This is a genomic window from Peribacillus sp. FW305-BF15, from assembly GCF_058783805.1.
Genome location: NZ_JBYSYV010000013.1, coordinates 1 through 115,343, shown reverse-complemented (window position 1 = coordinate 115,343; position 115,343 = coordinate 1). Strand labels below are relative to the sequence as shown.

General features: G+C 43.2%; 108 protein-coding genes, 2 riboswitches and 2 other annotated features (1 of these 112 running past the window's edge). Of the genes, 18 read left to right on the top strand and 90 right to left on the bottom strand.

Annotated features, from left to right (window positions below; translation table 11 throughout):
* The 3 genes from sdhB to AC3WLU_RS15645 all read right to left on the bottom strand — a co-directional run.
* Positions 1 to 232: the start of a succinate dehydrogenase iron-sulfur subunit gene (gene sdhB / locus AC3WLU_RS15655; protein ID WP_034308984.1), read on the bottom strand. It extends 542 nt beyond the left edge of the window; only the first 232 of its 774 coding nucleotides appear in the window; the start codon lies at positions 230 to 232; its stop codon lies beyond the left edge, outside the window.
* A 17-nt stretch (positions 233 to 249) separates the two neighbouring features.
* Complete coding sequence (gene sdhA, locus AC3WLU_RS15650; protein ID WP_034311432.1) at positions 250 to 2,001, bottom strand: succinate dehydrogenase flavoprotein subunit; 1,752 nt, start codon at positions 1,999 to 2,001, stop codon at positions 250 to 252.
* A 70-nt stretch (positions 2,002 to 2,071) separates the two neighbouring features.
* Entirely contained in the window at positions 2,072 to 2,680 is a 609-nt protein-coding gene (locus AC3WLU_RS15645; protein WP_063575535.1) for a succinate dehydrogenase cytochrome b558 subunit, read from the bottom strand.
* A gap of 383 nt (positions 2,681 to 3,063) precedes the next feature.
* On the opposite strand from AC3WLU_RS15645, the gene AC3WLU_RS15640 reads away from it, so the two are divergent.
* The gene (locus tag AC3WLU_RS15640) at positions 3,064 to 3,534 is read left to right on the top strand and encodes a YslB family protein (protein WP_063575534.1); all 471 of its coding nucleotides are present in this window, start codon (positions 3,064 to 3,066) and stop codon (positions 3,532 to 3,534) included.
* A 63-nt stretch (positions 3,535 to 3,597) separates the two neighbouring features.
* Here AC3WLU_RS15640 and AC3WLU_RS15635 read toward each other — a convergent pair whose 3' ends face one another.
* The 15 genes from AC3WLU_RS15635 to zapA form a co-directional block, all read right to left on the bottom strand.
* Positions 3,598 to 4,830 (bottom strand): aspartate kinase, encoded by a 1,233-nt coding sequence (locus AC3WLU_RS15635; protein ID WP_053535875.1) that lies wholly within the window; start codon positions 4,828 to 4,830, stop codon positions 3,598 to 3,600.
* Positions 4,831 to 4,919: 89 nt separating this feature from the next.
* Positions 4,920 to 5,096, bottom strand: a riboswitch (Lysine riboswitch).
* Positions 5,097 to 5,157: 61 nt separating this feature from the next.
* Entirely contained in the window at positions 5,158 to 6,930 is a 1,773-nt protein-coding gene (gene uvrC / locus AC3WLU_RS15630) for an excinuclease ABC subunit UvrC (RefSeq protein WP_053535876.1), read from the bottom strand.
* A 103-nt stretch (positions 6,931 to 7,033) separates the two neighbouring features.
* On the bottom strand, positions 7,034 to 7,354 hold the full coding sequence (gene trxA, locus AC3WLU_RS15625; RefSeq protein ID WP_328113193.1) for a thioredoxin: 321 nt from the start codon (positions 7,352 to 7,354) through the stop codon (positions 7,034 to 7,036).
* Between the two features lie 201 nt (positions 7,355 to 7,555).
* Complete coding sequence (locus AC3WLU_RS15620) at positions 7,556 to 8,533, bottom strand: electron transfer flavoprotein subunit alpha/FixB family protein (RefSeq protein WP_063575532.1); 978 nt, start codon at positions 8,531 to 8,533, stop codon at positions 7,556 to 7,558.
* Positions 8,534 to 8,602: 69 nt separating this feature from the next.
* On the bottom strand, positions 8,603 to 9,376 hold the full coding sequence (locus AC3WLU_RS15615) for an electron transfer flavoprotein subunit beta/FixA family protein (RefSeq protein WP_057276670.1): 774 nt from the start codon (positions 9,374 to 9,376) through the stop codon (positions 8,603 to 8,605).
* A 122-nt stretch (positions 9,377 to 9,498) separates the two neighbouring features.
* Complete coding sequence (locus AC3WLU_RS15610) at positions 9,499 to 10,272, bottom strand: enoyl-CoA hydratase (RefSeq protein ID WP_278088446.1); 774 nt, start codon at positions 10,270 to 10,272, stop codon at positions 9,499 to 9,501.
* A 125-nt stretch (positions 10,273 to 10,397) separates the two neighbouring features.
* Positions 10,398 to 10,985, bottom strand: coding sequence for a fatty acid metabolism transcriptional regulator FadR (fadR, locus tag AC3WLU_RS15605; RefSeq protein WP_053535880.1), 588 nt, complete (start codon positions 10,983 to 10,985; stop codon positions 10,398 to 10,400).
* Positions 10,982 to 11,104: a hypothetical protein gene (locus AC3WLU_RS15600; protein WP_262983582.1), complete on the bottom strand. Its 123-nt coding sequence runs from the start codon at positions 11,102 to 11,104 to the stop codon at positions 10,982 to 10,984. The genes fadR and AC3WLU_RS15600 overlap by 4 nt, the downstream gene beginning before the upstream one ends.
* An 83-nt stretch (positions 11,105 to 11,187) precedes the next feature.
* Positions 11,188 to 12,888: a long-chain-fatty-acid--CoA ligase gene (locus tag AC3WLU_RS15595; protein WP_098866432.1), complete on the bottom strand. Its 1,701-nt coding sequence runs from the start codon at positions 12,886 to 12,888 to the stop codon at positions 11,188 to 11,190.
* Between the two features lie 910 nt (positions 12,889 to 13,798).
* Positions 13,799 to 14,557: a GNAT family N-acetyltransferase gene (locus tag AC3WLU_RS15590; RefSeq protein WP_098866434.1), complete on the bottom strand. Its 759-nt coding sequence runs from the start codon at positions 14,555 to 14,557 to the stop codon at positions 13,799 to 13,801.
* A gap of 210 nt (positions 14,558 to 14,767) precedes the next feature.
* Complete coding sequence (locus tag AC3WLU_RS15585; protein ID WP_034309012.1) at positions 14,768 to 15,175, bottom strand: DUF350 domain-containing protein; 408 nt, start codon at positions 15,173 to 15,175, stop codon at positions 14,768 to 14,770.
* A gap of 65 nt (positions 15,176 to 15,240) precedes the next feature.
* Complete coding sequence (locus AC3WLU_RS15580; protein ID WP_492597519.1) at positions 15,241 to 17,595, bottom strand: endonuclease MutS2; 2,355 nt, start codon at positions 17,593 to 17,595, stop codon at positions 15,241 to 15,243.
* A gap of 35 nt (positions 17,596 to 17,630) precedes the next feature.
* Positions 17,631 to 19,349 (bottom strand): DNA polymerase/3'-5' exonuclease PolX, encoded by a 1,719-nt coding sequence (gene polX, locus AC3WLU_RS15575; RefSeq protein ID WP_492597518.1) that lies wholly within the window; start codon positions 19,347 to 19,349, stop codon positions 17,631 to 17,633.
* Between the two features lie 212 nt (positions 19,350 to 19,561).
* Positions 19,562 to 20,107 (bottom strand): CvpA family protein, encoded by a 546-nt coding sequence (locus AC3WLU_RS15570; protein WP_034309018.1) that lies wholly within the window; start codon positions 20,105 to 20,107, stop codon positions 19,562 to 19,564.
* Positions 20,108 to 20,111: 4 nt separating this feature from the next.
* Positions 20,112 to 20,372 carry a cell division protein ZapA gene (zapA, locus tag AC3WLU_RS15565; RefSeq protein WP_034309021.1) on the bottom strand — a complete coding sequence of 87 codons (261 nt, stop codon included), beginning with the start codon at positions 20,370 to 20,372 and terminating at the stop codon, positions 20,112 to 20,114.
* A 172-nt stretch (positions 20,373 to 20,544) separates the two neighbouring features.
* On the opposite strand from zapA, the gene rnhC reads away from it, so the two are divergent.
* Positions 20,545 to 21,504, top strand: a complete 960-nt coding sequence (gene rnhC, locus AC3WLU_RS15560; RefSeq protein WP_063575527.1) for a ribonuclease HIII — start codon at positions 20,545 to 20,547, stop codon at positions 21,502 to 21,504.
* Between the two features lie 298 nt (positions 21,505 to 21,802).
* Here rnhC and pheT read toward each other — a convergent pair whose 3' ends face one another.
* The 3 genes from pheT to AC3WLU_RS15545 all read right to left on the bottom strand — a co-directional run bounded on the left by pheT (position 21,803) and on the right by AC3WLU_RS15545 (position 26,390).
* Positions 21,803 to 24,217 carry a phenylalanine--tRNA ligase subunit beta gene (pheT, locus tag AC3WLU_RS15555; protein ID WP_492597517.1) on the bottom strand — a complete coding sequence of 805 codons (2,415 nt, stop codon included), beginning with the start codon at positions 24,215 to 24,217 and terminating at the stop codon, positions 21,803 to 21,805.
* A gap of 28 nt (positions 24,218 to 24,245) precedes the next feature.
* Complete coding sequence (gene pheS, locus AC3WLU_RS15550; protein WP_053535889.1) at positions 24,246 to 25,286, bottom strand: phenylalanine--tRNA ligase subunit alpha; 1,041 nt, start codon at positions 25,284 to 25,286, stop codon at positions 24,246 to 24,248.
* Positions 25,287 to 25,344: 58 nt separating this feature from the next.
* Positions 25,345 to 25,587, bottom strand: a binding site (T-box leader).
* Positions 25,588 to 25,631: 44 nt separating this feature from the next.
* Complete coding sequence (locus AC3WLU_RS15545; RefSeq protein WP_034309029.1) at positions 25,632 to 26,390, bottom strand: TrmH family RNA methyltransferase; 759 nt, start codon at positions 26,388 to 26,390, stop codon at positions 25,632 to 25,634.
* 122 nt (positions 26,391 to 26,512) lie between these two features.
* On the opposite strand from AC3WLU_RS15545, the gene sspI reads away from it, so the two are divergent.
* Positions 26,513 to 26,722 (top strand): small acid-soluble spore protein SspI, encoded by a 210-nt coding sequence (gene sspI, locus AC3WLU_RS15540; RefSeq protein WP_034309032.1) that lies wholly within the window; start codon positions 26,513 to 26,515, stop codon positions 26,720 to 26,722.
* 16 nt (positions 26,723 to 26,738) lie between these two features.
* Here sspI and AC3WLU_RS15535 read toward each other — a convergent pair whose 3' ends face one another.
* The 7 genes from AC3WLU_RS15535 to AC3WLU_RS15505 form a co-directional block, all read right to left on the bottom strand.
* Positions 26,739 to 27,122 (bottom strand): general stress protein, encoded by a 384-nt coding sequence (locus AC3WLU_RS15535; protein ID WP_106025979.1) that lies wholly within the window; start codon positions 27,120 to 27,122, stop codon positions 26,739 to 26,741.
* Positions 27,123 to 27,691: 569 nt separating this feature from the next.
* Positions 27,692 to 28,492, bottom strand: coding sequence for a general stress protein (locus AC3WLU_RS15530; protein WP_492597516.1), 801 nt, complete (start codon positions 28,490 to 28,492; stop codon positions 27,692 to 27,694).
* A gap of 165 nt (positions 28,493 to 28,657) precedes the next feature.
* The gene (locus AC3WLU_RS15525; protein WP_492597515.1) at positions 28,658 to 29,587 is read right to left on the bottom strand and encodes a YsnF/AvaK domain-containing protein; all 930 of its coding nucleotides are present in this window, start codon (positions 29,585 to 29,587) and stop codon (positions 28,658 to 28,660) included.
* Between the two features lie 254 nt (positions 29,588 to 29,841).
* Positions 29,842 to 31,167, bottom strand: a complete 1,326-nt coding sequence (locus AC3WLU_RS15520) for a (Fe-S)-binding protein (protein ID WP_413001844.1) — start codon at positions 31,165 to 31,167, stop codon at positions 29,842 to 29,844.
* The gene (glcD, locus tag AC3WLU_RS15515) at positions 31,164 to 32,576 is read right to left on the bottom strand and encodes a glycolate oxidase subunit GlcD (protein ID WP_057276683.1); all 1,413 of its coding nucleotides are present in this window, start codon (positions 32,574 to 32,576) and stop codon (positions 31,164 to 31,166) included. Before glcD ends, AC3WLU_RS15520 begins: the two co-directional genes overlap by 4 nt.
* A gap of 117 nt (positions 32,577 to 32,693) precedes the next feature.
* Positions 32,694 to 33,806 carry a PucR family transcriptional regulator gene (locus tag AC3WLU_RS15510; RefSeq protein ID WP_492597514.1) on the bottom strand — a complete coding sequence of 371 codons (1,113 nt, stop codon included), beginning with the start codon at positions 33,804 to 33,806 and terminating at the stop codon, positions 32,694 to 32,696.
* A 73-nt stretch (positions 33,807 to 33,879) separates the two neighbouring features.
* A complete protein-coding gene (locus tag AC3WLU_RS15505; protein ID WP_492597513.1) occupies positions 33,880 to 35,568 on the bottom strand; it encodes an L-lactate permease in 1,689 nt (562 codons plus the stop codon).
* Positions 35,569 to 35,822: 254 nt separating this feature from the next.
* Here AC3WLU_RS15505 and AC3WLU_RS15500 point away from each other — a divergent pair, with 254 nt between their 5' ends.
* The 4 genes from AC3WLU_RS15500 to AC3WLU_RS15485 all read left to right on the top strand — a co-directional run bounded on the left by AC3WLU_RS15500 (position 35,823) and on the right by AC3WLU_RS15485 (position 39,604).
* The gene (locus AC3WLU_RS15500; RefSeq protein ID WP_057276686.1) at positions 35,823 to 36,554 is read left to right on the top strand and encodes a FadR/GntR family transcriptional regulator; all 732 of its coding nucleotides are present in this window, start codon (positions 35,823 to 35,825) and stop codon (positions 36,552 to 36,554) included.
* Positions 36,555 to 36,735: 181 nt separating this feature from the next.
* Entirely contained in the window at positions 36,736 to 37,452 is a 717-nt protein-coding gene (locus AC3WLU_RS15495; RefSeq protein WP_057276687.1) for a (Fe-S)-binding protein, read from the top strand.
* A gap of 23 nt (positions 37,453 to 37,475) precedes the next feature.
* Positions 37,476 to 38,906: a LutB/LldF family L-lactate oxidation iron-sulfur protein gene (locus AC3WLU_RS15490; RefSeq protein ID WP_095390756.1), complete on the top strand. Its 1,431-nt coding sequence runs from the start codon at positions 37,476 to 37,478 to the stop codon at positions 38,904 to 38,906.
* Positions 38,900 to 39,604, top strand: a complete 705-nt coding sequence (locus AC3WLU_RS15485; protein WP_492597527.1) for a LutC/YkgG family protein — start codon at positions 38,900 to 38,902, stop codon at positions 39,602 to 39,604. Before AC3WLU_RS15490 ends, AC3WLU_RS15485 begins: the two co-directional genes overlap by 7 nt.
* Before the next feature lie 61 nt (positions 39,605 to 39,665).
* Here the strand turns inward: AC3WLU_RS15485 and AC3WLU_RS15480 are convergent, their stop codons facing one another.
* Both AC3WLU_RS15480 and AC3WLU_RS15475 read right to left on the bottom strand, forming a co-directional pair.
* Positions 39,666 to 40,751, bottom strand: coding sequence for a M42 family metallopeptidase (locus tag AC3WLU_RS15480; protein WP_095679817.1), 1,086 nt, complete (start codon positions 40,749 to 40,751; stop codon positions 39,666 to 39,668).
* Positions 40,752 to 40,815: 64 nt separating this feature from the next.
* The gene (locus AC3WLU_RS15475; RefSeq protein WP_492597526.1) at positions 40,816 to 41,304 is read right to left on the bottom strand and encodes a dUTP diphosphatase; all 489 of its coding nucleotides are present in this window, start codon (positions 41,302 to 41,304) and stop codon (positions 40,816 to 40,818) included.
* A 110-nt stretch (positions 41,305 to 41,414) separates the two neighbouring features.
* Between AC3WLU_RS15475 and AC3WLU_RS15470 the strand changes: the two genes are divergently transcribed.
* The gene (locus tag AC3WLU_RS15470) at positions 41,415 to 41,795 is read left to right on the top strand and encodes a hypothetical protein (protein WP_048681192.1); all 381 of its coding nucleotides are present in this window, start codon (positions 41,415 to 41,417) and stop codon (positions 41,793 to 41,795) included.
* A gap of 51 nt (positions 41,796 to 41,846) precedes the next feature.
* On the opposite strand, the gene AC3WLU_RS15465 is transcribed toward AC3WLU_RS15470, so the two are convergent.
* The 26 genes from AC3WLU_RS15465 to AC3WLU_RS15340 all read right to left on the bottom strand — a co-directional run bounded on the left by AC3WLU_RS15465 (position 41,847) and on the right by AC3WLU_RS15340 (position 68,123).
* Positions 41,847 to 42,416 carry a TVP38/TMEM64 family protein gene (locus tag AC3WLU_RS15465; RefSeq protein WP_057276691.1) on the bottom strand — a complete coding sequence of 190 codons (570 nt, stop codon included), beginning with the start codon at positions 42,414 to 42,416 and terminating at the stop codon, positions 41,847 to 41,849.
* 60 nt (positions 42,417 to 42,476) lie between these two features.
* Positions 42,477 to 42,752, bottom strand: coding sequence for a DUF1294 domain-containing protein (locus AC3WLU_RS15460; protein WP_057276692.1), 276 nt, complete (start codon positions 42,750 to 42,752; stop codon positions 42,477 to 42,479).
* Between the two features lie 68 nt (positions 42,753 to 42,820).
* Positions 42,821 to 43,180 carry a 50S ribosomal protein L20 gene (rplT, locus tag AC3WLU_RS15455; protein ID WP_034309067.1) on the bottom strand — a complete coding sequence of 120 codons (360 nt, stop codon included), beginning with the start codon at positions 43,178 to 43,180 and terminating at the stop codon, positions 42,821 to 42,823.
* Between the two features lie 35 nt (positions 43,181 to 43,215).
* Complete coding sequence (gene rpmI, locus AC3WLU_RS15450; RefSeq protein ID WP_034309070.1) at positions 43,216 to 43,416, bottom strand: 50S ribosomal protein L35; 201 nt, start codon at positions 43,414 to 43,416, stop codon at positions 43,216 to 43,218.
* A gap of 34 nt (positions 43,417 to 43,450) precedes the next feature.
* On the bottom strand, positions 43,451 to 43,951 hold the full coding sequence (gene infC / locus AC3WLU_RS15445; RefSeq protein ID WP_034309072.1) for a translation initiation factor IF-3: 501 nt from the start codon (positions 43,949 to 43,951) through the stop codon (positions 43,451 to 43,453).
* Positions 43,952 to 44,049: 98 nt separating this feature from the next.
* Positions 44,050 to 44,187: a sequence feature (ribosomal protein L20 leader region), on the bottom strand.
* A gap of 127 nt (positions 44,188 to 44,314) precedes the next feature.
* Positions 44,315 to 44,809 (bottom strand): GNAT family N-acetyltransferase, encoded by a 495-nt coding sequence (locus tag AC3WLU_RS15440; protein WP_057276693.1) that lies wholly within the window; start codon positions 44,807 to 44,809, stop codon positions 44,315 to 44,317.
* Between the two features lie 53 nt (positions 44,810 to 44,862).
* On the bottom strand, positions 44,863 to 45,033 hold the full coding sequence (locus tag AC3WLU_RS15435; RefSeq protein WP_156404335.1) for a hypothetical protein: 171 nt from the start codon (positions 45,031 to 45,033) through the stop codon (positions 44,863 to 44,865).
* 106 nt (positions 45,034 to 45,139) lie between these two features.
* The gene (gene thrS, locus AC3WLU_RS15430) at positions 45,140 to 47,071 is read right to left on the bottom strand and encodes a threonine--tRNA ligase (RefSeq protein ID WP_230137003.1); all 1,932 of its coding nucleotides are present in this window, start codon (positions 47,069 to 47,071) and stop codon (positions 45,140 to 45,142) included.
* A 390-nt stretch (positions 47,072 to 47,461) separates the two neighbouring features.
* Positions 47,462 to 48,322, bottom strand: coding sequence for a sporulation protein YtxC (gene ytxC, locus AC3WLU_RS15425; protein ID WP_492597512.1), 861 nt, complete (start codon positions 48,320 to 48,322; stop codon positions 47,462 to 47,464).
* A 121-nt stretch (positions 48,323 to 48,443) separates the two neighbouring features.
* Positions 48,444 to 49,382: a primosomal protein DnaI gene (dnaI, locus tag AC3WLU_RS15420; protein ID WP_063575508.1), complete on the bottom strand. Its 939-nt coding sequence runs from the start codon at positions 49,380 to 49,382 to the stop codon at positions 48,444 to 48,446.
* Entirely contained in the window at positions 49,369 to 50,781 is a 1,413-nt protein-coding gene (locus tag AC3WLU_RS15415; RefSeq protein WP_222619926.1) for a replication initiation and membrane attachment family protein, read from the bottom strand. The genes dnaI and AC3WLU_RS15415 overlap by 14 nt, the downstream gene beginning before the upstream one ends.
* Positions 50,782 to 50,845: 64 nt before the next feature.
* Positions 50,846 to 51,307, bottom strand: a complete 462-nt coding sequence (gene nrdR / locus AC3WLU_RS15410) for a transcriptional regulator NrdR (protein ID WP_034309080.1) — start codon at positions 51,305 to 51,307, stop codon at positions 50,846 to 50,848.
* A 269-nt stretch (positions 51,308 to 51,576) separates the two neighbouring features.
* On the bottom strand, positions 51,577 to 51,957 hold the full coding sequence (gene speD, locus AC3WLU_RS15405) for an adenosylmethionine decarboxylase (RefSeq protein ID WP_034311443.1): 381 nt from the start codon (positions 51,955 to 51,957) through the stop codon (positions 51,577 to 51,579).
* A 355-nt stretch (positions 51,958 to 52,312) separates the two neighbouring features.
* Entirely contained in the window at positions 52,313 to 53,350 is a 1,038-nt protein-coding gene (locus tag AC3WLU_RS15400; RefSeq protein WP_057276696.1) for a glyceraldehyde-3-phosphate dehydrogenase, read from the bottom strand.
* 157 nt (positions 53,351 to 53,507) lie between these two features.
* Positions 53,508 to 54,107, bottom strand: a complete 600-nt coding sequence (coaE, locus tag AC3WLU_RS15395) for a dephospho-CoA kinase (protein WP_063575506.1) — start codon at positions 54,105 to 54,107, stop codon at positions 53,508 to 53,510.
* Between the two features lie 22 nt (positions 54,108 to 54,129).
* Entirely contained in the window at positions 54,130 to 54,762 is a 633-nt protein-coding gene (ytaF, locus tag AC3WLU_RS15390) for a sporulation membrane protein YtaF (RefSeq protein ID WP_430024606.1), read from the bottom strand.
* Positions 54,763 to 54,841: 79 nt separating this feature from the next.
* Entirely contained in the window at positions 54,842 to 55,672 is an 831-nt protein-coding gene (gene mutM, locus AC3WLU_RS15385; protein WP_063575505.1) for a DNA-formamidopyrimidine glycosylase, read from the bottom strand.
* Positions 55,673 to 55,691: 19 nt separating this feature from the next.
* Positions 55,692 to 58,316: a DNA polymerase I gene (gene polA / locus AC3WLU_RS15380; RefSeq protein WP_063575504.1), complete on the bottom strand. Its 2,625-nt coding sequence runs from the start codon at positions 58,314 to 58,316 to the stop codon at positions 55,692 to 55,694.
* Between the two features lie 127 nt (positions 58,317 to 58,443).
* Positions 58,444 to 59,376 carry a protease modulator HflC gene (gene hflC, locus AC3WLU_RS15375; protein WP_187049854.1) on the bottom strand — a complete coding sequence of 311 codons (933 nt, stop codon included), beginning with the start codon at positions 59,374 to 59,376 and terminating at the stop codon, positions 58,444 to 58,446.
* Positions 59,373 to 60,407: an FtsH protease activity modulator HflK gene (gene hflK / locus AC3WLU_RS15370; RefSeq protein WP_057277068.1), complete on the bottom strand. Its 1,035-nt coding sequence runs from the start codon at positions 60,405 to 60,407 to the stop codon at positions 59,373 to 59,375. The genes hflC and hflK overlap by 4 nt, the downstream gene beginning before the upstream one ends.
* A 395-nt stretch (positions 60,408 to 60,802) precedes the next feature.
* The gene (gene pnpS, locus AC3WLU_RS15365) at positions 60,803 to 62,581 is read right to left on the bottom strand and encodes a two-component system histidine kinase PnpS (protein WP_492597511.1); all 1,779 of its coding nucleotides are present in this window, start codon (positions 62,579 to 62,581) and stop codon (positions 60,803 to 60,805) included.
* Positions 62,578 to 63,297, bottom strand: a complete 720-nt coding sequence (locus AC3WLU_RS15360) for a response regulator transcription factor (RefSeq protein WP_057276702.1) — start codon at positions 63,295 to 63,297, stop codon at positions 62,578 to 62,580. Before AC3WLU_RS15360 ends, pnpS begins: the two co-directional genes overlap by 4 nt.
* 241 nt (positions 63,298 to 63,538) lie before the next feature.
* Entirely contained in the window at positions 63,539 to 64,474 is a 936-nt protein-coding gene (mdh, locus tag AC3WLU_RS15355; protein ID WP_034309103.1) for a malate dehydrogenase, read from the bottom strand.
* 121 nt (positions 64,475 to 64,595) lie between these two features.
* Complete coding sequence (icd, locus tag AC3WLU_RS15350) at positions 64,596 to 65,912, bottom strand: NADP-dependent isocitrate dehydrogenase (RefSeq protein ID WP_413010421.1); 1,317 nt, start codon at positions 65,910 to 65,912, stop codon at positions 64,596 to 64,598.
* A 94-nt stretch (positions 65,913 to 66,006) separates the two neighbouring features.
* Positions 66,007 to 67,122, bottom strand: a complete 1,116-nt coding sequence (gene citZ, locus AC3WLU_RS15345; RefSeq protein ID WP_413001864.1) for a citrate synthase — start codon at positions 67,120 to 67,122, stop codon at positions 66,007 to 66,009.
* Positions 67,123 to 67,661: 539 nt separating this feature from the next.
* Positions 67,662 to 68,123, bottom strand: coding sequence for a DUF441 domain-containing protein (locus AC3WLU_RS15340; RefSeq protein WP_034309113.1), 462 nt, complete (start codon positions 68,121 to 68,123; stop codon positions 67,662 to 67,664).
* A gap of 193 nt (positions 68,124 to 68,316) precedes the next feature.
* Between AC3WLU_RS15340 and ytvI the strand changes: the two genes are divergently transcribed.
* A complete protein-coding gene (gene ytvI, locus AC3WLU_RS15335; protein WP_063575499.1) occupies positions 68,317 to 69,441 on the top strand; it encodes a sporulation integral membrane protein YtvI in 1,125 nt (374 codons plus the stop codon).
* 87 nt (positions 69,442 to 69,528) lie between these two features.
* Here the strand turns inward: ytvI and aceA are convergent, their stop codons facing one another.
* The 10 genes from aceA to dnaE all read right to left on the bottom strand — a co-directional run bounded on the left by aceA (position 69,529) and on the right by dnaE (position 83,712).
* A complete protein-coding gene (aceA, locus tag AC3WLU_RS15330; protein ID WP_034309118.1) occupies positions 69,529 to 70,812 on the bottom strand; it encodes an isocitrate lyase in 1,284 nt (427 codons plus the stop codon).
* A gap of 38 nt (positions 70,813 to 70,850) precedes the next feature.
* Entirely contained in the window at positions 70,851 to 72,443 is a 1,593-nt protein-coding gene (gene aceB / locus AC3WLU_RS15325; protein ID WP_492597510.1) for a malate synthase A, read from the bottom strand.
* Positions 72,444 to 72,801: 358 nt separating this feature from the next.
* Positions 72,802 to 73,194, bottom strand: a complete 393-nt coding sequence (locus AC3WLU_RS15320; protein ID WP_034309123.1) for an FxsA family protein — start codon at positions 73,192 to 73,194, stop codon at positions 72,802 to 72,804.
* Between the two features lie 81 nt (positions 73,195 to 73,275).
* Positions 73,276 to 75,036 (bottom strand): pyruvate kinase, encoded by a 1,761-nt coding sequence (gene pyk, locus AC3WLU_RS15315; RefSeq protein ID WP_057276708.1) that lies wholly within the window; start codon positions 75,034 to 75,036, stop codon positions 73,276 to 73,278.
* A 129-nt stretch (positions 75,037 to 75,165) separates the two neighbouring features.
* Positions 75,166 to 76,125 (bottom strand): 6-phosphofructokinase, encoded by a 960-nt coding sequence (pfkA, locus tag AC3WLU_RS15310; protein ID WP_336058945.1) that lies wholly within the window; start codon positions 76,123 to 76,125, stop codon positions 75,166 to 75,168.
* Positions 76,126 to 76,399: 274 nt separating this feature from the next.
* A complete protein-coding gene (accA, locus tag AC3WLU_RS15305; RefSeq protein WP_034309128.1) occupies positions 76,400 to 77,401 on the bottom strand; it encodes an acetyl-CoA carboxylase carboxyl transferase subunit alpha in 1,002 nt (333 codons plus the stop codon).
* On the bottom strand, positions 77,398 to 78,261 hold the full coding sequence (gene accD / locus AC3WLU_RS15300; RefSeq protein WP_492597509.1) for an acetyl-CoA carboxylase, carboxyltransferase subunit beta: 864 nt from the start codon (positions 78,259 to 78,261) through the stop codon (positions 77,398 to 77,400). Before accD ends, accA begins: the two co-directional genes overlap by 4 nt.
* Positions 78,262 to 78,351: 90 nt before the next feature.
* The gene (locus AC3WLU_RS15295; protein ID WP_095679822.1) at positions 78,352 to 78,981 is read right to left on the bottom strand and encodes a FadR/GntR family transcriptional regulator; all 630 of its coding nucleotides are present in this window, start codon (positions 78,979 to 78,981) and stop codon (positions 78,352 to 78,354) included.
* Positions 78,982 to 78,986: 5 nt separating this feature from the next.
* Positions 78,987 to 80,228 (bottom strand): NADP-dependent malic enzyme, encoded by a 1,242-nt coding sequence (gene ystJ / locus AC3WLU_RS15290; protein WP_057276709.1) that lies wholly within the window; start codon positions 80,226 to 80,228, stop codon positions 78,987 to 78,989.
* 124 nt (positions 80,229 to 80,352) lie between these two features.
* The gene (dnaE, locus tag AC3WLU_RS15285; protein ID WP_492597508.1) at positions 80,353 to 83,712 is read right to left on the bottom strand and encodes a DNA polymerase III subunit alpha; all 3,360 of its coding nucleotides are present in this window, start codon (positions 83,710 to 83,712) and stop codon (positions 80,353 to 80,355) included.
* Positions 83,713 to 83,895: 183 nt separating this feature from the next.
* On the opposite strand from dnaE, the gene ytrH reads away from it, so the two are divergent.
* The gene (ytrH, locus tag AC3WLU_RS15280; RefSeq protein WP_034309135.1) at positions 83,896 to 84,231 is read left to right on the top strand and encodes a sporulation membrane protein YtrH; all 336 of its coding nucleotides are present in this window, start codon (positions 83,896 to 83,898) and stop codon (positions 84,229 to 84,231) included.
* A complete protein-coding gene (ytrI, locus tag AC3WLU_RS15275) occupies positions 84,228 to 84,731 on the top strand; it encodes a sporulation membrane protein YtrI (protein ID WP_098863985.1) in 504 nt (167 codons plus the stop codon). Before ytrH ends, ytrI begins: the two co-directional genes overlap by 4 nt.
* A 65-nt stretch (positions 84,732 to 84,796) precedes the next feature.
* On the opposite strand, the gene AC3WLU_RS15270 is transcribed toward ytrI, so the two are convergent.
* Entirely contained in the window at positions 84,797 to 85,735 is a 939-nt protein-coding gene (locus AC3WLU_RS15270) for a DHH family phosphoesterase (protein WP_492597507.1), read from the bottom strand.
* 168 nt (positions 85,736 to 85,903) lie between these two features.
* Between AC3WLU_RS15270 and AC3WLU_RS15265 the strand changes: the two genes are divergently transcribed.
* Positions 85,904 to 86,206, top strand: coding sequence for a YtpI family protein (locus tag AC3WLU_RS15265; protein ID WP_034309143.1), 303 nt, complete (start codon positions 85,904 to 85,906; stop codon positions 86,204 to 86,206).
* Between the two features lie 27 nt (positions 86,207 to 86,233).
* On the opposite strand, the gene AC3WLU_RS15260 is transcribed toward AC3WLU_RS15265, so the two are convergent.
* The 3 genes from AC3WLU_RS15260 to AC3WLU_RS15250 all read right to left on the bottom strand — a co-directional run bounded on the left by AC3WLU_RS15260 (position 86,234) and on the right by AC3WLU_RS15250 (position 89,442).
* The gene (locus tag AC3WLU_RS15260; protein ID WP_034311452.1) at positions 86,234 to 87,553 is read right to left on the bottom strand and encodes a DRTGG domain-containing protein; all 1,320 of its coding nucleotides are present in this window, start codon (positions 87,551 to 87,553) and stop codon (positions 86,234 to 86,236) included.
* A gap of 71 nt (positions 87,554 to 87,624) precedes the next feature.
* Positions 87,625 to 87,849 (bottom strand): hypothetical protein, encoded by a 225-nt coding sequence (locus AC3WLU_RS15255; RefSeq protein ID WP_034309145.1) that lies wholly within the window; start codon positions 87,847 to 87,849, stop codon positions 87,625 to 87,627.
* A gap of 912 nt (positions 87,850 to 88,761) precedes the next feature.
* Entirely contained in the window at positions 88,762 to 89,442 is a 681-nt protein-coding gene (locus tag AC3WLU_RS15250; RefSeq protein WP_048681095.1) for a metal-dependent hydrolase, read from the bottom strand.
* Between the two features lie 118 nt (positions 89,443 to 89,560).
* Here AC3WLU_RS15250 and AC3WLU_RS15245 point away from each other — a divergent pair, with 118 nt between their 5' ends.
* Entirely contained in the window at positions 89,561 to 90,658 is a 1,098-nt protein-coding gene (locus tag AC3WLU_RS15245; protein ID WP_264639175.1) for a M24 family metallopeptidase, read from the top strand.
* Positions 90,659 to 90,739: 81 nt separating this feature from the next.
* Here AC3WLU_RS15245 and AC3WLU_RS15240 read toward each other — a convergent pair whose 3' ends face one another.
* The gene (locus AC3WLU_RS15240; protein WP_492597506.1) at positions 90,740 to 91,309 is read right to left on the bottom strand and encodes a hypothetical protein; all 570 of its coding nucleotides are present in this window, start codon (positions 91,307 to 91,309) and stop codon (positions 90,740 to 90,742) included.
* Between the two features lie 229 nt (positions 91,310 to 91,538).
* Here AC3WLU_RS15240 and AC3WLU_RS15235 point away from each other — a divergent pair, with 229 nt between their 5' ends.
* Positions 91,539 to 91,976, top strand: a complete 438-nt coding sequence (locus tag AC3WLU_RS15235) for a universal stress protein (protein WP_063577658.1) — start codon at positions 91,539 to 91,541, stop codon at positions 91,974 to 91,976.
* Positions 91,977 to 92,028: 52 nt separating this feature from the next.
* Here the strand turns inward: AC3WLU_RS15235 and argH are convergent, their stop codons facing one another.
* The gene (gene argH, locus AC3WLU_RS15230) at positions 92,029 to 93,408 is read right to left on the bottom strand and encodes an argininosuccinate lyase (protein WP_492597505.1); all 1,380 of its coding nucleotides are present in this window, start codon (positions 93,406 to 93,408) and stop codon (positions 92,029 to 92,031) included.
* A complete protein-coding gene (locus AC3WLU_RS15225; protein WP_034309158.1) occupies positions 93,405 to 94,610 on the bottom strand; it encodes an argininosuccinate synthase in 1,206 nt (401 codons plus the stop codon). Before AC3WLU_RS15225 ends, argH begins: the two co-directional genes overlap by 4 nt.
* Before the next feature lie 213 nt (positions 94,611 to 94,823).
* Here AC3WLU_RS15225 and AC3WLU_RS15220 point away from each other — a divergent pair, with 213 nt between their 5' ends.
* Positions 94,824 to 95,138, top strand: coding sequence for a hypothetical protein (locus tag AC3WLU_RS15220; protein ID WP_034309161.1), 315 nt, complete (start codon positions 94,824 to 94,826; stop codon positions 95,136 to 95,138).
* A 58-nt stretch (positions 95,139 to 95,196) separates the two neighbouring features.
* Here the strand turns inward: AC3WLU_RS15220 and AC3WLU_RS15215 are convergent, their stop codons facing one another.
* The 4 genes from AC3WLU_RS15215 to AC3WLU_RS15200 form a co-directional block, all read right to left on the bottom strand.
* Complete coding sequence (locus AC3WLU_RS15215) at positions 95,197 to 95,709, bottom strand: MogA/MoaB family molybdenum cofactor biosynthesis protein (RefSeq protein WP_492597504.1); 513 nt, start codon at positions 95,707 to 95,709, stop codon at positions 95,197 to 95,199.
* Positions 95,706 to 96,548: an EcsC family protein gene (locus tag AC3WLU_RS15210; RefSeq protein ID WP_412994332.1), complete on the bottom strand. Its 843-nt coding sequence runs from the start codon at positions 96,546 to 96,548 to the stop codon at positions 95,706 to 95,708. Before AC3WLU_RS15210 ends, AC3WLU_RS15215 begins: the two co-directional genes overlap by 4 nt.
* A gap of 227 nt (positions 96,549 to 96,775) precedes the next feature.
* Entirely contained in the window at positions 96,776 to 97,981 is a 1,206-nt protein-coding gene (locus tag AC3WLU_RS15205) for an acetate kinase (RefSeq protein ID WP_377331027.1), read from the bottom strand.
* A 176-nt stretch (positions 97,982 to 98,157) separates the two neighbouring features.
* Positions 98,158 to 99,144, bottom strand: a complete 987-nt coding sequence (locus AC3WLU_RS15200) for a class I SAM-dependent methyltransferase (RefSeq protein ID WP_034309170.1) — start codon at positions 99,142 to 99,144, stop codon at positions 98,158 to 98,160.
* An 880-nt stretch (positions 99,145 to 100,024) separates the two neighbouring features.
* Here AC3WLU_RS15200 and AC3WLU_RS15195 point away from each other — a divergent pair.
* Positions 100,025 to 100,336 carry a hypothetical protein gene (locus AC3WLU_RS15195; protein WP_063575487.1) on the top strand — a complete coding sequence of 104 codons (312 nt, stop codon included), beginning with the start codon at positions 100,025 to 100,027 and terminating at the stop codon, positions 100,334 to 100,336.
* A 187-nt stretch (positions 100,337 to 100,523) separates the two neighbouring features.
* Here the strand turns inward: AC3WLU_RS15195 and tpx are convergent, their stop codons facing one another.
* The 5 genes from tpx to sppA form a co-directional block, all read right to left on the bottom strand.
* Entirely contained in the window at positions 100,524 to 101,024 is a 501-nt protein-coding gene (tpx, locus tag AC3WLU_RS15190; RefSeq protein WP_034309176.1) for a thiol peroxidase, read from the bottom strand.
* Between the two features lie 180 nt (positions 101,025 to 101,204).
* Positions 101,205 to 101,705 (bottom strand): GerW family sporulation protein, encoded by a 501-nt coding sequence (gene ytfJ, locus AC3WLU_RS15185; protein WP_057276717.1) that lies wholly within the window; start codon positions 101,703 to 101,705, stop codon positions 101,205 to 101,207.
* A 16-nt stretch (positions 101,706 to 101,721) separates the two neighbouring features.
* Complete coding sequence (locus AC3WLU_RS15180; RefSeq protein WP_057276718.1) at positions 101,722 to 102,414, bottom strand: DUF2953 domain-containing protein; 693 nt, start codon at positions 102,412 to 102,414, stop codon at positions 101,722 to 101,724.
* Between the two features lie 100 nt (positions 102,415 to 102,514).
* Complete coding sequence (locus tag AC3WLU_RS15175) at positions 102,515 to 103,054, bottom strand: RDD family protein (protein ID WP_082854555.1); 540 nt, start codon at positions 103,052 to 103,054, stop codon at positions 102,515 to 102,517.
* 12 nt (positions 103,055 to 103,066) lie between these two features.
* Positions 103,067 to 104,068: a signal peptide peptidase SppA gene (gene sppA, locus AC3WLU_RS15170; RefSeq protein ID WP_063575484.1), complete on the bottom strand. Its 1,002-nt coding sequence runs from the start codon at positions 104,066 to 104,068 to the stop codon at positions 103,067 to 103,069.
* Between the two features lie 205 nt (positions 104,069 to 104,273).
* Here sppA and AC3WLU_RS15165 point away from each other — a divergent pair, with 205 nt between their 5' ends.
* Positions 104,274 to 105,074, top strand: coding sequence for an NAD kinase (locus tag AC3WLU_RS15165; RefSeq protein ID WP_063575483.1), 801 nt, complete (start codon positions 104,274 to 104,276; stop codon positions 105,072 to 105,074).
* A gap of 262 nt (positions 105,075 to 105,336) precedes the next feature.
* Here AC3WLU_RS15165 and AC3WLU_RS15160 read toward each other — a convergent pair whose 3' ends face one another.
* The 5 genes from AC3WLU_RS15160 to AC3WLU_RS15140 are packed head-to-tail and all read right to left on the bottom strand — an operon-like array spanning position 105,337 to position 108,923.
* Positions 105,337 to 106,107, bottom strand: a complete 771-nt coding sequence (locus AC3WLU_RS15160) for a TatD family hydrolase (RefSeq protein ID WP_413003490.1) — start codon at positions 106,105 to 106,107, stop codon at positions 105,337 to 105,339.
* Between the two features lie 18 nt (positions 106,108 to 106,125).
* On the bottom strand, positions 106,126 to 106,863 hold the full coding sequence (locus AC3WLU_RS15155) for an ABC transporter ATP-binding protein (RefSeq protein WP_057277072.1): 738 nt from the start codon (positions 106,861 to 106,863) through the stop codon (positions 106,126 to 106,128).
* A complete protein-coding gene (locus AC3WLU_RS15150) occupies positions 106,853 to 107,635 on the bottom strand; it encodes an ABC transporter permease (RefSeq protein WP_187049868.1) in 783 nt (260 codons plus the stop codon). The genes AC3WLU_RS15155 and AC3WLU_RS15150 overlap by 11 nt, the downstream gene beginning before the upstream one ends.
* On the bottom strand, positions 107,632 to 107,916 hold the full coding sequence (locus AC3WLU_RS15145; protein ID WP_034309193.1) for a thiamine-binding protein: 285 nt from the start codon (positions 107,914 to 107,916) through the stop codon (positions 107,632 to 107,634). Before AC3WLU_RS15145 ends, AC3WLU_RS15150 begins: the two co-directional genes overlap by 4 nt.
* Before the next feature lie 11 nt (positions 107,917 to 107,927).
* The gene (locus AC3WLU_RS15140) at positions 107,928 to 108,923 is read right to left on the bottom strand and encodes an ABC transporter substrate-binding protein (protein ID WP_063575481.1); all 996 of its coding nucleotides are present in this window, start codon (positions 108,921 to 108,923) and stop codon (positions 107,928 to 107,930) included.
* 133 nt (positions 108,924 to 109,056) lie between these two features.
* A riboswitch (TPP riboswitch) is annotated at positions 109,057 to 109,166 on the bottom strand.
* Positions 109,167 to 109,478: 312 nt separating this feature from the next.
* On the opposite strand from AC3WLU_RS15140, the gene AC3WLU_RS15135 reads away from it, so the two are divergent.
* On the top strand, positions 109,479 to 110,306 hold the full coding sequence (locus tag AC3WLU_RS15135; protein WP_221408427.1) for a TGL-type protein-glutamine gamma-glutamyltransferase: 828 nt from the start codon (positions 109,479 to 109,481) through the stop codon (positions 110,304 to 110,306).
* A gap of 92 nt (positions 110,307 to 110,398) precedes the next feature.
* Here AC3WLU_RS15135 and rarD read toward each other — a convergent pair whose 3' ends face one another.
* The 3 genes from rarD to mbcS all read right to left on the bottom strand — a co-directional run bounded on the left by rarD (position 110,399) and on the right by mbcS (position 114,747).
* Positions 110,399 to 111,328: an EamA family transporter RarD gene (rarD, locus tag AC3WLU_RS15130; RefSeq protein ID WP_048677941.1), complete on the bottom strand. Its 930-nt coding sequence runs from the start codon at positions 111,326 to 111,328 to the stop codon at positions 110,399 to 110,401.
* An 80-nt stretch (positions 111,329 to 111,408) separates the two neighbouring features.
* Positions 111,409 to 113,010 carry an amidohydrolase gene (locus tag AC3WLU_RS15125; RefSeq protein ID WP_492597503.1) on the bottom strand — a complete coding sequence of 534 codons (1,602 nt, stop codon included), beginning with the start codon at positions 113,008 to 113,010 and terminating at the stop codon, positions 111,409 to 111,411.
* A 153-nt stretch (positions 113,011 to 113,163) separates the two neighbouring features.
* Entirely contained in the window at positions 113,164 to 114,747 is a 1,584-nt protein-coding gene (gene mbcS / locus AC3WLU_RS15120; protein ID WP_492597502.1) for an acyl-CoA synthetase MbcS, read from the bottom strand.
* Positions 114,748 to 115,343: the final 596 nt, after the last annotated feature.

Genomic DNA, 115,343 nt, shown 5'->3' with positions numbered 1-115,343 from the left:
TTGAACAAGCACCACATACCTCTTCAAGACAGTTCATGTCCCATGCGATTGCTGTAGTGTGCTTGCCTTGTACCGTTACTGGATTACGACGAATTTCCATTAGGGCGGAAATTACGTTCATATTCGGACGGTACGCTAATTCGAATTCCTCATCATAAGGAGCTGAATCCGGTGTATCTTGACGAGTGATTATAAAACGGACTGTTTTAGTCTCAGATTTAGTTTCAACCATTTTTTTGCTCCCCCTCTTTAGTGTTTCGTAGTGTAGTCACGTTTACGCGGTGCGATCAGTGATACATCAATATCTTCATAATGGAATTCAGGTGCTTGATCCAAGCCTTTGAATGTTGCCATAGTAGTTTTCATGAATTCCTCATCATTACGTTCTGGGAAATCAGGTTTGTAATGCGCTCCGCGGCTTTCATCACGGTTTAACGCACCAATTGTGATTACACGGGCCAATTGCATCATGTTTTGCAGCTGTCTAGTGAATGCAGCTCCTTGGTTACTCCATTTTGCCGTGTCATTGATGTTAATTTTCTTGTAACGTTCCATCAGCTCAAGAATCTTGTTATCCGTTTCTTTCAGCTTGTCATTGTAACGAACTACAGTAACATGCTGTGTCATCCACTCACCAAGTTCTTTGTGAAGGATGTACGCATTTTCGTTACCATCAAGAGACATGACTTCATTCCATTTCTCTTGTTCTTGTTTTTCGTACCCTTCATACAATGAAGAAGGAATGGATTCTGAAGTTTTAGCAAGGCCTTCAATATATTTAACGGCATTCGGTCCAGCGACTGAACCACCATAGATTGCAGAAAGAAGTGAGTTGGCACCAAGACGGTTACCGCCATGTTGTGAATAATCGCACTCACCTGCAGCGAATAAACCTTTGATGTTAGTCATTTGGTCATAATCAACCCAAAGTCCGCCCATAGAATAGTGAACGGCAGGGAAAATTTTCATTGGAACTTTACGAGGATCTTCACCCATGAATTTCTCGTAGATTTCAATGATTCCGCCAAGTTTAATATCAAGTAATTTAGGATCTTTATGTGATAGATCCAGGTAAACCATGTTTTCACCATTAATGCCAAGCTTCATGTTCATACATACGTCGAAGATTTCACGAGTCGCGATATCACGAGGTACCAGATTACCATAAGCAGGGTATTTTTCTTCAAGGAAATACCAAGGTTTCCCGTCTTTATATGTCCAGATACGTCCACCTTCACCACGAGCGGATTCACTCATTAGACGAAGTTTGTCATCGCCAGGGATTGCTGTCGGGTGAATTTGAATGAACTCACCATTAGCATAATTAACACCTTGCTGATAAACGATGGAAGCTGCTGAACCTGTATTGATCATTGAGTTCGTTGATTTACCGAAAATGATTCCAGGGCCGCCGCTCGCCATGATGACTGCGTCTCCAGGGAATGATTTGATTTCCATTGAAGTCAGGTTTTGTGCTACGATACCGCGTGCTGTTTGCTCATCATCGATAACAGCTCCAAGGAATTCCCAGCCTTCATATTTCGTTACAAGGCCTTCTACTTCATAACGGCGAACCTGCTCGTCCAATGCGTAAAGTAATTGCTGTCCAGTTGTTGCACCAGCGAATGCTGTACGGCTATGTTGAGTGCCACCGAAACGACGGAAATCAAGAAGACCTTCCGGAGTACGGTTGAACATAACACCCATACGGTCAAACATATGAATGATTGATGGTGCTGCTTCACACATCGCTTTAACCGGCGGTTGGTTAGCCAAGAAATCTCCGCCATAAACTGTATCGTCGAAGTGGATATATGGAGAATCCCCTTCACCTTTTGTATTTACTGCCCCGTTGATTCCGCCTTGGGCACAAACTGAGTGAGAGCGTTTAACAGGCACTAAAGAAAATAAATCAACCTGTTGTCCCAGCTCTGCTGCTTTGATCGTAGCCATTAATCCAGCTAGACCTCCACCAACGATAACTATTTTACCTTTACCCAATTCTGTCACTCCCTTATTTCCATTAGCCAAGCTATGTTTTTCCTAATTCTTATAAATGAACTCTATCTTCTTATACGAATGCGAAAATTGCGCTGATTCCGATATAAGAAAGAAGAACGAAAACGATCAATGTAAAGTAAGTCATGATTCTTTGCGATCTTGGTGAAACTGTAAGACCCCAGCTCACAGCAAATGACCATAATCCATTAGCAAAGTGGAAGATTGCCGAGATAATACCAACAATATAGAACACAATCATGAATGGACTAGAGAAAATCTCTGCCATCATGTCAAAGTTAACTTCAGCACCCATAGCTGCTTGGATTCTAGTTGCCCATATATGCCAAACAAGGAAAATCAACGTTATGATTCCAGTTAGGCGTTGTAGCATGAACATCCAGTTACGGAAGAAACTAAATCTGCCTAAATTGTTTTTTGCTGTAAAGGCAATATAGATTCCGTACACAGCATGGAAAATGAGCGGTAGATAGATGACGACCCATTCTACCAAAATCTTCACGGGCGTAAACTCAATTAAATGAACTGCCCCATTAAAAGTCTCTTCTCCTTTTGTTGCCATAAAGTTTACAGATAAATGAAAAATTAGGAATAGACCAATTGGAATTACTCCTAGAAGTGAATGAAGCCTGCGATTCCCAAACTCACGATTTTTTGCCACTAAGTGCCCCCCCTTAATTTGTGAAAAATCATGCAAAGATAAACTGGTGGCTACCTTTTATCTCCGCGTGAAAATACAGTATAGAGTCAAAAAACTCCTCTATACTTCCTTTACAATTATGTGACATGTCCATTTTACTCCTGACTTCTATGTGCGTCAAGAAAACGGATACAAGAAATCTCTTTTTCAGAATAGATTTTATTGGATTATCTTGGGTATTTTTTGTTTGTCAAGATGATATTTTGAATAAATTTCTAATTTAACTATTAATATCTCGGTATAATTTATCATTTTTTTCCAATTGCTATTTAAATAAATAAAAAACAGTATAATTTGCAAAAGAAATACGTTTATAATAGATTTACAGAAAGAGGCGATAAACTATGAAAAAAAATATTGCTGCTGCGATAGAAGAAGAGATTCAAACGGAAGAAATTCAAACTGAAGAATTCAAAGTTCCAGCTTTCGGGTACGAATTAATCAGAGAAGTTCTATTGAACGATATTCTCGGAAAAGACTCTAATCAAATCCTCTATTGGGCAGGTAAACAATTAGCAAGAAAATTCCCATTGAAGGGCGATCAGGAAGTGATTGAATTTTTCCAAAGCGCTGGATGGGGCAATCTGGAAATCTTGAAGTATACGAAACACCAGATGGAATTATCCCTCACGGGTGAAATAATCAGCCGCCGCCTGGATTTACACCCTGATTGTCACTTCCAGCTTGAAGCCGGTTTCCTTGCCGAGCAGTTTTCACTGCAAAAAAAATTCCTCAGCGAATCAACGGAAGAAATCAAACGCCGCGCAAAAAAAGTGATATTCACCATCCAATGGGATCCCAGAGATCCAATCTAATGAGCCCTGAAAACAGACTTACCCTTTTTACCGGAAGTCTGTTTTTTATTGGACTCCTGACACTTAAGCTAGCACATTTGCATGCTGACCAAGTTTAAATGCTTCATGAAGGGATTCAACCGCCTTCACCATTTCCTTTTCATTGACGACGGTCGAAACTTTAATTTCCGATGTGCTGACCATTTTCACCTGGATGCCTGTATTGGCCATCACTTCAAACATTTCGGCAGCCACTCCCGGATTGGATACCATACCAGAACCGACGATGGACACTTTGGCCAATCCGCTCTCCGTTTCGACCCGGTCGAATCCCAATTGTTCTTTATTATTTTCCAGAACGATCAAGGCCGCTTCCGTATCTTCACTTTTTGTGGAAAAAGATAGATTCGTCGTATCCTCGGCAGTCATGCTTTGAATGATGATGTCCACATTGATCCGGTTTTTCGCAAGCGTCGTGAAGATCGTGGATAATGCACCAAGTGATTGGGGCAAACCATATATTGTGACCCTCGTAATACTGTCTTCAAAAGCAATGCCGCGTACAATTAAGTTTTCTTCCATAGTTGCTTCCTCCTCTATGATCGTACCTGATTCTCTCTCCATGCTTGAACGGACTTCAAGCGGAATTTGATAATTTTTTGCATATTCGACAGCCCTTGGGTGAAGGACGCCCGCCCCCAGGTTGGCAAGTTCCAGCATTTCATCGTAAGAAATGGATTGGAGTTTTCGCGCGCCTTTTATGTAGCGTGGGTCCGTTGTGAAAACACCCGTTACATCTGTATAAATATCGCATCTATCCGCATTAAGCGCTGCTGCGATGGCAACTGCCGTGGTATCGGAACCGCCTCGCCCTAAGGTAGTGATTTCCCCATTTGCATCGTTACCCTGGAAACCGGCTACGACCACTATTTTCTTCTCCTGAAGCTGGGCTTGGATCCTCGTGGCATCGATGTTTAAAATCCGGGCATTCCCATGAACGGATTCCGTTTGCATGCCAGCCTGCCAGCCGGTATACGAAATGGCTTCATGTCCTTCTTCAATCAATGCCATCGTTAACAGGGAAATCGTTACCTGTTCCCCAGTCGTCAATAGCATATCCATTTCCCTCTTGCTTGGGGATCCGGAAATATCACGCGCCATGGAAACCAATTGGTCCGTTGTTTTCCCCATAGCTGAAACAACGACGACAACCTCATTTCCTTTCTCCGCTTCCTCGATTACCCGATTGGCAACATTTTTGATTTTTTCTACGCTACCGACGGATGTTCCGCCGAATTTTTGAACGATTAATGCCATCCTCATGCACCCTCTCTACTTTTTAGGCAATAAAAAAAGCAATGAGAAATATCTCATTGCTGTGGTCACATATCTTAATACTGTAATCACAGTGAGATAGCTCTCCAGGGTATAAACCCTGACAATCCGCCATTTATTAAATGTCGGACCAGGAGGACAAGGTATGAGTCTTGTCTTCCTTCGGCGGCGTCCCCTTTCAAAACCTTTCATGGAAGCTCATACTTCTCCAGGTTTTTACTCTTGAATTCCGCACCTCTATCAGCACTTTTAAGTTGTCTAGTTAAAAATTCCTTTTAATCATAGCATAGAGATTTATCGGTAGCAAGATTATTCTTGTAATTTTCTAACGATTCCCTCGGCTACCCCTTTTGGCATGCCAGCTTCCATGATTTCCTCGGCCGTCGCCTCTTTGATTTTCTTCAATGATCCAAAATGCCTTAATAATTGCTTCCTTCGCTTTTCCCCGACTCCTGGAATATCATCAAGCTGGGAGTGAACCGCATTTTTCCCGCGTAGCTGGCGATGAAACGTAATCGCGAACCGATGCACTTCATCCTGAATTCTTTGCAATAGGTAAAATTCCTGGCTCCTTGAATCAAGAGGTACAAGTTCAAGCGGATTTCCGATCATCAATTGCGAGGTCCTATGCTTTTCATCCTTAATGAGGCCTGAAAGTGGAATATCCAAGCCTAATTCATTTTCCAGAATATCCCGTACCGCTTCGACATGTCCCTTTCCGCCATCAATGATGATCAAGTCCGGAAGCGGCAGCCCTTCTTTCAATACTCGTGAATACCTTCTTCTGACCACTTCACGCATCGATTCATAATCATCAGGTCCCTGGACCGTCTTGATCTTATATTTTCGGTACTCTCTTTTTTCCGGCTTCCCATCAATGAACACGACTAAAGCGGAAACGGGGTCACTTCCCTGGATATTGGAGTTATCGAAAGCTTCAATTCGATGCGGGGTGTAGATACCCAGTTGTTTCCCGAGGTTTTCCACCGCATTGATCGTTCTTTCTTCATCCCTCTCAATCAAAGAGAATTTTTCCTGAAGGGCGATGGAGGCATTTTTATTCGCCAATTTAAGCATGTCTTTTTTCGCTCCCCGTTTCGGGTGAATCGTTTTGACACCAAGCAGCCCTTCGGCCATTTCGGCATCCACAGATTCAGGCAGCAAGATTTCCTTTGGTTTAAAATGGTTCGTAATCTCGTAAAACTGACCGAGGAATGTAAGAAGTTCCTGTTCGGGTTCATCGTAGACCGGAAAAAGCGAAACATCCCTTTCTATCAATTTACCCTGCCGGACAAAAAATACCTGAACGCACATCCAGCCTTTATCATAGGCAAAGCCAAATACATCCCTGTCGATGAAATCGGTCGTCATCATTTTCTGCTTCTCCATCGTAATATCGATGTGGGCAATCTTGTCACGGAACTCCTTGGCCCTCTCGAAATCGAGTTCTTCCGATGCCTCCAGCATTTTTTCAGTCAGTTCTTTTTTTATTTCAGTATGCCCGCCGTTCAAGAACCGGTTGATATCATCGACCATTTTTTTATATTCCTGTTCCTCTACATCATATACACATGGGGCCAGGCACTGACCAAGGTGATAGTAGAGACAAACGCGATCCGGTAACGTATTGCATTTTCTTAGGGGATAGATGCGGTCGAGCAATTTTTTCGTTTCGTTAGCTGCAAATGCATTCGGATAAGGACCGAAATATTTCCCTTTGTCTTTTTTGACTTTTCGCGTAATGATTAGACGCGGGTGGCGTTCCGCAGTCAGCTTGATGAAAGGATACGTCTTATCATCCTTTAGCATGACATTATATTTTGGGTCATGTTTTTTGATTAAGTTCAACTCTAAAATAAGAGCCTCGATATTGGAAGAGGTGACAATGTATTCGAAATCCTCAATCTCGTTCACGAGTCGAAATGTTTTACCGTCGTGAGATCCCGTAAAATAAGAGCGGACACGATTCTTCAACACTTTCGCTTTGCCTACATATATAATCGTTCCCTGACGATCTTTCATTAAATAACAACCAGGTTGATCGGGAAGAAGGGCAAGTTTATTCTTTATTTGTTGATTCATGCATTCAGCCTCCTGTTCTCCCTTTTTTACAATCATTATATATCAAGATAGCGAAAAAAGCTTCAAGTCCGCAGACTTGAAGCTTTTTTTAGCTATCTTACTATTACGCGTGTTTTGCAATAAGTTCAGCAAGTGCTTCTTTAGGTTGGAAACCAACAACCTTATCGACCACTTCACCGTCTTTAAGGACGATTAATGTCGGGATGCTCATCACACCGAATTTTCCAGCTGTTTCTTGGTTTTCATCTACATCCACTTTTACGATTTTTGCTGTATCGCCAATTTCAGTATCAAGCTCTTGAAGAACAGGAGCGATCATTTTACAAGGTCCACACCATGGAGCCCAAAAGTCTACAAGAACGACACCTTCGCTAGTATCTGTTGTGAAAGTTTGGTCAGTTGCATTTACAATAGCCATATATATTTCCTCCTCAAATTTACTCAAATAACTAAAAACAGTATACCACTGTTGCTCAAATCGATGCTAATATTTTGCTTCAGTGGTAGGATGTCCAAAAAAAGAGTAACTATGCAGGCCAAAAACCCTCCCCATTAGCGCAAACAAAGGGGCAAGACATGTATCGGCTTATGCCGAATGTCTTGCCCCTCATCTGTATTATTTCTATTACGCGTTAACTTTAAGTTTTTTGAATTCTTCCGTAAGTAATGGAACGACTTCGAAAAGATCTCCGACAATTCCATAATCAGCCACATTGAATATGTTAGCTTCCGGGTCTTTATTGATGGCAACGATAACCTTGGAATTGGACATTCCCGCTAAATGCTGGATCGCACCGGAAATACCGCAGGCGATATAAAGATCAGGTGTTACGACTTTACCCGTTTGCCCGATTTGTAATGAGTAATCGCAATAGTCTGCATCACATGCTCCCCGGGAAGCTCCTACCGCTCCGCCAAGAACCTGTGCCAGTTCCTTTAATGGTTCAAAACCATCTTCACTTTTCACGCCACGGCCACCCGCGATGATTACTTTCGCTTCTGAAAGGTCGACCCCTTCACTGGCTTTTCTAACAACATCCTTAATGATTGTCCGTAAATCCTTAATATCCACACTTAATGTAGAAACATCACCAGAGCGGGACTCATCTTTCGCTAATGGTTCGATATTGTTCGGACGGATTGTCGCGAAAATCACGCCAGCTGTAACAATTTTCTTTTCAAATGCTTTACCAGAATATATCGGGCGGGTGAAAACGATATTTCCGCCTTCTTCTTCAATGGATGTAACGTCGGAAATCAATCCTGATTCAAGTTTTCCAGCCAATTTAGGTGCAAGGTCTTTTCCTAAGGCTGTATGCCCAAAGAAAATTCCTTCCGGCTTTTCCTGCTCGATGACGGCAAGCAAGCTTTGCGCATATCCATCTGAAGTATATTGTTTCAATTGATCATTTTCGACTGCAATAACCCGGTCTGCACCATACTGGATCATTTCATTACCGAAATTCTGAACACTGTCACCAACTAAAACACCAACGATTTCCCCGCCATCCGCTGCAAGCTTAGCCGCACCGATAGCTTCAAATGATACATTTCTTAGTGAACCATCACGAACTTCGCCCAATACAAGAAACTTTCTAGCCATTTATAAAAACCTCCTGTGCTCTATTTTTCTTTTTGTCGTGTGTTGTTGTTTTGAGATGTACCGTATCGATTAAATCACTTTTGCTTCACTGCGTAATAACTGAACAAGCTCGGTAACTTGAGCACTGATTTCCCCGTCCAAAACTTTTCCAGCTTCTTTTTTAGCAGGAAGGTAAATTTCAATCGTTTTTGTTTTGGCCTCAACATCGTCCTCTTCCAAATCCAGGTCATCCAATTCCAATTCTTCAAGCGGTTTTTTCTTTGCCTTCATGATTCCTGGCAATGAAGGATAACGTGGCTCATTTAGCCCTTGTTGCGCTGTCACCAATAATGGAAGAGAGGCTTCGATCGTTTCAGAGTCCCCTTCGACATCACGGATAACGCTTACATTTCCATTTTCTATGTCCAATTTAGTAATGGTTGTAATATAAGGAATTCCCAAAATTTCGGCAACGCGTGGTCCCACTTGACCAGAGCCGCCATCGATTGCAACGTTCCCTGCAATGATTAGATCTGCATTTTTATCTTTTAAGTATTCGCCAATAATTTTGGCAGTCGTGAATTGGTCACCATTTTCTATGTCGTCTTCTATATTTATCAATACAGCTTTGTCAGCACCCATTGCCAACGCTGTGCGTAATTGCTTTTCAGCCTCTTCTGTTCCGACAGAAATAACCGTTACTTCGCCGCCTTGTGCATCACGCACCTGGATTGCTTCTTCAACTGCATACTCATCGTATGGATTAATGATGAATTCTGCCCCATCCTCATTGATTTTCCCGTTGGATAGTGTAATTTTTTCTTCTGTATCAAATGTTCTTTTCAGCAGTACATAAATGTTCACGATAATACCTCCCGAATAATTTGAGTTTTGAAGATTATGAATTTTATTGATATATAGTAATGTTCTACAGATTTCACCATAATCCTGCATGATATATAAAAATAGTTATTTAAACCGAAACATCATTTCCCTTTGAATACAGCTTCCCTTTTTTCAATGAAAGCGGCGATTCCTTCTTGTGCATCGGCAGTATCGAAAGCCTGACCAAAGAGGGCAGCTTCCCTTTCCACACCTTTATGGTAGGAATCATGCTTGGAATAATTCAATAACTCAATGGCCGCCTTTAATGCCAGTGGGCTCTTCTTGGCAATTTTATTGGCTAGATCCTTAGCTTTTGGAATCAGTTCTTCATCCGTGAAGGCATGATTCGCCAATCCGCATTGCACAGCTTCGGTGCCTGAAATCGGTTCACTTGTAAACAGCATTTCAGCTGCCTTTGCCATGCCTACGTAACGAGGAAGACGTTGGGTCCCAGCAAATCCGGGGATTAAGCCCAACTGCAGCTCAGGCAAACCAAGTTTAGCCCTTTCGGTGACCAAGCGGATGTGGCAAGCCATAGCCAGCTCCAATCCTCCGCCAAGCGCCGCTCCATGGATGGCTGCAATGACCGGTTTTGGAAAAGATTCGATTTTCTCAAATACAGATTGACCATTCTTGGTCAGCTTCTCGAAAGCTTTCCCGTTTTTCACTTCCGTAAACTCTTTAATGTCCGCTCCTGCAGAGAAGAATCTTCCTTCACCATGAAGAAGGACAACCCGTACGGCTTCGTCTTCCCCAATTTGATCGAATGCCTGTGAAAGCTCTCCGATGATAGCCGAAGAAAGTGCATTTGCTGGTGCATGATCAATCGTTATAAAAGCCACATGATTTTCGACAGAAAGCTTAAGATATTCCATATCAATCCCTCCAGGCATGATAGTCAAACTTTTTTGATAATTCTCTATGTATCACTTCCAGTTAAAGCTGGAAGTTGAATTAACCGATTCTTTCGAGGATGGCTAGCCATCCTCTATTTAAATCGTTAACTTTTCAGGCCACAGCCGCCAATCAGCAGGCGGTGAACGTCTGGTGCAAGGTCAGGAAGCGAATACTTTTGCTCATTCATGACCCAAGTCGTCACAGTTTCATCAATCGTTCCAAAAATCATCTGCCTGGCAAGTAAATTATTTAAATCAGGCAGGAATTCGCCGTTCTCTTTTCCTTCTATAATGATCTGATCGATTAAATTTAAATACCCTCTTAACACATCATTGATCCTAAGGCGCAATTCTTTATTCGACTGTCTTAATTCCAACTGAGTGACAATTGCTAAATTCACGTCTTCTGAAAGGTTTTGAAAATGTTTTTGGATGAGCACATGCAGTTTTTCCGAAGCAGTGGTCTTTCCTTTTATCTCTTCTTCGATCTGTTCCACAAAATACCCCATCTTTTCATGGAATAATGATATTAAGATATCTTCTTTATTTTTAAAATAAAGATAAATGGTGCCATCCGCTACGCCTGCCTGTTTGGCGATTTTGGATACTTGGGCTTGATAGTAACCGTTTTGGGCAATGACAATAACGGCCGCATCAATAATTTGATTATACTTTGGTCTGTTGCTTTTCACTGGATGTCCCCTTTCAGAAAAATGAATGAACCATCATTCATATTTCTATCATAAAATGATGACCCTTTACTGTCAAGCAAAACCTTATATAAGGCTCCTGACATTTCACTTCTGTTCATTGTACAGCCACCATCCATAGCTTGTCCAGCTGTTCTGCAAAACGGAGCCCTCTTCCGCTGCTCCGTTAAAAGGGGGTGCTTGTTTAAGCTTCTTTTCTTTCCTCGGATATTTTTTTCTTTTCTTCCTCGATAAGGACTCTTCTCAGGATCTTCCCTATCGTCGTTTTAGGAAGTTCATCCCTGAATTCATAGCTTCGCGGCACCTTATACGAAGCCAGGTTCTTTCTGGCAAATTCATTCAATTCCTCTTCAGTGACCTTGGCATTTTTTTTCAGGACGACATAGGCCTTGACGGTCTCTCCTCGATAAGGGTCAGGGATGCCTGCCACAACTACTTCCTGTATGGCCTCATGCTCGTATAGCACCTCTTCCACCTCACGTGGATATATATTGAAACCACCTGCAATGATTGTATCCTTTTTCCTCTCGACGACATAAAAGAACCCCTGCTCATCCATATAACCCAGATCGCCAGTAAGCAGCCAGCCATTTTTAAAGGTTTTTTCCGTTTCATCCGGACGGTTCCAATAACCTTTCATTACCTGTGGTCCTTTTATGGCAATCTCGCCTATTTCATTCGGAGGAAGCTCTTCATTGGATTCCAGGGACAGAATCGCCGAGTCAGTGTCCGGCCACGGCAGTCCAACGCTTCCTTTTACACGCGGCTGATCCCAAATGAAATTAGCATGTGTCACAGGTGAGGTTTCTGAAAGTCCATAGCCTTCAACTAGCTTCCCGCCGGTAATTTTCTCAAACTGCTCTTGAACCTCTAAGGGCAAAGATGCAGAACCGCTAATACAGGCATTGATGGAAGAAAGATCATATTTAGCGATATCCGGATGGTTCAAGAGGCCGATATACATCGTTGGCGCTCCTGGAAACATGGTCGGTTTCTGTTTTTGGATGGTTTTAAGCGTCGCTTCGACATCAAACTTCGGCATGATGATCATGGTGTTCCCTTCCATGACGGAAAGAACCAAGACCGTAGTCATACCGTACACATGGAAGAAAGGCAGAATCGCAAGGATCCTTTCCTCACCGCGCTTATTTTTGTAAAGCCATGCATTGCACATTTTCGTATTTGCCAGCAAGTTCTTATGAGTAAGCATGACCCCTTTGGGAAAGCCAGTTGTCCCACCTGTATATTGCAAAAGGGCAAGGTCATCATTGACATCGATCGGCACAGTGTCGACTTCTTCAGTGATCTTTCGTTTCATTATTTCGGAAAATAAATGATGATTCCCTTCATGCTCCACATTGATGACAATGCCGTATTGCTTTTTTTGAATAAAAGGATAGATAAGATTTTTCGGGAAAGGTAAATATTCCTTGATAGCGGTTACAATTATATGTTCTATATCCGTTCTTGATGCCACTGCAGAAACACGGGGAAATAAAATATCCATCACTAAAATCATTTTCGCTCCGGAATCTTTCATTTGATATTCTAATTCACGTTCAGTATAGGTTGGGTTCGTTTGAACCACGACTCCTCCGGCCATCAATATCCCAAAAAAGCTTATGACACCCTGAGGGCAGTTAGGTAGCATGACGGCAACGCGTTCGCCTTTTTGAAGCCCGATACTTTTTAAATAGGCTGCAAACTTTAAAGCAGACTCATGCACTTCCCGGAAAGTTAATTCTTTTCCCTGGAAATGAATCGATACTTTATCAGGGAATTCCTCGGCTGATTCCTTCAAAAAAGAATAAAGAGGTTTATCTTCGTACGACAAAACAGCGGGTATCTGTTCCGGATAAATAGCTTGCCATGGCTTATTGCTCATTTGCCCCCTCCTTCTGAATATTCTCAATACTCTTAATCATTATAATACAATCGGGATTTTCTTACAATTGCCGAATTTCAGAGTATAAAGACCTTACGATTAAAGGCTGGATAGTATATATGTCCTATTCCAACTACAGGGAATGTTGGAATAGGACATATAAAAAGGGAAACAAAAAAAGGAGTGGCTATACTCCTTTCAGAATGTAGACAACCCTTTTACCCTCATTTTTTTCTTTTAAAAAAGTTCCAGTGATTGGAACGGAAGGTACAAGACTCCTGCGGGAAAAGCGTGTCGAGGGGAGACCCCGCAGGCGCAAGCCGAGGAGGCTCCCGACCGCCCGCGGAAAGCGAGTGCCTGGAGTGGAAATCAACGTTCCCATTTTACAACCCAGAAAAAAACTGTCGGCAAACAATTATTATCTAGTTTTGAACAAAAGGGTTCTATCTAAATAAAACAAAGTTGATTGGAACGTAAGGTACGAGACTCCTGCGGGAAAAGCGTGTCTAGGGGAGACCCCGCAGGCGCAAGCCGAGGAGGCTCCCCGACCGCCCGCGGAAAGCGAGTGCCTGGAGTGGAAATCAACGTTCCCATTTTACAAACCCAGAAAAAACTGCCGGCAAACAATTATTATCTAGTTTTGAACAAAAAGGGTTCTATCTAAATAAAACAAAGTTGATTGGAACGGAAGGTACGAGACTCCTGCGGGAAAAGCGTGGCAGGGAGACCCCGCAGGCGTGCCGAGGAGGCTCCCGACCGCCCGCGGAAAGCGAGTGCCTGGAGTGGAAATCAACGCTCAAATTTCACAACCCCTCAAGAAAAGAAATAAAGGATATTCAAATTTTCTTTAAGATCACAGATCGGGGAGAGCATTCCGATCCTCTTTTGTCGTCTACTGAAAAGAGGCATTCTACTTCTTGGTTTTAATTCTATACCAATACTTATATTTTTCTTCAAACCCCAATTTTCCGTATAAGCTTAAAGCAGGTGCGTTCGTTTCTATCACCTGAAGATAAGCATTTTTTGCTCCATTTTCTTTACCCCAATGCAATAGATTACGAACGAGTATTGCACCATTGCCTTGGTTTCGAAAGTTTTCATGGGTAATGATATTGTACAGGCCTATGTATTCGTCTTCCAAAACACCCAGTCCACTTGCTGTAACGGTTCCACCTTCATCAGTCAACAACATAAAGCATGTTTTTGGAATGATATTCCCTAACATCTTTTTCAGGATGGTTTGATCATGATCATCAATATTACTAAGCTGGCAGAAATCGTGAAACCATTCATCATGTAAATGATCATACTTTATGACATTGGTTTCATTCGGTGACTCTGTATCTGCCAAATTCAATACCTGGACACTTGTGGTTCCTTCAAGGGCATACCCAGACTCTTCCAGCACACGATCCAAGTTGATAGGGTTTGCCTGTGGAGTCACTTTGTACACGGCCTTATCATTCCTTGCAAAATATAATTGTTCACAATTCGAAATTTTCTTTTTCACATTTTCATTCGATGGATAGATGGGGGTGATGGAATTCGCCCTTTTCGTATATCCATCCGCAAATCGGATAACCCATCCATCATAGATTTGTGTTTGCATGGCGGGTAAAGCATTCAGCGATAATTCTTCAATCTTCTGTATCCATTTGGACTGATCCATATTCCTCCTCCTCTTCAAAAGTCTATTTGACCATTATTATTATACATGGCCCCCGATTTTTTTTAATAGAACCAAATAAAAGAAGCGGCACACTGGCCGCTTCAGTTGAACAATGTCATATAAATGATTCCAAACAGAAAAAAGATTCCGCAACAAACAATTAAGACTTTTGCAAGTTTCTCCACAGCTTACTCCCTCTCATGAAGGGCATTAAGAAATTCCGGCGCCGATGACAAAAGATAATGCGATTGATATGATCATCGATAGGAATCCAACTGCCCGATTATCTTTTTGTATTTCTTCATCTATTTTAAATCCAGGAGTCATAAATTCAAAAATGAAATAACCGATCAGCAGCAGGACAAAACCGTAGACGCCCCAGCCAATCATGGTAAGAAGCGAATTCTGATGGAGAATGGACTGTTGGAATACATAGGCGATCCCAAAAATTTTACCACCTGTTGCCAACGCGACAGAAAGGTTTCCCTGTTTGATCTCCTCCCAGTTCTTGTACTTTGTGACAAGTTCAAAAATGGCTAAAAAAACAATCATGCACAGAATAACGACACTGTAACGAGCAGCTATATATACATATTCATTTTCCCACATATTCTCCATGGTCCAACTCCCGAATGGTAACTAGCCACCCGGCTTGGCTGAATTGCCGGAATGACCGCTTTACTTTATTTAATTTCCACCACCGTAACACCTGTTCCGCCTTCACCGGCTTCGCCGAAGCGAATCCTTTTGACAGAGCGGTGATTTTTCAAGTATTCCTGGACCCCGGACCGAAGAGCACCCGTCCCTTTACCATGAATGATGGAGACACTCGAATAACCGGCCAAAAGAGCATCATCAACGTATTTTTCCACTCTTGATATGGCATTTTCAAAGCGTTCTCCACGAAGGTCAAGTTCGACGCTAACGTGATAATCGCGGCCTTTGATCGTGGTAAGCGGCTTTGTTTCTTTTACTTTTGTGCTCTTGATGAATTCCAGGTCAGACTCCTTCACTTTCATTTTCATGATGCCGATCTGAACCTGCCATTCATTATTTGAGACCTTCTCAATCAAGTGACCTTTTTGACCAAAGCTTACGACCTTTACTTCATCTCCAGGTTTCAAGCTTTTATCCAGCGGCCTCGCAGCTTTATTTGTTGTTTTTTTCACTTTAGGCGCTGCTTCTTCAAGCCGTTTTTTTGCATCGATCAGTTCATGCTCTTTAACATCGGCATGCTTTTCAAGTCGCAGTTTACGTAAGTCGGCAATGATTGCTTCCGCTTCCCTTTGTGCATTTTCAACGATTGCCGCTGCCTCTTTTGCTGCCTTTTCAACCATCGCATCCCGTTCTTGATGGTACTCATCAATTTGCTTTTGAAGGTCTTTATGAAGAATTTCCGCCTGTTTCAGGTGATTCTTGGCTTCCAATTCCTCTTCTTCAGCCTTCTTGCGGCTGTCTTCAAGGGACGCTATCATATTTTCAACTTTATTCGTATCCTCACCGATATGGCCGCGGGCGTTGCTGATCACGTTTTCTTCCAAACCAAGGCGCTTGGAAATTTCAAACGCATTACTCCGCCCTGGTACACCAATTAAAAGTTTATAGGTGGGACTCAAGGTTTCCACATTAAATTCGACGCTTGCATTTATGACGCCTTCCCGATCATATCCATACGCTTTTAATTCCGGGTAATGTGTCGTTGCAATCACACGTGCTCCGCGCTTATACACTTCATCCAAAATGGAAATGGCCAAAGCTGCACCTTCCTGTGGGTCAGTTCCCGCTCCAAGCTCATCGAATAAAACAAGACTGTCATAATCGACATGCTTAAGGATATCGACAATATTGACCATATGCGAAGAAAATGTACTTAAGCTTTGTTCAATCGACTGTTCATCGCCTATATCGGCATAAACAGAGGAAAACACAGCCGTTTCGGAACCATCCAGCGCAGGGATCTGCAGACCGGACTGGGCCATTAACGTACAGAGGCCAATCGTTTTCAGGGTAACCGTCTTACCACCTGTATTCGGGCCGGTGATGACGATTGTCGTAAATTCATCACCAAGAAAAATATCATTGGCCACGACGACATCATTCGGAATGAGCGGGTGTTTCGCTTTGAATAATTTCACGCGCCCCTCATTATTCAGAATCGGCTTGGATCCTTTTATCGCTTTTGCATATTTTGCCTTGGCGACAAGGAAATCGATTTGTGCCAGCACTTTGACATTATGAAGCAATTCAGGGGTGAACGCACCGACTTTTTCCGATAGTTCGACCAATATCCGTTCTATTTCCTGCGTTTCTTTCACTCGGGTTTCCTGCAGGACATTATTCAGCTGAACGATTGCTTGAGGTTCAATGAACAACGTCTGCCCTGATGATGATTGATCATGAATGATCCCTCCATACACACTGCGGTATTCCTGTTTTACCGGGATGACGAATCGATCATTCCGGATGGTGATGATGGCATCGGATAACATGGTTGATGCATTGGAAGAACGGATCATACTTTCCAGTTTTTCCCTTACACGACTTTCATTCGTCCGAATTTGGTTTCTTAGGGTACGAAGCTTGTCGCTGGCAGAATCCATCACTTCGCCATGTTCGCTTACTGCATACGTAATTTCCTGCTGCAAATCAATCAATGGATGTAGGGAATCGATATATTCGGCTAAAAGCGGAACATCAATCTCCTGCTCTGCCAGTTCTTCGAAGAAACGGCTTAAGATCCTGCCGGCACGAATCGTACTCGCAAGTTCCATCAATTCCATCGGAGAGAGCATACCGCCAATCTGTGCCCTTTTTGCATGCGGACGGATATCGAAAATCCCGCCCAATGGCAAGTTACCTTTCAACCTTACGATTTTGGCAGCCTCATCTGTTTCTTCCTGCCATCTCGACACTTCTTCAAAATCCGTGGAAGGCATCAATTGCTCCGCCTTTTCTTTTCCTATGGATGAGGATGCGTGTGAGATTAATTGTTCTTTTATTTTATGAAATTCCAATGTCTTTAAAGCTTTATTATGCATGGAGTTAAAGCTCCTCCTTATTTATGGGCAAATAGTTAATCATTTCTCTTTAAAAACGCCAATAAGCCATCCGTATCCCTTGCATTAAGAACCGTGGATTCCTTAATCCAGCCCTTTTTGGCTGACGAGGCCCCCACAGGCATATGTTCAAGCATGTCGATGCTGTGGGCATCCGTATTGATCACGATCGGAACGCCTGCTTCCTGAGCCTTGCGCAGATGCGGAGGTGCCAAATCCAATCGGTTCGGATTCGCATTCAATTCCAAGGCCGTATTCGTTTCACGGGCCAGTTCGATCAGCATTTCTATATCCACATCATATCCGGTGCGCCTGCCGATGATCCTTCCCGTTGGATGTGCGATGATATCTACATGCGGATTATTCAGAGCCGTTTTTAAGCGCTCCATGATCGTTTCCCGAGGCTGTGAAAAGCTTGAGTGAATCGATGCAATGACCAAATCCATCTCTGCAAGCAGCTCATCGTCATAATCAAGTGTCCCATCAGGAAGTATATCCATCTCTATCCCGGAAAGAACGGTAAAGTCAGTATATTTTTCATTAAGTTCATGGATGATCCGTTTTTGTTCACGTAAACGTTCAGCGGTCAAGCCGTTCGCCACTTTCAGATATTGCGAATGATCGGTGATGGCCATATATCGATACCCTTTTGCACGGCATGCTTCAATCATTTCTTCAATCGTATGAGCACCATCACTCCATGTCGTATGCATATGCAGATCACCTTTAATGGCCTCTAAAGATATGAGAGGTTCATTAGCATCATAATGCTCCACTTCCGTTCCGTCTTCACGCAGTTCTGGGGGAATGAAAGGAAGGCCAAAATGATTATAAAATTGTTCTTCCGTTTCAAACGTCAATACATCACCGGTTTCAGTCACTTCCACCCCATATTCGCTGATTTTCTCTCCGCGATCTTTAGCAAGCTGGCGCATCCGCACATTGTGATCCTTCGAACCTGTAAAATGATGAAGTGTCGTGATGAATTCCTTATCCTTAACGATTCGGAAATCGACAGAAATGTCATATTCATAATCAAGCACGACCGATACTTTTGTATCACCGGCCGCAATCACCTGTTTTATCCCTTTTATTGCAAGCAGTTGATTCTTAACCTCTTCGGGATGATCTGTCGAAATGATAAAATCGAGGTCCTTGATTGTTTCCCTCATACGCCGGATGCTGCCCGCCCTGGAAGAACGGATGATGTAATCCATGTTAGCAAGGGCCGTTTCAATTTCAGCCGCAATCGGTCTCATGAAGGCTAGGGGCAGCCGATCTGGCCTTGAACCAGCCTCGGCAATTGCAGACAGGATCTTCTCTTCCGTTTTTTTGCCGAAACCGGCAAGCGCCGCGACCCTGCCTTCCTCACAGGCGATTTTAAGATCATTCACATCTTTGACATACAGCTCTTTATGAAGCTTGGCAATTTTCTTACCGCCCAAACCTTGAAGCTGCAGAAGCGGAATCAATCCTTTTGGCACCTGCTCCTGAAGCTCTTCAAGTACAGTCGATTTCCCTTCATTTATATACTCTTCGATGACGGATGCCGTTCCTTTCCCGATTCCATTCAAAGCGGTAAAATCTTCGATCTCCGTCAGGCTCCGGTCATCCGTTTCCAAGGCGCCCGCTGCCTTTCGGAAAGCTGAAACCTTAAACGGGTTCTCTCCTTTTAGTTCCATATATATTGCAATTTTTTCTAATAGTTTAATGATATCTTTTTTATTAATTGTCATTTAATTCACCGCCGAAAAAATTAGTAGGGTGTCCCATGTTCACTTTCTTAAAGATACCTTTCTTGGAGGTAAAGTACAAGCAGTCAGGTTCTTAACCTTCGAATCAAATAGAATGAAGTTACATGCCGCTACATAAAAAGGGGCCTCCCCCGTGTTCAAAGTATAGGAATCCAGGACTTTGAACACGGGAGGCAGGCCCTCTTATACTGACATTAAGATTGTTTTACATCATGAAACCAAAGTTCCTTCACTTGCTCGGAAAGGAACGGCGTATGTTTCACGATCGATTCTGCCAGAAATGAGCCAGTTAATGGTTTCTGGATGGAATCCATTGGCAGCATGGCAGCTATATATAATATAATAAACATGATAAGATAGACTTCGAGAAAACCCAATATCCCTCCGCCCCAGCGATTCAGTTGCTTTAATATCGGTAGATGGGTAATGAAATTGAGCATGGATCCTATCATTTGCCAAAGAATCTTGGCAGCAAAGAAAATGATTGCAAAGGCAATTGCATTGTAATACGCCGTATCAAGCCCGACTGTATTGAAAAACATATTAAGGGTCGAGGAATCACCCATCGTTGGGAACGGAATCCATAATTTCAAATTGGGAGCAAGATCTCCGTAAAATACATAGGCGACGATGAAGGCTACAATGAACCCAGTCATATGAACCGTTTGTAAAATGAAGCCACGCTTTAAACCGATTAATAAACCGATTAAAAGAATGGCCAGAATTGCTAAATCAAGCATGTACTCAGTCCTTCTCTCTCTTTAATTCCAGTTGAAGCTGGTCTAGTTCATCTTTTAATTTAATATATTCATGGATGGTATTCACGGCCGTTAGCACCGCTAACTTGCTTGTATCCAAGTGTGGATTTTTCATCCTGATCTCTCTCATTTTTTCGTCAACCATCGAAGCGACCAGGCGCATATGACTTGCGCTTTCTGTGCCGACGATTGTATATGGCTGTCCGTATATATCAACTGTTGTTTTATTTCGTTTATCGTCTGACAAAATGATGCCCCCAATCTAAACAATCCTAATTCTATCATATCATGAAGTTTTTCGTCATGAAAGAGAGTACATCGTCATTTCTCGCATTAAAATTTCAATAATTTGTCATACGATATCGAATTTAGGAAGAAGATTACCTATTAAACAAAATGAAGTTAGGAGCTAACCCATTATGTCCCATGTTGTTTTACTTATCAGTCCTGAACAAATAAAGGCGATGAAGTCCCATTATTCTTCATCCTTGGCCGCCAAGCAGCCGCCGGGGAGCATCTTTTCCGCCAAACCGCCGCTATGTACGGTGACGGCATATAAATCCGGGAAGGTCCTTTTTCAAGGGAAGAATGCCGAAATAGAAGCGGTAAAATGGCAAAAAGGTACCACTGCTGCGGCTCCAAAGAAAAAAACAGCATCCTCTGCATCGGTCAACGTCCATCGATATTCGCCGCCAGCAAATATCGGAACCATGTCAGTGATTGGTTCAGACGAGGTCGGAACAGGAGACTATTTCGGCCCGATGACCGTCGTAGCCGTATATGCCAAGAAGGAGCAACTCGCTCTATTAAAGGAGCTAGGTGTCCAGGATTCCAAAAATCTGAAAGACCCACAGATCATCGACATTGCCAAACAGATTAAGGATGTAGTGCCCTTCAGCCTGCTCACATGCGACAACCCGAAATATAATGCGCTGCAGGCAAAGGGAATGTCACAAGGAAAAATGAAGGCACTCCTCCATAACCAAGCAATCAAGAACCTCATGCAAAAAATCCAGCCAGAACAAGCGGAAGCCGTCCTTATTGATCAATTCGCTCAACCAGAGGTATTTTTCAATTACCTAAAAGGCCAAGAACTATTCCAAGCTAATGCCACCTATCTATGCACAAAAGCGGAAGGCATTCACCTTGGAGTGGCAGCCGCATCCATCCTGGCCCGATATGCATTCGTCAAACGCTTTGACTTGCTGAGTGAAAAAGCCGGATTCAAAATCCCTAAAGGTGCCGGATTTGCAGTAGATGAAGCGGCCGCAAGATTGATTCACGAAAAGGGAATCGATTCATTACACGAATTCACGAAAACCCATTTTGCCAACACAGAAAAAGCGAAGCGACTCTATCAACAGAAATATCATAAATAGAAGAAAGCGGCTGATCTTCCTGAACAGCCGCCTTTTTCTCGTGAAAATGCGCGGTTTACTCATGAATTTACGCCATTTACTCGTGAGTTTGTGCGGTTTACCCGGAGTTTACTCCATTTACTCGTGAGTTTGCGCGGTTTACTCGTGAATTTGCGCGGTTTACTCGTGAATTCACGCCATTTACTCGTGAGTTTGCTCCATTTACTCGTGAATTCGCTCGGTTTACTCGTAAGTTCACCTTTTACTCGTGAAATAAAAAGGACAGCTCCCCATGATTCAGGGAGCTGTCTTTTTGGTTTTATCCTCTTAGCTCTGCGCCGGCTTTTTCTTTAACGGCTTCAAGCACTTTATCATGTGCTTTTGTAATGTCCTCGTCCGTCAGGGTACGTTCCGGGTCGTAGTATTTCAGTGAGTAGGCAATGGATTTCTTGCCTTCCTCCATTCTTTCACCTTCGTATAAGTCGAAGATGCTTACTTCTTTCAGCAGTTTGCCGCCGGCTTCTTCAATAATATCCTGAATGTCCCCGGCTTTCGTGGCTTGATCCACAACGAGCGCGATATCGCGTGTGGTTGATGGATAGCGCGGAATCGTTTGGTACGCTATCGGCGCGACTTCTGCTTCGGCCAATGCTTTTAAGGAAAGTTCGAAAATGTATGTTTCTTTAATATCCAAGTCTTTTTGGACAGTTGGGTGCACTTGGCCGATAAAGCCAATTACTTCACCATTCAATAGTACTTCCGCTGTCCGTCCTGGATGCATATCGTTGATTTCCGCTTGGCGGTAACTGATTTGATCAGCTAATCCAAGTGTGTCGAATAATGCTTCGATCACGCCTTTGGCTACAAAGAAATCCACTGGTTTCTTTTCACCCTGCCATAGATGTGACTCCCATAGACCGGTGATTGCTCCAGCAACATGTTCTTTTTCTTCAGGCAGTTCTTGTTCGTCACGCTTAAAGAATACCGAACCGATTTCATACAGTGCCAGTGAATCAATTTGGCGGGCATTGTTATATTTCACGACTTCCAGCAATTGAGGCACGATGCTTAAACGCAGCTGGCTTCTTTCTTCACTTATTGGCATTGCCAATCGAATGGATTCTCTTGCTTCCAATGCGAATTGGGACGCTTTTTCCTGGCTTGTCAGTGAATAGGTCACTGCTTGATAAAGGCCTGCGCCTTCAAGTGTACGGCGTGCCTTCCGCCGTTTAATTTGATAGTCTGTCAATTGTCCTGGGTTAGCAGAACCGATCGGCAGTGTAACGGGGATGTTATCATATCCATATAAACGTGCAGCCTCTTCGACTAAATCGGCTTCAATCGTAATATCACCACGGCGCGTCGGGACAGTGACCGTGAATGTTTCATTGTCAAGCTCCACGCCGAATTGCAGACGTTTGAAGATTGACTCCACAACTGATACGGTCATGCTTGTTCCAAGGAGTGTATTGATTTTTTCAAGCGTAATGCTAATGACCGCAGGTTCCATTGACAATTCGTCAACTTCTGCTGCTCCTTGTAAGACTGTTCCGCCTGCATATTGTGCAATCAATTGTGCAGCACGTTCCCCTGCTTCACGAACACGTGCCGGGTCGACGCCTTTTTCAAAGCGGGCACTAGCTTCACTGCGTAATCCATGGTCCTTTGAAGCTTTGCGAACTACTGTACCTGCAAAATATGCACTTTCAATAATGATGTTCGTCGTATCATTTTTGACTTCGGAATCCGCTCCGCCCATCACACCAGCAATCGCAACAGGCTCACTGCCATTCGTGATCACTAAATGGTCAGGTGTCAAAGTGCGTTCCGCTTCATCCAATGTTACGATTTTTTCAGCATCCTTCGCTCTGCGGATGACGATTTCCTTTGAACCAAAGCGGTCATAATCAAAGGCATGGAGCGGTTGGCCGTATTCAAGTAAAATGTAGTTCGTGATATCCACCACATTATTATGAGGTCGGATACCTGCAGACATCAACCTAGTCTGCATCCAAAGCGGTGAGGGTCCGATCTTAACATCCTTGATGATTTTAGCCATGTATATCGGGTTATCTTCTTTCGCTTCCACTTTGACACTGATATAATCAGTTGCTTTTTCAGCTGCCTCTTCTTTCTCGACTACCGGCCATTTCACTTCCCGGCCTAGAATGGCTCCCACTTCGTATGCAACACCAAGCATGCTTAGCGCGTCGGAGCGGTTTGGAGTCAGCCCAAGTTCCAGCACTTCATCACTTAAACCAAGTTCCTCCAATGCATCTTTCCCTACTTCCACATCATTAGGGAAGACGAAGATTCCTGTAGCATAATCCTTGGAAACAAGCTTGGATTCGAAGCCCAATTCTTGAAGCGAGCAAATCATTCCGTGCGATTCTTCTCCGCGAAGTTTCGCTTTCTTGATTTTGAAATTACCTGGAAGGACTGCGCCAACAGTAGCGACTGCGACTTTTTGGCCTTTATCGACATTCGGTGCCCCACAGATGATCTGAACGGGATTTTCGGCCCCGATATCAACTTGGCATTTATTCAATTTATCCGCATTTGGATGTTGTTCACGTTCTAAGACATGCCCGATGACGACCCCTTTTAGCCCTTCACTTTTCTTATCCACCCCTTCAACCTCAATGCCGCTTTTCGTGATTTTGTCAGCAAGCTCCGACGCATTGATGCCTGAAAGGTCAACATAATCTTGTAACCATTTATATGACACAAACATGGTAGGTCCTCCTTTTTAAAATAAAAATTTATGCTTCGTGATGGTTGAATTGTTTTAAGAATCGAACATCATTCGTATAGAAATGACGGATATCGTCCACACCGTACTTCAACATGGCAATCCGTTCCACGCCCATTCCAAATGCGAATCCAGAGTATTTCTTGGAATCGAAGCCAGCCATCTCAAGGACGTTCGGATGAACGATCCCAGCGCCAAGCACTTCGATCCAGCCTGTTTTTTTACATACGCTGCAGCCTTTACCGCTGCAGATTTTACAAGAAATATCCACTTCGACGGAAGGCTCAGTAAATGGGAAGAAACTTGGACGAAGACGGATTTCACGGTCTTGCCCGAATACTTTTTTCGCAAATACGTCTAGCGTTCCTTTCAGGTCGCTCATGCTGATGTTCTCATCGATGACCAAGCCTTCAATTTGCTGGAATTGATGGGAGTGTGTCGCATCATCGTTATCCCGGCGATATACTTTTCCTGGGCAAATGATTTTAACAGGGCCTTGACCTTTATGTTTTTCCATCGTTCTGGCTTGAACCGGTGAAGTGTGCGTCCGCATCAGGATTTCATCCGTGATGTAGAAGGAGTCCTGCATATCACGTGCCGGATGGCTTTTTGGCAAGTTAAGTGCCTCGAAGTTGTAGTAGTCGCTCTCGACTTCAGGACCTTCCGCAACCGTATAACCCATCCCGATGAATAAGTCTTCGATTTCTTCCACGATTCGTGTTAATGGGTGAAGATTCCCCTTGTTTACCGGACGTCCTGGAAGTGTGACGTCAATCGTTTCAGTTGCTAGCTTTGCATTGACTGCCGCGGTTTCAAGCGCTTTTTGTTTCTCCTCGATCTTTGTTGCGATTGCTTCACGTACTTCATTGGCTAGTGCCCCGATTTTCGGGCGCTCTTCGGCAGATAATTTACCCATGCCGCGCAATACCTCCGTGATTGGCCCTTTTTTCCCCAAATAAGCAACACGGACTTCATTCAGTTCTTTTAATTCGGAAGCGGCGGCAACTTTTTGCAACGCTTCTTCCTGCAGTTCTAGTAAACGTTCCTGCATCATGTCTTCCTCCTTTATTTTCCTTTTGTAAAAATGAACACAAAAAAACCCCGATCCCTAAAGGGACGAGGTTTATGTATCGCGGTACCACCCTTATTAGTGCATAAACAAAAAAACTTCTGCACTCACTTCATTAAAAATAACGGCTCTTCACCGGAACATTTTTCGGACATTCTGTCTTCCCAATGCCAACTCGAAAGGTGAATTCACTTAAGCAGTGCCATAAAAATGCTTTCAGTCAAGGCATTTTCTCCCTGGATATGGTTAACTTTAAGCTACTACTCTTTGTCATCGTTGTTTTCATTATAAAATTCTGTTTTATTATATTATAATTCTTCGGCCGTTTCAAATCGATTTTCGTAAATGGTACATTAAAATCCCGGCAGCGATCCCCACATTCAAAGATTCACTTTTTCCGTAGATGGGAATATAGAGGTTTTTAGTCGTTTTCTCCAGTAATTCCTTCGATACCCCTTGACCTTCATTACCGACCAGCAGGGCAAATCGGGAAGACTTTTCCACTTCTTCAAATGGCGATGCCCCTTCTAATGCTGTGCCATAAACCGGTGTGCCGCTTTGCTTAAGCTCATCGATGATTTCGGATAGGTTCCCTTTAATGACAGGCATATGGAAGAGGCTCCCTTGCGTCGAACGGACCACTTTGGGATTATACAAGTCAGCACACCCTTCCCCAAGAATGACCGCATCTATTCCCGCTGCATCCGCTGTCCTGATCATCGTTCCAATATTCCCAGGATCTTGGACGGCATCGATCAACAATAATTTCTCCGGATTGATGGACGCCATGCTCGTTGATTTCTGTTCACAAACCGCAGCAATTCCCTGCGGTGCTTCAGTATCGCAAATCGCCTTCATAATATCATTTTTCACATAAATGAGTTCTGTGCCTTCCACCTTAAAATGGGCAGGCATTTCAGTTTCTTCATTGATGATCACTTCCAAGACGATTTCCTCTTTTAAGGCTTCTTCAACTAGGTGAAAACCCTCGACTAAATATTTACCTGTTTTATCTCGTTCTTTTTTCGTCAAAAGTTTTTTCCATTGCTTAACTTGCGGGTTTTTTACGGATTCGATATATTTCAAGGGTAAACGCTCCTTTAACTTCACACTGATTTTCCTATTATAACGCAATTTACATACATATTGCATGCGAGTTTGTGAAATGCTATTAATGTCAGTCATTATGTGTTAGAGGAGGAATAATTATGAATTTAAACTTACGTAATGCGATCATCCAAAATGTATCTGGAAATACGCAAGAGCAGCTGGAAGACACGATTGTCGATGCCATACAAAATGGCGAGGAAAAAATGCTTCCTGGATTGGGAGTATTATTCGAGGTCATCTGGCAAAATTCATCCGAGCAGGAAAAACAGGAAATGATCACTGCCCTCGAAGCAGGATTAAAAAAATAACAGCCTTCAAAGGCTGTTATTTTTTTAATCTCGCCTCGCCAGCCTTCAGTTCTTCGATGGAGACTTCTTCATCAAGCAGCAAGATGAATTTCTTTGCTTTCACTTCTTCAAGCATCGCTTTTGTCTCCGCAAAAGAGTAGCCGTATTTCGTGAAAAAGCTGCGTAAATCTCCAGATCCTTCATCTGTGAAGTAATGGAAGATTTTCAAAAAAAGAGTATCCTCCTTATCCTGATTGGCGATGATCAGTATATCCGTATGTTCATTTCCAAGCTGCACATTATTTTTTATATCAGCTGCCACTGTCATTTGGGTGCCAGATACGCCTTTTGCTTTTAAGTCTGAAATTGCAGCAAGTAGTTCCGGATTAGAGTCAAAAACACCATATACGTTTTTTTCCATGTTTCTCCCCCTCCTTATTACTCTACTTAAAATAAAATTCCTTTGTCATTATACCTTGCAGCTTTATCAATAAACAAGCAAATAGTCTATGGAGACGAACAAGGGAACCCTCTGCCTAAAGGTTTTTTTAAAAATAACAGCCTATAGCAAACTCTAAGAAAATCGAGGTTGCTTGCGGTCCTATTAAAAAGGCTGTTTTCACATACTTTGTTGCTATTTACCAGGTAATGAGTTGTGGTTGATATCCCCTCCAGATGCTCGCTTTCCTTGGTGCGGGCGGTGAGCCCCCTCGGCGTAAACGCCTGTGGGGGCTCACCTGTCCCGCTGCTTCCGCAGGAGTCTCGCACTTCCGCTCCAATCAACCTTAAATAGTTTCGTTTTAAAAACAACAATCTTTACGAAAAGAGCCATTAAAAAAGTTCCACTCCCTTTCAGTCGACTGTCTCACAAGCCAAAGCAAACGGCAGCGTGTCTCAGCTAGACAGTGATTTCGGCAGGAGTGTCGCAAATTTCTTCAATCTAAGTAAACAAACAAAAACAGCCTTATGCAGGCTGCTCTTGTTGCGGTATTACAGATTGTCGGTATTGATTCGATTTTTGATGTATTCTTCTTGTAAGCCTTCCTCTTGCTGTCCGCTGGCTGTCGGTCCCGCGGTCCGATCCTGTGATCCTTGAGCGTCCAGGTTTTTGTCAGCATCGTCTGCAAACGGGTCGCTTGCCAGTGTTCCTTCATGAATCCCTGGTTTTTGATTCTTGAATTTTTCTGTGGAATTCCCCCAGATTTCCCTTTCTTGAGCTCGCTTCATATCCAGCTCTTCATTTTCATAGATATTGGCGGAATTTCCGTGAAGCTCTTCGCTTCTTCCTGGCTGTGCTTCCATTTCCCTTGTTTGATAGGCATTCGCGGTTGTTTCCGGAAAAAGGTTCGGGTCCGGATTGTTCACCACCCCTGTTTTAAGCGGATTCTCTGCAGGTGCGTCCGTATCCTCGATGCGATTGGAAGTTATGTTCTCACGTGCTGTTACGGTTTCCGATTCATCTAAAAGAATGAGGAATTTTCCAGCCTCCACTTCATTTATATAAGCGGTTGCTTCACTATCGGCAAGCCCTAGCTCACCTAAGCGGTTCCTTATATCTTCGGAACCCTCGTTCAGGAAAAAGTGTTTCATTTTATCAATGAAGGATTCCTCGTTAGAGTTAGTAACGACTTCGACATCCGGATCATGCTTTTCATTAACGAAATCCAAATCTTCTTTCTTATCAGCCATTACCGTTATTTCCCCTTCATGAACCCCCTTTTCCTTGAGGGATTGTATAGCCCGAATCATTTCTCTTTCCGTATTAAAAACACCATATAACGTTTTTCCCATGCATATTCCTCCTCCTTTTTCCGATATTTCTTCTTATGTGTATTTATACCCTGATGGGTGCCAATTAAACAAAAAGGTTTGCCTTCCCTAAGCTCGGACCTTTAATCGGTCTAAAAACCAAAAGGAAACCTGCAGTTTTAAAACTGCAGGCCATTTCCTTCACTCTTAGAAGCGGTCGGTTCTACGTTCAGTTGCCTTTTTCTCATTCACGATCGATTCATCTGTACTATCAAGCTGGATATCTTCCTTTTTAAGAGTATCCTGAACTTGTTCCGTTTCTTGTACAGCATGTTTCTTGATGACAATTTCATCGGTGACAACCGGTTTTTTCGAAACTTCCAGTTTTTCTTCAACAACCGGGATTCGTAATGTTTCCCCATCTTCAATGGTTCCGGTTTCTCGATTCGCTTCACGCCCTGAAACCGATCTATGCTCAACTGTCACTTCTTCGTGTTCAACAGGGACATTGATCGTTTTATGCTGTTCATTGACTTCTTTATTAATGACGACTTCTCCTGTCTGAACTCTTTCTTTGTCAATGTTCAGCTGTTCTTCCCGAAGTGTAAGTGTCCTTTCATCTTCTGGCAATTCACGGCCTTGTCCGTTGACTCCATAAACATCTTCTTTATTTAATGCATCAGTTTTTTCCGTGCCATTATATAATGGGTTGGTGGAGTTAGTATCAAGCCTTCTACCGGCAGTGTCCATTGTTCCGGTCGTGAATTTATCTCTTGCCGTTCCAAGATGGCCTTCACCTTCTTCAACCAGAACCAGGACTTTTCCATTTTCTACATCAAAGACATGTTCAGCCGCATCGCTATTCGAAAGTCCTGCATTAGCCAATCTTGTTGAAAGGTCTGCCGTATCTTCCGGCATGAAGAAACGTGCCACCTTGTCCATAAACGATTCGTCGTTAGGAACATTCGTCATTGTGTGAACATCCGTTTCCCGTTGATGGTTCGTGAAATCCAATGTTTCTTCCTTATCTGCGACGACCGTAATATCGTCCCCTTCAAAACCCTTTGCCTTAAGTGCATTAATTGCTTGGATCACTTCTGCATTTGATTCATATACTCCATATACTGTTTTATTCATTTTACATTCCTCCTTAGGTTTTGTTGTTTCGTTTAGTGGATGCTATATATAAACAATACCCGCCATGTTCCTAAGTAAACGAGGAATCCATATTTCATTTTTGTTATATCATTTACAATTCGTTCTCAGCACAGAACGCATTTTTAATTGAAATCCAAGCTTTACAAGGGTTTCCCCCTTTATAAAAATGTAATGTTTAACCAAATCATGCCATTTCGTTTTTTCAAATAATGCTTGTGATCTTTTTTCTTCTATTATAACGCCACAGCCTTTATTAGCAGGTCCGCAATATGCACCGCTTTTGTGCATTCCCCCAGGTTTTCCCGCTCGATCCCCAATTGCATTTGCAACAGGCAGCCAGGGTTTGCCGTGACAACAATATCGGCCTGTGTCGATTTCGTGTGCTCCATTTTAGAGTCGAGAATGTTCATGGACATCTCTGATTCAACAATATTATATATCCCAGCTGAGCCGCAGCAGCGATCGGCATCCTTCATTTCCCTGAAATCGATTCCTTCTATTGATTGAAGGAGAATTCGCGGAGCCGAGGAGGTGTTCATCACATTCCGTAAGTGACAGGAATCCTGGAAAGTTACGGATTGAGCTGGAAGTTTCAGGCGAACTTTTTCCTGAAAACGCAAATCAACAAGGATCTGGCTGATATCTTTCAACTTATTTTTAAATGAGATTGCACGGTCATGCCATTCCGGTTCATCTTGGAGCAGATGATCATAATCTATGAGAAAAGCGCCGCAGCCACCGGCATTCGTAATGATATAATCAACTTCCTCCGTTTCAAAGGCTTCAATATTACGCTTGGCCAGTTGCTTTGCACCTGCTTTTTCACCACTGTGACCATGCAGCGCACCGCAACAGGCCTGGGATTTCGGTATCACGATTTCACATCCGGCCAGCTGAAGAAGCTTTAGTGTGGCCTTGTTCGTTTCCAAAAACATCGTATCCATCAAGCAGCCGGAAAAGAAAGCCACCTTTTTGAGCGGCGTTCCGATTGCAGGCAGCTCGGTTGGCCTATTTTTCATTTCTGCTTTTTTCGGGACTTTCGGCAGCACTTTTTCCATGGCTGCCAAATTATCCGGAAGCATGTTGAGGACTCCCGTTTTACGGGCCATGTATTGCAGGCCTGATTTCTGATAGAAGCCAAGCAAACTTGTCATGGTCTGCATTCGCTCCTGGTGCGGGAATAGTCCACTAAAAACGGCCTTGCGGATCGTTTTTACAGGGAAGCTGTGTTTTTTATTCTGATGGATGATATCCCTTGCTTCTTCAAGAAGGTGTCCGTATTTCACACCTGAAGGGCACACAGGTTCACAAGCCCTGCAGCCGAGGCAAAGACTCAACGAACGTTCTACATCCCTATCTGGCTCAATCACACCATCCGCCACCGCTTTCATAAGTGCAATCCGGCCCCTTGGTGAGTGGGATTCCTTCAGCCCCGATTCTATGTATGTCGGGCAATGGGGTAAGCAAAAACCGCAGCGCATACAATTCAACAATTCATCTTCATTCATTTTTTCCGCGAATTGAATGGCAATGGTTTCCCTTTCCTTAACTGTCGTCATGAAGAAACCACCACCCTTTTCCTGGTTTCCTTGGCAAATACTTTGCCGGGATTCATGATGTTATTGGGATCGAAAGCCTGTTTAATCGCCCTCATGGCATCAATCCCTTCTTTCTTCAGCTTCCATTCAAGATACGGGGCCTTCATCGCTCCTACACCATGTTCACCGGTAATCGTCCCGCCAAGGTCGATAGCCGCGGCAAAAATGTCGGCAAAAGCGAGCTCCACCCTCTCCATTTCCTCATGATTACGAGCGTCGGTAATGCATGTCGGATGGAGGTTCCCATCCCCAGCATGACCGAACGTGCAAATGTCCACGTTATGCTTGTCAGCGATCTCATTAATCGCTCTAACCATTTTGGCAATTTCCGAGCGAGGAACGGTGGCATCTTCCAAAATGGTCGTCGGCTTGAGGCGTGCCAATGCGGAAAGTGCTGTCCGTCTTGCCGTTTTCAAGGCGACAGCGTCAGATTCCGTTTCGGCAATTTCCACGGAAACCGCCTTTTCCTCTAGACAGATATCGGCCATCCTTTTCATATCACGTTCCACCACTTCAGGCGGTCCATCCTGTTCAATCAGCAGGACGGCTTCCACATTGGTAGGCAAACCGATTTTCGCAAAGTCCTCAACCACGATCAACGTCGGACGATCCAGAAATTCCAATGTCACAGGAATGATTTTATTTGAAATGATTTTGGCCACTGACTGGGCTGCAGCATCCAAATCTTGATATAAGGCAAGCATCGTCTTAGTCGTTTCCGGCATTGGAATCAGCTTTAAGGTCGCTTCCGTAACGATGCCCAAGGTCCCTTCCGATCCGACAAAAAGTTTCGTTAAATCATATCCGGCTACATCTTTGGCAAGCTTGCCCCCTGTTCGAATGATGTCCCCATTCGGAAGGACGACTTCAAGCCCGATGACATAATCACGGGTGACTCCATACTTTAAGCCTCGCAGTCCACCAGAATTCTCATTAATGTTACCGCCAATCGTGGAGATTTTCATCGAACTTGGATCCGGCGGATAAAACAATCCCTTCTCTTCAACTGCTGAAATCAAGTCCAAAGTGATGAGCCCAGGCTGTACGGTCGCCGTTAAGTTCTCCTCATCTATTTCAAGTAATGAATTCATTCGATTGAATAAAAGGACAAGCCCTCCCTCTGTCGGGCATGTGCCTCCGCTTAAATTCGTCCCAGACCCGCGCGGAACGATCGGAACATTGTATTCGTTGCAAACTTTGACGATGGCTGCGACTTCAGCTGTGCTGCCCGGTTTGATGACAGCATCCGGCAACGCTTGAAATCCAGGCGTTGCATCATATGAATAGACTAGACATTCCACTTTCGAGTCATCGTAATTCTCCTGACCGACGATGGCAAGAAGTAGCTGCTTAACCTGCTTTGTTAACATGTACATCCTCCTCATATAAACATAGGAAATTTAGATTTTTTATATGATGTAAGTATAAGAAAAAAAACACTCGGCCTTCTATGTATAAACATATAGAATTTTGAGCTTTTCATAGAATTAATTTGGATGTTTATCCAATACACTTAATGCAAGATACATCATGACTAAATCGCCTGGCTTCCTAGGGTTCAGCCGGGTCAAATCCTCAATGCGCTTGAGCCTGTAATGGAGGGTATTGATATGGATATGGAGGGCTCTAGCGGTCTCTTTTAAAGATAGATCACATGTAAAATACATGGAAAGGGTTTTAAGTAGCTCCTCATTAGGTAGCAACTCCTGAATCGTCCGGGATAAATATTCCTGTCTTGTTTCAGCGGTAACTTCATCAAGCAGGACCTCAAGTTTCAAGTCCTCGTCAAATATGATACCTGATGAAGGGGACGCGATTTTCAAGGAACGTTCCGCTTTAAAAAACGCTGGCCTGAAAGCGGATCCTGATGCACGCGAACTAACTCCTGCACACACTTTATAACCCGAACTCTCCTCCAGCTTTTTTTGCAGTTTACTTAGTTTCATATATTGCTGGTTTTTTGAACCGATGAAATCGGCCATTGAAAGAATGACGAATCGGTTCCTCCCCCAACGTACTGCGATGTCATTGGGATGCTGCTGTCTTATGAATATCTGAAGCGTTCTCCATACATGAGGTTCAATGATTTCCTCAGTCTTGAATTCACCAAGGGTGATGATCCGGTCCGCATGAACATCGACCCCAAGCAACTTGGCCTTCTGAAGGAAGTGCTCATTGAACGTCTGCAGCTGATGCCATTCAAATACAAAGAATTCCATCAGACGTGATTGGGATTCAGCTTGTTCAATATGATAGCTTTCCTGAATGAACATCTCCGTCATCTTTTTTAATAGTTCCGCATAAGGGGAAACATGTTTGGGGTCACCTGTAATTCCAATGACACAAACGGCTTCCTGATTAAAGAAAATAGGCAGGTTTATCCCTGCCTTCACTCCTTTCCAACTTCGTTCATCCTGTTTATTGATGATCAATTTCTCGCGATAGTTGAAAGCGTGGATGGCCCCTTCATGAAAAGATCCAATGCGGCTGCCATCGGTGCTGGCGATAATCATGCCAGCATGATCAATAATGATGATCTCCTCATCTATCAGTTTTCGAACCTCATGCACCAATTTTCCTGCAACAGCTGCCAATTGCATGATATGTCCTCCTTTTTTGAATGGACTTGAAAATATTTCGAGGCTCCCCGATGAAAAGGGAGCCTCATTCTACTTATGGAATCATCCAGGAAAGGACGCCATTTTGCAAGAAGGTAATCACACAAACAAGCAGCAATAAAAAAAAGCTATGTTTAAGCGTGAATCTCAATAATTCCGATTCCCTGCCCGCCAATCCTACGGCAGCACAAGCTATCGCTATCGATTGTGGGGAAATCATCTTTCCAGTGACCCCTCCAGAAGAGTTGGCCGCCAGTGCCAGAACCGGTTCCATCCCCACTTTAAGCGCAGTCACTTTCTGCAGACTGCCAAATAAGAGGTTGGCTGATGTATCCGATCCGGTAATGAACACACCTAGCCAGCCAAGAACAGGTGCGAAGAACGGAAATAAATCACCCGATTTTGCCAGGGTCATCCCTAATGTTGTCGACATGCCTGAAGCATTCGTCACATAAGCAAAAGCAACCACGGTAGAAATCATCAAGATTGGTTTGGCCAACTCTTTCATCGCTTCAACAAAGGTGCCATAAAAGTCTTTTGAAGACATGTGTGCGATGAACTTCGTTACGATGGCAGCCAGTAAAATGGCCGTCCCGGCTGCTCCGAGCAGTTCTATTTTATAGAAAGCCGCAATCGGCAATCCATTACTTCCGATTATCTCATTATGCAGACCTGGAACTTCGATTTGGAAGGTTAATAGTTTCCCGATTTCATTGATTCCGCCAAGCAGCACATTGTTGCCTTCATAATGTCCGGATAGTGCCGGCTTTATTGGGTTCATCCCCCATATTGTGATGAAAAGCGTTAACAGAAGGAATGGTGACCAAGCATGGAATATCTGCCATTTCGTGTATTTTGTTTCCGCTTCGGCTGTATATAATGGTTCGACAGCAGCTGCCGTTTCCTCTGATGCAAATCGAAAGATCGTCTTAGGTTTCCAGAATTTAAGGAAAATTGCCAATGCAAACAGTGACACTAACGCGGATAGGATGTCGGGTAATTCGGGCCCAAGAAAATTCGAACTTAAGTATTGTGTGATGGCAAAGGAAATTCCGGAAACCAAAATTGCCGGCAAAACCTCAAGCGACCTTTTCCACCCAGTCATGATTAAAATGAGATAAAGCGGAATGAAAGCAGAAAGGAATGGCAATTGGCGGCCGACCATTTTGGAAATCTCCATGGCGGCTATGCCAGTAGGGCCTTCCATGGCGATGATCGGTATTCCAACGGCCCCGAACGCTACCGGAGCGGTATTCGCGATCAAACAAATCCCGGCTGCATATAGCGGATTAAAGCCGAGACCGACTAAAAGCGCGGCTGAAATGGCGACCGGTGCTCCAAATCCCGCAGCACCTTCTAAAAAGGCCCCGAAAGAAAATGCCACCAATAATGCCTGGAGGCGCCGGTCTTCCGTAAGCGAAAGCACAGAAGAACGAATGATATTGAATTGCCCGCTTTTAACAGTCATCTTGTACAAAAATACGGAAGTGATGATTATCCATCCGATTGGGAGCAGCCCATATACGCCTCCTTGTGAAGCGGACATCACTGCTTTTCCTGCAGGCATCCCATATATCAATACAGCCACTGCAAGAGCTACAAGCAACGTCGTTATACCTGCCATGTAACCTTTCATGCGTTTGATGGTAAGCGCCCAGAAGAAGTAAAGAATTGGAATGAGTGCGGCAAGAGATGATAAAACTAAATTATCGGTGATCGGCGTAAAGTTTTGTGTCCATGTCATTCATTTCGACTCCTTTTACTATTGACTTTTTTAAAAATTCAGAAATCAAATGCTAATTGAAACCCCTTACATATCCAAGTATTCAAAGTCATCAGATGACTTGATGATTACTCATTTAAATTAAATGATTGAATATATAAAAGCAAGATTTTTTTTATTTTTTGTTGATTTTTAACTCTTCTGGAAGTGTCAAAGATCATTTGTGTTATATAATATTAACTAGAGAAACTCATAGAAAATAGAGGTGCTACTACTTGGTATATAAAAAAATAAAGCCGAAAAAAATTTATGAAGAAGTCAGCGATGAACTTTATGAAATGATTCGGTCAGGCAGCCTGAAACCAGGTGAACAATTGGATTCCATTCAGCAGCTTGCGGAAAATTTCCAAGTCGGGCGCCCGGCCATCCGCGAAGCATTAAGTGCATTGAGTTCAATGGGTCTTATTGAAATAAAACAAGGTGAAGGAACATTCGTGAAAACCTTCGACCCCGCCATCATGAACCACCCCTTGTCTGCCGCCCTTTTGATGGATCAAGACAATATCAAGCATTTACTGGAAGTCCGGAAAATCCTTGAGTCCGGTACGGCGGAAGTGGCAGCGAAGAAGAGAACGGAAGAAAACCTTATCGAACTTAAGGACATGCTTTTTAATATGGAAAAGGTCTCGGATGATGAAGAACTTAGTGATAAAGCGGATATCTCCTTCCATGTTGCCGTGGCAAATGCATCACAAAATGAGCTGCTGATTACATTGATGAATCATGTTTCAGAATTAATGACGGAAAAGATGCGTGATATCCGTCGGGCTGCGCTTTATTCCGAAGAGATGACACTCAAGCAGCTTTACCAGCAGCATGTCAGGATATATGATGCAATCGTGGCACAGGATGAGGACGGAGCCCGCAGTGCCATGCTGTTTCATCTTCAAAGCGTCGAGGAATCGCTGGACCGCGTCATCCAAAAAAATCAGCAAAAGAATCATTGACATTCCTTTAAATTTCAAAAATACCCTATACAAAAAAGGATTAAATTGATATATTATTTTGAAAACGATTACTTCATTTAAAAAATCTTGGAAATTGGTATCTTCTCTTAGCCATTTCCTTTTTCCATTTTCTAGTCATCAGATGACCTGTTAACCCATTTTGAAAAAGGAGGAGTTCAGATTGAAAGTTACTCTCTTTGCAACATGTTTAGTGGATTTGTTTCAATCCAATGTCGGCAAAGCGACAGTGGAGCTACTCGAGAGATTAGGCTGTGAGATCGATTTCCCGGAGTCCCAGATATGCTGCGGACAGCCGGCATATAATAGCGGGTATACGAAGGAATCGAAGGAAGCCATGAAAAAGATGATTAAAACGTTCGCGGATGCTGAATACGTCGTAACCCCTTCCGGTTCCTGTGCAGCGATGTTCAAGGAATATCCGGTACTTTTCAAAGGTGATGCCGTATGGGAAAAGAAAGCGGCATCATTAGCGGCTAAAACATATGAATTGTCCCAATTCATCGTGGATGTCTTAAAAGTGACCGACGTCGGGGCTACCCTCAAGGGAAAGGCCACTTATCATACTTCATGCCATATGACACGGCTGCTTAAGGTGAAGGAAGCACCTGCCATTTTATTAAGCCATGTCAGGGGGCTGGAAATGACACCACTTCCGGATGCCCAAAACTGCTGCGGGTTCGGGGGGACCTTTTCGGTTAAGATGGGTGACATTTCCGGACAAATGGTTGAGGAGAAGGTATGCAATATTGAAGAAACCGGTGCCGACTTTTTAATCGGCGGGGATGCAGGATGTTTGATGAATATCGGCGGACGGATCCAAAGGAAGGGGCAACCGGTGAAAGTCCTTCACATTGCGGAAGTCCTGAATAGCATTTAAAGAAAGCGAGGAGGGAAAAACTTATGGCTATGAAAACCAGCTCTGCCAAATTTAAAGACCGGGTGGATGAAGGAATACATAATGACTTTATGCGATTGGCCGTATCCAGTGCCCAAGAACGATTACACGGACGGCGGCTGACTGCCGTTGATGAATTGGGAAGCTGGGAGGATTGGCGTTCCCTTGGGGAAGAAATTCGGCAGCATGTGCTCAGTAACCTTGATTTCTATTTGCACCAGCTTGCCGAAAACGTTTCGAAAAGGGGCGGTCATGTCTTCTTCGCTGAAACCGCTGAACAAGCAAGCGGCTACATTAAGGATGTCATTGTAAAAAAGAATGCCAAAAAGGTCGTTAAATCCAAATCGATGGTTACGGAAGAGATCAATTTGAATGCAACTCTTGAGGCAGTTGGCCTCGATGTCGTTGAAACGGACCTTGGAGAATACATTTTACAAGTGGATGATCATGATCCCCCTTCCCATATCGTCGCACCTGCGCTCCATAAAAATAAAGAACAGATCAGGGATGTTTTTAAAGAAAAGCTTGCCTATACGCAAACCGAAAAACCGGAAGAGCTTACCGCCCATGTGCGGGGCATTCTGCGGAAAGATTTCTTAAGCGCCGATGTGGGCATTACCGGCTGTAATTTTGCGATTGCGGAAACGGGCTCGATCGGATTGGTGACGAATGAAGGAAATGCCGATTTGGTCACTGCCCTCCCAAAAACGCAAATCACCGTGATGGGAATGGAACGGCTTGTACCTACATTCGATGAATTCGAAGTCCTTGTCAGCTTATTGACAAGAAGCGCTGTCGGCCAAAGATTGACCAGTTACATCACCGCACTTACCGGTCCGCGTGATGAAGGTGATGTAGACGGACCCGAGGAGTTTCACCTTGTGATCGTGGATAATGGACGCTCCTCCATCTTAGGAACTGAGTTTCAATCCGTTCTTCAATGCATTCGCTGTGCTGCCTGTATAAATGTCTGCCCGGTCTATCGCCAGGTTGGCGGTCATTCATATGGTTCAATTTACCCCGGACCAATCGGCGCTGTGCTTTCACCCTTACTCGGAGGATATGATGATTTCAAGGAACTGCCGTATGCCTCCACTCTTTGTGCAGCCTGTACAGATGCCTGTCCGGTAAAGATTCCTCTCCATGATTTACTGAGGAAACATCGTGAAGTCATCGTTGAAAAGGAAAAAATGGCGCCGTTTTCAGAAAAGATGGCCATGAAGGCCTTTGGGATTGGTGCGGCATCGCCTATGCTTTATAAATTCGGCTCCAAAATGGCCCCATCAGCGATGTCACCTTTTAAAACGGGGGATATCATCTCGAAAGGCCCGGGACCGCTCAAAACTTGGACAGAAAGCCGCGAGTTCCCTGCTCCAGGGAAAGAGAGCTTTCGGGACTGGTTCAAAAATCGGGAAAAAGGAGGGAAACCATCATGAATGGAACCATCCATAATGAAGAGGAATTTTTAAACAATATAGCCAAAAACCTGGGAAGGGCTCCTATTACGGAAGGCATCTCCGTTCCGGAATGGAAGCATGCCCCCCAAAAAGAAGTTTTGAAACATGCGACACAAAATGATCTTATCGCGGAATTGAAGGAGCAATGTAAACGGGTGCATACTCAATTTCACCTTACCGACTCCAAGCAAGTGGTGAATTGCTTAACAAAGGTGATCGAGGAACTTGGAAACGGACCCGTGATCATCCCTAAGGACGATCGATTTACCGAGTATGGGTTAGAGGGCATCTTAAAGGAAAATGATGTCCATATATGGGATCACCAAGCCGGGAATGAAAATATCGAAAAAGCAGAAAGTGCTAACATCGGAATCACATTCAGTGAGATGACACTAGCAGAATCAGCGACCGTCGTCTTGTTCAGCGACAAGGACCACGGCCGTTCCATCAGCTTCCTTCCTTCCTGCCATGTTTCCATCATTCCGAAAAGCACCATCGTTCCGCGAATGACCCAGGCTGCTGCGGCCATCCGTTCAAAAGTTACCCGGGGCGAAGTCGTTCCTTCCTGCATCAATTTCATAACAGGGCCGAGCAATTCGGCTGATATTGAAATGGACCTTGTCGTCGGCGTCCATGGACCCATCAAAGCTGTCTATATAATTGTCGAAGACAAGTAGAAATAAGAAAAAGAAAATGGAGAGGACCTATATTAGGCCTCTCCATTTTTAACTTACTATATTACTCGTAAATGATCCGATCAACCGCTTCGCGATCGAGGCGTTTAATCACTTCGACAATGAGCTTGACTGCATTCTCATAATCATCCCTGTGAAGCATTGCTGCGTGTGAATGAATGTAGCGTGTGGCAATTGTGATCGCCAGGGCGGGAACACCATTTGCCGTTAAATGGATGGAGCCGGCATCCGTCCCGCCGCCAGGAATCGATTCATATTGATAAGGAATATTCATTTCATCAGCCGTGTCGGTGACGAAATCTCGTAATCCCTTATGTGCCACCATCGATGAATCATAGATGACGATTTGCGGGCCTTCCCCCATCTTGCTCATCGCTTCTTTTTCGGAAACCCCCGGTGTATCGCCAGCAATGCCGACATCGACGGCAAAACCGATATCCGGCTGAATTTTGAATGTGGATGTTTTGGAGCCACGCAGGCCGACCTCTTCTTGCACTGCGCCAATTCCATAAACTACGTTAGGATGGTCGCTGTCTTTCAGCTGTTTAAGCACATCAATGGCGATTGCACAGCCAATTCGATTGTCCCAGGCTTTGGCGAGCAGCATCTTTTCATTATTCATAACCGTGAATTCAAAATATGGCACAACCATATCCCCCGGCTTAACGCCCCATTCCTTAACCTCTTCTTTGCTGGATGCACCAATATCAATGAACATATCCTTAATATCAATCGGCTTCTTCCGCGCTTCCGCTGACAGGATATGTGGCGGCTTGGAACCGATAATGCCCGTTATATCACCTTTACCCGTAACGATCGTCACGCGCTGGGCCAGCATTACCTGTGACCACCAGCCCCCTACCGGCTGAAAACGCAAAAATCCCTTATCATCAATTTGGGTGATCATGAAACCGACTTCGTCCATATGCCCGGTAACGACGATTTTCGGTCCGTTTTCATCTCCCGTTTTCTTGGCGATCAAACTTCCCAGCCCATCTGTCGATATTTCATCTGCAAATGGTGTTATGTATTCGGTCATCACTTTTCTTACTTCACTTTCATTTCCTGCAATGCCTTTAGCATCCGTTAAGTCAGCAAGCATCTTTAACGTTTCATCCAATTGAGCCATTCCCTTACCTCCTTATAACTTAAATTACAAGAATAATTATACAGACAAACGATTTCATAAACAATCAGTAGCCTTGCTTTTGCCTTTCGTAATTGACTTCATTTTTGCTTACATATGCTTTTTCCACATCCGCTGCCGAAAATCCGAGCAACTCCCCTAAATGTAAATACGCAGTAAAAACCTTTTGGTAAGATGAATCTGTCAACTGTGTGCGAAATTCACTGACGTAGCCGTAAATGGCAGTAAATTGAACCGTCAAATCCTCCTGATGCATCTTTAGGGCAGATGGAACTTCCGGTACAAAACCCCGTTCGATCCCGAGTGACAAAATGAAATGAATGCCATCCACATATTCAGCCAAAATCGTTTCTTTATCAGAGGGTCCTTTAAGACTCCAGAATTTAAAACATCTTGTTTCATTGGCAAGCTCTCCAAGCTCCACTAAAAGAGCAAGTATCTTCCGTTCCACCAAGTCTTCCGCACCCAAATCATGCTTGGATTGTATATGCTCATCCAAAGCCGCCTGCATTTCCATTAATTTACTTATATTCATTTTCATCACTTCTTTCCTTCGTCTTCCCCTAAATTATATCAAATAAATGAAACTTATTAAAAACCCATACGTAAATGAAAGGGAATCACTCTGTTTAAGGAGGTATCTCCATGGTATTGATCATGCGGTTCATTCTTTTGGCTCTCATCATTTTCTTAATCTATACAGTCATTAAATACCTATTTAATCCGAAAAGAAAATTAGAGCTGGCACATGAACAGAAAAAATTCTTTCTGCTCGACGATACAGCCAATATACGAAAGAATTTTTTATTGACGTACAACGGGGTGATGTTTGAAGGGGAAAAGTATTTAGGGACGACGGAACGCTCCTTCGAGGTCATCTCCATCTTCATTTGGCCTAAAAAAGTGGCAGGACTGAAAGGCTTGAAGCGAAATGATTTCTTGAAAATCGAGGCAGCCATAAAAAAACAATACCCGGATGCCGTTATTGATTGGAAGAGCCCGGTCAAGGAGTTCTTACAAAATTGAAAAATCACGCATAATGAAGAGCCTTGAGGAAAATGGACTCAAGGCTCTATATTAATCATCTGAACGAAAAAATTCCTTCCAGGGGACGACCGTCTGCTTCTCTCTCAATAAATAGATCAATAAGGTTAAGGATAATAAAATGATGACGATCAGCGTGGGACTGAAATCTGCAATATAGTGGCCAAAAACAGTGTATACGAATGCTACAGGAAGATTGGTCATGAAGGATAGGTAAAAATAATTTTTCAGCCCTTTATTGGATTCCAATAAACAAAGCGACAATAAATAAAAGTGTATGAATGGTATTAGCCTGAGTACTGCAATTTGCCGGCTGTTCAGTTTTCGGTTACCAAACAGCTTATTCTTAAGCCGCAGCAGCCTTTCCTTTGTTTTCGGAAATTTGCCTATCACGAAATAAAAGGCCATGCTGGAAAGGGTCAAACCGATTACCGAATAGATGGTTCCAAAAGCTGCCCCGAATAATACTCCTCCAGACATGCAAACCACAATGACGGGAATGAATAAAAATTGCCTTAATAAATGAAAAGTGATAAAAATCAACGGTGCAAACACGCTTCCAGATTGAACGTAGCTCATCACAAGTGTCAGTTTATCATTCATGCTCTCCCTCCAGCTACTCTTTGCTGCTTCTACAAGCATATACACTATACGGGCTACTTATTACAATTGAATGAATACCTTAATCAATAAGCCTATCTGCAGAATCATCAATATAGGCAGACCCCACTTAAAAGCGGCATGCTTCGTCTTATGGCGGAATTGCTTCATCCCCAAAAAGGACCCAGTCCCTCCTCCTATGACTGCCCAAAACCAAAGTGTCTTTTCGCTGATCCGGTACTCCCCATTACGCGCTTTCCTTTTGTCGATTCCCATTAAGGCAAAACCGATGATGTTCGTGATGATCATATAAGCAGCAATGAACCATACTCCTTGCATTCCCATTCCCTCCTTTAAATATGTAAAAAGCCACCCTCTTGAAAAGAGAGTGGCGGTATCAGTCAGACTTATTTGTCTAATTGTTGTTTAGCAGCAGTTGCTAATTGAGCAAAAGCTTGTTCGTCAGCAACAGCAAGATCAGCAAGCATTTTGCGGTTCACTTCGATACCAGCAAGCTTTAGGCCATGCATTAAACGGCTGTAAGAAAGACCGTTGATGCGTGCTGCAGCGTTGATACGAGTGATCCAAAGTTTGCGGAAATCACGTTTCTTTTGACGACGGTCACGGAAAGCATAGTTTCCTGACTTCATTACTTGTTGGTTAGCTACTTTGAAAAGAATATGTTTCGCGCCATAGTAACCTTTAGCTAATTTTATTACCTTTTTACGACGTTTGCGAGTAACAGTACCGCCTTTTACACGTGGCATGTTATTTCCCTCCTATTTAACTCGATAAATCGAACTTATTTAATGTTGTCTAGCATATGACGAATACGTTTGAAGTCACCTTTGCTTACAAGGCTAGCTTTGCGAAGCTTACGCTTTTGCTTAGTAGATTTGTTAGCAAATAAATGGCTTGTGTAAGCGTTAGAACGCTTAAGTTTGCCGGATCCAGTCTTTTTGAAACGTTTAGCAGATCCGCGGTGAGTTTTCATTTTAGGCATAAGGTATTCCTCCTCATTACAAATTACTTTACAATTACTTTTCGTTTTTCGGTGCTAAGATAATGAACATGCTGCGCCCGTCCATTTTTGGGTGTTGCTCGATTGTAGCCACTTCTTTACATGCTTCAGAAAAACGAACGAGTACACGTTGACCAATTTCCTTATGCGTAATGGCACGTCCTTTGAATCGGATAGAAGCTTTTACTTTATCGCCTTTTTCAAGGAATTTAATACCGTTGCGAAGCTTCGTATTGAAATCATGCTCTTCAATCGTCGGGCTCAAACGAACCTCTTTCAGACTGATGACTTTTTGATTTTTACGTGCTTCCTTGTCTTTCTTTTGCTGCTCGAAGCGGTGTTTTCCGTAGTCCATGATCCGGGCTACCGGAGGCTTTGCATTTGCAGCAACTAAAACTAGATCAAGATTTACACGAGCGGCAATTTCCAATGCTTCGAATTTCGTTTTAATTCCAAGTTGTTCTCCGTTTTGGTCAATAAGACGAACTTCACGGGCTCGGATGCCCTCGTTTACCATCGCGTCTTTACTAATAGTTAGCCACCTCCAAAGATATTGGCGAATACGAATATTTGAATAAATTCGGTCACGCTCACAACTCGCTTACAGGATATAATCATAATAAAAAAGTGTGGATGCATGTTGCACCCACACTTGATAGACTCATTCAGAAAGATCCAAATAATCAAATCATGACCTGTTAACTGCATTGTTTGCGTCAACCAGGTGAGAAGCGGGTGCTTCTTCTTTTCATCAAACACGTATTCAATTCACTTTAGAAATATATCATAAACACTGATGACTTGTCAAATGCTAAATTTTATTCGTTTTTCACAACAAAATTAATATTATCAGACATTCAGTTATTTGACAATACGTTTTTTAAAGTAATTTGGACAAAAAATATTCATCATGATACTTTCCATCAAAAAACAGTGATTCCCGTTTTATTCCTTCCTTTTCGAACCCCATCTTATGATACAAGGAAAGCGCAGGGGCGTTGTTTGCAATCACGGACAATTCCAGACGCCGTATTTCGTTAGTCCGTGCATGCTCCTCCATTTTCTGAAATAGCTTCGTACCGATACCTTTTCCTCTAACCTGTTCATGGATGCCGATGACGATTTTGGCGGAATGCCTCGTTCGGCCCATTTGATTGCCCAATAAGATTAGGTAACCAGTCAACTCATTGCCGCTAGCGGAAACGAGGACAATGGAAGGGGGATTTTTTTCGATTTGCTCCAATTGCTTTTCCATTTGTTTCGCCGTAGCTTTTCTTTCCCCAGGGTTAAACAGCATATACCCGGAATCTTCTACATGATTGAACAGAGCAGCCAAGTTACCCGCGTCTTTCCTTGAAGCCCTTCTAATCTCCATTTATCCCCATTCCCCCTTTAGTTACAGTCCATACTGGCCGAAGCCATCACATGTTAAGAGTCTTCTTTCGCCTTTTTCTTTTTCTCAATGGTGTCCCAAGAAAATAGGACTATCCAAAAAAGCAGGACCGGGACGATGGCATATTGTCGATAATCATCCAATAACAATAAGATGATGATGACAAGGAATGTCGGTCCGAATAGATAAGTAAATTTCTTTTTCATGCTGCCCCTCCTTTTCATTGCTGTACATATTTTCACATGATGGTTTCATTTTATCATGCCATGATTAAAAAGAGGGACACAACTATATGTGCCCCTCTTTTTGCTATTAACGGCTCACTTCCGCCTTAATCGCTGAAACGAAATCTTCAAATGCGATCGTTTCGGATTTTTGTTCACCGTATTTACGTACATTCACGCTGCCTTCTTTGGCTTCATTGTCTCCAACGACCAGCATATACGGGATTTTTTGCATTTGCGCTTCACGGATTTTGTAACCGATTTTCTCGTCACGTGTATCCAGGTCGACACGAATGCCTTGCGCTTTAAGTTTTTCCTGTACTTCTTTCGCATAATCCAAGTGCACTTCAGGTGAAACCGGGATCACCTGTGCTTGGATAGGTGCAAGCCAAGTAGGGAATGCCCCCTTGTATTCTTCAATCAAGTAAGCGACAAAACGTTCCATTGTGGAAACGACGCCGCGGTGGATAACAACCGGACGGTGCTGCTTGCCGTCCTCACCGACGTAATTAAGGTCAAAACGTTCAGGAAGCAAGAAATCAAGCTGAACAGTGGAAAGCGTTTCATCTTTCCCTAAGGCAGTACGCACCTGAACATCAAGCTTAGGACCGTAGAATGCCGCTTCACCTTCCGCTTCAAAGTAATCAAGACCAAGCTCATCCATGGCGCCTTTTAACATGCTTTGCGCTTTTTCCCACATGTCATCATCATCGAAGTATTTTTCTGTATCCTGAGGATCGCGATAAGACAGACGGAATGAATAATCCTTGATATCGAAATCTTTATAAACTTCCAGAACAAGGTTCACAACACGCTTGAACTCTTCTTTGATTTGGTCGGGGCGAACGAAAATGTGCGCATCATTCAATGTCATCCCACGTACACGCTGAAGGCCTGAAAGGGCACCTGACATTTCATAGCGGTGCATCAAGCCTAGCTCGGCAATCCGGATTGGCAGTTCGCGGTAGCTGTGGATGCTGTTTTTATAGACCATCATGTGATGCGGACAGTTCATCGGACGCAGGACAAGCTGTTCGTTTTCCATCTCCATGACCGGGAACATGCCGTCCTGGTAATGATCCCAGTGTCCGGATGTTTTATAAAGGTCCACGCTTCCCATTACAGGTGTGTAGACATGGTCATAGCCTAAACGTTCTTCCTTATCCACGATATATCTTTCGATTGTACGGCGAATTGTCGCGCCTTTTGGCAACCACATCGGCAGCCCTTGCCCCACTTTCTGTGAGCTCATGAACAAGTTCAATTCTTTGCCGATTTTACGATGGTCACGTTCCTTGGCTTCTTCAAGGAGACGCAGGTGTTCGGCCAAATCTTCTTTTTTATAGAAAGCCGTACCGTAAATGCGTTGAAGCATTTTGTTTTTGCTATCGCCTCTCCAGTATGCTCCAGCGATGCTCAATAGCTTGAATTCTTTGATTTTCCCAGTTGATGGAACATGAATTCCACGACAAAGGTCAAAGAATTCCCCTTGCTCATAAAGTGTTACCTGCTGATCGGCAGGAATCGCATCGATCAACTCCAATTTATACTCGTCGCCGATTTCTTTAAAACGGGAAATCGCTTCATCACGACTCACTTCGATGCGGGAGATTGCCAAGTTTTCGTTGACGATTTTCTTCATTTCTTTTTCAATCAATGGAAGGTCTTCGGGAGTCAATGATTCCTCTAGATCCATATCATAGTAAAAGCCGCCTTCAATGACTGGCCCTACGCCGAATTTAGCGTTTTTGAACAAACGTTTGATCGCTTGTGCCATCAAGTGCGCTGTACTGTGACGCAATACTTCAAGAGCATCCGCTGCGTCCTGTGTGACGATTTCGATTGTACCATCTTGTTCAATCGGACGTTTTAAATCATATAATTCACCATTGAATTTTCCGGCAATGGATTTTTTCCTTAAACCAGGACTGATGGATGCAGCGATGTCTTCAGTTGTTGTGCCTTTAGCAAACTCCTTGACCGCTCCGTCAGGAAAAGATATTTTCAGTAGTTCTGACATTCAGTATCACTCCTTCTTATTTGTTCGAACAAATTACAGGTTTTTGATTCCATTACAACACAAAAAAGCCCGCCCCTGTATAAAACAGGGACGAGCTTAGTAATAAATATCATTAACCCGCGGTTCCACCCTCGTTCCAGCTTGCTTTTCACGGCAAAATGGCACTTGTAACTTGGTAACGGCAGCTTCCCGTCAGCTCATAATCGCAGAATGCCTGCTTTCCGAGCCGAAGTTTAAAGGTGGTAAGTGTTCCATGCGAATAGGAAGCTTACAGCCTGTTGGCTTCCCTCTCTGATAATCGGCGACTAGAATACCCTTGTCCTCATCATAACTTTTAGTTTTTTAATAGTATGTAGGAAATTATAATTTGTTATACGGTGAAAATCAAGGTTAATTTTCTTTTTTCCACGAAAGTTCATTCAACTGCATAGAAAATGACGAAAGTGGCAAGATAGTCGCCCGTTCTTCGAAAATCCTTGAAATGGTCTGGATGAGCCCCTCTTCCTTGTCATCGGTATAGATGCACAAGTTTTCAGGAGCAATCGATAAAAGCGGGGCAAGTATCACCGTATCGAGAAAAAGTGAGCTTTTGGCAAGAAGCCTCCTGTCGATCATACTATTGATTTTTGGACGGTCGAGTTTGCTGAATTTCTGATCATAGAAGTGAAAACCGTCCCGGTTGACAAGGTGAAGCTTTCTTAATTTCGACTCCTGCCCTTGAAGGCAATCACGGAGCGTAGCAATGAAATTTTGATAGTCCTGTTCCAGCTTATATTCATCAATCGCCTTGACGACATACTTTTCCAAAGTGTGCTGAAACGATTTTAAACGGAAGGTCGTAAAAGAATCGAATGAAAAAGATACCTTTCCAGCCAAGATGCTTTGAAGTCCTTCCTCAATCAATCGTTTCTCCATACTGAATGCTCCATCTTGATTCCTGGCTCTTTCCGCCTCGATGATGGATGATGCAATTTCAATGATGGCTTCAATTTCTTCCCGTTCCCTATAAAAAAATTTACCGACTATAATTTGCTCCAGAACAGGAAGCGTCTTTTCTTCCAATAAAAAAGAATGGAATGCATCACGAAGCAGAATTAGCCATTCATCACCTGAAGATTCCGTTATATCCACGTGCATGCCTTGTTGCGGAATAAATCGAATATATGCTTGAAATTCTGCCCCCAGTGGATGGACAGAAACGAAATTCAGTAATTTCATTGCCTCTGAATCGTTTTGAAACAAAATTTGCACTACGACATCCCCCCTTCCCCCTTGCTTCTTTTTTCATGTATATGGGGATGGGGACGTGTTTAGAAGTAGGATGGGCCTTGTAAGAAGAAAAAAGTGACCTCCATTAAGAGACCACTTTTCTTCATCTTCTCCGATTCACGCCATCAAGCTTGACCGGCTCAGCTAAATATTGAATTCTTTCCAGTACCCGGGCCGCCTTCACTTCTTCTTTCTCACCGCGCTGTGAAAAGGTCAGGTGGTTCTCCAGGCCATTCATATCAAAATTCGAAGTGAAAAATGTCGGCAGGTTTTCCAGCATCCTAAATTGCAAAATCGGACCAAAAACCTCATCGCGTCCCCAGCTCGTCATGGATTCCGCTCCAATATCATCAAGCATGAGGATAGGTGCCGTTTTCACCATTTCAATTTTTTCATTGACCGTATTATCACCTATCGATCCCTTAAGTTCCCTCAAATAGTCAGGTACATAGACTATAAGGGAGGAAATTTGCCTTTTTGCAAGTTCATTGGCGATCGCACCTAATAAGTACGTTTTCCCAACACCGAATTTCCCATATATATACAAGCCTTTTTGCCTTTTACCCGGCTCATATTCCATAATGAACGACATCGCTTTACTTAGGACAGACAAGCGTTTGTTTTCATTATCCGTTTGGGTAAAATCTTCAATGCTGGCCTTTAAAATATCCTTCGGTACATACAGGCTGCGGATCAGCTTTTCCCGTTTCCGCTTTTCATCCTCTGCCAATTTCCTCGGGCAGACTTCATAATGCAGGTTCAGGGCTTTTCCTTGCACCACCAATTTAGGATAATACCCTTGCATCATATTGATGCAGCCATCCAAGCTCGGACATTTATCACACTTATTGCTCTGTGAAGTGAACTCATAAAGCTTCCCCAAGTTTTTATCAATCATTTCCTTCGTGACCGTCGAGCTGTTGGCATTCATGAATAACCGCACTTGTTCGTTTTCAAAAATCTCCTGTTTCAGCTTTTCATAACGCTGTTGAAATTGATTTGTATTGGCCAATTTATTAAGGGACCTATTAATCTTTTCCATCGTTCATTTCACCTCCCGCTTTCCACAGCTTCCATTTCTCCAGAAGTTCGCGTTTTTGGGCATCCAATTCAGGCTGATCCTCATTCTGCTCCTGCTGTGCTTCTTCTTTTTTCTCAAGCCACTCAGGAACCACTTCTTCCCGTATCGCCTTTTTCCGGCTGCCCTTCGCAGCATTCCTGCTTCCTTGAGCCCAGTCCTGATATTTCCTATGTTCATTTTTGGCCAGTTCCATCGCCTCGACGACTGTTGAGACCTTTAGCCTTGCCCAATGGCCTGCCAGCTTTTCCACATAACCCTTCGTGAACTTCATATCCGTTTTGAGCATGACATATTCAATCAAGACATTGACGACACCCGGATTCAGCTTTTGGTTGATCATCACGCCCTCAACCACTTTCAAATCACCGCTTGACGGCTCTGCACCGCCAGACAATTGCATCAGCCGCTCCCTCGGGGAAATCGTCTCTAAATGACGGATTAACTCTTGTTCCTTTGTTTTCGGTTCTTCTTTTTGTGTCCGTTCACGAATTGGCTGCACCCGATTGACAAGGGAAGGCATATCGGCCTGCCGTTCGATCTGGTACCAGTCCCTTGCCGCCTTTCTAAGCAATTCCTCATCAATCTCATCATCCAATGAAACGGCATCCATTACTAGTTTTTGCATTTCCAGCGGATCAATGCCATATAAAAAAGCGAGTTTGGCAATCGTACTTTTTATTTTAGGAGTAAAAGCCTTTTTCGGCACGATCGAGGATTTCATCCCGGCAAATAAAAGGTCAAAATCGAATAAGTCATCAAACCCCGATGGCTCAACGCCTTCCGCCCGATCGATGTATTGCTGTTCAGGCACCGGTTTCCATTCGTTTTTCGCTTCATCCGTTACATATAAAGAGTCCAAATGATCTGATGAGAATACTTCCGCAAAAGATTTAGTCACACCTTCATATTGATCGGTTAAGATATGGTCATCACAAAAGAATCTCTTTAACCGGTTGAATTGAGCTTTACCGATTTTTTTGTATAAGTAAATATTCAGCATTCCATCCGTGAAAAACTGCTGGGGTGAAAGCGGCGGGTTTAACTCATAAATGAATTCCTTCGTTTCATTTTTCGATTTCTTATATACATTCAACAGGCCGATTCCTTCAAGTAAAAGGCGTGCTTCGTAAATATCACCTAACTTAAGGCCGATGGTATTCATTAATTGATAATGCGAGGAGGTTTCCGACCATAGCCTGTTTTCCTCCAACTCACTCCATAACGTCATATATAGGCTAATGCAGATAGGTCCAATAAGAGGTTGATATAGTCGGGTAAGTATTTTCCGATCATAATCATGAAGCAGCCCCGCAGATGAGACCAGATATGAATCAGCTGGGAGCAATTCTTGCCAATGCATTGACATCTCCATTCAAACCTTTCAAAAGATGTAGTGAAAAAAGAGCCAAAGTGAATCTTCAGCTCTACTTTCTTTCTTTATTTATTAAATCTTTCAGTTCATCAATAAAGACATTGATATCTTTAAATTGTCGATAGACGGATGCGAACCTTACATAGGCAACCTCATCGACTTCTGCCAGCTTGTCCATTACCATTTCTCCGACACTGTCGCTTTTCACTTCCGATATGCCCTGGTTGCGTAGTTCTTTTTCTACATAACTGGTAATTTGCTCTAGTTCTTTCAAGGGAACCGGACGTTTTTCGCAAGCCCTGATTAAGCCACGCAGGATTTTATCACGACTGAACTCTTCACGTGTCCCGCCCTTTTTCACTACAATAAGCGGTGTTTCCTCCACCTTTTCAAATGTCGTGAATCGAAAACCACATGCCTCACATTCACGGCGTCGTCGAATCGATTTACTTTCATCGACTGGCCTGGAATCGAGCACTCTTGTTCCGTTATATTGACATGATGGGCATTTCATCATTATCAGCTCCGTATTTTATGTAGGACTCCCCTATCTAAATGTTCCCCAAGGAATTACTTCTCTATCTTAATCTTATATTAAAAGGAACGGACAGTACAAGTAAAAAGTGTAACTTCCGGCAGCAGGCACTTTTTGTTCTGCCGTTGAAGCACCGTTGCCAATGGCATTGTGCTTCAAGGCAATCCTCTCCAATAAAGTGAATCAGACTGCCGATTCATTGCATTAAAAAAGAGATGCACCCATGGCATCTCTGTGTATACATTTTTTTATAGGGCACTTATATTGGCTTTTTTCATTTGTACAGGACCTAATCCACGTGGTAATTCTATGTTTTCACGTGTTTGCGCATTCAAAGCTTCTGCAATATAATCTGCCGCAATATTCGGATCCAAGTTACCGCATGTATAGACATCAATGCTCGCATAGCCGTGTTCTGGAAAACTGTGAATCGTTAAGTGTGATTCAGAAATGATGACAACCCCGCTGACTCCTTGTGGAGCAAATTTGTGAAAGGCAACTTCTCGTACCTCTGCACCTGATTTCAAAGCAGCGTCAACAAAAATCTTTTCAATTAAATCGATATTGTTCAGTTTTTCAAAGTCACAACCCCAAAGTTCAGAAATGACATGTCTACCCATTGTTTCCATAGTGTAAGCTGTTTCCATATTAAGCTTCCCCCTTACCATGATTTAAAAATAAGTTCTGATAACTACCACGGGGGAAAGTTAGTCCAAAGAGGTCCTAACCCTTTAAGTAGCCATCATGCAAACCGTTTTGAAGAAGTTCACGATTCATAGTATATATGGTTTGAATTTTTTTTGCAACTCCAAATTGAATTTTTGGAAAGATAAACTTTATATGTAATGGGGATATAGCGAAGGTTCCGATGTGGAGCAAATTCCGTCTTTTGTTTATTCAGTGCCATAAAGCAGCCGGGAATTCATGGATCACTGCATGAAAAATAGCCCGCTAAAAAATTTTAGCAGGCTCGGGTTTTTCATTTTATTTTACTGATAATTCGACTTCAGACATTTTTTTCAACTCGGAGCCAACCAATTTTACAAGGTCCACTACACGGTTGGAGTAACCCCACTCATTATCATACCAAGCAAGGACCTTCACTTTCCTGTCCCCGATCATCATCGTTGTCAATCCATCGATGATTGCAGAGTGTGGATTCGTTTTGAAATCACTGGAAACTAAAGGTTCCATCGTGAATTCCATGATTCCTTTGAGTTCATTTTCTGAAGCGTCGATGAAGGCTTGGTTCACTTCTTCAATCGTGACATCACGGTTCAAATCCACAACAAGATCGACTAAAGATACGTTTGGTGTCGGTACGCGTATCGCCATTCCATGAAGTTTGCCTTTTAATTGCGGCAACACTAGTGAGATGGCTTTGGCAGCTCCTGTAGTCGTAGGAATCATGCTTTCCGCAGCGGCACGGGCACGTCTCAAGTCTTTGTGCGGGTTATCGATATTATTTTGATCATTTGTATAAGAATGTATCGTTGTCATTAAACCGTTGTTTATGCCGAATTTTTCATCAAGCACTTTTGCAACAGGTCCAAGGCAGTTCGTTGTACAAGATGCATTGGATATGACGAAATGCTTGTCAATTTCCAGCACCTCCTGATTCACTCCCATTACAATGGTAACGTCTTCATTTTTACCCGGGGCTGATAATATTACTCTTTTTGCTCCTGCGTCTAAATGAAGAGCAGCTTTAGAACGATCATTGAATTTGCCAGTGGCTTCAATTACAATATCTATGTTCATCTCTTTCCAAGGCAATAGCTTTGGATCGCGGTTATTTATTAGTTTTACTTGGCGGCCATTCACTACTAGTGAATCATCTTCAGCTATAATGATACCGTCGAATTTACCATGTATCGTATCATATTTTAGTAAGTGTGCTAAAGTTTCAGCTGGATAGCTTGCATTTATGGCAACAATGTCCAAACTCTCGTCTAATATGGCTTTTCGGAAAACCATTCTTCCAATTCTCCCAAATCCGTTAATCGCTATTCTTGAATTCATTGTTCGGACCCTCCAGAAATATTAGTGTTATACTTATTACCTTTCACATGTAATTAGTATAACATAATTCAGAGGAATTGTGCTAATAAAAATGCGGATTGTTTTATTTTTTCAACATAAAAAGAAGAAACCGGGCGGTTTCTTCTTTTTATCATGATTATATGACATACCATTCGCTAAGTATGGCCTTCACTTGCCGCTTCGTTTCATTAATGTCACCATTATTATCGATGACAGCATCCGCTAAGGCCTTTTTATCGGCCAAGGGCATTTGCGAATTGATCCTGGCAAGTGCCTCCGCCTCCGAAAGACCATTCCTATTCATTAATCGCTTCAATTGTACTTGCTCATCCACATAGATCAAAAGCGTCTTATCCACCATGAATGTCAGCTTGCTTTCGAATAGGAGCGGAATATCCATGAACACCGTTTCTTCTCCTGATGATAGTGCCGCTTCCGTTTTCAGCCGCATCCAATTCCTGACGGCAGGATGCACGATGCCATTCAACAGCAATCTCTTTTCTTGATCATTAAATATGATCGACCCAAGCTTTACGCGATCTATATTCCCATCCGTCAATAAGATATCTTCTCCAAATGCTTTCACAACTTGGTGATAGGCTTCTTCACCTGGCTCAACGACAGCACGGGAAGCCAGATCTGCATCGACAATCGTGAATCCGAGTTCCTGTAAATAGAGGCTGACGGTGCTTTTCCCACTGGCAATGCCTCCGGTGATTCCGATGATTTGTCCCATAAGCTCCCCCCTTTTAACCTTATCATAACTTGAATAAACCGATGATGATCAATAATACACCTGGGAGAAAGGTCAAATGCTGAACAACTTTATTATTTGAAAGCAATTTTCCGCTTTGAATTCCGCTCCAAATGAAAATCGAACTCATAACAGCGATGCACCCTGCGAGGATGATCGGTGAAATCCCGATCATAGCCGCTCCAACTCCGGCCCCGAACGCATCCAGCGAAAGTGCAAACCCCAGAACAAGGGCTTCAACGCCTGTTATCGTACCTGATTTATCAAAATCGGCATTCAATGGTTTTTGTAAAATATTAATGACTACCCCAAGTGATTTAATTTCAAAATTAAAGATGATCTTTTCATGATATCTATCATCTTTCAAATCCTTTTCAGGCTTAAAATACTGGTATACCATCCAGACACCAAGAAAAATGAGGATGATGCCGCCTGTTTTTTCAGCCGCCCCGATAGATATGAGCTGACTGATGAATTGTCCGATGACCATCGCTATACCTAAACTCAATGCAGAACAAAATGAGATGACCGCTATTGACCTTAAGGGGATTTTCATCTTCCGCATACCGAATGTCAAACCGACGCCAAATCCGTCAATACTAACTGCAAAAGCGAGAAAAATAATTTGTAGCCACATCGGAATATTACTCCTTCCCTACTCGTTGCTACCCTAGTATATGGAAGGAGCCCATCCGATGTGTTTGAATAAACATGACCTATTTTAGCGGCTGGCATGACGGGCAAATATGTGTGCCGCGTCCTGCAACAACCAGTTTTTCAAGTGGCGTGCCGCATGTTTTGCAGTTCTCGCCTTTTCTTCCATAAACATTCAGTTCCAACTGAAACATGCCGATTTGCCCTTGGGAATTAATGTATGAACGAATCGTGCTTCCGCCTTTTTCCACAGCTTCACCTAACGTCGCAATGATTTCAGCATGCAACGTTTCGATTTCCTGCAACGAGAGTGAAGATGCCATTCTCTCCGGATGGATACCGGAACGGAATAACGACTCGTCCACATATATATTCCCAATCCCGACGACAACGGTTTGATCAAGGAGAACGGGCTTGATTTTCCTGTTGGTTCTTGCCAACTTCGCACGAAGACCTTCGACAGTAAAATCTTCGGATAACGGTTCAGGCCCTAAGTGCAGCAGGGGCAACTGTTCAAATTCTTCCCCTTTGGCAAATAGATGCATTGTTCCGAATTTCCGGACATCCCTGTACCGAAGTTCACTGCCATCAGTGAAAGTGAAGATCACATGGGTATGCTTATCATACGGCTCTTCTTTTGGATGAACGCCGTATTTCCCTTCCATTCTTAAATGCGAAACCAGCGAATAATCATCCAAGGTGAAAATGAGGAACTTGCCCCGACGGCCTATTGCAGAAATCGTCTGCCCCCTTAAGGCATCCTGAAACTGTTCGACAGGCTCAGGCGCTTTAATGATCTTTGGCCAGAAAACGGACACTTCCTTGATCTCTTTTCCGAGTACGAGCTGCTCTAACGTTCTTCTGACTGTTTCCACTTCTGGAAGTTCTGGCATTGCAATCACCTATCTTTTATTATTTGGCATCAAACCATGTTGGCCCGAAAGCATAATCCACTTTAAGGGGCACGTTCAATTCAATGGCATTTTCCATTTCCTCCGGAACGATCACTTTAAGGATTTCGAGTTCCTCAGGAGGGGTTTCAAAAATCAATTCATCATGAACCTGTAGAAGCATTCTCGTTTTGAGCCCCTCCTTTTTCAGGCGTTTATTCATGTTGATCATGGCAAGCTTGATGATATCAGCGGCACTGCCTTGAATCGGCGTGTTCATCGCTGTTCGTTCGGCAAAACTCCTGATGTTGAAATTCCTGCTTGTTATCTCAGGTATATATCGCCTTCTTTGCATCAGAGTCGTGCTATATCCTTTTTGACGGGCCTCATGTATGCTTTCTTCCATATATTCCTGAACACCTGGAAAGCTTCGTAAATACTTCTCGATGAACTCTCCAGCTTCTTTTCTCGTGATTCCAAGACTTTGCGATAGTCCGTAATCACTTATACCATAAACGATTCCGAAGTTGACCGCTTTGGCATGGCGCCTCATGTTCGAGGTGACTTGATCTGCCGATACATGGAATACGTCCATGGCTGTCCTTGTATGGATGTCCATCCCGGCCTGGAATGCTTCCACCAATCCGCTGTCATTGGCGATATGCGCCAGGACACGTAATTCGATCTGGGAGTAGTCGGCAGCAAAAATGATCCAATCCTTTTCGGAAGGAATGAAGGCCTGCCTGATTTTCCTTCCTTCTTCCAGTCTGATCGGGATATTCTGGAGATTGGGATCTGTAGAACTTAACCGGCCGGTCTGGGTCAATGCTTGGTTGAACCGGGTGTGCACCTTGTCCGTTTTGCCATTGACCACTTTAAGCAATCCTTCAATGTAAGTGGATTGCAGCTTACCAAGCTGGCGATACAGCAGTATTTCCTTAACGATATCATGCTTGCTCTCCAGTTTTTCCAGCACATCGGCTGAAGTCGAATAACCTGTTTTGGTTTTCTTCATGACCGGAAGCTCCAACTTTTCAAACAGGATGGCCCCAAGCTGTTTAGGTGAATTGATATTGAACGCCTCTCCAGCCAATTCGAAAATTCGCGCTTCGATATTTCTTAAGCGAATGGCTAATTCCTGTCCCATGTTTTTCAGTCGGCCTATGTCCACCTTGATTCCCTGCCATTCCATATTTGCCAGGATGATCGACAAGGGCAGCTCCAGTTCCGTAAATAGGTGATACTGCTCGAACTCTTGCAGCTTATCTATCATCGGTTCTTTCAGAGAAAAGATCGCCTTCGATTTTCTGGCGATATGCTCCCTCAATTCCGCTTCCTCAGGTATTTTGCGTTTTGCACCTTTTCCATAAAAAACATCATCTGTTTCAAGCCGGATAGTACCTTGGGTTTTCGTGATTTCTGCGACTTCGTCCACTGACTCTGCCGGATCAAGGATATAGGATGCCAAAAACACATCAAAATCGATGCCTTTTATTTCGACTCCCCGATGACGCAGTGCCACGACCGTACGCTTCGCATCGAAAACCGTTTTCTTTTTTGTTTCATCCTCTGCCCAGGATTTAAATGCATCGGAACTCAGAGCATCCTCTCCATTGAAGTAAAAATGACCTTGTTCATTACTGATGGCGATCCCTATTATGTCGGCTCGATGATAATTATCTTCTAAAATTTCAACATACAAGGCACTTTCATCTGCAAACATTCCTTCTGTCATTTCAGCAGTGTGTACCTCTATCTTCTCCTGTTCAAGCGGTGCGCTTTCCGTTACATCCAATTTATCGAGTAAAGTCGAAAAACCAAGCTCCTTATAGAATGAGATGACCCGATCCTGATCCATGCCAGTGTACTCGGTCTCGTTAACGGAAACTTCAAGCGGCGCTTCCCTCGTTATCGTAGCCAGCTCTTTGCTTAATAAGGCCAGGTCTTTATGTTCTTCAATTTTCTCTTTCAATTTTTGTCCGCTTACCTCATCAATCGACTGCAGAAGGTTTTCAACCGTTTCAAATTGATGCAATAATTTAAGGGCAGTCTTTTCACCAACACCCGGAATACCGGGGATATTGTCGGAGGCATCTCCCATCAGCCCTTTTAAATCAATGATTTGCAAAGGGGATAGACCGTATTTTTCATGTATATGCTTTGGAGTGTATTCCTCAATTTCAGTAATCCCCTTTTTCGTGATGGAAACTGTCGTACTAGGGGAGGATAATTGCGTTAAATCCTTATCACCGGAAATGACCTTCACTTCAAAACCATCTTTTTCCGCTTGTAAAGACAGCGTACCGATAATATCATCGGCTTCGTAGTTCTCCAGTTCATACCTTTTTATTTGAAAACAATCAAGCAGCTCCCGAATGAAAGGGAATTGCTCGGATAATTCTGGCGGCGTTTTTTGGCGCCCCCCCTTATATTCTTTAAATGATGCATGCCTGAATGTCGTTTTACCCGCATCGAATGCCACAAGTATGTGCGTTGGCTTTTCTTCTTCAAGAATGCGGTTGAGCATCATGGTGAATCCGTACACGGAATTCGTATGGACCCCCTTATCATTATTCAAGAGCGGAAGCGCAAAAAACGCACGGTATGCAATGCTGTTTCCATCTATGAGCACTAGCTTTTTATCCAAATCCGTCTTCCTCCAGTCATACAGGTTTATGTAGTTATAGCTTCTATATAAAAACGCAAAAAGCCGTTCATTTTCCTTCTCTATTCTACCATGAGTAGAAGCGGAAAGAAAAATGACGGCATCAAGGTTATTTAGTATTTCCCATCAACAAGCTGGCATAAGGGGAATCAGAAGGCAGAACGATGACCGTTTGATCTCCAATCGTTTTCTTGTAGGATTCAAGAGTCCGGTATAGTTTATAAAATTCGGGGTCTTTGGAAAACGATTTATTATAGATTTTCGCTGCTTCCCCTTCCCCTTCTGCCCTGATCACTTCTGCATCAGCCTCCGCAGTAGAAAGCAGTTCCTTCACTTTCCGATCGGTATCCGCAATGATACGGTTTTTCTTCGCATCACCTTTGGACAGGTATTCTTGCGCTTTCGATTCCCGCTCGGAAATCATCCTCTTGAAGACGGATGCTTCGTTTTCGGAAGGCAGGTCAGTCCGCTTGATCCGGACATCCGTCAAGCTGATTCCATAACTGTCCTTTTGCAGCAAATCGTTGACTTTTTCGGTTATGCGGTCGTTTAAACTTCCCCTGGATGACTTCTCATCATTGATGATCTCATCATAATTCAGCTGGCCCAGCTCTGAACGAACTGCCGAATAGATGAACTCTTCCATTTTCGTTTCGGCATTCTCAAGTGTCCTTGCATTTGTAATCAATTTCTTCGGATCTTCTATTCTCCAAACTGCATAGTTATCGATCAGCATCCGTTTTTTATCTTTCGTATTGATTTCCGCTTCGGAAACATCGGAAGTCATCTGATACTTCGGTAAGGTCATGATACTCTGAATGAATGGCACCTTCGCCTTCAATCCCGGAGTCTTATCGATCCTTACCACCTCACCGAATTGGCGGACGACCTTGTATTCGCCCTCTTTGACGATATAGACATTGGTGAAGATGATTAGCAGCAGCACGATGAAAATAATCAGGAAAATGCCGATTCTCACATAGCCCCTCCAATGAAAATCCCCTTTTTTCAACTCAGAGAAATCTATTATTTTTCCACTCATTGTTTAGTGCCCCCTTCCCCTGTCGCTTTTTCTTCCGATGCATTCCCTTTTTTCGTTTCTTCTTCAGGTATGGCGGCTTCATCAGTGGCAGGAGTTTTTTTCGTTTCCTCCTTTTCAAGCGAGCGAAGCGGCAAGTACTTCATTGTGTTTCCATCATCATTCATAATATAAATTTCAGCATTCGGCAATACTTCCTCAAGGGTCTCAATAATTAGACGGTCCTTCGTAATCCCCTTATTGCCTTTATACTCACTGAGTAATTTTTCAAAGACCGCTACATCCCCGCGGGCAGCTTCCGTACGGGCAGCTTTATCCCCATTGGCCTGTGAAATGATGGCATCTTTTTCCCCTTCCGCTTCATTCATACGCTTATTTTCATATTTATCCGCTTCGTTAATTTTCGTATTCGCCGTTTCACGGGCATCCGTTACATTGGTAAATGCTTTCCGCACTTCTTCATTCGGTAACTCCACGTCCTGGAGTTTAACCGCAGATATGGAAATCCCAACATCATACTTCTCCATTAGCTGTGACAATAAATCGCGTACATCCGCTTCGATTTGCGCTTTACCAGATGTAAGGGCATCATCGATTTTCGTGCTGCCGATTATGCTCCGTAATGCAGCTGAAGTCGTATCGTATAATATTTTTTCTGGATCTTCTGCATTGTATAGATATTTTGGAGGGTCGGTGATTTTCCACTGAACGACTAGGTCTGCCAGCACAATATTTTCATCACCCGTAATCATTTTGGTCTCACTCGGGTAATCCTTCACCTCTCCATCCTCTTCCTTATATCCAAATTTAAGACTGAATGTTTCTTTGGATAATTTCTCGACCGATTGAATCGGCCAAGGCAGTTTAAAGTGAAGTCCTGGTTCCGTTATCGTCTCCTCCACTTTACCAAACGTCATTATGACAGCTTGATCGGATTCATCAACCGTGTACCAGGTCGATATCGCCACTACACCCAAAATTAAAATAAGAAAGACAAGTCCTGTAATTGTATATATCCTTTTTAAGCTAACGATATGTATCACCCCTTCTTTGCAGTTATATCTTATTTACGCAAGAAAGGGCCTAAAGTTTCATAAAAATCAAATATTTTCCCAGAAAAATAGGATAGATGAATGGTATCCGGGGAATATAGCCAAAATTAAAAGACAGAGACCATGTCTCTGCCTAAGTTTTAAGGTTTGTACGATTTGAACGTTGATTGTAACTTAGACGCTATTCCTACAGGAGTTTTGTCTACCTGTTCCAAACATCTTGTTTTAAAATTTTGGTTGAACTACAAAATAATCAAACAGAGACTATGTCTCTGTCAATGTTTAACTCCTTGGATGAGGGGTTGTACAACCATTGTACCCCTGCATTATGAAGTCCGTTTTAAGGAATTGTAAAGGACATGTAAATAAAATGCCCGCTACATTTTCCCTTTTAAGCTTTTATTTAAAGTGACTGTAAAAGTCGTCCCGGTTCCAGGTGTGCTTTCCACGTTGATTTTACCTTTATGGACTTCTATTATATGCTTGACGATTGCCAGTCCAATGCCCGTTCCTCCTGAATCGCGGCTCCTCGCCTTATCGATCCGGTAGAACCGTTCAAAGATCCTTGGCAGTTCTTTTTCTTCGATGCCGATCCCGTTGTCTTGAACTGTAATATCGACGGTCTGTTCATTTTCAATGATGTCAACGGTGACCCTGCCGCCATTTGGTGTATAGGTCAATGCGTTCGTAATCAAATTGATGAAAACCTGTTTGATCCTGTCAGATTCCCCTTCAATGAAAACTGGTTCCGGTGATGTTTTAATTTCAAGGGATACTTCTTTTTCCTTCAGCTTGCCTATAAGCATCTCTTGTATTTCGCCAAGCACTTTCGTAATATCCACGACCCCTGCGTTTAAAACGAATTCCTGCTGCTCCATTTTGGATAAATTCAGCAGCTCCTGAATGAGTTCTTGCAGCCGGTCACTTTCTTTCAAGATAATCGATAAAAAGTGCTTTAAGGTCTTTTCATCTTTTAAGGCCCCATCTAACAATGTTTCAGAGAAGCCTTTAATGGAAGTGATCGGAGTCCTCAATTCATGGGACACATTGGCCACGAAATCCTTCCGCATCTGCTCGAGCCTTTTCAATTCGGTGATATCATGGAAAATGAGGAGGATCCCCTTCCATTCGTCATGATTCCCGATTATTGGAGCGCCGTAAATCTCAAAATGCTTTCGTTCTATGGCAAGCGGTATCTTCACCTGCCGTTTTATCGTTTTTTCCGTTCGAAAGATCTCTTCGATGATGGCTATCACTTCCTTGTCTTTAATGACCGAATAATATTCCTGAAATAAAAACGTGGCGGCGTTCACACGGAAGCTCTTCTTGAATTCCCGGTTGATCAAGGTCGTATACCCTTTACTGTCTATCAGCAAGACCCCGCTACCGATATTCTCAACAAGAGTTTCCAAACGATCCTGATTCATTTCCCTCGCTATCTCTGTTTCCTGAAGATTCCTCGCCAATATGTTCAAGGAAGTTGTCAGCATTCCCGTTTCATCGGTATGCCTCCCGAATGTCCGGGTTCCGTAATTCCCTTTTGCCAGTTCAATGGCTGCCATCGTCGCCTCTTCGATCGGACGGGTATAATATGAAGTGATTTTACTCGCAAGCATGAGGATGATGATCAAGGCAACCCCTAAACAAATGATCAATATTTGCCACATTTGTTTATTCACTTGATGGATGGCCTCTATTTCATTGCTATGGACGACAAAGCCTTCGATCTCTCCATCCTTTTCAACCGTCTTCCAATAATAATGGAGGTCCGATTCGCCTTCGACCACTTCATACCCTTCCCCATTCTTAAGCCCTTTTTCCAAAGTTATTTTGCGAAGGACATTGGCATGGCTTTTAAGTATTTCATTGGATGATGTCGAATCGTATAATATTTCCCCACTCTTGGAAAGAATGGTTAAATTAGAATCTAAAAGGGGTGTCAGTTTTGCCGTCTTCCCTTTTTCCAAAAAGGACTCGATCCCGCCATGCTCCTTAATATATGTAGAAATGAAAAATGTTTCGTTCTGTATACGCTCATTGAACGTTTTAATATAATAACTTTTGAACAAGTGCCCTAATAAAAAGCCCACGGCCATCAGGACGACCATCACCAATGTGATGAGGGTATATAAGAGCTTTTTACGATAGGTCGTCATTCTTTTTTAGGCTCCTCAAGCTTATACCCCAAGCCCCTTATCGTTTTAATATAGAGTGGTTTTTTTGTATCTTTCTCTATTTTTTCACGAAGATGGCTAATATGGACATCGACGATCCGTGAATCTCCCGCGAAATCATAATTCCATACCGCACTGAGAAGTTGATCCCTGGTCAGCACTCTTCCTTTATTCTTCGCCAAATATAAAAGTAATTCAAATTCCTTTGGAGTCAATTCTAATTGCTGTTCATCAAAGAATGCTTCGTATCGTTCCGGGAACACTTTCAATTCCCCTAATTTCAGGAGACCCTCTTCTTGATCCTGACTTGACTCACTTCCGTTCGATTGCAACTGGGATCTTCTTAAAATGGCTTTAATCCGGGCCACTACCTCCCTGGGACTAAATGGCTTGGTCAAGTAATCATCCGCCCCCAGTTCCAGTCCCAGCACCTTGTCAAATTCATCGTCCTTAGCTGTCAGCATCAAGATCGGTATATTGATTTTTTGCTGGCGAAGCTGCTTACATACTTCAAGCCCGTCCATTTTAGGCAGCATCAAATCCAATACCACTAAATCGGGTCGTATATCCACGGCAGCCTCCAGCCCTTGTTCTCCATCCAAAGCTGTGATCACCGTATAACCTGATTGTTCTAAATTGTACTGAAGTAAGGTAACTATTGATTGCTCATCATCCACTACGAGAATTTTCTTTGACATTAGATCCTCCTGAATTATGTATTACCCAAAAGACCAATTTCTTGGTCTACTCATCCAATTCCATTATAAAGAATATTATATGAAATTTACACATAAAAAAAACGGAAATAAAGTTATTCCTATCTTCAGCAGGCAGATTATACGTTCCAGGGTTCTTTTGAAGCGAATAAAAAAACTGCCCGGAGTCGGAATAAGGCCTTGGCCTTTTCTTCCAATATCCGGGCAGTCCTATTATGATCTTTTATTGAAGGACTTGCATGACTGCTTTAACTGATTCAACAGATTTTGAAAGTGCCGCTTTTTCGCCTTCAGTCAAATCAAGTTCGATGATTTGTTCAATGCCGTTTGCACCAAGCACAGTCGGCACTCCAAGGTAAATGCCTTCAAATCCGTATTCACCTTCGAGATAAGCGATTGACGGAAGAACGCGACGTTGATCTTTAAGGATCGCTTCAGCCATTTCCACCAGGGATGCAGCCGGTGCATAATAGGCGCTTCCGTTTCCTAGAAGGTTTACGATTTCCCCGCCTCCAGTGCGGGTACGAGCCACTATTGCTTCTAAACGATCTTGAGGGATCAATTTTTCCAAAGGAATTCCGCCTGCATAAGAGTAACGCACTAGAGGAACCATATCGTCTCCGTGTCCGCCAAGTACGAATCCAGTTACATCTTTAACGGATAAGTTTAATTCTTGAGCCACGAAAGTGCGGAAACGAGCTGTATCAAGAACACCTGATTGTCCGATAACGCGTTCTTTAGGGAAACCGGATTCTTTGTATACAGTATAAGTCATTGCATCTACAGGGTTAGTCAAAACGATGATTGTTGTATTAGGGGAATATTTAACGACTTCTTTAGTTACTGATTTCATGACTTTTTGGTTAGTTTGAACTAAGTCGTCACGGCTCATGCCGGGCTTACGGGCAATACCGGCAGTGATGATCACCACGTCGGAATCAGCTGTTTCTGCATAGTCGGATGTACCGATGATGTTAGCATCGAAACCTAGAACAGGTCCTGCTTCCGCCATATCAAGGGCTTTACCTTTTGTAGGGTTTTCAGCTTGCGGAATATCAACTAAAACGATATCACCAAGCTCTTTTTGAGCTGCCAGGAATGCTGCTGTAGCGCCAGTGAATCCAGCACCTACAACTGTGATTTTTTTACGTTTAGACATGTTATTTCCTCCTTAAAATATATAAATACTTTTGGAATACTTTTAACATCCTCTGAAAATATATATAAGCCTCCTGGAAAAGCAGCCCGTTCAGGCACTTTTCCAGAAAGCATATAATGAATTATTTAAGGTTTTTGATAAGCTCGTCAGCGAACTCAGAACATTTAACTTCCGTTGCACCATCCATTAGGCGGGCAAAGTCGTATGTAACAACTTTAGAAGCGATTGTTTGTTCCACTGATTTAGTGATGCTGTTTGCAGCTTCGTTCCAACCAAGGTGCTCAAGTAAAAGAACGCCTGAAAGAAGAACTGAAGATGGGTTAACTTTATCAAGACCAGCATATTTAGGAGCCGTTCCGTGAGTTGCTTCGAAGATGGCATGTCCAGTTTCGTAGTTGATGTTTGCTCCTGGAGCGATACCGATTCCGCCAACTTGTGCAGCTAATGCATCAGAAATGTAATCTCCGTTCAAGTTCATTGTTGCAACAACATCAAACTCTTTAGGACGAGTCAGGATTTGTTGTAAGAAGATATCGGCAATGGAATCTTTAACGATGATTTTGCCTTCAGCTTCAGCAGCAGATTGTGCTTTGTTAGCAGCTTCAGTGCCTTCAGCATCTTTAATTTTGTCATATTGGTTCCATGTGAACACTTTATCGGCGAATTCTTGTTCTGCAACTTCATAACCCCAAGTTTTGAATGCACCTTCAGTGAATTTCATGATGTTACCTTTATGAACAAGCGTTAATGATTTACGGCCTTCTTTGATCGCATAGTTAAGTGCAGCGCGAACAAGACGTTTTGTTCCTTCTTCGGAAATCGGTTTAATTCCGATACCTGAAGTTTCAGGGAAACGGATGTTTGTAACACCGAATTCATTTTGTAGGAATTCGATTAATTTCTTAGCTTCGTCAGAACCTTTTGCATATTCGATACCAGCATAGATGTCTTCAGTGTTTTCACGGAAGATGACCATGTCAGTGTCTTCTGGACGTTTAACTGGTGAAGGTACACCATCAAAGTAACGTACTGGACGAAGACATACGAATAAGTCCAATACTTGACGCAATGCAACGTTCAATGAGCGGATACCGCCACCGATTGGAGTTGTAAGAGGTCCTTTAATAGCGATTAGATATTCGTTAATGACATCAAGAGTTTCTTGTGGAAGCCATTCGCCCGTTTGGTCAAATGCTTTTTGTCCAGCTAAAACTTCTTTCCATTCGATTTTCTTTTCGCCATTGTAAGCTTTTTCAACTGCTGCGTCTAGAACGCGGGATGCTGCAGCCCAGATATCAGGACCGATTCCGTCTCCCTCAATATAAGGAACGATTGGGTTGTTTGGTACGTTAAGAACACCGTTAGTAACTGTGATTTTTTGGCTTTGTGTCATGTCTCTTACCTCCGATTCAAATTCAAAGGTTAGATGGCCTGCCATTAAATAAAGCAGAACCACTAACCTTTTTTACTCACATCTATTAATTTACTACAAATTCGATGAAATAAAAAATGATTTTCGAAAAAACTTTTAATTAGCGGTTTTCAATCGGTACATATTTTTGCATACCTGGTCCAACATACTCTGCACGCGGACGGATAAGGCGGTTGTTTGAATATTGCTCAAGGATATGAGCGATCCAGCCTGAAGCACGGCTTACAGCAAAGATTGGTGTAAATAGGTCATGCTCGATGCCTAAACTGTGGTATACGGAAGCAGAATAGAAATCCACGTTCGGCGGAAGATTCTTTTGACCGGTTACGATTTCATGAATTTTGATGGACATATCATAATATTGAGGTTGCCCAGTAAGTTCAGTCAGTTTTTGTGACATTTCTTTAAGGTGTTTAGCACGAGGATCACCTTTACGGTATACACGGTGGCCAAAGCCCATGATTTTTTCTTTATTGGCTAATTTTTCGTTGATATATGGCTCAACGTTATCAACTGAACCAATATCTGTAAGCATTTTCATGACTTGTTCGTTAGCCCCGCCGTGAAGTGGGCCTTTTAAAGCGCCGATGGCAGCAGTTACACCAGAATAGATATCAGCTAATGTAGCCACACAAACGCGTGCAGTGAATGTAGAAGCGTTTAATTCATGGTCAGCATGAAGAACCAATGCTTTGTTGAATGCTTCTTCTTCGATTGCCGTTGGTTCATTACCGCTTAACATATATAAGAAGTTAGCAGCAAAGCTTAAATCTGTACGTGGAGCAACAGCTTCTTTCCCTTGACGGACGCGAGCGAAAGTTGTTACCAATGTAGGGATTTTTGCTTGGATGCGGATTGCTTTACGATAGTTAGCTTCTTCACTCATTACATCTGCTTCTTCATCATAAAGACCAAGAAGGGATACTGCGGTGCGAAGAGCTCCCATTGGATGTACTTTATCAATTGGGTATGTTTTGAAGTGATTAACCACTTCAGCTGGAATTTCAGCATTTTCAGCAAGTTGTTTAGTTAATTCTTCTAGTTGGCTTTTGTTCGGAAGAGCTCCGTGCCATAAAAGATAGATTACTTCCTCGAATGTTGCGTTCGAAGCCAGATCATCGATGTCATAACCTACATACGTTAATGTGTCATCGATAATGGAGCTTACTGATGAAGTTGTTGCTACCACACCTTCAAGACCTTTTGTTGCTGTCATACTAAATCTCTCCTTTTCCTAGATATTCCCCTATGCCCTTGCTATTAGCGTATAAATGTAGCGCTTCCAAGAAATTAGCTATTGTAAACAACCATCTATTTTTTAGCAGATGACATACATCTTCTATTGGAAGCGTTCACAGAATATGACCCTAACAATAGTAAAATGTACGATAATCTTTAATAAGAAATTCTAAAAATAATGCTTGTAGCTATTCCTAGTGAGCGCTTGCTCAATAACTACATCTTTTTTTAAGATTCCTCAAAAATATCAATGATATTCTGAATCCCAATTTTAATAAATCAGAGCAGTTACATGATTATTATAAACAATAAACACTTTTTTGGGAATGAAAAGCACTTAAAATGTGAAAAAATTATTATTTTATTAGAAAAATTAGCTCCATATTCTCTTGCTTTATTCATGCGTTTAAAATCGTTTTTTTCAAAAAAAATGTCCCAAAGCAGAATAAACGAAACATTAAATAGAAAATTTACATTTCCAGTACTGACGGGCTTTTCTCCAATTAGCCACTCGCTTCATTTAAAAAAATTGAAGATCTGCATGCATAAATAAGCAATTCCTGCCCCGATTAACGGGCCGACAGCCACACCTTTGAATAAGGCGACCGCAAGAATCGTCCCAAATACAAGAGCCGTGGTAATGTGCGGATCATGCGACAGCAGTGTAATCCCATTTTTTGCTATGAGTGCAACGGCTATTCCGGATGCAAGTGCAATCCAGGCATAAGGGGATTTTATCGCGTCTCCTAGTTCCTTGAATCCAATCGCCCCGTTTGCTATGGGAATGAGTACGGAGATCGTGATGATCGTGACGCCCAGGTTGATTCCTTTCGCTTCCAGGTATGGAAACACTTTAGCGTCAAGGCCAATCAGTTTCATGCTTAAAAGAAAACCCGCAGCCATGATCAGTGAGGTATTTTTCCCAAACCAGCCGATTGCAGCAAGCAGAATTAAAAATACGACAGGACCGTTGATCATTATCCCTTCACCTTCTTCCTTCTGTTTTTTGTTATTTTAACATAACAAACTCCCTAGTTCTTGGGAGAAAAATGATTTAAGGAACTATGCATCTGCAGAAAAAATTCAAAACGAAAGATGAAAGAATCTTTCCTTTCTTTTCCATCATCGTTACAATTATAATACAAACTTAATGGTTGAAGGAGGATATGACTTGAATCCGGTATATATGTATCGTTTCATTCGTTCTTTACTGGTCGTCGGAGGGATAATATTAGGTGGAATTGCCTTGTTTTATTTATCTAAATATACATATCCATTCATCATTGCCATGATCATCGCTTTCTTGATGAATCCCCTGGTCATTTTTTTCGAAAGGAAAGGGCGGCTGCCACGGGGGTTGGCTGTATTCGTTTCCCTTTTACTCATTTTCCTTTTATTTGCGGGTCTTATCACCTTACTCGTCACCGAGATCATTTCAGGGACCAATTACCTTGCCGGAGTCATCCCGAAACACATTGAAACCATCGTGGATTATATAGAAACATACATCGCTACCACCGTCATCCCTTTATATAATCAAATAGCTGCCATGTTCAATAATTTGGATACCGAACAGCAAGACACAATCCTCAAGAATATCCAAAATATCGGTGAATCCATCACGACGGGAGTAAGCGGCTTCATTCAAGCCTTCTTGAAGAACATCCCCACAATCATCGGATGGTTTCCAACTACAGCAACGGCACTCCTTTTTACTTTGCTTGGCACATTCTTCATCAGCAAAGATTGGGATACCTTCGGCCGCATGACCGGAAAAGTGTTGCCTGATAAGATTTTTGCGGGAGCAAAGCGTTTATTCAGGGATTTAAAACGGGCTTTATTCGGGTTCATCCGGGCACAATTCACTCTTGTTTCATTGACGACTGTCACGATTTTAATCGGATTTCTCATTTTAGGGGTGAATTATTCAATTACCATTGCCCTGATATGCGGACTGGTCGATATCATTCCCTATTTGGGGACAGGTACGATTTTCATTCCTTGGATCATATTTGAATTCATTGCCGGGAATACAAGTCTCGCAATCGGTTTGTCCGTCCTTTACATAATCGTCGTTGTCCAGCGTCAGCTAATAGAGCCAAAAGTACTTTCATCCAGTATTGGTTTGGATCCGCTTGCCACTCTCATCGCCTTGTTCATCGGATTCAAATTGATCGGTTTCCTAGGTTTGATTGCAGGACCTGTCGTACTTGTCATATTCAATACACTTCAGCGCGCCCATGTCTTCAAGGCCATATGGACTTTCATCATCGGGGATACAAAGAAAACCACTTAAGGGAATCCAGACATCCATTAGCATTCACTCTATTCCACTTAAAAATCCGCCTCGGTTACAAGGCGGATTTTTGGTTTTAAACTAGAATTATTTCGACGTCTCGAATTGTTCTGTTTCAGTAGAACCTGCAAGTGCTGTTGTGGATGATGTTCCACCAGAAACGACTTGTGCCACTTCATCAAAGTAACCCGTTCCCACTTCACGCTGATGGCGTGTTGCTGTATAGCCATCCGGCTCACTAGCGAATTCCGCTTGTTGAAGCTCAGAGTATGCAGCCATGCCGCGTTCTTTATAACCAAGAGCAAGGTTGAACATGCTATGATTCAATGAATGGAAGCCTGCAAGTGTAACGAATTGGAATTTATAACCCAATTTACCCAATTCCACTTGATAATTGGCAATCTCTTCATCACTTAATTTCGCTTTCCAGTTAAATGATGGGGAACAATTGTAAGCAAGCAATTTACCTGGGAACTCTGCATGGATGGCCTCGGCAAAGCGGCGAGCATCCGCTAGATTAGGTTCAGAAGTCTCACACCAGATAAGGTCGGCATATGGCGCATAAGCAAGGCCTCTTGCAATTGCTTGGTCAAGACCTGCATTCGTGCGGTAGAATCCTTCTGGAGTCCTTTCACCAGTGATGAATGGTGCATCGACCGGATCAATATCATCCGTGATCAAATCTGCAGCATCAGCATCCGTACGGGCAATCAAGATGGTCGGTGTACCCATTACATCTGCTGCCAATCGGGCGGAAACTAAATTACGTACTGCCGTTTGGGTAGGAAGAAGGACTTTACCGCCTAGGTGACCGCATTTTTTCTCGGAAGAAAGCTGGTCTTCGAAGTGAACGCCAGCCGCTCCAGCTTCGATCATGCCTTTCATTAATTCAAAGACATTAAGGGAACCGCCAAAACCTGCTTCAGCATCCGCCACGATTGGAGCGAACCAATCGATATCATTTTTCCCTTCAGCAAAGCTGATTTGGTCTGCACGCTGAAGTGTCTGATTAATGCGTTTAACGACTTGCGGCACGGAGTTGGCTGGATATAAACTTTGGTCAGGGTACATTTGCCCTGCGATGTTAGCATCTGCCGCCACTTGCCAGCCGCTTAAGTAGATTGCTTTCAAACCGGCTTTCACCTGCTGCATGGCTTGGTTACCGGTCAATGCTCCTAATGCATTGATGAAATCCTCTGTTTTTAATAGATTCCATAGTTTTTCGGAACCGCGGCGTGCCAATGTTTGTTCAATATCGATGGAACCTCTCAGTTTAATGACTTCCTCGGCCGTATAAGGACGTTTAATACCAGTCCACCGTGAGTCATTTTCCCAGCTTTGTTGTAATTTTTGCGCTCTCTCATTCATCATCATTATTTCCTCCTATTTCATATTATATATTTTGAATATTAAGCTAATTTTCCATATGCCGCGTTAGTTAAGAAATCTGCAAAGTCATCCGCTTCAATCAATTGTTCAAATAGTTTAGTAGACTCTTCAAACTTTCCTGATTTGAAAGTTTCTTCCCCTACTTCCGATTTAATGACCGCCAATTCTTCTTCTTTGATTTGATGGAATAATTCCTCGGTTATTTTCCTGCCATCTTCGAGAATGCCTTTTGGATGACGGATCCATTGCCAGACTTGAGCCCTTGAAATTTCAGCGGTTGCAGCATCTTCCATTAAGTTATTGATAGGTGCCGCACCTCTGCCGCTTAACCATGAGGCGATATATTGGATGCCTACATTAATATTCGTCCTCAAGCCTGCCTCTGTGATCGTTCCTTCCGGTACAGCCAGCAACTCCTGTGCCGTTACATGGACATCTTCCCGTTTCCGGAAAATTTGATTCGGTTTTGGGACGAGCAGGTCAAAAACCTCTTTTGCCGTGCTTACCATACCTGGGTGGGCAACCCATGTTCCATCATGACCGTCTCTTGCTTCGCGTTCTTTATCTGCCTTAACTTTCGCAAAAGCCTCATCGTTCTTAACCGGGTCATTTTTAACGGGAATTTGCGCGGCCATCCCGCCAATTGCAGGAGCATTACGGCTGTGACATGTTTTGATCGCCAGTAAGGAATACGCCCTCATGTTCGGGACGGTCATCGTGACCTGCTGTCGATCTGGGAAAATGACATCATCCGAGTTACGGAATTTTTTCAGGAAACTAAAGATATAATCCCAGCGGCCACAGTTCAGGCCTGCCGAATGTTCTTTCAGCTCGTACAGAATTTCGTCCATTTCGAATGCAGCAAGAATTGTTTCTATCAAGACCGTTGCCTTGATGGTTCCTTGCGGGATTCTCAAATCGTTCTGTGCATATACGAATATTTCATTCCATAATCTTGCTTCGAGATGGCTTTCCATTTTCGGTAAGTAAAAGTATGGACCGCTTTGTTTTTCGACCAATGCTTTTGCGTTGTGGTAAAAGTACAGTCCAAAGTCAAAAATGCTGGCTGATATAGGCTGTCCATCCAAAAGGACATGTTTTTCCTCCAAATGCCAGCCGCGTGGCCTTACCTTTAGCACAGCTGTTCTTTCATTTAATTCATACACTTTGCCATTTGGATTTTTAAATGATATGGTTCCGCGGATTGCATCGCGCAGATTCAATTGGCCATCGATGCAATTCTCCCAAGTGGGTGAATTGGCATCTTCAAAGTCCGCCATGAATACATTGGCACCTGAGTTCATGGCATTTATGATCATTTTACGATCAACAGGTCCAGTGATTTCAACCCTGCGGTCCTGCAAATCATTCGGGAGGGGCGCAATCGTCCAATCACTTGCACGAATATGCTTCGTTTCTTCAAGGAAATCAGGAAGCATGCCTTGATTCAGTTCTTCCTGAACGCTTTTCCGCCGTTCTAGAAGTTCTGCCCTTCTTCCACTGAAATGACGTTCCATTCTTTCGATGAATTGAAGAGCTTCCGCTGTAAGTATTTGTTCATATCCTGGCTTAATGTTGCCTGTAATCTGTAAGCCTTTTGCTTCCGTAATCATGTTGCCTCTCCACACCCTTTCCAACTCTTTTTATGTTATAATACAGATGTTTTATTTCCTGTTTGTATTATATAACACGTTGTATAAATTTGTCACCAGTTTTTTCTAAAAAATCTAAAAAAAGATTTTTTTGGCATGGAAAATCCTTATTTACCAATGTTTCCAAGGGTTAATCATTTATAAATCCTGTTATGATACACATTTCATTCTCGTGGATATCATATCATCATTCAATGGTGAAACAGGGAGCCATTTGTAAAGCAAAAAAGCACCCCATAAAAAAACGGGATGCTGTTGCGTACCTTTTTCAAAGACCAAAAAGGCTGCCTAAAAGCTTACGCCTTTAGACAGCCTTATATTATTTATGCCGAATGATGGTAACTTTCCCTTTATTCATCCTGTTCATGATAAACCGGATAACAATCGGTTTGAGGAGATTCCGGGTTGGCGGAAACACAAGGATCAATCCCATGATATCCGAGATGAGCCCAGGGGACAGCAACAGTGCAGCTCCGATAAAGATACAGATTCCATCAATGATTTCATTTCCTGGCATCATTCCGTAACGAATCTGTTCCTGTGCCTTTTTCCACGTCTCCATCCCTTGCCGTTTAGCCAAATAAGCTCCGATCAAACCTGTGGCTACAATCAGGAACAGCGTTGGCCAAAAACCAATCAGATTGCCTGACAGCAAAAGGACAATAATTTCAACGACCGGCATCGCAATGATAAACATTAAAAAATATTTCATCTTCATTCCTCCTGCACAGCCCATTTCTGGTGCGGTACATCCATCTTACCTCATTGGCAAGGAATCAGCCAAAATTTCGTTTTACAGAACGTTTGCATGTCCATCATAAATGACTCCACGACCTGCATCGACCGTTATTCTTTGACCATCCGTGAAAACCTTGGTCGCGTCCTCCGCCCCAACGATTACCGGTATGCCCAATGTGACTCCCACAACAGCTGCATGGCTTGTCAAACCGCCTTCTTCCGTAATCAATGCCGCACACTTTTCAATTGCCGGCATCATTTCGCGGTCAGAACCGATCGTAACCAATACAGAGCCTTCCTTCACTTTTTCCAAAGCTTCCTTGGCATTCTTAGCGATAACCACTTCACCTTTAGCTGATTTCCTGCCGATTCCTTGAGCCTTCAAAAGAACCTCTCCTAACACATGAATTTTCATCAAGTTAGTCGTACCTGTTTCACCTACAGGCACACCGGCTGTAATGACGACTAAATCCCCATGGGAAACTAAGCCGGAATGCAGGCTTTCATCTATTGCGGTTTGAAGCATTTCATCGGTAGTCGTTGCTTTTGGACCAATCTGCGGATAGACTCCCCAAACCAATGCAAGCCCTCTTGTAACATGATCATTGGATGTAACCGCAATGATCGGTGCTTTAGGGCGGTATTTGGAAATCATCCTTGCCGTATGACCGCTTTCTGTAGGGGTGATGATTGCCCCTGCATTAAGATTAAGCGCGGTGTGGGCAACGGATTGACCAATGGCATCCGTGACATTATGACGGTTCACTTTGCTTCTGACTGATAATATATCCCGATAATCAAGGGCAGTTTCAGCACGCGAAGCAATGTTATGCATCGTTTGCACCGCTTCGACAGGATAGGTTCCAGCAGCTGTTTCGCCAGAAAGCATGATTGCATCCGTTCCATCAAATATGGCATTGGCCACGTCACTTGCTTCTGCACGGGTCGGCCTTGGATTACGCTGCATCGAATCGAGCATTTGTGTAGCCGTTATGACTGGTTTCCCGGCATTATTACATTTTTTGATCATTTGTTTTTGGACTAATGGCACTTCTTCTGCAGGAATTTCCACTCCCAAGTCTCCACGTGCCACCATCAAGCCATCTGAAACTTCCAAGATCTCATCAAGACGGTCCACGCCCTCTTGATTTTCGATTTTAGGGATGATTTGAATATGTTCCGCACCATTTTGCTGCAATAATTCACTTACTTCAAGCACGTCGGAAGCCCTGCGTACAAATGAGGCAGCAATGAAATCGATACCCTGTTCGATCCCAAAAAGGATATCCTGTTCGTCTTTCTCCGTTATGCCAGGCAGGTTAACCGAAACTCCTGGAACATTGACGCCTTTTTTGTTCTTAAGTGTACCGCTATTCAAGATTTTCGTATGGATTTCTTTTCTGACCTCATCAATCTTCAACACTTCAAGCCCGATCAATCCATCATCCAAAAGGATTTTAGATCCTGGGTGAACATCATGCAGAAGCCCTTCATAGGTAATGGAGAATTTTTCAGGTGTTCCCAGGACTTCATTCATGGAAATAATGACTTCGTTGCCGGCTATAAGCTCCATAGAATCATTTTCCATATTATTTGTCCGTATTTCAGGTCCTTTTGTATCCAACAGGATGGCAACCTGTTTACCCGTTTTTTCGCTCGCTTCTCTTATATTGCGAATTCTAGCTGCGTGTTCTTCATGATTTCCATGAGAAAAGTTAAGCCGTGCTACATTCATTCCCGCCTCTATTAATTGAACCAGCTTTTCTATACTTTCACTTGCGGGGCCAATCGTACAAACAATCTTGGTTTTACGCATAGTGTCATCCTCCTTTAAGGAAAACTACTCGCCGCCTGTCCACTTCTTGAAGACAGGGGGCGCAGTGTTTTATGTCTTCTTTTAAATACCCATTACTAAAAAGCGATTCCTATCGGTCAATAAAAATGATTAAATGGATAGCTCAGCGGATAATTCATACATTTTCTTGTCAATTGTATGCGATTTAGCAAGAGCTTCGATGATATCATAATCAACAAGTTGGTTTTGTTCGATCCCGACTGCCCTGCCCCCTTTTCCTTCTAGAAGCAATTCAACGGCTCTTGCCCCAAGACGGCTTGCCAATACCCGGTCATTTGCAGAGGGAGATCCCCCGCGCTGAACATGGCCCAGGACCGTTACACGAGTTTCAATTCCTGCTTTCGCCTCAATACTCCTGGAGATATCAACGGCACTTCCAACACCTTCGGCTACAATGATGATACTGTGCTTTTTCCCTCGGTCATGTCCGCGGTTCAGCTTTCCAATTAAATCATCTATTTCATATTCATATTCAGGACAAAGAATCGTTTCAGCTCCGCCAGCCAATCCAGCCCAAAGCGCAATATCGCCGGCATCTCTTCCCATCACTTCAACCACATAAGTCCTCTCATGAGAAGTGGCCGTATCCCGAATTTTATCGATAGCATCGATGACTGTATTCAGGGCCGTATCGAAACCAATCGTAAAGTCCGTGCCCGGTATGTCATTATCAATCGTTCCAGGAACCCCGATACAAGGGAAACCCCTTTCCGTTAAAGCTCTCGCCCCGCGGTAAGAACCATCGCCACCAATTATGACAATGCCCTCGATACCATGTTTATTCAATTGTTCAATCGCTTTAAGCTGGCCTTCCTCCGTCTTAAATTCCGGACAGCGAGCCGTATGTAACATCGTGCCGCCTCTATGAATGATATCCCCGACCGACCCAAGTTCAAGCTTTTTTATATTGCCATTTATCAGACCCTGATAGCCATGATAAATACCGAAGACCTCCATTTCATGAAAAATTGCTTTCCGGACAACTGCTCGGACTGCCGCATTCATTCCTGGAGAATCTCCTCCACTTGTCAATACACCTATTCTTTTCATAAATGTCACCTCTCTACAGCACTAATCAATTTTAAGCTTCGCTATATCATTGTACCCTTTTTCAAGCTTCAATAAGCAGTAACTGTTTCACTTATGCATACTTGATGTTATAAGCCTAACCGATTCTCTTCAGAAATTGAAGTAAAATGGTGTGAAACTTTACATTCTACACACAAACCATATTCTTTACTCGTTTCGGTAATGCATATGCACGAATGAAGGATGAAAAAACGTGTTGCCCCAGGCAGCACGTTTTTCCTTTTCCAAAATGTGTTTATGAATGCTGTTCCACTTCCTTAGGTTCGCCCTCAGGTTGTTGTTTTGCAAATTCATATTCACCGATTTTCTTGAATTTCATATAACGCTGGTTGATTAGATCATCACTATTCAATGGCAACAGTTCATTGAATGAACGTTTCAGGATTTCCTTGATGGCTTCTGCCTGTAAATTCGAATCCCGATGGGCGCCGCCCCTCACTTCAGGAATGATCTCATCGATGACTCCTAAGCGGTTTAAGTCGGGAGCCGTAATTTTCATCGTTTCCGCAGCCCTCTTAGCCTGAGAGGCATCCTTCCACAGCAAGGCTGCAGCCCCTTCAGGGGAAATCACGGAATATGTTGAGTTCTCAAGCATGAAAATTCGGTCTCCGACGCCAAGCGCCAATGCACCGCCGCTTCCGCCTTCACCAATGACAATACTGATGACCGGCACCTTCAGCCCTGCCATTTCGAAAAGGTTTTTCGCAATGGCTTCACTTTGCCCGCGCTCTTCAGCAGCTTTACCAGGGAAAGCTCCCTTCGTATCAATGAAACAAATAATCGGCCTGTTGAATTTTTCAGCCTGTTTCATCAGACGCAAAGCTTTTCGATAGCCTTCAGGATGGGGCATGCCGAAGTTACGACGGATGTTTTCCTTCGTATCCTTCCCGCGTTGATGACCGATGACAGTCACGGCAAGTCCATTGAATTCTGCGATTCCAGAAACAATCGCTTCATCATCCCCATAATAACGATCTCCATGAAACTCGATGAAGTCATTGAATAACAGCGGAATGTAATCAAGCGTCGTCGGACGGGCTGGATGCCGGGCAATCTGAACACGATCCCACGGTTTAAGATGGTTGTAGATATCCACTTCCAGCTTCTCTAAACGCTTTTCCAATGTTTCGATTTCTGCTGTAAGGTCTACATCAGCATCCTTCGAGATTGCCTTTAGCTCTTTAATTTTATTTCTCAGGTCCGTAATGGGACGCTCGAACTCTAATTCGTAAATCATAACCACTCACCGCCCGGGGCATGGATTTTAAGGATCGTCGTCAAGGTTTCCTTCATTTCCGTACGTTTGACGACCGCATCCAATTGACCGTGCTTCAACAAGAATTCAGCCGTTTGGAAATCTTCAGGAAGCTCTTCACGAATCGTCTGCTCAATGATTCTTCGTCCCGCAAAACCAATAAGTGCTCCAGGTTCGGCTAGATTAATATCACCAAGTGACGCGAAACTTGCCGAAACCCCGCCTGTGGTAGGATGGGTCATCATTGATATGATCAGTCCGCCTTCATTGCTGAACATCTTGAGTGCTGCACTTGTCTTTGCCATCTGCATCAAGCTCAAAACACCCTCCTGCATGCGGGCGCCGCCAGATGCCGTAAATATGATGAACGGAATCTTCAATTCACCAGCACGTTCAATGGCACGGGTAATTTTTTCGCCAACAACGGATCCCATGCTTCCCATCCGGAAATTCGAATCCATGATGGCAGTTGAAACTTGGTAGCCATTGATGCTTCCGACTCCTGTGACAACCGCCTCATTAATCTTGGCTTTCTTTCTATCTTTTTCCAGTTTTTCTAAGTAATCCGGAAAATCAAGCGGGTTAACGGAAATCATTTCTTTATCAAATTCATTAAAAGTGCCTGCGTCGAATAAAAATTCGATGCGCTCATGGGAAGACATCGGATGATGGTACCCGCAATGCAGACAGACTTTCTTGTTTTTCACCAATTCTTTTGTATACATGATTTTTTTACAGCCGGTGCACTTTGTCATGATTCCTTCTGGTACATCTTGTTTCTCCCGATCTAAAGGAACCGTTGCATATTTCTTCTTAGACTTCGCAAATAGCTCTTTAAGCAAGCTTAATCCTCCCTTTACCACCAATTATCTATTTTATGATACTTGGTACAAACTATATCAGAAATAAAATTAGTATCGTGTAAAAAGGTGTCATTCGCCCTTCGACATATTTCTAATTCTAATAAGATACGTTTCGATGGCTTTTTCTTCATCACGTTCGAGCAAATATGTAAGAAGTGCCAGATAGTCTTCTTTTTTCACATTACCCTGTACCATCTCTGATGTTCTAGCATAGCTGTTGACAATGCGCCAAATTCTTTCCAGCAATCGATTGCGATTCAAAATGGCAATTCTTAAAAAGAAATCATCATCATGAAACATATCCGCTTTGACCCAGGCCATTAATCTTTTGATGTCCTCAGCCGTAGCGAAAAAGGCGACGATCCGCAAACAGTCTATTTCAATCAGCCTTTTCGTCTCAGACAAATCTTCTTGTACTTTTTTATCTTGCAAAAAAAAGGTTCCCAGAAGCTCGACTAGCTTATGCTCCTGGAAATCCCTGATAAACGTCCCTTCACCACGCCTTGTTTCTATTAAGCCTAATAGCTCTAAGGCACGCAATGCTTCACGGACAGAGGAACGCCCAACATTAAAACGATCCGATAACTCCCGTTCTGATGGGATTTTATCTCCCGGCAGGAGGCTGTCCGCTTCAATCATGCTACGTAGGCTCTCAACGACATCGAGATAAATTTTGGATGAAGAAGTACGACCTGCCAAATTAATTATTCCTCACTTTTTCCAATGATCGCTAATTTCTTTGTTTTTTCTTTAATTTCCTCTGGATCTACATTGATTCTAGCTACTCCGGTTTCCATCGCTGCCTTGGCAACAGCAGCCGCAACGGCAGGTGCCACCCTCGCATCAAATGGAGCAGGGATCACGTAGTCCTCGTTCAACTCATGCTCCTGTATTAATCCAGCAATGGCTTTTACTGCAGCAACCTTCATTTTTTCATTGATATGAGTCGCACGTACATCCAAGGCCCCTCGGAAAATCCCTGGGAAAGCAAGGACGTTATTGACCTGATTCGGGAAATCCGAACGGCCAGTTCCAACAACCTTGGCACCCGCTGCTTTTGCATCTTCCGGCATGATTTCCGGATCTGGATTAGCCATCGCGAAAATGATCGCATCCCGATTCATCGAAGAAACCATTTCTTTTGTCAATGCACCTGCGGCAGAAACTCCTATAAATACATCAGCGTTTTCAATGACAGATTCCAAAGGCCCTGAAACCTTATTTCGATTGGTCACTTTCGCCACTTGTTCTTTTGTATCATTCATACCTGTCGAACGGCCCTCATAAATGGCACCCTTCGTATCACACATGATGATGTCGCGAACTCCATAGCTATAAAGCAATTTAATGATGGCAATGCCCGCAGCGCCTGCGCCATTCGCTACCACTTTAATTTCTGACATTGATTTATTCACCAGTCGTAACGCGTTCACAAGACCGGCAACAGTAACAATGGCTGTACCGTGCTGATCATCATGGAAAACAGGAATATTCATTTCTTTTTTGAGTCGTTCTTCAATTTCAAAACAATTTGGTGCGGCTATGTCTTCTAAGTTCACTCCACCGAAAGTCGGTTCGAGTAATTTAACGGTCTCTACAATTTTGTCCACATCCGTCGTTTTTAAACAAATCGGGAAAGCGTCCACTCCGGCGAAACTTTTAAATAAAACGGCTTTTCCTTCCATGACCGGCATAGCAGCTTCCGGACCGATGTTTCCAAGTCCCAAAACAGCCGTTCCATCAGAAATGACGGCAACCGTATTTCCCTTCATTGTATAGTCATAAACGGTTTCCGGCTTATCGTAAATATCTTTACACGGTTCTGCGACACCAGGAGAATAAGCCAGGCTTAAATCTACTGCGTTCCTAACCGGCACTTTCGAAACTGTTTCTAATTTTCCTTGATTCAAGCGGTGCATATGTAATGCTTCTTCTCTTAATGTCATAGTTTCACTCCTAAAACAAATTGGGTAACCCATTATCTTATATGCTGAAATTATGCTGAAATCTAGTGGTCAGACCACAGCGGCCTGTTTTCAATATAACATAACTATTAAAGTTGTAAAACAGTTATTCTTTCTTGTAAACCACATTCCCTTTTCCCACCAAGTCAAATAATGCCTGCATCAGTCTATCTGTAGGATTGACCCAATCCCAATAAGATAGCTGTACATAGCGGTTTTCCCTCTCGTAAAAAAGCATGACCTTGGTTTCACCGCTATGCTGCATTAAAATTTTTTTTATTTTTTGCAGTGTATCCTTCGTTTGCTTGCCAGCCTCAATTTTCAGGAATATCGTGCCGTTTTTTTCCTCTTTCATCTGCTTCACTTTTTCAAGCGGGTATACGCTCCGGATCAGCAGCTGTGTTTTTCCATCCCGCTCTTCCAATGTCCCTTGCAGCATAACGAGTTGTCCATGATTCAAGTCGGCAGAGTGGTTTTTATAAACATTTGGAAAAACGACCGCTTCAATATCCCCCTCTTCATCACTGACGCTCAAGAAAGCCATCACATCGCCCTTTTTTGTCCTTATGGTTTTAACCGACGTAATGTAAGCGCCAAGTAAGACTTTCGATTCCTTTATATTAATAGCTTCATCTATAGTCAAACAGCCGAAGTGCTGAAAAAGTTCTCTGTAGCTTGTCACAGGATGATTCGATAGATAAAGCCCCAATGCGCTTTTTTCCAACGAGAGTTTGTCCTCGATTGGGATAGGATCGACCCGGTGGTATTTCGGTTTGAGTGAAAACTCGCCATCCGAAAACATATCGAATAGGTCATCATCCGGATTAACCAATTCCGTATGATTGATCGCTACGTCCAAGCTCGCCAACAATGTTGCCCGGTCTTCACCGAATTCATCAAATGCACCTGAATGGACAAGCGCCTCCAACACTTTTCTATTTACGATTTTCCCCGAAACGCGCAAACAGAAATCGAATAAATCTGCGAACTTCTTCTGACGCCTTGCAGCGAAGATATCTTTTAGGACCGTCCCGCCTATCCCTTTTATGGCTCCAAGGCTATAACGGATCCCTTCCTTTTCCGGTAAAAACGGGTAACCGCTCCGGTTAATCGAGGGAGGCAGAACCGCTATCCCTTTCTTTTTTGCTTCTCGGATATATTGCGAAATCTTTTCATCATTCCCGACAACCGATGTCAAAAGTGCTGCCATGAAATATTCCGGATAGTGGGTTTTCAAGTAACCCAGCTGATAAGCGATGAAGCTATACGCCACCGCATGACTTCGGTTGAATCCATAGTTAGCGAAGCGGACAATCAAGGAATAAATCTCATCTGCCGTTTTTTCGGAGTATCCTTGTTTCAATGCGCCGCTCACGAAATGCTGCCGCTCTTGATCCAGAACATCCTTCTTCTTCTTCGAAACGGCACGTCGGAGCAGGTCAGCCTCCCCTAATGAAAACCCGGCTAAACGGGAGGCGATTTGCATGATTTGTTCTTGATATACGATGACCCCATATGTAGGCTCGAGGATATCCTTCAAATCCTCGTGAAGGTAATCAATCGAAGCAAGTCCATGTTTTCGCTCGATGAACAGCGGTATATTTTCCATCGGACCTGGACGATATAGGGCATTGACCGCAACGATATCCTCGAATCGGTTCGGTTTCAGCTTGATCAAAACCTTTCGGATGCCATCCGATTCAAATTGGAACACCCCGGTTGTTTCGCCTCTGCCTAAAGTGGCCAGCGTCTCGGGATCATCCATCGGAATATGGGACAAGTCGAGCTTTTTCCCTGTTCCTTTTTTAATGTTATTTAAAATATTATCGATGAGCGTTAAATTGCGGAGTCCAAGAAAATCCATTTTAAGAAGTCCCAGTTCTTCGAGAAGGTCCATTGGATATTGAGTCAGGTGGATGCCGTCATGCCCTCCCTGAATCGGGATATGCCCGGTCAGTGCCTGGTCACTGATGACGACGCCGGCGGCATGTGTCGAAGCATGGCGAGGCAGCCCTTCAAGCAATAACGCGGTTTGAAATAGTTTTTGATTCAGGTCACTCTCATTAACGAATTCCCTAAGTCTTTTCGATTCCTTGAAAGCCTCGGGAAGCGTGATGCCCAGACGGCCTGGAATCATTTTCGATACCGCTTCCTGTTCCTTTGAATTCAGGCCGAAAACACGTCCTGTATCCCTTAACGCAGCCTTGGCAGCCAATGTCCCGAATGTAATGATCTGTGCTACATGAAGTTCCCCGTATTTCTTCGCGACATAGGCAATCACTTCTTCACGGCGGTTATCCGGAAAGTCAATGTCGATATCCGGCATCGAGACACGTTCCGGATTCAGGAAACGCTCGAACAGCAAGGAATGTTCGATTGGATCGACATCCGTGATCGACAGCACATAAGCGACCATCGATCCTGCGGCCGACCCCCTTCCTGGACCAGTCAGGATTTGGTGGTCCTTAGCGAATTTCATGAAGTCCCAAACGATTAAAAAGTAATCGCTGAATTTCATCTTGGTGATGATATCCAATTCATATCTTAGTCGCTCTTCATATTGAATGGATGGCTCCGGCACTCTTTTCTTCAGCCCTTGGAAGCAGATGGCTTCGAGCATTTCTTCGGCTGTGGCTCCATCTTCAGTAGGGTACTTAGGAAGAAGTGAACGATGAAATGGAATTTCCAGATTGCATTGCGCGGCAATATGCAGTGTATTTTCGAGTGCATCCGGTCTGTCATGGAATAGTTCTGCCATCTGAGACCGGCTTTTCAAATAAAATTGATCGGATTCAAGAACCGTATGCGTCTCATCCGCCAGCTTGTCGCCATTTCCGATTGCCAATAAGACTTCATGAGCGAGTGCATCGCTTTCGTTCAAATAATAAACTGGATTCGTCGCGACAATCTTTATCTCTAAATCTCTCGCCAACTGACTTATGGCTTCGTTACTTTTTTCCTCATCCGCAATCGACAGTCTCTGTATGGATACATAAAAGTTATCATGACCAAAAATTTGCAGAAATCGCCCTGCTGCCTGTTTGGCTTCTTCAGGGTTTTCTTCTCTCAATAGCGTTTCTATTTGCCCCTCTGCACCTGGTGTGACTGCAATCAAACCCCCGGAATAGGCTTTAAGCCAATTCATTGGAATGCCTGACGGGGATTTCGTTTTTATGGCACTGCTTATTTTAAGCAGGTTTTGATATCCTTGCAGACTCTTTGCCAATAAAAGAAGTCCATGTGGCGATTCCCGTTCATCAAGGACATCCGCAAGTATGCCGATGATCGGCTTTATGCCCTGCTTTTTGCATTCTTTATAAAAATAGACCGAACCGTACATAACATTTCGATCGGTTAAGGCAAGACTTGTACAGCCATCCGCTTTCGCTTTGGCCACAAGTTCAGTGATCTTCACCGTACTTGTCAGCAGGCTGTATCCGCTCTGAATATGGAGATGAGTATACACGTTTTTTTCTCCCACCTTTGTAAGGCATGTTTCTTTTCATTATAGTGTTTATTTCAAAAAAAGAAAATATGTTCTCATTACCAATGCAATTTAACCTCCTGATTTCCGGCGACTATCATAATACCTCTGAACATCCCATATAAATGGAATAGAAGAATATCAAGCAAAAAAGGATGATGATATATGAATGAAGCCTTTGTTCCAGCCTTCCTCAACAGCTTTTTCATATCGCTTGGCGTATTGCTTGGCGGCTCGATAATCGGGGGCCTCGCCGCGTTTTTTACTGGACAAGCCCCGATGACGACTGTATTCCGGCTGTCGGACAGCCTTCGTATTTGGGCGATTGTCGCTGCGATCGGGGGAACTTTTGATATGGTCTATAATTTTGAACGCGGTATTTTCCACGGGGAAACGAAGGATATAGTCAAGCAGGTCCTATTGATACTCTCTGCACTTGGAGGGGCACAGACAGGAGCACTGATCATCAACTGGTTCACGCAGGAGCATATTTCACCATGAGGATTCCTCCCTATCACCGGACTCCCACCTGGCAGCGTTTTTTTGCCGGGGCCGCACTTGGCGGATTGATCAGCTGGGTGATTTTCTTTTATATGCATGGCGTCCAGCAGGAGAAGCAGATCCGGTCCCTTCACGAACAAAGAGAAGAAATCAAGGATTTAAACGGGAAAATCGCAATTTGGGAGCAGGATTATAAAAAATTGAACGAGAAAAACGAGGAAATCCTGACGATTCAGGAAGTGGAAGTAACGATCACGAATGAAAAATACAGTCTGGATCAGTTGAGTATTGCAGAAGCGGAGGATGTGATTGAGGACGACCTATCCTCTCTTCTCGCCAAAGATGTCGCCAGTGTCTATGACGGAAAAGTGCTGTTGAAAAAGTCGATAGAAAATAAGATCATGACCATCAATAAAAAGCGCTATCGACTTGAAGTCGTTGAAATCATGTTTTATACGAAAATGAATATAGAAATCAAACTAAAAAGGACTACTTCTTAAGGATAGGTGAATAACCACCGAATTTAAAAGACCAAATCATTTGTGATTTGGTCTTTTAGTTTTTATCATTCCGCTTTATTCAACTCTTCCATGTCGGCAAGGATATTATCCACTTCATCCCAAGAATAGATCGAAGCCCCTGCTGCAAACGGGTGGCCTCCGCCGTTATATTTACGGGCAATCGTATTGATGACCGGTCCTTTAGAACGGAAACGAACCCTGATTTCTTGATCCTCTTCAATGAAAAAGACCCATGACTTAACATTTTTAATCGAACCTAGCGAGGAAACGAGCTGCGATGCCTCAGATGTGGAAGCATTGAATTTTTCAAGTATATCTTTCGTGATGATCATTTTCCCCGTTCCATATGGAAGGATTTCAAAATGCTGCAGCACATATCCATTCAACCGGACTATGCTTTCCTCGACGTCATACATCTCCTGATATAACTGCGGGCGGGAGAACGAATAGTGAATCAATTCACTGGCATAGGCAAATGTCTTTTCAGTCGTGCTTTGGAATAGGAAACGACCTGTATCGCCAACAAAGCCTGCATATAGAAGGCGTGCCGCTTCATCACTCATCTTCAAGCCCTGCTCTTTACCGAACTGGTAAAACTCGTAAATCATTTCACTTGCGGAACTTGCCGATGTATCGACCCAACGCATATCCCCATATGGATCTTCATTAGGATGATGATCGATTTTAATCAGTTTATCCCCCATCGTGTAACGTGCATCACAAATCCGGTCCGTATTTGCGGTATCACAAACGATGACCAAGGCACCTTGATATGTTTCATCCGAAATCACATCGAGCCTTCTTAAATAATTCAATGACGGTTCCTCTTTCCCGACCGTATAAATTCGCTTTTCGGGGAAAGATGCTTTCAGGATTTCCGCCAATCCCCCCTGTGAACCATAAGCGTCCGGATCTGGACGGACATGACGATGGAGAATGATAGTATCATAACGCTTTATATCTGCTAATATTTCAGCTTTCATATTGATCTCCCCTTAACATATGTATTATCGAGCCTTATAAAGATGATATATTTCATTTAATCAAAAAATTGCGGAAATAGGAAGTCTCATCTTGTTTACTGTGGCATTCTCTTTCATTTCCCGCTACAATAAAAAGGTACATATGTTAAATTGGGGGAATTTCAAACGATGCCTATTCTTGTCACCTTGATCGTTCTTTCACTGGGGGTCTATCTGTTTTATAAAATCAAATCGGTCCGAACCAGAATGCCGATGGAGAAAAAGTGGATTTCAGGGAAGTCTTCCATTGCCCTCGGTGCGTTTGTCGCACTATTCGGAATCAATCAGCTTTTTCTATTCCACACGACCATCACTTATATCATTGCCGCCGTTTTCATCTTCGTTGGCTTATTCAGTATTTGGGGCGGCTATAAAATGTATAAATTTTATTTGCCGCATGCAATCGAAGAAGCTGCAAATCAAAAAGGATAATCGAATTTCGATTATCCTTTTTATTTTTCATGATCGGTCCAGCAATTGACAAGTCAACATCGCCTTGCCGACAAGTTTGCCTTGGTTAAACACCTCGACATCGACTTTTCCGAATTTACGTCCTACATCAAGGACACGCGGATGGATTTCAAGCGTACTGTCGATCTGGACTGGCTTGATGAAGTAGATCGTCATGTTTTCCACGACCAAGTCACCGCGCTTATAGCTTCTAAGTGCTCGATTTGCCGAGTCGGTGACCAATGTCGTGAACACACCGCTTGAAATGGTACCAAGGTAATTGGTCATCTGCGGGGTGACTCCATAGTTATACACTTCCTCGCCCTTGCCGCGATTCGAAGTCATCACAAGCTGGCTGGTGATCGTATCGTCGATCGTTTCGCCGACCTGAGGCTGCCTTTGACTCATTTGCAATGCCTTCAGCACATCCTGCCTGCTCACGATACCCTTTAGGATATGACTGTCATTCACGACCGGGATTAACTCGATCCCTTCCCAAACCATCATATGTGCAGAAGATGCCACACTCATTTTATCGCCTACGGTCATCGGGTTTTTCGTCATCACCTTATCGATGAGCGTCATCTCTTCCTGTCCGATGATATCTTTTGATGTGACCATTCCTTGAACCTTCATATTGTCATCGACAACAGGGAAACGGCTATGCCCCGATTCCTGATTCAGTTCATGCCAGGTCTGAACCCGGTCACCCACGGTCAAAAAGGTCGTTTCCTGTACGGGTGTCAAAATATCCTCCACCAGCAAGATTTCCTTTTTGATCAATTGGTCATAAATCGCCCGATTGATCATCGTTGCGACGGTAAATGTATCGTAACTCGTTGAGATGACTGGCATCTCCAATTCATCGGCTAACCTTTTAACGGGCTCTTCGGTATCGAATCCCCCGGTGATCAGCACCGCTGCACCCGCTTTTAACGCGTGCTCATGGGCCTGTGTACGGTTCCCGACGATCAGCAGGTTTCCTGCCCCTGTATATCTCATCATGGCATCCAGCTTCATCGCCCCGATGACGAATTTATTTAATGTCTTATGAAGTCCCGTTTTCCCTCCAAGAACTTGTCCGTCAACAATATTGACTACCTCTGCAAAAGTGAGCTTTTCAATATTCTCTTTTTTCTTTTTCTCAATGCGGATCGTGCCTACCCGCTCAATCGAGCTCACGTAGCCCTGGTTCTCCGCCTCTTTAATTGCCCGGTATGCCGTACCTTCACTAACATTCAATGCTTTCGCAATTTGACGGACGGAAATCTTCTCGCCGACAGGGAGCCCATCGATATGTTTCAATATTTGTTCATGCTTTGTAGCCAAGCGCTTCACCCTTTTCACGGTATTCCTATTACCCATTATAAGGTCAAAGAGCCCAGTTTATCAAACAACTACTAGTATTGGCGCAACCTTTTGTATTCCGGCTGGCGCTTTACCTTTTGTTTCTTAGGAGAATATAGTATGCCCGTCAAGTTTCCAGCTACCGCCAACAATGCAAACAACAGCCAGGAGCCGGCAAACAGACCCTCCAGACCGCCACTTTCCAACGACAAGCGCGGCACGGCATAATACAGCATCACACCGCATAAAAGCAAACACAGTAATAACCTCTGTTTCATCCAATCCCCCCTTTTTTTTCATCTATTCATTTTATGCCTGCGAAAGGAAAAAAGACTTGGCTGCTGAGCGAGAGTTTACTTTCAGTTAGATTCACTTTGTATGGATTCTTTTTTCATAAAAGAGGAGTGAATTTACTCGATATACATAAGGAGGAGTTTTGTTAAACATATCCATTCAATAATAGTTGCTTTGAGCGCCCTAACTATAGATGGATGTTCCGAAGCAGATACTAAAGTGGCAGTCAATGGAGAGGAAAATGATTCTAAACAGACAGATAATAAAGAAGTGTCAGAAATAAAAATGAAGTTTAGAAAAGAAACTCACTGTACGAGGTAGTTTGCAAGGAAAACAGGAAGCAGTAGTATTGGTAAAACACCAATCATCACTTGGTCCACAGCGGTGCAGACAAACGCACCAACAACCACGACTTTCCCATGCATTAGATTTTGGAAACTGGACGCTATCTCGATATGAGATATACGGAAGTGTATATGTAAAATAATGAACTTGACTTATTTTCCTAAAGTTCTCCTTTTCTAATAAAAAACAAAAAGTCTTTAGTAAAGGCGAATATAAATTGTTAAGTCTTAATGGAGAAAGAAACAGTCAACTTACAAACCTTCCAAAACTGAGGGCAATTGGGTTTCTCTCTTAGTATTAATGCAGAGTTGATTGGAGCGGGTGTGCGAGACTCCTGCGGGAATGCGAGTCCAGGGAGACTCCGCACGCGCAAAAGCGCCAAGGAGGCTCCTGGACCGCCCGCGGAAAGCGAGTGCCTGCAGTGGAAAGCGAGTGCCTGCAGTGGAAAGAAACGGTCAAATTTTACAAACCTAAAAAAAACTGTCGACACACTCCATTATCATCGAGCCTATCTATAGTCTGACGGAAGCCCCTGCAGGCTCCCGCTCCTTTTAAAAGTCTATTTCATCCCCGGCTTCCATGATCAGTCCATTTTCCTCTTCAAGCAGGTCGAGGAATTTTTCAGGATCCTGTTTGATGACAGGGAAAGTATTGTAATGAATCGGCACGACTTGTTTGGCTTGAAGGAATTTCGCTGCAAGTGCTGCATCTTCAGGGCCCATGGTGTAATTGTCGCCGATAGGCAAGAATGCCAAGTCAATCGGATGTCGTTCCCCGATCAGTTTCATATCGGAAAATACCGCTGTATCCCCTGCATGATAGATCGTTTTCCCTTCTATCGTAAGCAATATTCCAGCAGGCATTCCTAAATAAATGATTTGCCCCTCTCCATTATTGAATCCCGTTCCATGGAAAGCTGGTGTCAGTTTCACTTTTCCAAAGTCGAACTCGAAAGCTCCGCCGATGCTCATACCGTGGGTCCTGACCCCTTGATCACCCAGGTAATCGGCAATCTCTGCAATGCCGATGACAAGCGCATCATGCCTTTTGGCCAATTCAACCGTATCACCGACGTGGTCATTATGGCCATGTGTTAAGATGATCACATCCGGTTTCACATCTTCCACCTTCAAATCGGTCAATTCGTTTCCAGTAATGAATGGATCGATTAAAATCGTTTTACCATTCGTTTCGACTTTTACAACTGCATGTCCATGAAAAGATACTTTCATTTTTGATGCTCCCTTCCCATACCAACAATTTTTTAATGTAGCTTTCTTAGGCCTTTCCCATTTACTATACTTTTAAATATTGCTAAGGTAATTATATCTTATTAATGGAGGTACCGTCATGAATGAACGTTTGAAAGAACTACAAACTTGGCTACAGGCGAATGAGGCTGAAGCCGCTTTACTTACATCTACAGAGAGCATCTTCTATTTGAGCGGGTTTTTTAGTGATCCTCATGAAAGACTGCTGGCACTTGCCATTTTTGCAAATGCCGAACCTTTCCTTGTCTGCCCGCAGATGGAAGTTCCGGATGCTAAACAAGCTGGATGGGATGGAGATATCATCGGTTACACCGACATTGAAAACCCTTGGGAAAAAGTTAAACAGGCAGTCAAGGATCGCGGTTTAACCATTCATACAATGGCCATTGAAAAAGAGCATATGAATGTGGAACGTTATGAAAAGGTCCAACAACACTTCGGAGCACCGAAGCTTGTTTCCGCAGAAGAAAAACTTCAAAAGATGCGAATGATCAAATCGGAAGATGAAATGGTCAAAATCCGTGAAGCATGCCGCCTTGCCGACTTTGCGATTGAAGTGGGTGTCAGCGAAATTCATGAAGGTAAAACGGAAATGGAAATCCTTGCAGCGATTGAATACGAATTGAAAAAGGCCGGAGTGAGCCAAATGTCTTTCTCCACCATGGTCCTGACTGGTAAAAATGGCGCTTCCCCGCATGGCACACCTGGGAATACGAAGGTTCAGCGCGGCGACCTTGTCCTCTTTGACCTTGGCGTCGTTCATGAAGGGTACTGCTCTGACATTACTAGAACGGTTGCTTACGGAGATATCAATGATAAACAGGCAGAAATATATGAAACTGTACGTAGAGCACAAGAAGCTGCCGTTGCAGCCAGTAAACCTGGTGTATCCTGTTCCGAGATAGACTTGACGGCCAGAAACATCATCAGGGATAAAGGATACGGTGAATTCTTCCCGCACAGGCTCGGCCACGGACTTGGGATCAGTGTCCATGAGTATCCATCCTTGACTGAAACGAATTCACTCGAACTTCAATCCGGAATGGTTTATACCATCGAACCTGGCATATATGTTCCAAATGTTGCAGGTGTCAGGATTGAAGATGATCTATTGATCACCGATGCCGGCTGTGAGATTTTGACCAAATTCCCGAAGAGCCTGCAAATCATAAAGTGATAATGCATGAACCATTTAATATAACGAAATCCGAATACCCCCGCCTTCATTTAAGACGGGGGTATTTATTCAACAGATCAACTAATCGGTCCGCAGTTCATGCTTCATTGCTTTATCACTGCCGTCAAACCAAATGACAAGCCATTCACTATCTATTCTTATGATTCCCCTCTCGTCACCGAGATAATAAACAACATGATCTTCCTCTTTAAAATATTCCATTTCTGTTGGAGACCCTAAAAGCGTGAACACTTCATCTTTTGTCATGCCTATCAATTCATGTTCATTGATTAAGTCATCTACCAGGTAGACTCTCCCTTCAACATCATTTAACCATCTTTCAGTGGTGAACCTTGATTCAGATTCATTTCCCCCTAACATAACCACACAAAAAACCAGAAGGGCAAAGCCAAGGCTTGATATGACTATAAATCTAATTTTGGGTTTCCTTTTATTATGCTTATTGGTATATTTCCATGAAATCCTTTGAAAAAATAGTAATAGAATAAATGGAAGCAGCAGTGCTGATATACTCATTAAACTGATCGTAGCATGTACAAAATTGATGTAAGAAATAAAAATGTAATAGATCAAAGCATACAAAAGCACGTATAAATATAATGCATAGTTTACTATTTTTGAAACACTCAAAGAAAAAACTCCCCTCTGACATTAGAGGTTACCATTAATAAACAAATAAGGTAAAAAGAATAGATATTCGTCATGCAATGATTCATCACATCATAATAAGGTTGGAATCATATAATTTCCAGATTATTGGCATAAATATTCGCTAATTTGTTACAATTGAAATCAGATCCATAAGGTAAATCATTGTATAATAGGAATGAAATAGAAGGAGGAGATTCACTTGAATAGTATAGATTATAAAAATATTCTTGTAGCAGTGGACGGCTCGGAAGAAGCAGAGTGGGCCTTAAAAAAGGCCATCTACTTAGCAAAACTCAGTGACGCTACCCTTGTGCTCACACACATCGTGGATACAAGGAATTTCCCTACTGTCGAAGCTTATGATATGACTATCCGTGATCACTCTGAAACCTTTGCCAATGAGCTCTTGGACAGGTATAAAACGGAAGCCATTGCCTCCGGGATTACAAAGGTCCAAACAGAAGTTGCCTATGGTTCTCCTAAAGTTCAAATTCCAAGGGATTTAGCGAAAAAGCATTCGATCGATTTAATTGTCTGCGGTGCAACAGGCCTTAATGCAGTCGAACGTTTCCTTATCGGCAGCGTGTCGGAAGGCATCGTTCGCCATTCAAACTGTGATGTAATGGTCGTGCGTACGAATCAATAAGAGAAAATGATAAAAAGCTCGTTCGCCAAATTGGTGAACGAGCTTTTTCCTGTTATTCACTAACCAGTTTTTCCGCTTTTTCAATCGCCAGCAGGACTTGGGCAAAACCTGTACCGCCCGCACTGTTACGGCGTTTAACTGCCTCATAAGGATTTAATGCATCATAAATATCCTGATCAAACAACTCGGAAGCTTCCTGGAATTGTTCAATGGTCAGGTCGACTAAATAGCAGCCATTCTGGACACAGAACAATACAAGCTTCCCGACCACTTCGTGCGCCTCACGGAAAGGCATTCCCTTTGAAGCCAGGTAATCAGCTAATTCCGTCGCATTCGAGAAGTCATTTTTTGTTGCTTTTTCCATTACGTCCGTTTTCACTTTCATCGTTGAAATCATGCCGGCAAATATTTTAAGTGAACCAACAATGGTCTTAACCGTATCAAAAACGCCTTCTTTATCTTCTTGCATATCTTTGTTATAAGCAAGCGGCAGTCCTTTCAAAACAGTCAATAACCCCGTTAGGTTCCCATAAACCCGTCCTGTTTTACCACGGATCAATTCCGCCATATCAGGGTTTTTCTTTTGCGGCATGATGCTGCTTCCAGTGGAAAACGCATCATCCAATTCAATGAATTGGAATTCCTGGCTTGACCAGAGAATGATTTCTTCGCTGAAACGGGATAAATGCATCATCATTGTCGCGCTGTTGCTCATGAATTCAATGGCAAAATCACGATCACTTACCGCATCAAGGCTGTTTTCGTATATTCCCTCAAACCCCAATAGCTCCGCACTGAGGGCACGGTCAATCGGAAAAGTCGTCCCAGCTAATGCCCCAGCACCCAATGGAGAAATGTTGATTCTTTTGAAACTCTCGGTGAAGCGCTGCTTGTCACGCTCAAGCATCCAAAAATAGGCCATTAAATGGTGGGCAAACGAAATGGGCTGTGCACGCTGTAAATGTGTATAACCTGGAATCAGTGTTTCCACATTTTTCTTGGATTGTCCCAAAATCGCTATTTGCAAATCATTGATGAGTTCCAGAATCACTTTCGTTTGGTTCCGCATATACAGATGAAGGTCGGTTGCAACTTGGTCATTACGGCTTCTTCCTGTATGAAGCTTTCCGCCAACTGGACCGATTTCGCTTATTAGCATACTTTCCAGGTTGAGGTGGATATCTTCCATCTCAACCTTAAAAGTCAATTCACCCTTCTCAGCTTTTTCCTGTAAACTTTTCAGACCCGCAATGATCTGACCCGCATCTTCTTCAGGTAAAATGCTGCATTGCTTTAACATGGTTACATGAGCTAAACTGCCTTGAATATCTTCAAGGACAAGTTCCTGGTCAAAGGAAATGGAAGCTCCGAACTCATCTACCCATTCTTCGGCAGATTTCGTAAATCTTCCTCCCCAAAGCTTGCTGCTCACACGGTCACCTTCTTGCTATTGACCATGCTGTTCACTTTCGTTGGAAGTCCCCATAGCTTAATGAATCCAACTGCTGCATCATGATCGAATTCGTCCGCTTTTGTATAGGTAGCCAATTTTTCGTCATATAGGGAGTACTCGGATTTTCTTCCTTCAACAATCGCATGACCTTTGAATAGTTTCACACGTACCGTACCCGTTACATTCACTTGTGTTTCTTTCAGGAATGCAGCCAAAGCTTTTTGAAGCGGAGAGAACCAAAGTCCCTCATAAATCAATTCAGTCATTTTCTTCTCGATCACCGGTTTGAAGTGAGCCAGTTCTTTAACAAGCGTGATATCTTCAAGTTCTTTGTGTGCAGCTATCAATGTCATCGCACCAGGAGCTTCATAGACTTCACGTGATTTGATCCCTACTAATCTATTTTCAACGTGATCGATACGTCCAACTCCGTGTTTGCCGGCAATTTGATTCAACTCGACGATCAGGTCAGCCAATTTATAGTTTTTATCATTCAATGTAACCGGCACACCTTGTTCAAAACCAATTTCAATGATATCGGCAGTATCTGGCGTGCATTCAAGGCTTGTAGTCAAATCATAGGCCTCTTCCGGCGGAGCTGCCCAAGGATCTTCCAGGATTCCGCATTCGTTACTTCTTCCCCAAAGGTTTTGGTCAATCGAGAACGGGCTCGCCATGCCAATCGGAACGGGAATGCCATTTTTCGCTGCATATTCAATCTCCTCTTCACGAGACCATTTCCAGTCACGAACAGGTGCAAGAACTTGCAAATTAGGGTTCAATGCGGAGATTGATACTTCGAAACGCACTTGGTCATTTCCTTTTCCCGTACAACCGTGCGCAACGGCAACCGCGTTTTCCGCTTCAGCCACTTCCACTAATTTCTTCGCGATCAGCGGACGTGATAAAGCTGATACCAATGGATATTTCCCTTCATACAAAGTATGTGCCTGAAGAGCCGTCAATGCGAATTCATCAGCGAATTCGTCCTTCGCATCAATGACATATGAACTTACCGCACCAACAGTGATCGCTTTTTCCTTAATGAAGTCCAAATCTTTTCCTTCTCCGACATCCAAGCAGCATGCCACAACTTCGTACCCTTGATCTTGTAACCATTTAATTGCAACGGAAGTATCCAAACCTCCGGAATATGCTAAAACAACTTTTTGATTTTCCATTTCCATCGTCCTTTCGTGTGAATAAAAATTCATCGTTTGTTATTTTTATTCATTCTATGATTAGTACTTTATCATCTTTATTAATGAAATACAAGGGGTATTTTAAAGATTTCGCTAAATAATCCCCTATTATTTTCAGGGAATTTACACATTGGATGCTTCCGCGAGAATATAGTAAACTAGGAGTATGATAAATCGAAAAGCGGAGGGCATATGAGAGAACTATTTATCTATGATGAAAGGCTCGGCATCTCCATTCCTGATTTGAATTTGGAGTGGGATGAATATACAAAAGGCGAGCAGCAGCAAATACTCGTACATTGGGAGAATATCAGGGGAAGCATTCCGGACCGCATCAAGGAACTGGAATCCACGATAAACCGAAAGCAGTTTCGGCTCTCCGATGAGAGTAATTTCGCCAAATCATGCCAGCTCAATTCCGAAATTGCGGAACTTGCTTCCATCATCAATGATTTATGGCTTTGGTATCGTGCCAATCAAGCCGTGACGGAAAAGATGCATAATTAAGGCCTATTCCATGCAAAAAAAGCCACAGTTTAAAACTGTGGCTTTTTTTGCATCCCTCTTATAAATCCTTGCGAAGTTCACCGACGACATGTCCCAATTCCGGAAGTATCAATTTATTCATTGCAAGCCGAACCGCCCCTGATGAACCTGGGGTGGAAAAAACCGCTTTGTTGTTCACGACTCCGGCAATTGCCCTGGATAGAATGGCAGCCGCCCCGATATCCTCTTGATAGCTGAGCATACGGAAAATCTCGCCAAAACCGGGTATTTCCTTGGTCATCAATTCTTTGACCGCCTCGATCGTTAAATCCCTTTTGGCGATGCCAGTGCCCCCATTTGTTAATATGACATCAACCATGCCGCTTTGACTGCCAGAAGTGACCGCATCCTGAATCGCCTTCCGCTCATCCTTAACGATTACATATTCCGTCACTTCATGACCACTCGATTTCAATAATTCCTTCATCAGTGCCCCGCTTTTATCCGTTTCTTCATCGCGCGTATCGCTGACGGTTATCACCATGCAGCGAACTGCCTCCGTGACGGCTTTTTTATGATTCTTGACACTCATTCTCCATCAGCCTTCTTTTCCAGTAAATAACGATATTGATAGAACTTCTGGGCAAATTCACTGACATTCCGGGTCATTTGATAATTGGATCCAGCCCCGATGGCCATGCTGATGAACGGTATGCCCCGAACCAGTTTTTTGCGGAAAACGGCAATGGATAATGCTTTCAACAGCTGCTTGAGCGGCTGTTCCATCCAGGTAGGGTTTGTCAATTCTTCGATTCCTAAATAAAAATAGTCATCTTCTGCTGTCTGTACCTCACGGATCAATTCTTCCCAGGCTATTCCTTGGAGCCTCTTTGGCATCGCTCCTGCATTGAATACCTTAAGGGCCAGCATCATTTCAAACGGTGTATTCACCTCGATACCATAAGACATCGCAATCAGCTGTACGATCCTGACATTGATGACGGTCATGGCCGGAATATCGCTCCCCAGCAAAAGCAGGCCTCCTGATCCGCTCATCCCGCCTTGTGCAAAAGAATATAAGCGATGCTTAGCGATATGCTGATTGGCTATGTAATTCAACTGATCGATCGATAAGTGATTCAAATCACTCAACGTTTCGATTTCTTCATTAAACACGCGCGCAGATGCTAAAATCCGCTCTCTTGCATCTATTTGAACTTGTGAGCTCTGAACCATGGCATGCAAATGAAAAAGCCAAGTATCAAGCTTTTCAAAAAACTGTTGTTGGACGTTTTCCGGTAGCAGGGCAAACCCCTGCTCCAACCATTTATCATACAATGCAGCAAGATCCGTTGGCTCATATTGATAGAGTTTTTCCTGCCATTCACTAATTTCATTCCAAACTTTCATTTCCCGGTTCGTGAATTCCATGCATCAAGCCTCCTATGTACAGAATTGGTGGATTCTCCCTTAAGTATACCATAGAAAGAAGCATTTCTCAGAATGGATGATGGCGATCCGGCGTTCAAGGATATGGGTTGCCAGTACATAATATCAATGAGAAGTCGAATTCCGCTGGTGAAAATTGATAGACTTCATTCACTGGAAAGACCCCCTTACCAAAGAGATAAGGAGATCATTATAAAAAAAACAGGAAGTCATGCTTTCCAGGTTTCTTTCAAAGCTATTTTCACGGTATCCCTGACAATCATGATTTCTTCATTGGTTGGGATGACCATGACTTTGACAGGTGAATAAGGTGTATTGATGAACGCTTCCTTGCCCTTGGTATGATTGAGATCCTTATCCCAATATACCCCCATGAATTCAAGTCCCTCCAAGATACGCCCTCTAATCTTTTGACTGTTTTCACCGATGCCCGCTGTAAAAATGATGCCGTCCACACCTCCCATTTTAGCTGAATAGGAGCCAATGTACTTATGAATCCGATCTGCAAATACTTTAAGTGCGAGTTCAGCCCGCTCATTTCCTTTATCCGCTTCAACTTGAATATCGCGCAGGTCGCTGGAAAATCCGGAAAGGGCTAGCATGCCGCTTTCCTTATTCAGGACATCCAGCACTTCATCTGCAGTTTTTCCCGTCTTCTCCATGATATAAGGAATCAGTGCAGGGTCGATGTTCCCTGACCGCGTTCCCATGGTAACACCGGCCAAGGGAGTAAACCCCATTGATGTATCAATCGATTTGCCTCCCTTTATGGCCGTAATGCTTGCACCATTCCCTAAATGGCAGGATATCAATCGAAGCTGTTCAATTGGGCGGCCAATCATTTCGGCAGCACGCTGCGATACATATTTATGTGAAGTACCATGAAACCCATACTTCCTAATTCCGTACTTTTCATAATATTCAAGAGGTAAGCTGTACAAATAGGAACCTGCTGCCATCGTTTGATGGAAGGCCGTATCGAATACCGCAACCGCTGGCACATCATCAAGTATTCGCCTGAAGGCTTGGATTCCGGTGATATTGGCTGGATTATGAAGGGGCGCCAACTCGGAAAGCTTTTCGATTTCCTCTATTACATCCTCCGTGATCAAGACCGAGTCACTGAATACCTCGCCGCCATGCACCACCCGATGCCCTACGCCATCTATCTCTTCAAAGGAGTCAATGATGCGATGGTCAATAAGCTTTTTCAATAAAAGCCCTACAGCCACTTCATGATTGGGTATATCCACCGTTTCAGAAACATTTTCGCCTTCGACGCTTAAAGTGAATGCGGAATTTTTCAAGCCGATTCTTTCTACAATACCTTTTGTAATTACTTTTTCACTAGGCATCTCAAAAAGCTGAAACTTCAATGAAGAGCTGCCCGCATTAATAGCCATGACTTTTGACATCGCTCCTGCTCCTTTACTCTAAGTTAGTTCCTCCATATTCATCTCAATGAAACGTGCTGTGTATAGTACAATCTTATCATGGCATGCGATTACAACCAAATGATAACGAAGAATTGCAATAATCATTCCTTCAAAAAAAAATGAAAGCCAATGCCTGAGGCATCAGCTTTCATTGATTATTTTTCCTCTTTAAACCAATCATCCATCTGTTGCATGACAGACCTTGTCGCTTCGAAATCCGACAACTTCGGAAGTTGTACAAGCAATGCCTTCTTCGGAGCTTCGATCCCCTCTTTTTTCTTTTGAAGGATCAAGATGCTTTTGGCAGCCGATTCATTCTTGAACATGGAAAGCGGCAGTTGCACCATCCCTTGGATATGTGTATGCTTCTTCAGGAAATCATTGAGTTTCGGAGCTTCCTCCGAGACGAACAGGTTATTCGGGACAATGAAGAATAGGTGTCCGCCATCCTTCGCGTGTTTAACACCTTGTTCAATAAACAAATGATGTGCATACGAATGTCCCTTGTCGGCCTTCAATTCATATTCAGCTGCACGCACATCATTCGGGTAATAACCAATCGGCAAATCACTGACCACAACATCTGAAGGATCGATGAAAAGTGGCTCCAAGCTGTCCTGATTGAAAAATTCCAGTGGATGTTCTTGCAGGTTGGCACCAGCATAAGCAAGCCTGATCAAGGTTTCATCAATCTCGACACCATATGAAGCGATGTTCTTATCAGTAAGCTGATTCATGATCGCAAATAGTAAGTTCCCCGTCCCAATGGCTGGATCGAGCATGACTATCTCTTTTTGGTCCTTGGTGAATTTACCGACTAAATAGCTGACGAACATGCCGACTGCATCAGGAGTCATATGATGATTCGGCTGAACGCTCTGCTGCATGCCTTTTAAAATGGCAAGCTGATACGCTTTACGGATTGCTTCCTTCTCATATTTCTCTGGTGAAAAATCTGCATAATGCTTCGCTAACCTTTTCTTCGATACTTCACTGATTTCATCCTGCAGGACTTTCCCTTGGAAGAAATTCTCGCCCGTTTCGCCCAAGGCGTCCAGATACGTACATGATAGTTCACTTTGCAATATTTGAGCTGTTTCATCAAATTCATAAAATAATTGTTCAACTGGGGTAGACTTCACTTATTAATTCCTCCTGTTTGCTTCTGTCCCTATTTTAAAGGTAAGAAGAAAGAGATACAAGCCGTACGTCCTGCTCATCATTCTTCGATTATTTAACGTACCGTTTTCCGTTTTGAAATTCCGCCTATAAGGAATCTCCCGCGGCCACTCCCTTTTCAAAATTTTAACGATGAGTAAGTAAAAGGTAATTTAAATACGACGTTGATTTCCACTTCAGGCACTCGCTTTCCGCGGGCGGTCGGGGAGCCTCCTCGGCTTGCGCCTGCGGGGTCTCCCTAGACACGCTTTTCCCGCAGGAGTCTCGTACCTTACGTTCCATTCAACTTTGTTTTGAAATTCAGATAGAAAACCTTTTGTCTAATAAAGTGGCTTGGATTGTCACAACCCGAACCATGAAATGTTATTGGGGGACTTGATTTCCGTTCCAGGCACTCGCTTTCCGCGGGCGGTCGGGAAGCCTCCTCGGCTTGCGCCTGCGGGGTCTACCCTAGACACGCTTTTCCCGCAGGAGTCTCGTTCCTTACGTTCCAAGCAACTTTGTTTTGAAATTTAGATAGAAATCTTTTGTCTAAAAAAGTGGCTAGGACTGGTCACAAACCGAACCATGAAATGTTATTCGGGGACTTGATTTCCGTTCCAGGCACTCGCTTTCCGTGGGCGTTCCGGGGAGCCTCCTCGGCTTGCGCCTGCGGGGTCTCCCCTGGACACGCTTTTCCCAGCAGGAATCTCGTACCTTACGTTCCAATCAACTTTGTTTTGAAATTCAGATAGAAAACCTTTTGTCTAAAACGGGTTGTTTTGTTGCCCTGTAATTTTTTATTACTTGGATAGGCTCAATGAAGGCCCAAACAGAATACCATGCATGAGGTGGTGATTATATATGGATAATCAATATCAAAACTATCATGGGCAGGTTAATCCGATAAATCAGCAACATGATATTCAGTCAACAGATGAATTTAACAGGCAACAGCAGGGGTTTCAACAAGGTTTTCGTCAAGGATTTCGTCAAGGGTATCGACAAGGATATCGAGAAGGTTTTCGAGCAGGGCAACAATCGGGGTTTTTCCCAGGACCAAGACAAATGCCATCGTGGCCTAATGAAATTGACATAAGAGTTGGAACACCTAATGGTCAGGAATGGTCTGGCAAGGTTGTTTTACCACAAAATGGTCCGACTTTCGAGCCTTAACTGAATCCAGATATAATAAATGATACCCTTCAATTGAAATGAAATGTATCGATCGACACAACTTTCCAATGAACATTAAATCCTAAAAAGGACCTGTCCACTTCAACGACAAGGTGTTTATCAACAAGAAAATCAACATTATAACAAAAAACCGGGCACATTGTGCCCGGTTTCTTAAATTCGCATCTTATTTTGCCGCTTTCGCCGCTTCGATTGCACCTTCGTAATTTGGATGGTTCGTACCTTCACTCACATATTCTACATATGTGATTTCATCAGAGCTGTTCACAACGAATACAGAGCGAGCCAATAGACGAAGTTCTTGCATGACGACACCATATGCTTCACCGAATGAAAGGTCACGGTGATCGGAAAGAACTTGAACATTGTCCAAGCCGCTGGCAGCACACCAGCGTTTTTGCGCGAAAGGAAGGTCGTTACTGATCGTCAGTACTTTCACATTATCCAATTTTGCCGCTTCTTCGTTGAATTTACGTGTCTGTGCATCACATACGCCTGTATCCACGGATGGAACAACGCTGATAATGCGGACAGAACCCTTGGAGTCGCTTAAAGTAACCGGTGATAAGTCATTAGCCAATACTGTAAAATCAGGTGCTTTGTCCCCAACTTTTAGTTCTTGTCCCACTAAAGTGATCGGGTTGTTCTTAAATGTAACTGAAGCCATTAATAATTCCTCCCTTTTCTGCTATATGTACAAGCATAATAATATTTGTTTTGCCGGAATTTTGCAATTAATTGAATCAGGAAATGTGAATGATGCATGCACAAGTTCGCCAACCGAGCTTTTTTCGGTGCAAAGGAAGAATGCAGCAAAAAGAAAAACTCGGCGGATGCCGAGTCGCAATTAGAAGTCTATATCCTGTTTAGGTTCTTGGTACCTGTTTACAGCTGGTTGACTGCCGCCTTGGTATTGATTATTTCCTTGGTTTTGATTATTGCCTTGCTTTTGATAATTGTCTTTCTTGGATAGCATGGACTGAATCTTATCGACGACTTGAGGAGCTAAATCCATCATTTTTTCTAGAAGGTGCGTCCCTTCATCGAGATGAATCATTTTCACTCCATGGGAACCGACAATCAAAAAGGCAATTGGTGTTATGGAGACCCCACCGCCGCTACCGCCGCCAAAAGGCTGCTTGGAACCGCCTTGCTGTCCTTGATGGTTTCCATCCATCACAAATTCGCTGCCACCGGCTGCAAAACCAAACCCCACTTTGGATACAGTTAAAATGACACTTCCATCCGGAGTTTCTACCGGATCCCCAATGATCGTGTTCACATCGACCATTTCTTTAAGATTTTCCATCGCTTCTTTCATTAAACCTTGAATCGGATGATCTGACATTTAAATTCCCTCCACTCTAGAACGATTGTTTATTGGAATCACCTGATAGCTTCGCTAATTTACTCGACTTGAAGTGCGGCTTTCCGCCTTTCCAATAACGAAGCAGTTTTATTCCAGTCACCATAGCCTGCCCGATTCTGAATTGTAATATGCAGGAAATCGAAGTATTTGCCTGCCATCTCTGAAAGTCGGGTGTAATGGAATAGGAGGGCATGATCCGAAAGTTGAAATAGGTTGTCAGCAAACCGATGATTGAACCTTTAAGTGCCCAGCATGCACCAGTTAAAACACCGGTGTGTGCAGCGTTTTTAGTACCGACCTTACTATGCCAGATGAATTTTTTGACTTGGATTTTCCCAGCGAATTTACGGACGATCTTATGGAATCCGATTATATGCTGAAGAGTTTCCAGAATGTCTGCGAATCCGTCCCGCAAATCTTCGGCTGTGATTTTTTTCATTTCTACCTTATTTGTTTTTCCGTTCATTTCTTGCTCTTTCTTTACTACTGCAGTTCCCGAGTCATCTTCCATTTTTATGACCGGAACCTTGAATGTATAGTGAAAAAGCCCATACCAAGCTGATAATTTAATATGTATTAGGTCATTCGCTTGGACACGCTTGTAGTCGATGGACACTCTTACTTTAGTAAAAATAACAATAAGCAGCACCAAAATGAGGATACCCATAATCATCAAAAGCCACTTCATGCACCTACACCCCTTCAGCCTATCATTATCGGCATATACAAAAAAAAATAAACCTGCAAAAGCGAAAATCACGCTCTTACAGATTTATGAATGAAAGAAATCATCTTCTGATCAACACAACGCCCGTGTCTGCAAAGACATCATGCAAAGCCTGTTTCTTCGGTAATAGGCCTGCCAAGAGATAGCCAATCCAGGTTACTTTTGATATATAGCGGCCAATCAGCTCCCTGAACAATATCGTGCTCCATGAAATGGTTTTTTTCTCTTCCTTCAAGGCAACCACTTTCAGTCCAAAAATCATCTTGCCAAGGGTTTGATTCAAGAATTTGGTCATCAATACAAAGTATAAGAAAAATACGATCCCCGTTAAGAAGCCCTCTGCGGAGAACCAGAGGTCATCAGTTCCTTCATAAAATTTAAAGATGGGATGAATCAAAATCCGGTTCAAGCTTCCGATAACCAATAGATCGGCCAAATAGGCCCAAAACCTCATCCAAAAACCAGCAAAATGCACTTTTTTGACTTCATCATCACCCACAGCCTTTTTGGCTGATGTAAATTCCTGCTGAACGGGAACCTCTTGATCTGCCATTAGATTGGATGAAGCGATTTGTTCATTGTTTTCATTTCTTTCCGTCATCCTTCAGCCCCCCTATTCCGCATACAAATACATTAAGCGTGGAGAATTTGAAGAGGAAAGGATTTTTGTCAAGACTGCCGTTTCCACATCATTTCCCAACATTTTTTGCGCACCCATACTGAATAATGAACCGAAACCTGCCTCATCTGTATAACGGATAACTTGAGCATCCTTTTTACCGATATCCGTTTTCATTGCGGCAATTACATCATCCAAATGGCCGAAATCATCGATTAGATGGTTTTCTTTAGCCTGACGCCCATCATAAATGCGTCCATCGGCAATTTCCCTTACTTCTTTCTCTGTCATTCCGCGTCCGTCAGCAATGACTTTTACAAATTGATCATAAGAATTATTAATCATATTCTGCAGTATTTCACGTTCTTCCCCAGTCATTTCCCGGGTTGGACTCATAATATCTTTGTGTGGTCCGCTTTTGATGGTTTCGAACTCGACACCATACTTCTTGGCCAGCTTCTCGTAATTATACCCATGCATGATGACTCCAAGTGAACCCGTCATCGTTTCTGGGCTGGCATAAATCTTGTCGGCTGGTGCAGAAATATAATATCCGCCTGAAGCAGCCATAGACCCCATTGATACATAAACAGGTTTTTTCACTTTCTTGATATCAAGGATCTTTTCATGAATCTCTGCACTTTCGACAACACCGCCGCCTGGAGAATTCACTCGAAGGATAATCCCTTTGATATCATCATTTTCCTCTGCCATCTTCAGCTTATCCATGAAGGCACGGTGATTATATGTTGCTGAACTAAGTAATGAGGCTTCTCCTGTATCTTGAATCGTGCCCTCTACATCAAATACGGCAATAACATTAGTGTAATCATCGCCTTCTATGACTTCCTCGTAAAATGCACTTTCGGAAGCAAATAATTCATCAATGATATTCTCCGTATCCGCTGTAAATAGAGTAGTGGCCGCCCCTACAGCAATAGATACAAAAAATAAAACGGCTGCGATTCCAAGTGCAGCCCAACGCTTTCCATTCATCTGTTTTCCCCCTTAAATATATGTATCCTTCTTACCATACGAACTAATACCAAAAATGTTTCATTCCATGATAAACTAAGACATATAAAATTGTAGCAAATAATCCTCAAATTGGAAATGCATTGGTCCATTTTGCACAAATTTCATTTATTGTAAACAGGGTTTAGAAAGCCCTTTCATCACCATACATACTAGGGGGGATACGATGGATACTCGAAGGAATATTTATTTTTTCCATGCACCGAATGAAGAGATGCTCAGCAAGGTTGAATACTTATCAGACTTGGCGAAGCAACATTCGTATGAAGTCATCCAGGATTTCACAAAAGCGAACATCATCGTAAGCATCGGTGATGACGGCACATTCCTGCAGGCAGCCCGTAAAACCGGGTTCAGGGATGACTGTTTATATGCGGGCATTTCCACGACAGGTAACTTGAATATGTATTGCGATTTCCACTTGGAAGACAGTGATAAAATGATTGAAGCCATGACAAGGGAGCAAATCGAGGTGCGTAAATATCCAACCATCTCTATCCAATTGGACGATCAGCCCTCCTTCTATGCCCTTAATGAACTCAGTATCCGCTCTTCGATCACCAAAACGTTCATCATGGATATTTTCATTGATCAACTCCATTTTGAAACTTTTCGCGGGGACGGGATCATCATTGCGACTCCGACCGGAAGCACCGCCTATAATAAATCGGTCAATGGGGCCGTTGTCGATCCCCTTCTCCCTTGCTTCCAAGTGAGCGAGCTTGCTTCCGTCAATAATAATACCTATCGGACCCTAGGCTCCTCATTCATCTTAAGCGGTGCTAAGACGTTGACCGTCCACCTTGAACAAAACGGACCAAGCTATCCGATCGTCGGAATGGACAATGAAGCGTTAAGCATCAATCATGTCGAAAAGGTAAAGGTCCGGTTAAGCGGTAAGGTCATCAAGACCGTTAAGCTAAAAGACAATTCCTTTTGGGAAAAGGTTAAAAGGACCTTTCTTTAAACGAAAGGCTGTTTTCACATAATTTGTTGCTATTTACCAGGTAGTGAGTTGTGGTTGATTTCCCCTCCAGAGGCTCGCTTTCCTTGGTGCGGGCGGTGAGCCTCCTCGGCGTAAACGCCTGTGGGGTCTCACCTGTCCCGCTGCTCCCGCAGGAGTCTCGCACTTCCGCTCCAATCAACCTTAAATAGTTTCGTTTTAAAAACAACAATCTTTACGAAAAGAGCCAAACGAAAAAAGGTACCGGATATGATAACCGGTACCTTTATATATGATAAAAATCTTTCGTATTTTGATAAAGGGCTTCATAAACATCCTCAATCGGCAATCCTTTAATCGAAGCAATTTGACGCACACTTTCATGCATCATGCCGGGATTGGTCCATTCCCCATTGAAAACCCCTTCAAACGGCCATGGTCCATCCGTTTCTATCATCATCAGCTTAAGTGGATAGGCCGAAACTAATTCCTGTATTTCCCTCTCATAACAAACATCAGGTGTAATCGAAATGCGGTAGCCCTTTTCGGCCATTCTTTCAACTGTCCGGATATCGCCTTTAAACCAATGAAAGTGTGCCCTTGTAATTTGATGCTTATCCAAAAGGTCGCAAACGATAGGTGCATCGTCATGAACGGCATGAAGGATAACCGGCTTTTCAATCTCTTTAGCTAAGGTCAGGAACCTCTCCAGTATCACTATATATGCTGTGTTATCAATATTGGGGTTTTCCTGCCTTAAGTAATAGGGCAGCCCAACCTCGCCTATGGCAACCATATCGTGACGATGTTCCCGCATCCAGCTCAATAATTCATACACTTCTTCATCACTCGGGAGGGGCTGCTCTGGATGAAAACCAAAGGCAGGCTTAATTCGTGAATCTTTAAGTGAAAGCTGATAATTGTTAATCGAAGAAGCCAAATTCATTGAAACAGTGAGCAAGGATTCCAACTGAACCTTTTCCATGTCTTTCAGGATCTGCTTCCGCTTAACAATATCATACTTATCCAAATGGATATGGCTGTCGATGATTCTCAAATGATATCGCCTCCTTACTTAAGTAGTGAAAGTTGGCTTGAGTGCTGCATATAATTCTCTCTTCAAATGAATAAATTCATCACTAAGAAGCTGTTCTTCTCTTCTTGGCCTTGAAAATGGAACTTTCACTTCTTTGATGACAGCAGCCGGTTTTGCTGATAACACATAAATTCTATCTGATAGGAAAACCGCTTCATCTATGCTGTGAGTGACAAAAAGCACCGACCTCCGATTTTCTTCCCAAACAGACAACAGCCATTGTTGCATTTGCAATCTAGTCAGTTCATCCAAGGCAGAAAAGGGTTCGTCCAGGCACATCAAGTCCTGTGGACTTAAGATACTCCGAATGAATGCCGCCCTTTGCTTCATGCCTCCAGATAATTCATGGGGATATGCTTTATCGTATTCTTCTAAACCAGCTTTCATCAAAAGGTTTTTTGCCTTTTCTTTATCTCTGGTCCCAGCAAGTTCACTTCCAAGCAAAACATTTTCCAATACCGTTCTCCAAGGTAAAAGGGAAGGCTGCTGAGGCATATAGCTGATATGTCCCTTTAAGCCATTTATCTTTTTACCATCCAATGAAATGATGCCATGATCAGGCTTCAAAATCCCGCCGATCAAGTGGAACAATGTACTTTTACCGCTTCCCGATGGCCCAAGGATCGTAACGAATTCCCCATCATTCACTTGGAAATTCATATTCTCCAATATATTCTGCTTACCATCGAAAGAATAGGAGACGTCTTTAATTTCCAGCTTCACCCTTTTCGCCCTCCTTTCTCTTCCAAGAAACCAAGTATTTCTCCAGGAAAGTGATGATTCCAAAAAAAATCAGGCTCATTCCCATAATGATGAAAATGGCTACAAACACCCGATCTGTCCTGAACGCTGAAGAAGCGAGAGTCATATAAACACCAATCCCCGATTTTGCCCCAAGCCATTCCGAAATAACCGCACCCATTACACTATAGGTAGCCGAAATTTTCAGGCCGGAGAAAATGAACGGGATCGAGTGAGGAAGTTCCAGCTTCCAAAATAACTGGTTTTTCCCCGCTCCCATCATCTTGAAATAATGCTTAAGCTCGTATGGTGTCTGGCGAAAACCGTCCAATGATGCGACCGCAACCGGAAAAAAACATACAAGTGAAATCACGATTAACTTAGGCAGCATGCCAAAGCCAAACCAGATCACCAAAAGCGGCGCCAAAACAATGATAGGTATATTTTGTGATAGTATGAGCAGAGGATAAACCGCTTCCTTCACACCTGGAAATAGGTGCAGGATTGCCGCGATCAATAAGCCGATGCAGCTTCCAATAAAAAAACCTGACAACGCAAGCTCGGTTGTGGATATAAGGTGTCCGTAAAGATTGCGGGACGACTCAATTCCTTCAATGAAAATGGCCGATGGAGCGGGAAGCAGCCATTCTTCAACTTTCAATAAGACTGTCACTGACTCCCATACTATCAGCAACAATAATAAAAGAAAGAAGGGAGCCCCCTTCTTCCAAATTCCCCTTCCGATCATGCCCGATATTTCTCCGTTAACGTATCCATCGTAATCCCGCTAGGCTGATATAATATTTTCACTTGGGAAATGACATTCGGCGATCCTATTTCAATCATTCTTACATTCATTTTTTCTATCACGGCAAAAAGCTCGGAAAGCTCCCCCTCCATTGTCGTTTCAAGCGGGTGAACCTCATACTTGACACCTGATTCTTCAATGATCTTGATTGCTTCATCGACCATAGGGATGACATTTTCCCCTTTAGGAATAATTTGTATACTAATTAATGAATTGGCCATTGTATTTCCTCCTATTTTGGTAAAAATTCATTGGTAAATGCCTTTTCAGGATCGAAATCACCTTCAAGAAGCTTATTTTCAGTCATCCACTCACTGTAATTCTTCCAAATTTCAAGCTTTTGTTCACCCCATCGCGGAGCATCATCCTGATACTTGGCTGCAAGCCACTCCTGGCTTTTCTTCACTAGTTTTGGATCAAGATCCGGTGCAGACTCAATTAACATATCTGCTGCATCATCAGGATTCTTAATCGCAAACTGGTACCCTTTCGAAGCTGCATGGACGAATGCTTTAACAGTCTCGGGATCTTCTTTTATCATCTTTTCATTTGTAGTCAAAACAGGCGTATAGTAATCAAGCTTATCAGAGTATTCGGTTAAGTACACCATATTAAGCTTTTCATTTCGCAACTCAGCCTCAATGCCTGTCCAACCATAATAAATCCAGGCAAAATCTATATCCCTTTTAACCGAAGTGAAAAAATCCATGTCTCCTGTATTGACTATGTCCACTTTATTTACATCCGCATTTTCCTTTTTCATGAGTGAATCAATAATGGCCTTTTCAACCGGAGATCCCCAGCCACCATACGTTTTCCCTTCAAAATCCTTGGGAGTCGTAATGTCCTTAGCCTCAGGGGAAGCGAATCCCGAAGTATTATGCTGGATGACGGCAGCTACCGAAACAATCGGCACACCCTGTACGCGGGCCTGCGTTATGCCCTCTTGATAGCTCACGCCAAATTCAGATTTCCCTGAAGCGACAAGCTTATCAGCTCCAGCTTCACCTGGCATGATAATTTCCACATCAAGACCTTGTTCTTTAAAATAACCTTTTTCCTTGGCTACATACAATCCTGTATGGTTTGTATTCGGTGTCCAATCGAGCACGACCGATACCTTCTTTAATTTTTCATTTTTAGATGCTTCTTCTTTTTCATTAGTTCCGCCTGCTCCGCATCCAGCTAAAAGGAAGAACGAAGTTAACAGTGGTAAGAATTTATTCAAGTCATTATCCTCCTACACATCTTATAAGATTCATATGCCGGAACCATAAAAGGGCTCCAGGGCTATTCAAATACTGGATAAAAAAGCAAAAAACGCCCGAAGATGAATTCGGACGTTAACATACAAAACAGAAAATCAGTCATAATATGTTCCCTCCGCTGGCATCACCCAGATCAGGTTCAAAGAGTCAGCATCTAATGGATGCAATCTCAGCCAGCAGTACTGGCCCCCCTACATTTCTCGCACATATGAACTTTTCTCTCTCATTATATCAATTCATGGGGAAAAAGGAATACTAATTTGCTTCTTCTCTCTAATTGGAAAGGTATTCCTGGCACTTCAGGATATCTTGCAAATATCTTTTGGAACGAAAATCATTGAAAGGAAAATAATTCTGCCTCTTTCCATTCCAATATCTCTTGGCTGCAACGGCGGCGGACACGTTCCAAATAGTCATTTCTTTTCAAGCATTCATATAATGAGCATTACATGTAGACATTTTTGTTTACTTGTTTTATTAAACCCTTAATTTCATAAGCAAAAGGTGGATATGTCATGATAAAGATTAATCACAAATGGTTAGATGTCAGTCAAATCCAACCAGGTACAGCCTCTGCCAAATCGCTTGAAACTCTTCAATGCTTGGCGGAAGATTCTAACGTTTTTGAATACCGGAACTTTGGGGATTTTAATTTCGAGATACAGCTGAGGAACCGAGTCATAGAGGCAGCTATTGCGTTGGATAAAAGCGGTCCGGATTTTTCCACACTTGAGGAGTCTCAATCCAATCAACGTTATTGGCACCTTTCAAAGGATGGCACCTTTACCCTTCAGCCAGGGATTCTCCCTCATGCTGCGCTCGTTGACATTTTCATGAATGGAGGGCTTTATGCCTTCGAATGCGGTACAGCAATGGTCGTCACTTTTTTAAAGGCGATTTTGGATTTGATCGGCCCTAGGAATTTCGACCATCTTTTTTCAGACCTATTTTTATATGACTTTCGCCCTCCACAGAATATGGCTCTCATTATTCATCAAGGAAGGGATTATTTACCAGGTGATTGCGTTTACTTCAAAAACCCTGATCACGACTTGGCAACCCCTGAATGGCAAGGTGAAAATGCCATATTATTAGGGAATAACCTCTTTTATGGCCACGGGATCGGGATTACCACTGCACAGGGAATCATCGATGAATTAAATAGCAATAGAAAGCCATTCGCCACCATATCAGCATTTCTGACAACGCATATCATTTCCCTGGATAGTTCCTTCTATAGACAATTCCAACTAAATAACCCCCGTGCCAAGCCCGATAACAGTCCTGCCAGCCTTTCCAATTGTATTGTTTCTGAAATAGGTTCGAAGATATACCTTTCATGACCCTGGCATTTCGCCTATGCCATAAATCCGTTTTATTGAATATCGACATAAAAAAATGCTTGGGCAGAAAATTCCCCAAGCATTTTTTCTATTCAAGCACCAATATTCCCTTTGCCTTTGAACCTGCGGGCACTTGCCTGCCCCCATTTCGTTATGGATAGTGTATAAACAGCCAAGGCTGACCATATGAACAAAAAGGCTAAAAGATGTGCTTTGGTGAAACTTTCATGATAGACGAATACCCCGATCAATAAAGATAAGGTCGGAGCGATATACTGAAAAATGCCTAGCATCGATAACGGGATCTTCTCGGCCCCTTTTGCAAAATATAAAAGAGGCAATGCCGTGGCAATCCCGCCGCCCACCAACAGCAAGCTTGTGCTCCCGTCTGTAAAGAATTGCATTTCCGACCTGTTCATCAAGTAAATCAGGTAACCTAGGGCCAGAGGCGTTACCATCATCGTTTCGAGCGTCAGCCCGATTGCCGATTCGGCCTTGATCATTTTTTTTGCCAGACCGTATAATCCAAAGGTCATGGCCAAAACAAGAGAGATCCACGGGATCGTGCCGAAATGAATGCCAAGGATCAAGACTCCGATTCCTGCAAGCAGGAATGAAATGATTTGGGCCCCGCTCAATTTTTCTTTTAAGACTATCACTCCCAATAGTACACTGACGAGCGGATTGATATAATATCCAAGGCTCGTGTCGAGGATCCGTCCTGAGTTAACGGCCCATATGAACACTCCCCAATTGGCTGTAACAAGCAGTGACGCCGTTAGTAATGCCGTAAAGAGTTTCGGATTGCCCATTATGTTTTTGACATAATCTAGAAACGCCTGCCATTTTTTCATGAACATCAATAAAACCAGCATGAACACGAAAGACCATAATACCCTCTGAGCTAAAATTTCTATTGCACCGACTCCCTGAAGGAACTTCCAGTAAACCGGCACAACTCCCCACATCATGTAAGAAAGGGCTGCATAAATCGCCCCTTCTTTTTGTTGATCCACTTTCATAACAAGCCTTCTTTCCATTTACATTCCTTTATCTAATTCCATCTAACAATTTTGTATTTCCATTTCTTTTTTTGCAACTGTTAATTTTTATCATACATGATTTTGTCATCGATGACCGTCATGACCGCCTCAGCTTTCAGGAGATCATCCGGTGCAACAGCAAAGACATCCAGATTAAACACGGTAAAATCGGCATCGTACCCTTTATTGATCACACCGCGGCGTTTTTCCTCGCCGATTGCTGCAGCACTCCCTTTGGTATACAATGCGAAAGCCTCGAAAACGGAAAGCCTTTCAGACAAACCATATACGGTACGGTCCTCACTGTTGATTTTCATCCTTGTGACAGCGGCATGAATGCCCAAAATCGGATTTAATGGTTCAATGGGTGCATCCGACCCTCCCGCACAAATGATGCCCATGTTCAAATAGGTTCTCCAGGCATAGGAGGATTCCAATAGATTGGCTGATACCTTTTCTTCCACCCACGGAAAATCGGACGGAACGAACCCCGGTTGAATATCAAAGATTACCGGCAGCTTTGCCGCCCGCTCCAAAAGCTCCGGCCGTACAATCTGTGCATGGATGAGCCGGTCCCTCTGTCCCTTTTTCGGGGGGAGGGCTTCAATTGCATTCAATACGTATTCAAAAGCGAGATCGCCAATCGCATGGACAGCAATCGGCATTCCGGCAGCCCTTGCTTTTTTCACCCATTCCTGAAGCTCGTTTTCAGTGAATATCGCGACTCCATTCGTATTCTTTTGATCTACATAAGGTTCGCTCAACAGGGCTGTGCGTCCGCCTAAGGAGCCGTCGGTAAAGATCTTCATGCTGTCGAATTTGATATATCGAGTACCTTTCTGATAGCCGCCGCCTGCTGCCAGCATTTCTTCTAACGCTTCGTGATGGACGAGCAAGTTGGCGCGAAAGGCCATTTCCCGGTCCTCGATTACCGATTTAAACGCCTGATATGTCGGCATGAAGCCATTGTAGTAATGGAGGTCCTCGGTATGACCGCCAGTCAAACCTAGCTTATATGCGTCTTCTATGGCCTCTGTGAGCGCGTTTTCGATATACTCTTGATCAATGCCGGGAAGGCTGTCTAAAATAAGGTTCTGCGCCTGGCTTTCTTTAAATAATCCATTTAAACGTCCGTCAGGATAACGGCAGATCACCCCGCCTGAAGGTTCTTTTATATCTTCTTTAATATCCGCTTCCAAAAGGGCCCGGGAATTGACCACCAAGGCATGACGGCAGACCCTTTTCAATACGATGGGATGATCTGCCGATATCGCGTCAAGCTCATCCCGTAATATCAATTCAGGCCTCGGCCATTCATTTTCATTCCACCCTTCGGCAACGATCCACTTTCCGGCCGGGGTCTTTAAGCACTTTTCCTTCAAGGATTTCATGATCGACTCCCTGCTATCCATCAAAGAGAGGTCTAGACGAAGCAGTCTTTCACCATGTCCGACCAAATGAAGGTGACTATCCACTAATCCCGGCAGCATCGTTTGTCCTTTTAAGTCGATTTCCCTGGAAATATTGCCGGCATGTTCATTTTTCAAATGGTCCAGGCTGCCGGTATCAACAATTAACCCCTTATCAGTGAAGACTGCCTCCACTTGATCATTTTCTTTAACCATCGTATAAATTGACCCATTGAACCATAACGTTCCCATTCCGGCTTTACACTCCTTATTAAATGATTGTTACTGTGCAGATATGCAGTAAGTGTACCATCTCATAACACGAATTCCCATATTTATGCTTTTACCCAAGTCCCTGTCAATAAAAAAACGCCAGCCTTGAAGGCTGACGTTCATGCATTTCAATCAATTGTTAAGGAGTGCTTCTTCCCTTTTCCGTAAATCCACCCGTTTGATTTTACCTGATGTCGTTTTGGGAAGCTCTTCTAAAAATTCGATTTTCCTTGGATATTTATATGGAGCAGTCAATTCTTTCACGTGCGATTGAAGCGTCTTGATCAAGTCCTGGCTGTTCGGATCGATATCATCCATCAAGACGACATACGCCTTGACCACATTTCCCCTTATTTCATCAGGACTTGCTATTACGGCACACTCTTTAACATATGGGTGCTTAACGAGTGCATCTTCCACTTCAAACGGTCCGATCGTATATCCCGAACTGATGATGATATCATCAGAACGACCCTCAAACCAGAAATAACCATCCTCATCCTTTTTCGCTTGATCGCCGGTGATATAATAGTCCCCGCGGAATTGCTGCGATGTCCGCTCGGGATCTTTAAAATATTCTTTAAAAAGAGCAGGTGTATCGACATGTACGGCAATATCACCCACTACGCCAGGCGAACAAGGTTTACCGGAGTCATCGATGATTTCCACATGGTTGCCCGGAGTCGGTTTGCCCATGGAGCCCAATTTAATTTCCATGCCTTTCGTTACACCAACCAACAAGGTATTTTCGGTCTGTCCATACCCATCACGCACTTCAATCTGGAAATGGTTCTTAAAGACCTCGAACACTTTTTGATTTAAAGGCTCTCCCGCTGATACGGCACTATGAAGATGGGATAAATCATAATCATCAAGGTTATCCACCTTTGCAATCAATCGATACTCGGTTGGTGTACAGCATAATGCATTCACTTTGTAGTCCTGAAGCAGCTGAAGATATTTTTTCGCCTCGAACTTTCCATGATAGGCAAGGCCTGTCGCTCCTGTTCCCAGAACCGCCAGGAAAGGACTCCAGATCCACTTTTGCCACCCTGGGCCTGAAGTTGCCCAAACGACATCCGTTTCGCTGATTCCTAGCCAGTTTGCAGCGGACGTTTTCAAATGGGCATAAGCCCAGCCATGTGTATGGACGACCCCTTTTGGATTTCCTGTCGTTCCGGAAGTATACGATAAGAATGCCATATCCTCACTCTTCGTGTCAGCCATGGTCAGCTGATCGGATTCCTCATCGGCGAGCTCATTCAAATCCAGCCAATTTTCGATTCGTTTTCCGATTGAAAACTTCAGGAGGCTTTCCGCTCCTTCTATTTCATTCAATTCGTCAGTATATTCATGATAACTGATGATTCCTTTGACATCACCATGGTTGACTCGGTACTGCAAGTCCTTCGCACGAAGCATTTCAGAACAAGGGATGACAATCATGCCAATTTTCAATGCTGCTAAATACACTTGATAAGCTTCCACCAAACGGGGAATTATGATGAGGACCGTATCACCTTTACCCAGTCCTTTTTTCTTGAAGGCATTTCCAATTTTATTTGCACTTTTTAATAAATTCTCATATGTAAGTTGTTTTTTATCTCCGGTTTCGTTCTCCCAAAGTACGGCAACTTTACCTGGATCTTTTGCATAACGTTCCATTTCACTCACTAAGTTGTAATGTTCCGGAGCCAATAAGTCTTCACGCTTCATATTCTTCCCCTCCAATTATGAACTCTTAGTACCTACTCATTATACAAGATACTTCTCTAAAATTTCTATTTATTTTTACAAATTAAAAAAGAGAGCGGGTATAGGAATCCGCGCCCTTAAGCCAGTAGACAATTCCTAAAGTGAGTTTGCCTTCAGTTTTTCTTTTTAAAAATTCCGCTGATTTTCGAAACCCGATTCCTCTCCGACTGTCTGCCAAGCTATCAAAGCATGCGCCTGTGGAGTCTTGGCTACCCAGTTATTCGGCAGGAGTGTCGCATCTCTTCATTCCAATAAGGATTACTGAAAAAAACTTAAAAGATAAACTAGTCTTAAACATATTCGGGATGTGAGCAGCCTGCAGTTTTTTCAAAAAAACATTTCAGATTATTTCAGAAACCTGTTCCCTCTCGCCAATGTCTGCCAAGCCTCCTTGGCGCAAGCGCCTGCGGGGTCTTGGCTAGCCAGTTATTCGGCAGGAGTGTCGCACATCTCTTCACCCCTTTAAGGAATACTGAAAAAAACTTAAAGGATTAACTAGTCTTAAACATATTCGGGATGAGACCAGCCTTCAGTTTTTTCAATAAAACATTCCAGTT

Bases quoted from the DNA above. Each gene is read 5' to 3' on its own strand.
- AC3WLU_RS15640 (WP_063575534.1), top strand. From the start codon at position 3,064: ATGAAAAAAAATATTGCTGCTGCGATAGAAGAAGAGATTCAAACGGAA.
- AC3WLU_RS15635 (WP_053535875.1), bottom strand. From the start codon at position 4,830: ATGGCATTAATCGTTCAAAAATTCGGCGGAACATCCGTCGGTAGCGTA.
- uvrC (WP_053535876.1), bottom strand. From the start codon at position 6,930: ATGAATCAACAAATAAAGAATAAACTTGCCCTTCTTCCCGATCAACCT.
- AC3WLU_RS15620 (WP_063575532.1), bottom strand. From the start codon at position 8,533: ATGGCTAGAAAGTTTCTTGTATTGGGCGAAGTTCGTGATGGTTCACTA.
- AC3WLU_RS15610 (WP_278088446.1), bottom strand. From the start codon at position 10,272: ATGGAATATCTTAAGCTTTCTGTCGAAAATCATGTGGCTTTTATAACG.
- AC3WLU_RS15600 (WP_262983582.1), bottom strand. From the start codon at position 11,104: ATGAACAGAAGTGAAATGTCAGGAGCCTTATATAAGGTTTTGCTTGAC.
- AC3WLU_RS15595 (WP_098866432.1), bottom strand. From the start codon at position 12,888: ATGAGCAATAAGCCATGGCAAGCTATTTATCCGGAACAGATACCCGCT.
- AC3WLU_RS15590 (WP_098866434.1), bottom strand. From the start codon at position 14,557: ATGGATCAGTCCAAATGGATACAGAAGATTGAAGAATTATCGCTGAAT.
- AC3WLU_RS15585 (WP_034309012.1), bottom strand. From the start codon at position 15,175: ATGGAGAATATGTGGGAAAATGAATATGTATATATAGCTGCTCGTTAC.
- AC3WLU_RS15580 (WP_492597519.1), bottom strand. From the start codon at position 17,595: ATGCATAATAAAGCTTTAAAGACATTGGAATTTCATAAAATAAAAGAA.
- polX (WP_492597518.1), bottom strand. From the start codon at position 19,349: ATGACAATTAATAAAAAAGATATCATTAAACTATTAGAAAAAATTGCA.
- AC3WLU_RS15570 (WP_034309018.1), bottom strand. From the start codon at position 20,107: ATGCTTGATTTAGCAATTCTGGCCATTCTTTTAATCGGTTTATTAATC.
- rnhC (WP_063575527.1), top strand. From the start codon at position 20,545: ATGTCCCATGTTGTTTTACTTATCAGTCCTGAACAAATAAAGGCGATG.
- pheT (WP_492597517.1), bottom strand. From the start codon at position 24,217: ATGTTTGTGTCATATAAATGGTTACAAGATTATGTTGACCTTTCAGGC.
- pheS (WP_053535889.1), bottom strand. From the start codon at position 25,286: ATGCAGGAACGTTTACTAGAACTGCAGGAAGAAGCGTTGCAAAAAGTT.
- sspI (WP_034309032.1), top strand. From the start codon at position 26,513: ATGAATTTAAACTTACGTAATGCGATCATCCAAAATGTATCTGGAAAT.
- AC3WLU_RS15535 (WP_106025979.1), bottom strand. From the start codon at position 27,122: ATGGAAAAAAACGTATATGGTGTTTTTGACTCTAATCCGGAACTACTT.
- AC3WLU_RS15530 (WP_492597516.1), bottom strand. From the start codon at position 28,492: ATGGGAAAAACGTTATATGGTGTTTTTAATACGGAAAGAGAAATGATT.
- AC3WLU_RS15525 (WP_492597515.1), bottom strand. From the start codon at position 29,587: ATGAATAAAACAGTATATGGAGTATATGAATCAAATGCAGAAGTGATC.
- AC3WLU_RS15520 (WP_413001844.1), bottom strand. From the start codon at position 31,167: ATGACGACAGTTAAGGAAAGGGAAACCATTGCCATTCAATTCGCGGAA.
- glcD (WP_057276683.1), bottom strand. From the start codon at position 32,576: ATGTTAACAAAGCAGGTTAAGCAGCTACTTCTTGCCATCGTCGGTCAG.
- AC3WLU_RS15510 (WP_492597514.1), bottom strand. From the start codon at position 33,806: ATGCAATTGGCAGCTGTTGCAGGAAAATTGGTGCATGAGGTTCGAAAA.
- AC3WLU_RS15505 (WP_492597513.1), bottom strand. From the start codon at position 35,568: ATGACATGGACACAAAACTTTACGCCGATCACCGATAATTTAGTTTTA.
- AC3WLU_RS15490 (WP_095390756.1), top strand. From the start codon at position 37,476: ATGGCTATGAAAACCAGCTCTGCCAAATTTAAAGACCGGGTGGATGAA.
- AC3WLU_RS15480 (WP_095679817.1), bottom strand. From the start codon at position 40,751: ATGGCTCAATTGGATGAAACGTTAAAGATGCTTGCTGACTTAACGGAT.
- AC3WLU_RS15475 (WP_492597526.1), bottom strand. From the start codon at position 41,304: ATGAATATAAGTAAATTAATGGAAATGCAGGCGGCTTTGGATGAGCAT.
- AC3WLU_RS15470 (WP_048681192.1), top strand. From the start codon at position 41,415: ATGGTATTGATCATGCGGTTCATTCTTTTGGCTCTCATCATTTTCTTA.
- AC3WLU_RS15465 (WP_057276691.1), bottom strand. From the start codon at position 42,416: ATGAATGATAAACTGACACTTGTGATGAGCTACGTTCAATCTGGAAGC.
- AC3WLU_RS15460 (WP_057276692.1), bottom strand. From the start codon at position 42,752: ATGCAAGGAGTATGGTTCATTGCTGCTTATATGATCATCACGAACATC.
- rplT (WP_034309067.1), bottom strand. From the start codon at position 43,180: ATGCCACGTGTAAAAGGCGGTACTGTTACTCGCAAACGTCGTAAAAAG.
- rpmI (WP_034309070.1), bottom strand. From the start codon at position 43,416: ATGCCTAAAATGAAAACTCACCGCGGATCTGCTAAACGTTTCAAAAAG.
- infC (WP_034309072.1), bottom strand. From the start codon at position 43,951: ATGGTAAACGAGGGCATCCGAGCCCGTGAAGTTCGTCTTATTGACCAA.
- AC3WLU_RS15440 (WP_057276693.1), bottom strand. From the start codon at position 44,809: ATGGAGATTAGAAGGGCTTCAAGGAAAGACGCGGGTAACTTGGCTGCT.
- AC3WLU_RS15435 (WP_156404335.1), bottom strand. From the start codon at position 45,033: ATGAAAAAGAAATTTACTTATCTATTCGGACCGACATTCCTTGTCATC.
- thrS (WP_230137003.1), bottom strand. From the start codon at position 47,071: ATGTCAGAACTACTGAAAATATCTTTTCCTGACGGAGCGGTCAAGGAG.
- dnaI (WP_063575508.1), bottom strand. From the start codon at position 49,382: ATGGAAAAGATTAATAGGTCCCTTAATAAATTGGCCAATACAAATCAA.
- AC3WLU_RS15415 (WP_222619926.1), bottom strand. From the start codon at position 50,781: ATGCATTGGCAAGAATTGCTCCCAGCTGATTCATATCTGGTCTCATCT.
- nrdR (WP_034309080.1), bottom strand. From the start codon at position 51,307: ATGAAATGCCCATCATGTCAATATAACGGAACAAGAGTGCTCGATTCC.
- speD (WP_034311443.1), bottom strand. From the start codon at position 51,957: ATGGAAACAATGGGTAGACATGTCATTTCTGAACTTTGGGGTTGTGAC.
- AC3WLU_RS15400 (WP_057276696.1), bottom strand. From the start codon at position 53,350: ATGAATTCAAGAATAGCGATTAACGGATTTGGGAGAATTGGAAGAATG.
- coaE (WP_063575506.1), bottom strand. From the start codon at position 54,107: ATGGGACAAATCATCGGAATCACCGGAGGCATTGCCAGTGGGAAAAGC.
- ytaF (WP_430024606.1), bottom strand. From the start codon at position 54,762: ATGTGGCTACAAATTATTTTTCTCGCTTTTGCAGTTAGTATTGACGGA.
- mutM (WP_063575505.1), bottom strand. From the start codon at position 55,672: ATGCCAGAACTTCCAGAAGTGGAAACAGTCAGAAGAACGTTAGAGCAG.
- hflC (WP_187049854.1), bottom strand. From the start codon at position 59,376: ATGAGTGGAAAAATAATAGATTTCTCTGAGTTGAAAAAAGGGGATTTT.
- pnpS (WP_492597511.1), bottom strand. From the start codon at position 62,581: ATGACGACCTATCGTAAAAAGCTCTTATATACCCTCATCACATTGGTG.
- AC3WLU_RS15360 (WP_057276702.1), bottom strand. From the start codon at position 63,297: ATGTCAAAGAAAATTCTCGTAGTGGATGATGAGCAATCAATAGTTACC.
- mdh (WP_034309103.1), bottom strand. From the start codon at position 64,474: ATGTCTAAACGTAAAAAAATCACAGTTGTAGGTGCTGGATTCACTGGC.
- icd (WP_413010421.1), bottom strand. From the start codon at position 65,912: ATGGCAGGCCATCTAACCTTTGAATTTGAATCGGAGGTAAGAGACATG.
- citZ (WP_413001864.1), bottom strand. From the start codon at position 67,122: ATGACAGCAACAAAAGGTCTTGAAGGTGTGGTAGCAACAACTTCATCA.
- AC3WLU_RS15340 (WP_034309113.1), bottom strand. From the start codon at position 68,123: ATGATCAACGGTCCTGTCGTATTTTTAATTCTGCTTGCTGCAATCGGC.
- aceA (WP_034309118.1), bottom strand. From the start codon at position 70,812: ATGATGAATGAGAGAGCGCAAAAATTACAACAAAGCTGGGAAAATGAC.
- aceB (WP_492597510.1), bottom strand. From the start codon at position 72,443: ATGATTACGGAAGCAAAAGGCTTACAGATTACAGGCAACATTAAGCCA.
- AC3WLU_RS15320 (WP_034309123.1), bottom strand. From the start codon at position 73,194: ATGAAATATTTTTTAATGTTTATCATTGCGATGCCGGTCGTTGAAATT.
- pyk (WP_057276708.1), bottom strand. From the start codon at position 75,036: ATGCGTAAAACCAAGATTGTTTGTACGATTGGCCCCGCAAGTGAAAGT.
- pfkA (WP_336058945.1), bottom strand. From the start codon at position 76,125: ATGAAAAGAATAGGTGTATTGACAAGTGGAGGAGATTCTCCAGGAATG.
- accA (WP_034309128.1), bottom strand. From the start codon at position 77,401: ATGATTTACGAATTAGAGTTCGAGCGTCCCATTACGGACCTGAGAAAT.
- ystJ (WP_057276709.1), bottom strand. From the start codon at position 80,228: ATGACATTAAGAGAAGAAGCATTACATATGCACCGCTTGAATCAAGGA.
- ytrH (WP_034309135.1), top strand. From the start codon at position 83,896: ATGAATGAAGCCTTTGTTCCAGCCTTCCTCAACAGCTTTTTCATATCG.
- ytrI (WP_098863985.1), top strand. From the start codon at position 84,228: ATGAGGATTCCTCCCTATCACCGGACTCCCACCTGGCAGCGTTTTTTT.
- AC3WLU_RS15270 (WP_492597507.1), bottom strand. From the start codon at position 85,735: ATGAAAGCTGAAATATTAGCAGATATAAAGCGTTATGATACTATCATT.
- AC3WLU_RS15265 (WP_034309143.1), top strand. From the start codon at position 85,904: ATGCCTATTCTTGTCACCTTGATCGTTCTTTCACTGGGGGTCTATCTG.
- AC3WLU_RS15255 (WP_034309145.1), bottom strand. From the start codon at position 87,849: ATGAAACAGAGGTTATTACTGTGTTTGCTTTTATGCGGTGTGATGCTG.
- AC3WLU_RS15250 (WP_048681095.1), bottom strand. From the start codon at position 89,442: ATGAAAGTATCTTTTCATGGACATGCAGTTGTAAAAGTCGAAACGAAT.
- AC3WLU_RS15245 (WP_264639175.1), top strand. From the start codon at position 89,561: ATGAATGAACGTTTGAAAGAACTACAAACTTGGCTACAGGCGAATGAG.
- AC3WLU_RS15225 (WP_034309158.1), bottom strand. From the start codon at position 94,610: ATGGAAAATCAAAAAGTTGTTTTAGCATATTCCGGAGGTTTGGATACT.
- AC3WLU_RS15220 (WP_034309161.1), top strand. From the start codon at position 94,824: ATGAGAGAACTATTTATCTATGATGAAAGGCTCGGCATCTCCATTCCT.
- AC3WLU_RS15215 (WP_492597504.1), bottom strand. From the start codon at position 95,709: ATGAGTGTCAAGAATCATAAAAAAGCCGTCACGGAGGCAGTTCGCTGC.
- AC3WLU_RS15210 (WP_412994332.1), bottom strand. From the start codon at position 96,548: ATGGAATTCACGAACCGGGAAATGAAAGTTTGGAATGAAATTAGTGAA.
- AC3WLU_RS15205 (WP_377331027.1), bottom strand. From the start codon at position 97,981: ATGTCAAAAGTCATGGCTATTAATGCGGGCAGCTCTTCATTGAAGTTT.
- AC3WLU_RS15195 (WP_063575487.1), top strand. From the start codon at position 100,025: ATGGATAATCAATATCAAAACTATCATGGGCAGGTTAATCCGATAAAT.
- tpx (WP_034309176.1), bottom strand. From the start codon at position 101,024: ATGGCTTCAGTTACATTTAAGAACAACCCGATCACTTTAGTGGGACAA.
- ytfJ (WP_057276717.1), bottom strand. From the start codon at position 101,705: ATGTCAGATCATCCGATTCAAGGTTTAATGAAAGAAGCGATGGAAAAT.
- AC3WLU_RS15180 (WP_057276718.1), bottom strand. From the start codon at position 102,414: ATGAAGTGGCTTTTGATGATTATGGGTATCCTCATTTTGGTGCTGCTT.
- AC3WLU_RS15175 (WP_082854555.1), bottom strand. From the start codon at position 103,054: ATGACGGAAAGAAATGAAAACAATGAACAAATCGCTTCATCCAATCTA.
- sppA (WP_063575484.1), bottom strand. From the start codon at position 104,068: ATGAATGGAAAGCGTTGGGCTGCACTTGGAATCGCAGCCGTTTTATTT.
- AC3WLU_RS15165 (WP_063575483.1), top strand. From the start codon at position 104,274: ATGGATACTCGAAGGAATATTTATTTTTTCCATGCACCGAATGAAGAG.
- AC3WLU_RS15150 (WP_187049868.1), bottom strand. From the start codon at position 107,635: ATGATCGGAAGGGGAATTTGGAAGAAGGGGGCTCCCTTCTTTCTTTTA.
- AC3WLU_RS15145 (WP_034309193.1), bottom strand. From the start codon at position 107,916: ATGGCCAATTCATTAATTAGTATACAAATTATTCCTAAAGGGGAAAAT.
- AC3WLU_RS15135 (WP_221408427.1), top strand. From the start codon at position 109,479: ATGATAAAGATTAATCACAAATGGTTAGATGTCAGTCAAATCCAACCA.
- rarD (WP_048677941.1), bottom strand. From the start codon at position 111,328: ATGAAAGTGGATCAACAAAAAGAAGGGGCGATTTATGCAGCCCTTTCT.
- AC3WLU_RS15125 (WP_492597503.1), bottom strand. From the start codon at position 113,010: ATGGGAACGTTATGGTTCAATGGGTCAATTTATACGATGGTTAAAGAA.
- mbcS (WP_492597502.1), bottom strand. From the start codon at position 114,747: ATGAAGCGTGAAGACTTATTGGCTCCGGAACATTACAACTTAGTGAGT.